The organism is Paenibacillus sp. Y660, assembly GCF_057221575.1.
In genome coordinates this window covers 1-115,343 of the sequence record NZ_JBXBBJ010000008.1, presented here as the reverse complement: position 1 = coordinate 115,343, position 115,343 = coordinate 1, and the positions used below count along the sequence as shown (strand labels likewise).

The window sequence follows — 115,343 nt, the reverse complement described above, 5'->3', positions numbered from 1 at the left end:
ACTTTTCCGGCTGCGGGCCGAATGTAATCTTAAGCACGGCACGGAGTACGTAGACTGCGGTCAAAATAACGCCAAGCACGGCAGCCGCAGTAAGCCAGCGCAACGATTCAAACAGTCCAAGCAGCGATAAAAACTCGCCAATAAAGCCCGATAAACCCGGCAAGCCTAGCGAGGCAAGCCCCGCAGTCAGCAATACACCGCTTATAAACGGCATAGAGCGCGCCAATCCGCCTAGCTCAGTCAGCTCGGTCGTGCCCGTACGCTCATAAATGCTGCCAACGATTAAGAACAGCAGCGCGGATATAAGCCCATGCGAGACAAGCTGAAACACCGCCCCTTGCAAGCCGATTTCATTAAAGGCAGCAAGGCCGAGCAATACGATGCCCATATGGCTGATCGATGAGTAAGCGAGCACGAGCTTGAGCTCCTGCTGCCTGAATGCAAGCAGCGCCCCATACAAAATGTTGATTACGCCAAGCACGGCGAGCGGGATTGCAAAATCGCGAGCCTGCTCCGGAAAGAGCAGCAGCCCAAATCGCAGCAAGCCGTATGCGCCCATTTTCAGCAGAATGCCCGAATGGATCATGACGATCGAAGGCGGAGCTTCCGCATGCACCTTCAGCATCCACGTATGGAATGGAAAGATCGGCAGCTTAATGCCAAAGGCAACTAGCAGCATCGTAAACAAAACCCACTGCATCGTATCCGTCATTTGGAAAGGGTTGATCGTACCTAGCTGCTCCGGCGTCATATTCACCCATGCTGCGGGATCAGCCATGTTGCGGAAAATATCCGCATAGCTGCCGCTATAAATGAAATTCACCTGCTCGCCGATCTGATCAATACGGAAGCCTGCCGTGCTCACAAGCAGAACAAAAGCAAACAGCATGATTGCTGAGCCAATGCCGTTATAGATCAAAAACTGGTTGGCGGCGCGCTCGCGATTGAAGTAGCCCCATATTCCGATTAAAAAATACATCGCAATAAGCGTAACCTCGAAGAAAACAAAAAACAAAAACAGATCGCGGGCAAGAAACACGCCAAGCATGCCGGTCTCCAGAAGCAGGAACCATATAAAAAATGACTTCCATCGTTTTTTTACGTGGACGGCTGCCAGCGCGGCCATAGCCGTAACGAGCGTCGTCAGCAGCAGAAGCGGTAGCGACAGCCCATCTACGCCAAGCGCATATTGCAATTGGAACGTATACTCAGAAACGGTGGATGTCGTCTCCTTATTAAGCGGAATCATCGCCCAGCTATGCTGCTCATCGAATGCCGCTCCGTTCTGCTGCTTGTCGTAATCGACATACAGCCAAAAAGATAGAAGAAGCGGGACCAGCGTCGTTATGACAACAGCCGTCTTCATCCAGTTGCTTCGATGCTTCGGCAGCAATAAGAGGACGAGCACGCCAAGCAAAGGCGACAACAAAATAATCGACAATATGGGAAGGTCATTCAGGATGCTCATGGCAGGAACCTCCTTCCGACTATAGCAACCACGATGATGACGAACCCGATTACGGCAGCTAATCCATAGGTTTGCACCTGGCCGTTCTGCAGCCGTGCTGCAGCTCTTCCGCCTGAGATTGCTGCCGCGCCTGCAAGCCGTACGATGCCGGCAATGACATAAGTGTCAAAGGCCAGCAATGCCGAGCCTAGCAGCTTCAGCGGCTTCACAATAATTAACGCATACAGCTCATCAACATAATAACTGCGTTCAAGCAGCCTATAGAGCCATGGCGCTCGCTCTTGAAAGGTCGCTCTACCGACGCTTCTCTTCCCATATACAAGCCATCCGATATAAATGCCAAGCAAGCCAACGGCAATCGATGCGACAATAGCTACGCCGCTTTCATGCGTCTCTGCGCTTCCATCATAAATCCAGGACCCGAACCAGCCATTCCATGGCGTCTCGACAAAGCCGGATGCGATAGCGAGCAGAGCCAGCACGATCAGCGGCAGCGTCATAGAAATTGGAGCTTCATGCGCACTAGCGGATGCAGCACTCGGTTTGCCGGCAAACACAAGAAAGAATAAACGCGACATGTAGAGCGCCGTACAGAAGGCTGCAGCCAAGCCAACGATGAATAGCAGCGGATTAGTCTCCCAAGCAACCGACAAAATCAAGTCCTTGGACCAGAAGCCGGATAAAGGCGGTATTCCCGCGAGAGCTAAAGCGCCTATGCCGAACGTCCAAGCCGTCACTCGCATTTTCGAGCCTAGACCGCCCATTTCATTGATGTTTTGCGTATGTACCGCATGTATGATGCTGCCTGCCCCAAGGAACAGCAGCGCTTTGAAGAAAGCGTGCGTGAACAAATGAAAGATCCCGCCCGTTAAGGAGCCGAGACCAAGCGCCATCATCATATAGCCCAGCTGGCTGACTGTTGAATAGGCTAAAATTCGTTTGATATCCTTCTGAACCAGCGCGATCGTCGCTGCGAATAGAGCTGTAAAGCCGCCCACATAAGCGACCGTTTCCATCGCCGCAGCCGAATCCTGAAAGATGTCGTACGTTCGCGCGATGAGAAAGACGCCTGCTGCAACCATAGTAGCCGCATGGATGAGCGCACTGATCGGCGTTGGTCCTTCCATCGCATCCGGCAGCCAGACGTGGAGCGGAAACTGACCTGATTTGCCGACAGCGCCAAGGAATATCAACAAAGCAATAAGCGTCGTAATCCCGTTCGTAATGGCGCCGGATTGTCCGTCGAACACGCTTTGAATCGTGTTGAAATCAAGCGCATGATCAGGCATATACCAGAACAGCAGCAGAATTGCTAGCAGCAGACCCGCATCCCCGATCCGCGTCACAATAAATGCTTTCTTGGCAGCAGCACGCGCCTTCGGCAGCGTAGACCAAAAGCCAATCAGCAGGAATGAGCATACGCCTACGAGCTCCCAGAAAATATAAAGCGATAATAAATTATCGGACAATACAAGTCCTAGCATAGAAAATGTAAACAGGGCGACATAGCCGTAAAACACAGTAATTCGTTCGTCACCCTTCATATAGCCGGCCGAGTATACATTGACGAGCAAGCTTACCAGCGTGACGACCACAAGCATTAGCGCAGTCAGATTCGTCACCTCAAACCCGATGCGGAGCGTATATTCTCCGATCACGATCCAATCGAAGGAATAGTTGTAATCGACCTCATTGGCGCCCAGCCGATCAATCATAATAAGTAAGGATAGGGCGAAAGCAGCTAACGAGCCGATTGTGCCGATTAACACGCCCGCTCGCCGATAGCTGCGGCCGAGCGCCGTCAAAACGAGGAATGCTGCCAGCGGGAACAGCGGAATTAACCATGCCGCCTGTGAATACATATCCATTTGCCGCGCTACCTCCTCATTTTGTCAAATTCGTCGACATTAACCGTCCCGCGCAATCGGAACAACGCAATCAAAATAGCTATCCCTATCGCCGCTTCAGCCGCGGCGACCGTAATCGTAAACAATGAGAAGATTTGACCTGTCAGCGACGGAACGACGCCGTATTTCGAGAAAGCGACCAAATTCAAATTGACGGCGTTCAGCATAAGCTCGAGCGACAGCAGAACGACAACCGCGTTTCTTTTCACCAACGCGCCATATAGCCCGATACAGAACAGTATCGCCGCCATTGTTAAATAGGATGGAAGCATGTAATCAATCCGCCTCCTTTTTGGCAAGCACGATCGCTCCAATAAAAGCAACCGTAAGAAGCACCGAGAGCAGCTCAAACGGTATCACATACCCCGTATATAAGAGCTCTCCAATCGCCATCGTATTGTCTTCGGCCGCTTGGAAAGGCTGCGGCTCCGGGAACGTTGTCGTACGGATTGCATAAAACAATACGCCGAACAAGCTCAGCGCGCCGACCGCCGCAAGCGTCTCGTGCAGCGGCTTCACAGGCTCGCGCTCTCCAGCCTGATGCTTCGTCATCATAATGCCGAAAATCATCAAAATCGAAACCGCGCCAGCGTAGATCAGCACCTGGACGAACGCAACGAACTCCGCTTCAAGCAGCACAAACATGCCTGCCAAACCAATAAACACAGCCGCCATGGAAATAACCATATGAACGACTTTCTCTAAGCTGATCATCAGAACGGCCCCGCATATCATAATCGCCGAGAAGATAAAAAAGGCAACGAACTCGCCTGTAAATGCTATATTGAACAACTATTTGCTGCCCCCTTTGGCCGGCGCTCCGATATTGTTGTTATCCTGCCGGGTGAGCGTATTATTGTCCGTGAGCCACTGCGCATCCTTAAACAGATCATCACGGCTGAAGGTTGCCAGCTCAAAATGATTGGACATCACGATCGCTTCAGTCGGACAAACCTCGGTGCACAGATCGCATAATATGCATATTTCAAAGTTAATATCGAAGGTGTCGATCACTTTGCCTTTTTTCTCAGGATCGGGGTTAGGCATGCCCGTCAGCGTTATGCAATCGGTCGGGCATATGCGCGCGCATTGATTGCAAACGATGCATAGATCCGGAATAAAGTGCTGTATCCCGCGGAACCGGTCCGGCATGACAAAGGGCACGTCGGGATAGGAAGTGGTCACTTTTGGAGCCGTCATCGATTTGAGCGTAACGCCTAGTCCCTGCAGCATTCCTTTCATTTCCATCTCCCCTTAGCTAGTTCTTAATAAATAGCTCCAAATAAACAGCCGTCAGAAATACGTTGAGCAGCGAGATCGGAAGCAGCACCTTCCAGCCGAGCCCCATAAGCTGATCCACGCGAATGCGCGGCAGCGTGGCGCGAATCCAAAATAAGAAAAACACGATAAACGCAAATTTGAGCAGAAACCAGATGATGCCTGGCACAAAATCAAGAAATGGCGCCGGCGCATGCCACCCGCCAAGAAACAGGACAGTCGTTAATGCTGCAATCGCATATACGTACACATATTCCGAAAGCATAAAAAACGCGAAACGGAAGCCGCTGTATTCGACATGATAGCCTGCAACAAGCTCCGATTCCGCCTCTGGCAGATCGAAGGGCGTGCGATTGAGCTCGGAGACCGCAGCAATAATGAATATGACGAAGCCGATAATTTGGGGCAGGAAATTCCAGTCCCAGAACCAGCCGCCATCCTGAGCGGCTACAATATCGCGTAAATTCAGACTGCCGCTGAGCAAAATAACGCCGACTACCGAAATAACAAGCGGTACTTCATAGCTTATCATCTGCGCAGCCGAGCGCATACCCCCAAGGAGGGCGTACTTATTATTGGAAGCCCATCCGCCAAGTACGATAGCGAGCGTCGAGATGCCCGACAACGCTACATAATAGAGAAGGCCGACATTCAAATCTGCGAAATATAGATTTTGCGTATAAGGGAGTACGGCTAGTACAGAGAAAGCCGGAATATACGCCAGTGCAGGCGCGATAATGAACAATACCCTGTCTGCCTTGCGCGGAATCGTATCTTCCTTAATAAGCAATTTGAAAATATCTGCCACTGTCTGCAGCAGCCCAAACGGACCGACTCGATTGGGTCCGATGCGAAGCTGCATCCAGCCGATTACCTTGCGCTCGAAATAAATGGCATACGTTACGAAGCCAAGCACGATGAACAGGAATACGACCGCCCAAAGAAACAGTACAAGCGCATTTCCCCACGTAAGTGATTGGTTAAGCCAAGACTGCATCAGCAATCGACCTCCCCGACAACAATATCGATGCCGCCCAGTATCGTAATGAGATTCGTCATCGTTTCTCCTACGAGCAGCTTCGGCAGTATTTGCAAATTGACGAATGAAGGCCGCCGAAACTTGAGCCGGTACGGCTCGGCTTTGCCTTTGGATACGATGTGGCAGCCGATCTCGCCGCGCGGCGATTCAATTCGCACGTAGACCTCACCAGCGGGCGGCCGAATAGCACGCGGCACCTTGCCCATCGTCACTCCATCACTTGGAAACTGCTCCAGCGCCTGCTTCAGAATGCGCAGGCTTTGGCGGATTTCTTCCAGCCGAATCCGATAGCGGTCATAGCAATCGCCGGTAGTGCCTACCGGCACGTTAAATTCAAACTGGCTATATAAGCTATAGGGCTCTGCTTTGCGAATATCGAAGTCTACTCCCGTACAGCGCAAATTAGCTCCCGTTAAGCCGTAATCGATTGCTGTAGCAGCATCGTATTGTCCGACCCCTTTGATGCGGGCAAGAAAAATTTCATTGCCGCTGACCAGCTTATCGTATTCCTGCAGCTTATTCTCCATATACGGAATAAAGTCGCGCACTTTATCCATCCAGCCTGGAGGGGCATCCCACTTCACGCCGCCGACCCTCATATAATTATAGGTTAATCTTGCGCCGCATAGCTCGTTGAACAGGTCGATAATGATCTCCCTGTCGCGGAAGGCGTATAGAAAAGGGCTCATGGCGCCAATATCAAGCAGGTAGGTTCCCCACCAGACAAGGTGGCTTGCTACGCGCTGCAGCTCCATGACAATCAGCCGAAGATATTCCGCCCGCTGCGGAACCTCAAGCCCCATCATCGTCTCGACAGCATGCACAAGCACATAATTGTTCGTCATCGCCGATACGTAATCCATGCGATCCGTATAAGGAATAATTTGCGTAAAATTCAAATTCTCCGCGATCTTCTCGGTGCCTCGATGCAAGTAGCCCATAACAGGCGTCGCCTCGGTAATGACTTCTCCGTCAAGCTTAACGATAATTCGGAATACGCCATGTGTGCTTGGGTGCTGTGGACCAACATTCAAGAGCAGTTCTTCTGTACGGATCAAGGGCTGCCTACACCTCCGAGTCTAACGGTTCATAATCTTTGCGCAGCGGATGCCCCACCCAATCATCGGGCATCATGATGCGCCGCAAATCGGGATGCCCGGGAAAATCGACGCCAAGCAGATCATAGATTTCGCGTTCGTTCCAATTCGCTGTCGCCCATACCGGTGTCGCGGAATATACGGCTGCTGCTTCGCGGTCTGCCTTAATCTTAATGGCGACCTCTCTCTTACTGCCAAGCGAGGCCATATGATAAACGACTTCCATATGCGTTTCATAATCGACGCCGGACACATTGCGCAAATAATTAAACTGCAGCTGTTCATGCTCCTTTAGCAGCCGTGCAGCCTCGCGCCAATTTGAATTGCTTACGATAATCATCGGCATATCGCCATTTAACTCATTCACATAAGCATCCTCGACCGCCGCCTCTGCGATCCCTTGCTTCAATAGCGCAACGATTGCATCCAGCTCCGGCTGCCGCGGAGACGGCGGCTTGGGCGCTTCCGGTGCAGCTTCGGCTGCCTCCGCATCCGCCTTCGCCGCTGCCCTAGCGGCTCGCGCTTCAGCCGCTGCTTTCAGCTTTGCCTCACGCTCTGCGTCAACGGGCGGCGAATCAACCTGCGATTTCTCCTCGTTGTTGTTTGGCTCCTCGCTCATCGACCGGTCACCCGCTTCCCGGTTTTCGCCTCGTAGCGGATCTTCTCCTGCAGCTTATTAATGCCATAGATAAGCGCAGCCGGGTTAGGCGGACAGCCAGGGATATACACATCAACAGGCACGATTTGATCGACGCCTTTGATCACCGAGTATGATTTAATATAGGGCCCGCCTGCTGTAGCGCATGAGCCCATCGCGATAACCCACTTCGGCTCCGGCATCTGATCGTACAGCCTCCTAAGGAGCGGTCCCATCTTCTTGGTGACCGTGCCGGCCACGATCATAACGTCCGATTGGCGCGGAGAGGTACGGAACATGACGCCAAAGCGATCCAAATCATAATGGGAAGCGCCCGTACCCATCATTTCGATGGCACAGCACGCCAGCCCGAACGTCAGCGGCCATAATGAATTGCTCCTGGCCCATGCCTTCAATTGCTCTAAGGTGCCCATAAATACGTTGCGTTCAAGCTCTTTGCGTTCCTCTATCGAAATTGACTCTAAACTGAATTCCATTTCAGCACCTTCTTTTTCCAGGCATATAGAAGACCAATAAACAGCATTCCCGCAAAAATCAACATTTCGACTAGCACAAATAAGCCGAGCTTATTGTATGCAACGGCCCACGGATATAAGAAAACGGTTTCCACATCAAAGATGACAAACATTAGCGCAAACAAATAGTAGCGAATGTTAAAACGAACCTGTCCCTCACCTACCGGCTCATTGCCGCTTTCATAGGTGGTTTGCTTCAGCTCTGTCGGCTTATTCGGTCTAAGCAGTCTTCCAACTGTCAATGCAACGACTGGAAGCAAAATGCCGAGCACGATAAATATAGCCACGACGACATAGTTATTGGCGTAGTTTTCCACACGATCGCCTCCGTCAATTAAATAGATACGGACCGCCTGCGCTTGGTCAATTTTCCTCACAATTATAACAAATGCTTCCACAGCCGTCTATGACGGAGTTAAGCCTGAGCAGGCTCCTTGTCCAATGATTCTCCTGCTTCGCCCGTCTTGTTTGGATTGGCTGACCTATCTCCTCCCTTCGGCTTCACCTCGGGAAAGCTGCCATCGCTGTTATCCCGTTTTCCTCGAATAATTGCAATGACAAGCAGAAGCACCGGCAGAACGAAGCCTTGAAATAAACTGTATAGGGTCCATATTCCCATTGCAAACTCTCTAGCATGAGCAACGTTGCGATAAACCGTTAAGGAGAGAGGAACAATAATAACGGCATAGGGCAGAATCAGTGTCCGGTAGGTAGACAATTTCAGCATTTGGGCGGTAATAACGGTCAGTACGTATACGCAAAGCGCCAGCTTCATAAAGACAGTTCCGATCCACACCATCACCACCAAAATTTCGACACGCACCAATATTTCTTCGATATTGATGTTTTTCGCCATATCGTAAACGGCAAACGGACTTCGACTTGCCTCATCCACCCCCATTACGCCTACTAAAAATACCGTTACGGCAACGCTTATGAACGTAATCAGAACGGCCGACAGCTTTAATGATTTTCTCAGCTTTTTACGATCCTTCTCACGTACAAGCGGAAATATCATCGTCATAAAGACAAATTCCCCAATCGGAGATCCCAATATCGGATAAACACCCTTGAGCGGCCTCTCCCATCCCTCATATAAGAAGGGCTCGAAGTTATGGAAATCAAATTGATTAAATAATGAGAAAGTAACGATAATGATGACGAACATTCCCCAGCCAAACAATATTTCTCCCGTTCGCGCTATCGTCTCTATCCCTAAGTAAACACCGTAGATGACTACAATCATAAACGTGCTGTCAATAAACCACTCCGGTGTAATAGGCAGCACGGAGAGGTTCATGAAATCAGAAATATTGCGAAGAACAAGCGCGCTAAGCAGAAGGAAGAAGAAAATATAAAGCATTGTTACGAGCTTTCCTCCCCAGACCCCCAGCACCCGTTCCGCGTATTGAGCCAGAGATAAGTTTGGAAAACGATCGGCTAGCGCTAAAAGCGCGATCAATATGAAGTAATTGAAAGGGCCCGCCAGCAGCATTGATATCCATCCGTCCTGCTTGGCAATGGCTGTTACAGAGGTTGGCAAAATAAGCGCAGCGCTCCCAAGCGCGAATAAGTACAATATTTTCGCGCATTGGCCGGAAGTGATTTCCGCATTGTTCATGCCAGCGAATTTACTCATTTCGGTTTCATATCCTCCTCAACCCACTGTGTAAACGGCTTAGACATAGGCGAAAAAATGATCGTAATCAAATCTGTTGGATTTGGAATCGGGATGCGGAGCAGCTGAGCTATTATGAGCAGGGTGCCTATCGATAAAATAAACAAGGCCCAGCCTCCCTCTCGGGGACGTCGCTTATCATTGTTTCGTTTCCAAATTACTGCTCCTGCCCCCACCGCAAAAAAGACAACTACAATAGAAACCATCATCCTAATCACTCACTTCACGATAGATTCGCCTCGAACACCCGACCCGTTAATTTTGGTGCTGCAAATCACTTCACTTTTCACATTCGGAAATACCGTCTCCCAGTCTCCCTCTATTCGCTTCCAAATGCTCGGCTTTTGTAAATAAATCTCCTTGCCCCAGCCAATGGCATCGATCTTCAGCTTTTTTTGCAGCTTTCGGATCGTGGCCTCCATCTCATCCTTCACAGCTTCACTCGCCATCGTACCGATCTGATTTAGCACCTGCTCCTCACCTATCCTTACATCCTTGCACATAATCTCTTGTACGCTTCCTGACATCTTAATATTTACTTGAATAACCGGCTTGCCGCTCTCATCAAGCTTGACCCTGTGATTCACCGTAACTCCTTGCACCTCTACAATTAAGTTGCCCTTCGAATTCGGGCATGCCAGCTTAATGACCGTGCCTTGCACTTTATTTTGCAGCCATGATAATCCTCTCGATTCCTTAGGCTTCAAAAAATCGACAAGCTTTCCTTCGCGAAAAACAGCCATCGTTGACAGCTCAGGAATGGCTTTAGCCGGTATATTGTTCACATTTTCATTAGAGTGCCCGAGTGCCTTATTTCCAACGATTCTCATGGATGGAAGGGCAGCCTGCTGCTTTCCTTCCCCATGCAGCCTTGTTATATCATTGACTTGAACAACATAATTCATCGCATATGATGACTGATTGGTCTCTACCATTGCGTGAATCTGGTTGATTGGAATCGACTCCATTTGAGTCGTGAGCTGCAGCAGATCCTCCGCTTTCACACCCCGTGCGAGCAGCACGGAAATATCTGTCCGAATGTCCGGGTTGCGCTCGATTAAATCCACCAAAGGGTAAATCCCTTTCCGCGCTATTTTCTCTCCGATGATCAGCATTTGCGTATGGGAGAAAAAAAGTCTCCTCGACGTCTTGGCCGACATTTTGCGAATCGCTTCAAAGATCGTGTCGCCCGTCTCCGTGAAAGTGGTCACAGCAGTTCCCCCTATTCCGCCTTTGCTTTCGGCGGCTACGTTTTGCGGAAGTACAACTTGAACCGTCAACTGAAGCTTTTGTTTGCCTTTCGGATCTTCATCCACGCCTAACGCCAGCACAACTCCGAGCTTGTCTAAGTAACGCAGATCCCAACAGCCGCTGAGCAAAATCAGCATGCAGGCCGTCCACAACAGAACCGATTTGCGGCATATGCGAATGGCCAAATACAGTCGCTTGTCGCGCTTCCCCCCGTTCATTGCTCAGGCTCCTTCCGATGCTCAGGTTCTATTACTTGCCTCACGACATTATCAACAGCCATCTGTTGCGGGCGATTGCGCATTTTCCAAAGCGGTGCTCGAACGAGCGTATCTTTCATATCTCCTAAGAACATCGGAGCAAATGGTTTGATATAAGGCATGCCGAATGACCTAAGATTGCTTACGTGAAGGATCAGCAGAAGCACAACTAATCCAATGCCATAAAAGCCCAGCGTCGAGGCGGCAAGCAGCAGAAAAAATCGCAGCAGCCTTGCCGAGATTCCAAGACTGTAGGATGGCGATACAAAGCTTGCAATAGCTGTAAAGGACACGACAATTACGACTGCCGGAGATACGATTCCAGCCTCGACCACCGATTGGCCGATAACGAGACCGCCTACGATGGAGATCGTGTTCCCTGCGGCGCTCGGCATTCGCACGACGGCTTCCCGCAAAATTTCAAATACCAATTCCATAATAAAAGCTTCCAAATAAGCCGGGAAAGGTACGCCCTCCCGCTGTGCCGCCAGCTTCAGCAGCAGTTGCGTCGGAATCATTTCCTGATGATAGCCGACGATAGCCACATAAATCGATGGCATGAGAAGCGCGATCAGGAAAGAAATGAAACGAAGCATCCGCAGAAAGGTCGCAATATCATATCGCTGGTAATAATCCTCAGAGGCCTGAAAAAACATGTTAAGTATGGCAGGCACAACTAACACAAAAGGAGTTCCATCAACCATGATGGCTATTCGCCCTTCAAGCAGGTTGCCAGCAACCGCGTCCGGCCGCTCAACGCTCAAGGCGGTTGGAAACGGCGTCCACATCTGATCGGCAATCAGCTCTTCGATATAGCCTGATTCTAATATGCCGTCTATACGGATCGACTCTAGCCGCTCTCTTAGATCCTTAAGTACATTTTCATCCGCCAACCCTTTGACGTACATAATGCATACAGGCGTTTGCGAAATTTCACCAATCGTCCACTGCTCCATCCATAGCTTGGGGCTTCGTATCTTCCTGCGAATCATAGAGGTGTTGATTCGAATGGACTCAGTAAAACCTTCCCTCGGGCCACGAATAGCCATTTCGGTTTTTGGCTCTTCTACACCGCGTCTTGCCCCGCCGACTACATTAGTACCTATCGCAAAGCTGGCTCCTTCTATGATTATGATGCAATAGCCCAAAAACAGCTTTTGAAACAACAGCTTCCAGTCGCAGATATCGTTAATAATGCCCGTTGCCAACTGATTGCTCTTCATGTATTCGAGTACATCATCGGGCTGTATGATCTCTTCATGAGGAAATCTATGTTTATGCAGAGGCTGTATAACAAACTCGTTCATCCGCTCATCATCAATCATTCCCTGCACATAAACAATGAGCGCTTTCGTTTGTCCGATTTCGTTCAGCAGCAGCTCTCGAAAAATAATATCCTGGCTCTCTCCCAGCTCGCGCTTGATTGCCTCCATATTTCGCTCCAGCGAAGTGAAAAGGGGCTTGTCCGAAAACAGGTCAAGCTGCTCATGCTCATGCTTCTCAGCCCGAGCTAGTTTCTTGTTGGCTTTCTTGCCAGCTTTGCCTCTGCCGCTCATAGAAGTTCCGAACATTTGCCCCACTCCTCCCTCGCATAAGCATAAGATTCTGTCTTAGGATAACTATTCCATGGCATAATTATGTACTCAAGCGTAAAAGGCTGTAGATGCCCGTCATTAAGCACATGCTGGTTGGACATATCATTTTGGTGAAATCATAAAAAATCATTTCCAGATGGGCCAGATGACTTTAACAAAATAAAAAAAGCACCGTCACGCCTCAGCGGCGCAAACGGTGCTTCTCGGGTATAGCTTATTTTTGCTTGATGTTCAGACGATTCATTGCACGCTGCAAAGCAAGCTCTGCGCGGCGGAAATCGACCTGATCCTGCTTAGCGGCAAGACGCTGCTGGGCACGCTGTTTAGCGGCTTCAGCACGTTCAATGTTAATATCGATTGCAAGCTCAGCGCTCTCGGCAAGAATAACGATCTTATCCTTGCGTACCTCGATAAAGCCTCCATTAACCGCTATAACATCAACTGAATTGCCACGTTTGATGGTGACAGGCGCGATACGAAGCGGCGTTACGAGCGGAATGTGGTTTGGCAATATGCCAAGCTCACCTTCAACGCCTGATACGCTAACCATATTCGCAATTTCTGCATACACCTTGCGTTCAGGTGTTACGATCTCTACCAAAAACGAACTCATGTGGATTCCTCCCGCCTTTCGCTATTAAAGCGTTTTGGCTTTCTCCACGGCTTCTTCAATCACACCAACATATCGGAAAGATTCTTCCGGAAGGTCGTCATGTTTGCCCTCGAGAATTTCTTTAAAACTGCGAACGGATTCTTTAACAGGTACGTATTTACCTTTAATACCTGTGAACGGCTCAGCAACGTGGAACGGTTGAGATAGGAAGAGTTGAATTTTACGTGCGCGAGACACAGTCAATTTATCTTCTTCGCTAAGCTCGTCCATACCAAGGATTGCGATAATATCTTGAAGCTCTTTGTAGCGCTGAAGAATCTTCTTAACGCCTTGAGCCACGTTGTAGTGCTCTTCACCCAAAACAGATGGGCTAAGGATACGGGAAGACGAAGCGAGTGGATCAACCGCTGGGAAGATACCCATTTCGGAGATTTTACGCTCAAGGTTCGTCGTTGCATCCAAGTGGGCAAATGTCGTTGCAGGAGCCGGATCCGTATAGTCATCGGCAGGTACGTAGATCGCTTGGATCGAAGTAACCGAACCTTTTTTCGTAGACGTGATACGCTCTTGCAATTGACCCATTTCAGTTGCCAGCGTTGGCTGGTAACCTACCGCGGAAGGCATACGGCCTAGAAGGGCCGAAACCTCGGAGCCTGCTTGCGTGAAACGGAAGATGTTATCGACGAACAATAGAACGTCTTTGCCTTCTTCGTCACGGAAATATTCAGCCATTGTCAGACCAGTCAAAGCAACGCGTTGACGTGCGCCTGGCGGCTCGTTCATTTGTCCGAATACCATCGCTGTTTTGCTAAGTACGCCGGAGTCTTTCATCTCGTGGTAAAGGTCATTACCTTCACGAGTACGCTCACCAACACCCGCGAATACGGAAATACCGCCGTGCTCTTGTGCGATGTTGTTGATAAGCTCTTGGATCGTAACCGTTTTACCTACGCCCGCGCCGCCGAAGAGGCCGATTTTACCGCCTTTTGCGTAGGGTGCGAGAAGGTCGATTACTTTAATGCCTGTTTCAAGAATTTCCGCTTGCGTGGATAATTGGTCGAAAGCAGGTGCTTCACGGTGAATCGGAAGGTTGATTGGCGATGTAACAACGCCAGCTTCGTCAATTGGCTCACCAAGTACGTTGAATACACGGCCAAGTGTTGGAGCGCCAACCGGAATAGTAATTGGTGCGCCTGTATCAACAGCAATCATACCGCGTACAAGACCGTCTGTTGTACTCATAGCTACGGCACGTACCTTATTGTCACCGAGGTGAACAGCTACTTCAAGCGTCAAGTTAATGTCAATGCCGCCTGCTTCGCCCTTTTGCTCGATTTTGACAGCGTTCAAAATTTCCGGCAAATTGCCGCGTTCGAACTCTAAGTCTACGACCGGACCCATGACGGATACTACGTGTCCTTTTTTCATGGTTTTCCCTCCTGGTTCCTTCTTGTTACCGCAAGCCGGTTCGCTTATCACAAGCGACCAGCTCTTGCAGTATATCGATTACGATTGAGCATTTGCCCCTGCAACGATCTCGGAAATCTCCTGCGTAATCGCTGCTTGACGCGCTCTGTTGTAAGTGAGCGTCAATTGGTTGATGATCTTCGTTGCATTTTTCGTTGCGCTTCCCATGGCAGTCATACGAGCGCCGAACTCACTTGCTTTACCGTCAAGAACTGCGCTGTAGATAAGCGTTTCTGCGTATTTAGGCAGCAGTACTTCAAGTACGCCCTCTGGAGACGGCTCGTATTCATACGAGGTGACAGCTGTGTTTCCGCCCACTTCTTCAAGCGGCAGCAAACGTACATCTGTCGGTATTTGCGTAATCGCGTTAACGAATTCGTTATAGTACAAGTATAGCTCGTCATAAGCGCCTTCCGAGAAGTTCTTAACTGCGGAATAAGCGACCGATTTGATGTCAGCGAAAGAAGGAGCATCTGGCAAGCCAGTTACTTCCTCAACGATTGGCATGCTGCGGCGGCGGAAATAATCGCGACCCTTACGTCCGATAACGAATAACACGTATTCATCAGTCGACTTATGCTTTTCACGAATGGTTTGCGTTACTTTACGAAGAATATTCGCGTTGTAGCCGCCAGCGAGGCCGCGGTCGGAAGTAATAACGAGATAACCCGTTTTCTTCACCGGACGCGTCTCCAGCATCGGATGCTTCACATCCTTGGTGCCGGCTGCGATGCTTGCTACAACTTCCTTCAGCTTCTCAGCATATGGACGTGCTGCTTGCGCAGCTTCCTGTGCCTTTCTTAGGCGGGAAGCGGCAACCATCTCCATCGCTTTCGTAATCTGCTTCGTATTTTGTTTACTTTTGATTTCGCGTTTAATATCGCGCATACCTTTTGCCATTTGGTTTCACCCGCCTTTGTTGCTTTGGAGCTGCTCCAAAGCCTGGTGTTGGTGGAGTAAGCGGTCTAAGCCCGGACATCAAGAACGGGCGAAGACCTGTATTGAAGGATGAAGAGATTTAAGCCGTTACAGCGAAGCTCTTCTTGAATTTATTGATAGCTTCAACGAGAGCTTTCTCGTTGTCAGCAACGATGTCTTTTGTATCGCGAATCGATTGGCCGATTTCAGGACTGTTCGAATCCAAATACGCGTGGAACTCTTTCTCGAAGCGAAGGATATCGCCAACCGGAATCTCATCCAAGTGACCTTTAACCGCAGAGTAGATCGAGATAACTTGCTTCTCAACCGGCATCGGCTTGTTAACGTCTTGTTTAAGAATTTCCATCGTGCGAGCACCGCGGTTAAGGCGGGCAAGCGTCGATTTGTCGAGGTCAGATCCGAACTGCGAGAACGCTTGAAGCTCGCGGTAAGCCGCAAGATCAAGACGGAGCGTACCAGCAACCTTCTTCATCGCTTTAATTTGTGCGGAACCACCTACACGGGATACGGAGATACCAACGTTAACCGCTGGACGTTGACCCGAATAGAATAGATCTGCTTCTAGGAAGATTTGACCGTCAGTGATCGAGATAACATTCGTAGGAATGTATGCCGATACGTCGGATGCTTGCGTCTCAATGAATGGCAATGCCGTCATCGAACCGCCGCCTCTTGCATCGCTAAGTTTTGCAGCGCGCTCAAGCAAACGGGAGTGAAGATAGAATACGTCACCTGGGTAAGCTTCACGACCCGGTGGACGGCGAAGCAAGAGCGAAAGCTCACGATAAGCTGCTGCTTGTTTCGATAGATCATCATAAATAACGAGAACGTGCTCGCCTTTGTACATGAAGTACTCGCCCATTGTACAGCCTGCATAAGGAGCTAGGAAGAGCAAAGGAGCTGGCTCGGAAGCACCTGCAGTAACGATGATTGTGTAATCAAGCGCACCGTGGCGACGAAGCGTTTCAACTACGTTAGCTACAGTGGATTGTTTTTGTCCAACGGCAACATAGATACATTTTACGCCATTGCCTTTTTGGTTGATGATTGCATCGATTGCAATCGCTGTTTTACCTGTTTGACGGTCACCGATGATAAGCTCACGTTGACCGCGGCCTACTGGTACCATCGCATCGATTGCTTTAATTCCCGTTTGCATAGGCTCATGAACCGATTTACGGTCGATAACGCCTGGCGCTGGGGATTCAATCGCACGGAATTGAGTCGTATTGATTGGTCCTTTGCCGTCAAGCGGCTGACCAAGCGGGTTTACTACGCGGCCAAGAAGCTCTTCGCCGACAGGTACTTCCATGATACGGCCAGTACGTTTAACTTGATCGCCTTCACGAATATCCGTGTATGGTCCAAGAATAACGACACCGACATTGCTTTCTTCCAAGTTCAAAGCCATACCGACAACACCGTTGGAGAATTCGAGCAGTTCACCCTGCATCGCATTTTCCAAGCCGTGTACGCGGGCGATACCGTCACCGACATTGATTACGGTGCCGACGTCTACGACTTGAATTTCGGATTTATATTGTTCGATCTGTTGTTTAATCAGCGTGCTGATTTCATCAGGTCTGATACTCAATTCGTTCACCCCTATCTACAGTGCATTAGATTTTAAACGATTTTTGTAAACGTTCCAGCTTGCCGGACAGGCTGCCATCATATAGACGATCGCCGATGCGCACTTGTACGCCGCCGAGCAAAGCAGGCTCTACCACTTGCTGTGCAATAATAGTTTTGCCGGTCAACTGTCCGAACTGCGCCGCTACACCAGCAAGCTCGTCATCAGACAAAGCTTTGGCGGAATAAACCGTCGCATGCGCTTGACCAAGCGAATCTCCCGCAACCTTGGTGTATGCTGCATATACATCAGCAATAACATCCTGGCGACGACGAGTGATTAGAATTTGTACGGTATTGAAAACGAGCGCAGATACACGATCGCCGAATGCTGCTTTTAGAACCGCAATTTTGCTTTCTGGATCAATGCTCGGAAGCGATAGAAACTTTTGAATGTCAGCGTCCTGTTCAAGAGCTTGCACGATCAGCTTAAGCTGTCCCTCTACCTCTGAAACAACCTGCTGCTTCTCAGCAACCTCGAACAGTGCTTTAGCGTAGCGCTTCGCTACGACTGCATCGCGGCTCATTTATTTCCAACTTCTTTCAAATATTGACCAACCAGCTGCTCTTGCGATTTTTCATCCACTTGCTTCTCAATAATTTTCGACGCGATTTTCACGGAAATGCCGCCAACTTCTGTACGAAGCGCCGCAATTGCTTTGTTTTTCTCGCTTTCGATATCTTTGAGAGCATCGTCTTTCAGACGGGATGCTTCCGATTTTGCAGTTTGAACGATCTCTTCCGCTTGCTTAGAGCTCGTAGTTCTCGATTGTTCGATAATTTCGTAAGCTTCCTTGCGAGCTTGCTGGAGTGCAGCCTTTTGCTCTTCCATCTGCTGCTCGGCCGCTTTCCGGCTGCTCTCAGCCGTATTCATTTGTTCAAGCACAAGCTGTCTGCGCTTCTCCATTACTTCGAACAATGGACCGAACGCATATCTACTCAGCAACCAATACAAAATCCCGAAGGCAAGAATTGCATATACTGTCGATTCCCAATGCCATGCCATAGATGCCACTCCTTTCTCACCACAATATTGTCTTAATCAAAACGAAGGCGAAGAGGGCTAAGGCCTTCCCCGCCAGTTGCAGTTATTAAGCTTGGAAGAAAGCCAAGAAACCGATAACTACGCCGATGATAGGCACAACCTCGACGATACCTACACCGATAAACATAGTTGTTTGAAGCTTGCCTTGAAGCTCAGGCTGACGAGCGATACCTTCAACTGTTTTACTAACGATCATACCGTTACCTACGCCTGCGCCAACTGCACCCAAACCTACTGCCAAAGCTGCTGCTAATAATTCCATTTTTAAAATCCTCCTCGAAAATTGTTGTTTTTTGTATAACCAACCGCGGTATTTCTTAAATAAACCGAGGCATAAAGCGTAAATTAATGTTCTTCATCGTGGATGGCAGCTTGCGAAATATATACCATCGTCAGAATCGTGAACAAGAAAGCCTGAATACCGCCTACAAAAAGACTGAAGCCCTGCCATGCAACAAGGAACGGCGTACCTACCCAACCCATCATTAGAATCGTTGCGATAAGTACCTCACCCGCATAAATGTTAGCGAACAACCGAAGTGCCAGCGTTACCGGCTTAGAGATTGTTTCGATTATGTTCACGGGGAAGAAAACAGGAAACGGATGGAAGTAATGCTTTAGGTAGTGCTTAGTGTTCAATTTCAATCCAAGGAAATGGACGATTACGAATACAATAAGCGCTAGTCCCGCAGTTACTGAAATATCAGCCGTTGGGGATTTCCACCATGCCAATTCAGCATGATTTGCAACCATTTCTTCTGTAACGCCAAGCCAAGAAATAGCGTGATGAGGTACAGTTACGATACCGAAAGGCAAACCTAACAGGTTTGAAATAAAGATGAACATAATGAGTGTCATCCCTAATGACAAGAAAGGCTTAACCCGATTTAACGGCATTGTGCTTGAAATAAAGTTGTGTACGAAATCAACGACCCATTCCAAAAAGTTCTGCATCTTCGAAGGGTTGTCCACCGAAAGGTTGCGAACAGCCAGCTTGGCAATCAAGAATGTCACAATGACTGAAACCGTAATGGCAATAAAACTCGAAATGTCAATGCTAAGCGGCCCGAGCTGCCATATGGGAAATTCATGCATCTAAAATTTTCACCCCTTTCCGCTAAGATGTCGTTTATTGTGGATATATGCTGCTACCAAAAGAACAAACGGCATGACCATGCAGCCAGCTAAAGCGGCTGGCATGCTGAGATCCTCCGGAAAGCGATAAGCGATCATGGCTACCAGCAGCACGGTTGCGATGCGGTTTCCAAGACCAAGACCTCTCTTACGCGGTCCTACCCCCGCTGCTCCTAGGGTGACCATTTCCACTCTTCGTCTCAGTAAAAACGCATTCATGGAACCTGCTGCCAATCCCACAAGAAGGCCGAGAGACACCGTACGCCATTCCGGAAGGAAAGCCCATACAATTAGGCATACCGCCATTGCATAAACAAGCGTACGTAAGGCTGTCCTCATAATGTTATCCATCGGGTTCCTCCATAACCTTCTTAACGAGCAGAATGGCTGAGAGTAGACCGACAGCCAGACCGACCAGTATGCCACCGAGCGACCATCCCTTTACGTCACCAAAACGGTAACCGAGGGACGAGCCGATCCAATAGCCTAAAAAGATACATACAGCGACTTGCACTCCGAGTGCGCCAACTAGTCCGGCTGCAAACAGCGGATTGTCCCTTCTGCCCTTTTTATTCATGGTTCATACCCCTGTCAATCCTCATTTATTTTATCCAAGCGGCGACACGTTTGTCAATTGAATTAACTGCAAACATTTGATGAAAAGATTACCGAAAACCCTTGATACATAAGGTATTGCGAGCCCCGAAAACCGTACAGTACTACTGTATGCTGTACATTCGCCTATCACGCTATCGCCACTGTTCAATCTATGAACGTTGTGTGAACGAATCCGGACGCTGCTTCAGCCTGCCAAAATGATGCAAAATCGCGTCTACAATACGCTCGGATGCACGGCCATCGCCATAAGGATTTGCTGCTTGGCTCATACGGGAGTATAGCTGCGAATCTGTCAACAGCGCACGCGCGCGGCTGTACACAAGCTCCTCGTCCGTACCGACTAATTCAAGCGTACCCGCCTCGATGCCCTCCGGACGCTCTGTCGTATCGCGAAGCACCAAAGTTGGCACCCCGAATGACGGCGCCTCTTCCTGCAAGCCGCCGGAATCTGTCATGATCATATAAGCATGCGGGTAGAAATTGTGGAACTCAAACACGTCAAGCGGATCAATCAAGCGAATGCGCGGGTGATCGCCTAAAATTTCATTCGCAGGCTCTCTTACGGCTGGATTCGGATGTACGGCATAGACGATGACTACATCCTCATGCTCGTCAGCAATCCGCTTAACAGCGCGGAAAATATTCCGATGCGGCTCGCCAAGCGCTTCCCGGCGGTGTGCAGTCATCAGAATCATCCGTTTGCCTTTCGCCCAATCAATGACCGGATGCGAGAAAGACTCGTCCACCGTATATTGAAATACGTCAGTAGCGGTGTTCCCAGTCACATAAATGGCAGCATCCGACTTATTCTCTTTGCGCAAATTGCCTGCCGACCATTCTGTCGGTGCAAAGTGAACATCAGAAAGCACGCCGGCAAGCTGCCGATTCATTTCCTCCGGATACGGAGATAACTTGTTCCAAGTACGAAGCCCCGCCTCGACGTGACCGACTTGTATTTGCTTCAGGAACGCTGCGTAGCTCGCCAGAAAGGTCGTCTGCGTATCGCCGTGAACAAGTACGATATCAGGTTTCGCTTGCGTCAGCACGGGGTCTAGCCCCTCTAGAACGCGCACAGTCGTTTCCGTCAAAGTCTGACGGTCCTTCATGACATTCAAATCGTAGTTCGGATGGATCTCAAAAAAATCGAGAACCTGATCCAGCATTTGGCGATGCTGCGCCGTTACGCATACGATCGATTCGATTTCGTCCTCGCGCTTTTGCAGCTCAAGCACAAGCGGTGCCATCTTGACTGCCTCCGGACGCGTTCCGAAAATGGTCATTACCTTCAGTTTAGACAAAAGCTTCCACTCCTATTATAAATTCATGCGAATAGCATTAATTGGTTCCGAACATGCGGTCTCCAGCGTCGCCTAAGCCAGGAACGATGTAGCCCTTCTCATCCAGTCGCTCATCCAAGGCTGCGATATAAATATCAACATCGGGATGTGCTTCCTGTACGGCCTTTACACCCTCAGGGGCAGCTATCAGACACATTAATTTTATTTGGTCGCAATTATGGTTCTTCAGCGAGGTAATCGCAGCGATCGCCGACCCGCCCGTCGCAAGCATCGGATCGATGACGATAAGCAAACGATTCGGAGCATCCGTCGGCAGGTTAATATAATATTCCTTCGGCTGAAGCGTCTCGTGATCGCGCGCAAGTCCAATATGACCTACCTTTGCAGATGGAATCAGCTTCAATATACCGTCTACCATGCCAAGCCCGGCACGCAAAATGGGCACGAGACCCAGCATTCTTCCGGATACAACCTTGGAATCTGTCTCGGCGACCGGCGTTTGCACCTTGATGGTATCAAGCGGTATTTCTCTCGTTAGTTCGTATGACATTAAAGTAGCTACTTCATCAACCAATTCCCGAAAATCTTTTGTATTCGTTTCTTTATCCCGAATAAAAGTCAGCTTATGCTGAATTAACGGATGGTCGCAAATGATTAGTTTGCTCATGGAGCGGTATTCCTCCCGTTTATTGTTGTAGGCCTTGACACAATCCCGTATATTATAGCACTGTAAACTGTCCGTTGCATCCCGAGTTTTATGATTGTACAAATAAAGGCCGGAGCATCCAAGAAAGGATGCTGCCAGCCTTCGACCTGATCGTTCCTATGAGCTCCCGCAGCCGCCGCCGCAGGAGGAACCTCCTCCTCCACCGCTGTCCCCTCCGCCGCTGCCGCAGGACGAATCGCCTCCTGAGCCGCCATCGCTGCCGCCTGAATGGTCTCTCCCATCATCGGAGGAGCCGCTGCAGACGTATGTGGAACCGCCGCTCCCATTTGCATTGCGTTCCTCCTCATTCTGCTCCTGGTCCATCCGCCCTGCAAAATCAGTTGGATTCGACAGCGAATGATAAATGAGCATGCCCGAAAGCAGCCCAGTTGCTCCAAGAGCAGAATCATAACCATAGCTATTTGAAGAGCGCGAATCCCTGACATATGGAGGCTTGCCGCTGCTAGCTGCCGTAAGCTGCGATTTCGCGCGTTCAATTAAATAGCCGGACGTTGCAGACAAATCAGCGTACCTTGCTGCTGCTTTGACGTTAAACCACTGCAAACGAAGCTCTTCCGGACTCCAATCCGCCAGCTCCTTCAGCTTATGCTCCGGCATTTGCGTTCTATAAAATGCGCCCCAAATTCTACCGCTTGCCGGCGCTTGCTCGAACAGCTCGCCATACACCCAATCGAATAAGGCCCGCTCGCCTGGGTGAGGCGTCACGCCTGCCGCATGAGGCGCGTGGTGTATCATTTCGCCGCAGAAGCGCGTGCAGAACTGCTCATATTCCCTCGTGAACATAAGCATCTCATGCCACACCGCATCAACCTGCCTGCTATACATCGGAACGCTGCGCATAATGCCGCACATCAGAAAGTAACGCTTCAGCTCAAACCATGTCCAGTTCCACTCTTTATCCGTCATCCCCGGAAATTCCTTTAACACCCGATCCTTCACTCGGCTCTCAAAATCCAGGCCCAGCGCCGACTCCAAGCGCTCTGCCGCCGGTCTTGCGGGGTGTCCGTATGGAACGCCCAGAGCTGCCGCTGGCTCCGCATTCGGCCAAGGCGCAAACGTGTTTGTGCGCCCGAAAGATCCCCTGCCGTTTGTACGGCTATTTCGTCTTGAGCTCTTTGATTTATTGATTGCACTTACTGCAATTATTAGAAGCCCCGCAATTACTATAAATATTATAAATTGAGTCATTGTATCCTCCTATGCCAATTCGTCGTATCCATATTTTAACACAAACACTGTCTGCAAGGAGTGGTTTTTATCTCCTCGACAGACAATCCATAAAAAAATGAATAGTTATCGCCGATTATAATCCAGCCCAAAGCAATGAAAAAAATGTATACACAACCAAACCTTCAAGTTATCCACATTTGCCCACAGGTTATCAACAGACTTATGCACAATCCATAATACATTAATAAAATCATCTATGACATTGCAAAAAAAAGGAGCTATCCATCATGGCTAATAGCCCTCAGGACAGCTCCTTCACATTTTTCAATTATCTTTCTTATACGGACGCATAGTGGCAAGCGGCAAAATGCCCCTTCCTCACTTCAAGCAATGCTGGTTCATCGACCTTGCACTTATTCGTCGCAATCGGACAACGCGTATGGAATTGACAGCCTGAAGGCGGATTGATTGGACTAGGCAGATCGCCCGTCAGAACAATACGCTCACGCTCCGCTTCTACCTGAGGATCCGGAATCGGAATAGCAGATAACAGCGCCCTAGTATAAGGATGCGCAGGCTTATCGTAGAGCTCGCTGCTTTCAGCAAGCTCCACGATTTTACCTAAATACATAACCGCAACGCGGTCGCTTATATGCTTAACCATCGACAAATCATGTGCGATGAACAAGTAGGTTAGTCCCATTCTGCGCTGCAAATCCTGCATCAGGTTGACAACCTGCGCCTGGATAGAAACATCCAGAGCGGAGATTGGCTCATCGGCAATGATGAACTTCGGATCCACCGCCAGCGCGCGCGCAATGCCTATGCGCTGGCGTTGACCGCCGGAGAATTCATGCGGATAACGCGTAGCGTGGTCTGGATTCAAACCAACAACATCGAGCAAATGCTCCACTCTATGCTTGCGTTCCTTTTTGCTGCCTACAAGCTTATGGATATCAAGTGCTTCGCCGATAATATCCATAACCGTCATGCGTGGATTCAAAGAAGCATACGGATCCTGGAATATCATCTGCATGTCTCTTCGCATCGCTTTAAGCTTAGCGCCCTGTAGCTTATAGATATCCTGCCCGTCGAAAGTTACGCCTCCGCTAGTTGGCTCATATAGCCGCATAATTGTACGTCCGGCGGTCGATTTGCCGCAGCCGGATTCGCCGACCACACCAACGGTTTCCCCTTTTTGAATGGAGAAGGTAATATCATTAACAGCTCGGAGCGTCGCTCCGCCGCCTAGATTAAAAAACTTGCGCAGATGATTAATTTCAATTAACGGCTGTCTCATACCGATACCTCCCTATTTGCATAAGGATGCGCGAGCCAGCATGCCGAAGCATGGGATTCATTGCCGTCTACCGGGAGCAATTCAGGATCATTGTCCACGCAAACCCTCATTGCCTCATCACAACGGGCACAGAAGCTGCAGCCTGCTGGCGGCTTGATTAAATCCGGCGGCATACCGTAAATCGGCACAAGCGGATCTTCCTTCTTCTGGTCGAGACGCGGCAGCGAACGCAGCAGCCCTCTTGTATAAGGATGTTTAGGATTTTTGAAAATTTCCCATTTTGTTCCGGTTTCCACTACTTTTCCGGCATACATAACAATAACACGGTCACACATATCTGCTACAACGCCTAAATCATGCGTAATAAGAATAATAGAAGTGCCAAGCTTTTGCTGCAAATCCTTCATCACTCGCATAATCTGCGCCTGTATCGTTACATCGAGCGCTGTCGTAGGCTCATCCGCAATCAATAAAGACGGATTGCAGGCAAGCGCAATCGCGATCATCGCCCGCTGGCGCATGCCTCCGGAAAACTGATGCGGATATTGATTAACACGTGACGAAGCGTTCGGAATACCTACGAGATCAAGCATTTCAATAGCCCGCACGATCGCTTTCGTGCCGCTGATCCCTTGATGCTTAATAAGACCTTCCGTAATTTGCCGGCCAATCGTTAAGGTAGGGTTCAGCGAGGTCATTGGATCTTGGAAGATCATTCCCATTTCTTTGCCGCGAATGTCTTCCATCTGTTTATTAGACATTTTCAATATTTCTTTGTCTTTAAACATGATCGATCCGCTGGTCTCCGCCGGAGGCGATGGAATCAAACGCATAAGCGATTGAGCGGTAACGCTCTTGCCGCAGCCCGATTCCCCAACAATGGCTACTGCTTCTCCTTTATTAACGTGAAAATTAACGCCACGAACCGCCTTGACGACTCCGCCGCGAACTTTGAAATTAACGCGAAGGTTTTTTACTTCAAGCAACTTCTCCATCCATGTCCACCTCCTACTTCTTCATTTTCGGATCAAGCGCATCTCTTAGTCCATCGCCAAAAATATTAAAGCAAAGCATCGTTATACTGATAACTGCCGCTGGGAAAATCATTCTCCACGGATACAGGGTCCACGCTTTAATTGCATCATTGATCATCGTACCAAGCGAAGCAGCCGGTGATTGCACGCCGAGTCCCAAGAAGCTGAGGAATGCTTCTGCGAAGATAGCGCTTGGAACAGTAAGCGTCAACGTTACGATAATCGGACCCATCGCATTCGGAATGAGATGGCGGAACAGAATACGCCCCGTTCCTGCGCCGAGCGCCTGAGCAGCCATAACGTACTCTTGATTTTTGAGCTGCATGATCTGGCCCCGTACAATCCAGGCCATACTGATCCAACCGGTTATACTAAGCGCAAGCACTATCGTGAACATGCTCGGCTCTAAAATGACAATCAAAAGAATGATAATAAGCATGCTTGGAATGGAGTAGAGAATTTCGCATATACGGTTCAATATCTCATCGACACGGCCGCCGAAATAACCCATAATTCCTCCGATAATAACACCGAGAACCAAGTCGGCTAATGCAGCATATAAACCAACCTGCAAGGAAATCCCTGCTCCCATCCAAGTACGGGTGAAGAGATCTCGTCCAAGATCATCGGTACCAAACCAGTAGGTACCGTTCGGACCGAGGTTCTTTTCCTTCAAGTGATTCGTTTGAAAATCCTGCTCGGATATACCCGGGCCAATTATCGCCATAAGGGAGACGATTAGCAAAACAACTAAGCTGAACATCGCTATTTTGTTGGAACGCAGACGCAGCCAAGCATCTTTCCATGCAGAGATGCTTTCACGAACAACGACTTCTGTGTGCTTCTCATCTTTGTTCAGCTTAGCGAATTGATCCGGCGTAAAGGTGTTATCCTTCATCCTTTCCCGCCTCCTCTTGTCAGCTTAATTCGCGGATCGACAAAGCCATAAGCAACGTCAGTCAAGAACCGCGCAACCATCAGGATAATTCCATAAAATAAAGTAAGCCCCATTATGAGCGTATAGTCGCGGTTAGTAATACTTTGTACAAAATATTTCCCAATTCCACCTATACCAAATATTTGTTCGACAACAACTGACCCGGTAATAATATTAGCTGTCATCGGTCCTATATAAGTAACTACTGGCAAAATAGCATTGCGTAGAGCATGACGAACCAAGATAATGCGGCCGCTTAGACCTTTGGCGCGAGCTGTCTTAATATAGTCGGCAGACAGTACCTCCAGCATCGTTGAACGCGTCAGACGCGCGATAAATGCGGCTGGAAGGAAAGATAGCGCAAGCACAGGCATAATGAAATCTGTAGGATCGTTAAGACCCGATACATTAAGCCAACGCAGCTTGCTGCCAAGAACGAATTGTAAAATAGATGCCGCCAAAAAGTTGGGAATCGATACCCCAAGTACGGCAATAACAATCGTGAAGCTATCCAAAAATTTACGATGATTAAGCGCGGCAATGATGCCTAGAATCAAACCAAATGCTAGAGACACAATGACGGCAAAAAGGCCGATTTGCGCAGAATAGATAAAGCTCTCTTTGATAATGCGAGTAACGGACATATACTGCTGTTTCATCGACATCCCTAAATCGCCATGAAGCAAATTGTTCAAATACATGAAATATTGTTTCCATATCGGCTGGTCAAGGCCGTACATCTCCATGAGTCGCTCTCTTATCTTTTCGGGAATGGCCTTCTCCCTGATAAAGGGATCGCCCGGGATGATTTTCATAAGAAAGAACGTAGCCGACGCTAGTACAAACAACGAAACAAACATGGACAGAAACTTCTTGGATACATATTTTATCAACGCAATGGACACCTCCTTACAGAATATAAACAAGAAGAAATGCTATCGTGCAAGAGTCTAAATCAGTCAACAAGAAAGGGATATATGCGGACATCCCGCATATATCCCTGACTTCAGATGCTCGAAGGATGACTAATTCGCTTGGTAGTAACCTCTTGTGTAGTCGATGTCCCCTTTGTAGTCCAAGAAGATGTTCTTGAATCCAGGTTTAAGCATGTAAACGTTGCTGTAGTAGTAAATCGGCATGATCGGCATATATTCCATAAGAATTTTTTCTGCTTCAGTCATAGCTGCAATTCTTTCAGCTTGATCTCCGCTAGCATTCGCTTTTTTGATCAAAGCATCATATTCAGGAGAAGCAAAGCCAGTGTTATTTTGAGCGCCGCCAGTAACGAACATATCCAAGTAAGTCATTGGATCGTTGTAGTCAGCTCCCCAGCCTGCGCGAGCGATTTGGTAGTTCATAGCAGTACGGTTTTTCAGTAGAACGGCAAACTCTTGGTTCTCGATACCAACTTCGACACCAAGATTTTGACGCCACATTTCAACGATAGCTTCAGCAATTTTCTTGTGGCCGTCGCTTGTGTTGAACGTCAATGTTACTTTAGGGAATTTATCAAGCTTCAGCTCGGAAAGACCTTCAGCAAGCAATGTTTTCGCTTCGTCAACGTTCTCCGTGAAGAAATCATCCTTCACTTCGTTACGGTAATCTTCTTTCAAACCAATGATGCCTGGCGGAACAAAACCAAACGAAGGAACTTCGCCGGCCATCGTTACGCTCTCAACGATTGCTTGACGGTCGATCGCCATTGCAAGTGCTTTACGAACTTTTATGTTATTGAAAGGAACTTCTTCTGTGTTGAATTGGTAATAGTACGAGCTTGCGATACCTTTTGTAACGATCTCGTCTTTTTTCGATTCTTTCAGAACAGGGATTTGTTCAGCTGGGATTTCGCCAGTTGGTTTACCTGTGTAATCAAGTTTGTCTGTCTCATAGTTGGCAAGCTCAGTTGCAGACTCAGCAATCATTGTAAAGTCAATACCAGCAAATTTCACTTGGTCTTTATCGTAATAGTTTTCATTAGGAACAAGCTTAATGGATGTATTGTGCTGCCATTCGCTCATTTTGAAAGGACCGTTGCCGATGATTGTAGCCGCATCTGCAGCCCAAGCTTCGTTGTCCTTCACAGATTGATGAACAGGGTTATATACGTAGAAAGAAGTAAGACTCAAGAAGTACGGAGTAGGTGAAACGAGCTTAACTTCAAGCGTTTGAGCGTCAAGCGCTTTGACGCCAACCGCATCAGCGTTTTTCGTTTTTTCCTCGTTGTAATCTTGTGCGCCAACGATGTAGTAGAATTGGTAAGCGTAAGTTGAACCTACAGCAGGATCAAGCGCACGTTTCCAAGAGAATTCGTAGTCGTTTGCAGTAACAGGGTCGCCGTTACTCCATTTTGCGTCTTTACGGATTTTGAAAGTGTACGTTTTACCGTCTTCTGATTTTTCCCAGCTTTCAGCAGTTGCAGGAATGGATTCACCATTCTCGTTTTTACGAGTCAAACCTTCGTAAATACCCGTTGCAAGTGTACCTGATACATTGTCTTCCATAAGTGCCGGGTCAAGAGTCGAAGGCTCAGAGTGAATGTTCATTCTGAAAACTTTCGATTCGGATGATCCGCCATTAGTAGCACCGGATGTTTCTCCATTTGTAGCGCCGTTGTTGCCTGTCTCTTCTTTAGGTGTACAACCTACTGCGACAATAGCAAGAATGAGTAAAGCAGCAATAAAGGATAAAGCAGACTTTCTTGTTCTCATTGTAATCCTCCCGTGTTTTTTCTTCCGTGTTCATCATGGGCAGAACCGACCACCTCACTCGCGTAATATACAAACGTTTGCACTACGTTACAGCCTGTACAATGCAAAAGCATGTATCTTCCTGAGTTGCAGTTTATGCACTCTTCCCCTTCAAACATAGAGATTTTAGTTTACTAATATTTTTCACTATACATCCATGTTAATTATTTATCAACAAAATGTGAGGTGTAAATTTATGTATAAATGACTTTTATCCTACATACTTTAGCACTTTGACGCGTTTATTCAACTAATTATTTTATTGCTTTAATGCTTTACAGCGTTTATTCAGTCTAATATTCTGTTACTTTAACGCTTTGAAGTAAATCATCATAAATAATCAATAAAAAAGTATTAATTATTGGAAATACAAAATATAGATTAATTCCTTTAAATCCCCATTCAAATGGCATTTTTCTTATTCATTTGAGATTATAAACGCATTTGAACTGCAAAAAACTAATCAATTGTTAAAGTTTTATGTCTTCACAATATTGTCAATGGCTTTCAACACCATAATTGAAGTTAAAATCATTCATGAATTTTACTAAAAAAATGACTATTCTCATCTTGAATCAACTTTATTATCTTTCTTCTAGAGCCATTATTATATACCGCTCCATCGTTTGTGAAAACAAGCAAAATAAAAAAAGACCTATTCGGCACTAAAGTGCCAAATAGGTCTTGCTTATATTAATTCAAATGAAAATTAGTATTTCATTTCAGGATAAAGCGGGTACTGCGCAGTCAGGTCACGAACCATTCCGCGAGCTTTCGCAAGCACTTCTTGATCCTGTGGGCTGTTAAGCACTAGCGCGATCACTTCCGCAATGACCTTCATTGCTTTCTCGTCCATGCCGCGAGCCGTTGCTGCAGGCGTACCAATGCGGATACCGGATGTAACGAATGGGCTGGTTGGATCGAATGGAATTGCGTTTTTGTTTACTGTGATGCCTACTTCATCAAGCACATGCTCTGCTGCTTTACCTGTAATGTTCAGGCTACGCGTGTCAAGCAGCATCAAGTGGTTGTCAGTACCGCCGGATACGATGTTAAAACCTTTTGCCACAAGCTCTTCGGAAAGAACCTTTGCATTTTTAACAACCTGTGCGGCATATTGCTTGAATTCCGGTTTTAGAGCTTCGCCAAAAGCAACTGCTTTTGCTGCGATAATATGCATCAACGGGCCGCCTTGCGAGCCTGGGAATACCGCTTTATCGATTGCCGCTGCCCAAGGCTGGCGACAAAGGATCATACCGCCGCGCGGTCCGCGAAGCGTTTTGTGCGTTGTTGTCGTTACGAAATGCGCGTGAGGCACTGGGCTTGGGTGCAAGCCTGCTGCTACCAAACCAGCAATGTGCGCCATATCAACCATAAACAATGCGCCTACATCAGACGCGATTTTGCCAAGCTTCTCGAAATCGATTGTACGCGGGTAAGCACTTGCGCCAGCTACGATCAAACGAGGACGGTGTTTGAAAGCAAGCTTGCGAACTTCTTCGTAATCGATTGTGAAGGAATCCTCTTGAACGCCGTATGCCACGAAATTGTATAGCAAACCGGATGCGTTGACCGGACTGCCGTGCGTCAAGTGACCGCCATGCGCCAGGTTCATGCCGAGAACCGTATCGCCAGGCTGCAAAGCTGCGAGGTAGACAGCCATATTCGCTTGCGCGCCGGAGTGAGGCTGAACGTTCGCGTGCTCAGCACCGAACAATTCTTTTGCACGATTACGAGCGATGTCCTCAACGATATCCACATGCTCACAACCGCCGTAGAAACGTTTGCTTGGGTAGCCTTCTGCATATTTGTTCGTCAGCACGCTTCCCATTGCTTCAAGTACCGCTTCGCTAACGATATTCTCGGATGCGATAAGCTCGATATTATCACGTTGGCGATCAAGCTCAAGGCCTAGCGCTTTTAGAACTTCGGGATCTTGGTTGCGTAAATTTTCCATTTCAATATTCCTCCTCAAGTTAAACAGCCTGTATTTTAAAATGGTATAAATCAACTCATTATGGCTCTATCATGTAATCTACTCGCATGTTCCAGCTGATTGCTCCGCCGATATATTCGTTTCCAGCTCATATACTGCGCGGGAACCGCCAATGAGCTTCGGTCTCGTCACGGCCATCGTCACATGAGCTTCGCCAATACTGCGAATTGTCGGCCGAACCGGAACCGCAACCCGCTTCAAATGCATGCCAATGAACGTATCGCCGATGTCGATGCCGGCATGCGCCTGCACAGTCTCCACCAAGCAAGCCGACTCCAGCTGACGATAGGCGAATGCCGCCATCGATCCGCCTGCTTTTGGAACCGGCACCGCGCCTACGATATCAAGGCCATAACGCTCTGCGGCAGCACGCTCGATAACGAGCGCACGATTCAAATGCTCGCAGCATTGATATACCGGAATGAAGCCAATCTCTCTGCGAACAGCCTCCACGCCTGCATAAATCTGCTCTGCCGTATCCGTTGTTCCCGCTGTACCGATGCGGTGGCCCAGCACTTCACTTGTACTTACACCAATGACGAGAAGTTGACTCATAACGAGACTGCCCGCGGTCACCAGCTCCCGCACAATCGTCTCTACTTGCTCTGCAATGACTCCTGGTTGTACATGGGTGTTCTCACTCATTGCGATTGCCCCCCAATTAGGACTGGCTGTATTGCTCTTCGATTTGCATCACTTTATTTACTCGGCCTACATGACGCTCTCCGTTGGAGAACGGTGTCTCCAGCCAAATACGAATAATTTCCAAGGCTGCTCCAGGGCCTATAACACGTTCCCCAAGCGCCAATACATTCGTGTCGTTATGCTCGCGTGTAGCTTTAGCCGAGAACATATCATTTACTAGCGCGCAGCGGATGCCCCGCACTTTATTTGCAGCAATCGACATGCCGATTCCTGTCCCGCAAATCAATATACCCCGCTCTGCTTTGCCGCTCGTAACAAGGTCGCATACGGGCAATGCATAGTCCGGATAATCAACCGATTGGTCGCAGCTGCAACCTACATCTTCAATTTCATGACCGAGCGATTGAAGAAAAGGGACAACCTCGTCCTTCAAACGATAACCGGCATGATCGGCACCAATAGCAATTTTCAACGCAAAAGACCTCCTTCGAAATGATACATCACAGTGCTAGTATACCTATTTTAGCAAAAAAAGACGAAAAAAGAGCATGACATGCTTATCAGCATGCTGCTCTTTGCCCAGGCGACCGGCCGTATATTCCGATGCTCCACCGTGGTTTAACCCACTTCCGTCGCCAGTTACATCGGAAACCGTATATTGTCTTTTTATAATAGCTGAACATTCGTGAAAAATCAATCTATATCATGAGCGGCATTTGTGGAATTATTTCTTAGAAAGCTTGTCCAGCAGCTTCACGAGCGCATCCTCAATTTCATTCGCGCTGGTGCTGTAAATCGACAATGAGCCTCCGAAAGGATCCACGATGTCGAAGCTTGGAATACGGCGCTCCAGCTCCAGCAGCCGGCTTCTCTCTGCCGAGGTCAATTGCTGACCAAGCGCTTGCTTCATATGGAGCTCCGAATAAAGCCGCTCCAGTTCCTCAATATCGGCGAGCACGCGCGCATCCTGATTCGTGTATTCTTTTAAGGTATAGGTTTTGTCGACCGCCTCCGGATGCCATTGCAGCAGCCCTCGCTTGTGGTTAGCCGTCATCGTCAAAATAATGTCCGCCCAGTCGACTGCCTCGCTCGTCAGCGCAAGAGACGTGCTTTTATGATCAATGTCGCGTTGTCTAAGCGTCTCTACTGCATGCGCAGAAACCGGCAGTCCGTCGATTGTAGATATGCCCGCGGAACGTACAGCAACCGTAATGTTTCTCAGAGCAGCCATCCGGCGCAGCATAGCCTCCGCCATCGGCGAGCGGCATGTATTGCCGGTACAAACAAATAAAATACGCTTCACACTGCCAACTCCTTTTCTACCCGATTCGAAATGTCGGTCCATCTAAAAAATAAACAAGATGCCAAAGATGAACAATATTCCTCCGCCAATGGCTTCGCCGTATTCGCCAAAATTACCGCTTACCTTACGTCCAAGCATCAAGCCCAGCACCGACATCAGACCGCCAAAAAAACCGAACAGCAGAATGGTCGTCCATATATTAGCCGCAAACATGCCAAGCGTTATCCCTACGGAGAAGGAATCGATACTGACGCTAAGCGACAGCACCGTCAAGCCCCATAATGATCGATGGTCAAAAGATTGCACCGCGTCCCCGCGCAGCGAGCTGTATATCATATGCCCGCCGAGCAGCACCAGCAATACACCAGCGGCAGTCGTTGCGACATCCCCTAGCAGGCTGCCCACATACTGCCCGGTAAATATGCCTGCAAGCGGCATTATAACATGAAATAATGCGATCACAAGGCCGAGCTTTAGTATATCCAGCAGCCGAATTCCTTTCAGCCCAATGCCAAGTCCGAGTGAAAAAGCGTCTAAACCAAGCGCCAACGCTATAATAAGCAGCGTGAGCAGCTGTCCGGCATGCAAATGTGCATCGACCAAAGTCTATCTCCCCCATGTCCGCCTGTATTCTATACCAAACATATGCGGACATGAGGACAAACATACTATTGCTGTTGCCAGCTAAATTTTCGATGTACAGAAATTACTTTCAAACCGCTGCTTACACCTGCCTATACGCAAATAATTCGGTTGCCCGCAGCTTTAGCCAGACGGTTCATCAGAGCAGCGCCAATGCCATCTCCGCTGCAGCCCTCCGCCCATATGCGCTGCGCGCCAGCACTGTCAAAATCACGCAACGCAGCATACAGAAGATGCGCGGCTGCACCCAGCTCCTTCTCGCTGCCAAAAGAAAGTACGGAGTCCGCCTCATAACGCTTAAGCCGTTCTTCAAAGGCGAGCACGCCCGTAATCTCGCCGCGTGCCCTCGCAGCTCCTGCTTGTTCTTGAATGTACGCCACAACAGCCTCAGATTCGCCTTGTACGAGCTCGAGCTCCCCTTGCGGAGCATAATGCGTATACTTCATGCCAGGGGAACGCGGGGCCGCCTCAGGCTGCTCTGCCGAGCCGTTATCAATTGTCGCAGCCGGCGCCGCTTGCTGCAGCTCCTCAAGCGTTACTCCGCCTGGGCGCAAAATACGTATGCCATGCTCGCCAACCAGCTCGATCACCGTCGATTCCAAGCCTACACCTGTCGGTCCGTCATCCACTACGCCATCGATGCGACCGTCCAAATCGTCCAGCACATGCTCGGCAAGCGTGGGACTTGGTCTTCCCGATCGGTTCGCGCTCGGCGCGGCAATCGGACAGCCCGCTTCCGCCAGCAGCGCAAGCGCCGTTCGATGATCCGGCATCCGAATGCCCACAGTTGACAAGCCGGCCGTCACAAGCGGAGAGAGCACACCGTCACGAACAGGCAGCACAATCGTAAGCGGTCCCGGCCAAAAACGATCCATCAGCGCTGCGGCGAGCTGCGGATAAGGCAGTACCAGCGCATCCAATTGCTCACGGCGAGCGATATGGACAATAAGGGGATTGTCCGAGGGGCGCCCCTTTGCGGTAAATATCCGCTCAACAGCTGCAGTGTTTCGAGCATCCGCGCCAAGCCCGTACACCGTCTCCGTCGGAAAAGCAATTATTCCGCCTTCCTTAAGCTGACCAGCAGCCTCCGCAAGCTTCTCGCGGAGCTGATCATTACCATCCTTCTTCACGCGCCATATATTTGTTGTCGTCATCTCTATCCTTCAATCCTTGCCGCTAAAATTAAATTGTCCATTCATCCGCTATTATAGCACAAGCGCTCCAAAACGAGCAGAAACGAAAGCTGAAATGAAAGCTGAAACGAAAGAAGAAACGAACGCAGAAACGAAAGAAGAAACGAAAGAAGAAACGACAGTCCCTTCTTCACAACATCAGAAGGAACTGCCGCTTATTATGCAAACAACGATTTAATCCAATCGATAAACGATTTGATCATTTCCCAGAGAAAAAACTTCGCTTCCGGCGCTTCGCCTTCGGAAGGCGCAGCTGCAGGTGCTGCTGCAGCCGCTGTTTGCATTGCCGTTGCTTTCTCAGGGGCTGGATCTGCCTTCACCGCCGCAGTCTGTACCGTTTCCTCGGCAGGCGCTGCCGAAGCCTCGCCGGTCGCTGCATCAATGAAGCAAAGCGGAGGGAACAGCACGCACCACCAATTTTGGCCGTTGCCTTCGCCAAGCGTAATACGGAGCGCTTCATAGTCGCCAGCGGGATATACTTCATTCCCATACATTTTTGTCGGGAAAGGCACCATGCCAAGCTCCGCGGAGGAGCCATAGTCAAAGCCGCGGCTCTTCAATACTTTTTCAGTAATCCGTTCGATTTCAGGCATATTTGCGATAATCGTCTGACGAGCTTCCTCAATCGTCTGAGGACCCGTGACCCAGCCATTCATCGCTTTAACGATCTCATCCCGCACAAGACGCTTAACGACTTGGTCAGCGGGATTATCGGAATTGGCTAATATACGCAAACGAATCGCTTCCTGCGGAATTTGACCGCCTGCAAGCGCAGCATCCATCTTCTGAGCTTCCCAGCTCATAATTAAAATAACAATAGCAAAGACAATAAAACCATATGATTTGCGGTAAGCAAATTTATTTGAACGAACCGAATGAGATTGAGCGGACTTCGAAATATTAGAATAGGAATGAATGGAATAATGGCTGGACATGCAACACAAGCTCCTCTCGTCGCACCCGTCAGTGCGTCTGCTTGCGTTCCGGAACGTATCTATCCGTCATTATGTCCGTATGTCCTAATATATAAACCTAGCAATCTATCTTTTTTATTTCATTGATGAGAGTAAGAATAGGAAGTTCGAAAGCTTTACGCAGCAGATGAATGGCACGTTATAATTATGTCAGTAAGAACACTAGCGCAACAGCCAGCTTGCAGCACCTCAATTTTTCACGAGATAAGGACGGTTGCCCATAAATTTTGAAACTACCTATGCCGCCTATCGGCCGCTGCTCCATTCGATCGCCTACCGCATGCTCGGCTCCTTCAGCGAAGCCGAGGATCTGGTCCAGGACGTATTTGCAGATTACAGCCGATTGGATGCTAACGACATAAGCAATGAAAAAGCCTATTTAATTCGAATGGTAACGAATCGCAGCTTAAATCTTAATCAATCCGCGCGTAAACGCAGAGAGATTTATATCGGGGAATGGCTCCCTGAGCCAGAAGTCGTTACGGCCAAGCAAGACCCGGCTGAGCTGTATGACCTTCACGAGTCGGTCTCCTACGCGCTGCTGGTCATGCTGGAGCAGCTCTCTGCAGTCGAGCGGGCCGTGTTCATACTTCGGGAATCGCTTCAGTATGATTACGATGAAATCGCAGCTTGCCTGCAGAAATCGGAAGCCAATTGCCGGAAAATTTATAGCCGCGCCAAGGAAAAACTCCAAAGGGAACGGGAGTCGCTGCCGGTCAACTCGGACAAATCCGAGCCGCTCGCTGTTACCTTCATGGAGGCTGCGGCATCCGGAAACTTTGACAAGCTTATTTCGCTTTTGACGGAAGAGGCTGTACTCGTTTCTGATGGCGGAGGAAAAGTTCGTGCCGTTATATTCGCTATTATCAGCAGAGCTCGCGTCGTGGCCTTTTTGAAAGGCGTCATTCCAAAAACCTTTCTAGGCGATGGCCATCAGTTTGCTATCGTGAACGGACAATTCGGCATCATTATTATAAAAGATGGCAAGCCTAGAAGCGTCATCAGCTTCCGGCTGGATGAGTCCGAGCAGAGGGTTGAGCGGATATACGTCATGCTGAATCCCGACAAGCTGAAGCATGTCAGGGTCGAATAGCGATTTTATATCATACTGCATCCTGATAGGCTGAAGCGCGTCCAAATCGATGCAACTGAATATAAAATCTTTTTTTGTTCTTCTGTCACAACCGGTGTCGCTGCTTTGTCTTAGATGATGAAGAATCGCATTTAGCTCAAATGGGCTGACAAATCGGATAATAGAGGAGATTGAAGAGCATGACAAAGAGAACCGTAATTATGAAAGAAACGCCAAGCGCTTACCAAGCAATGCTTGGGTTGGAAAAATACCTGGGCACGACCAGCATCGATAAACAGCTCCAGGAATTGATTAAAATTCGCGCTTCTCAAATAAACGGCTGTGCGTACTGTATCAATATGCATACCAAGGACGCAAGAGAGCTTGGGGAAACAGAGAAGCGGATCTACGCCTTGAGCGCTTGGCGCGACACTCCGTTCTTTACGGAAGCAGAGCGTGCCGTGCTCGCCTTGACGGAGTCTGTCACCGTTATTACGAAAGAGCATGTGCCAGATGCGGTGTATGATGAGGTTGCTCGCCATTTTGACAGTACGCAGGTTGCGGAGATCATTATGGCGATCATTACGATTAACGCTTGGAATCGTATTGCGATTAGCACGAATATGATGCCGGAATAAGTGGGCGGGGTTAGTGGCAAGAGTTAATGGGGTTGGGTTGATGGGGAGAATTTTATGCAGGTTGTGTTGCAAAAAAGCCTTAGTTACACTTGACTCCTACGCTGCAGTCTGCATCAGAAACACTTATCTAATTTAGCACCTTGCTACGCTGCAGTTTATACAAACAGAATCACTCAAACAAACTCAGCTCCTTTGCTACGCTGCAGTTTATACAACAGAATCACCCATTCTGGCCTCAGTTTTCACCTTATTAGCTATTTCTGCTGCATTTATGCATTGTAGCTCGTCATTCTGGGGGTCATGTCAGGTTTCTGTTGCACTTTCTGCAATGGATCTAATTCCAAGCGTGGCGAGGACTTAAGGAACAAGCAATTAAAGCATTAATCAAACAAAATAGGATGCTGCCGGATATCCATTCGGCTGCATCCTATTATATTTCTCCATATTGAGTAAGAAAAAGGCATTTTTCTATTAACGCGGCTGCGACTGAACCGCAATGACATGGCGTTCGATTCCCGCATAGTCATTGATGATGCGGACATCATCCCATGCGCCCATGCTGCGCATCATGTCTGCGACGATGCGAGGCTGGCCCATGCCGAGCTCGAAGGCGACGATGCGAGGCATCTGAACGAGCAGCGGGAGCTGTTCCAGCATGCGGCGGTACGGATCTAAGCCGTCCGCCCCGCCCTCCAGCGCGAGATGCGGCTCATAGTCGCGCACCTCGCGCTGCAGCCCTGGCATATCCGCCACAGGTATGTACGGCGGATTGGAGACCAGCACATCGATGCGAAGCCGATCGTGCGCACTCTGTTCATGCCCAGGTATGAAGGGCATGAGCAGGTCGCCCTGCACGAACGCTATCCGGTCCGCCGATTCATGCCGGGCCGCGTTCGTGCGGGCGACTGCCAGCGCGTCCGGCGACAGGTCGGACGCGCACACGCGCCACGCGTGACGCTGCGCAGCTAGCGTGACGGCGATGGCGCCGCTGCCTGTGCCGACGTCAACGATCGTCGGCGCCAGCTCTTCACCTGCGCTGCCGCGCCCACCCGCTGCCTGCGGCCAGATCAGATCGGCCGCTTCAAGCACGGCCTCAACGAGCAGCTCCGTTTCCGGCCGTGGAATAAGCACGGCTGGCGATACAGCAAACGGCCGGCCATAAAACCACTGCTCGCCGATCATATATTGGACGGGCTCGCCCAGCGCCTTCCGGCGCACGAGCTGCTCCCAATCGGCCAGTTTATCGGGTGGGAAAGGTTCCCCTCCGTCGCGAAGCAGCGCTGCCCGGTCGATATCGAGCAAATGCATGAGCAGCAGCTCCGCATTATTGCGCGGCTCTTCGACCGCTTCCTCCTTCAACAAAGAGGCGGCTCGCATGCTTGCCTCACGAATCGATAGCGGCAGCGTAAACCATTGACCAACATTCATGCCGTTCACTCCTTCCACATTCCCGCTACAGCTCCATAAGCCGCCGTCCACTCTTCCACATTCCCGCTACAGCTCCATAAGCCGCCGTCCACTCTTCCACATTCCCGCTACAGCTCCATGAGCTGCCGTCCACTCTTCCACATCGCTGCTCCAGCTCCACGAGCTCCCCGTAACCTAATAAAACGCCAGGCCGCTGGATGCTTATCGTAAGCATCCAACAACCCAGCGCATCATGGTTTAAGCCATTTCACGTTCCATCAGATCAGCTTGCTCCGCAATCGTGAGCGACGAAATCACTTCCGTCAAATCACCGTTCATCACGGAATCCAGCTTATGAAGCGTTAGTCCAATGCGGTGATCCGTTACACGGCTTTGCGGGAAATTGTACGTACGAATACGTTCGCTGCGATCTCCCGTTCCAACCTTGCTCTTCCGCTCGCCGGCATATTTTGCTTCTTCCTCTTGGCGACGAACATCGGAGATGCGTGCACGAAGCACGGCAAGTGCCTTCGCTTTGTTCTCATTCTGCGATTTGCCATCTTGGCAAGTGGCCATGATTCCTGTAGGAACATGCAATACACGTACCGCGGATTTCGTCGTGTTAACCGATTGACCGCCTGCTCCGCTCGAACAGAACGTATCGACGCGAATATCCTTGTCGAGAATTTCAACCTCAACATCTTCAACCTCTGGCATAACCGCTACCGTGGAAGTCGAGGTATGAATACGTCCGCCTGATTCCGTTACCGGAATACGCTGTACGCGATGCGCGCCGCTCTCAAACTTCAGCTTGCTGTACGCGCCCTTGCCCGTAATCATGAAGATAACCTCTTTGAATCCGCCCAGATCGTTCTCGCTGAAATCCATCAGCTCCACTCTCCAGCCTTGCGTATCGGCAAACTTTGTATACATACGATAAAGCTCATATGCGAACAAAGCAGCTTCATCGCCGCCCGCAGCGCCGCGAATTTCAACGATAACGTTCTTGTCGTCGTTCGGGTCCTTAGGCAATAGTACGATGCGAATTTTCTCATCAAGCTCAGCTTGGCGCTTGCTCAATTCGTCAATTTCCATCTTTACCATTTCACGCATTTCGTCATCGAGCTTCTCTGCCTGCATCAGCTTGGCATCGTCGAGCTGCTCGGTAACTTGTTTATATTCCGTAAAGGCATCATAAGCCTCTTGTAAATCCGACTGCTCCTTGGAGAGCTCTCTAAGCCGCTTGGGATCACTGGATACATCCGGATCACACAATAGCTCACTCAGCTTCTCATACCGGTCTGCGAGTGCTTGTAAACGGTCAAACACGATCATTCACCTCTGTTTATTCCATTAGGATAATGTTCATTATACCATATCAATGGCATTGTATCGACTGCTGGTTTGGATTACAACCAGTAAACCGCGCCCAAATTCAATATAAAGCCCCGCAAGCGCAGTACTGCACTCACAGGGCCTTATTATTCCCAATTTTTTTACACGTTAAAACGGAAATGGATGACGTCGCCGTCACGCACGACATATTCCTTGCCCTCAAGGCGAACTTGCCCCTTCTCGCGAGCCACACCCATCGAGCCAGCTGCTGCAAGATCCGTAAAGGATACAACCTCGGCACGAATGAAGCCACGCTCGAAATCGGTATGAATAACGCCAGCCGCTTGCGGCGCTTTCGTTCCTTTGCGAATCGTCCATGCGCGAACCTCTTGCACGCCTGCTGTAAAATACGTGTACAGCCCTAGCAATCTATAAGCTGCGCTGATCAAACGGTTAAGGCCGGACTCAGACATGCCCAGCTCCTCAAGGAACATTTCCTTGTCTTCGCCCTCAAGCTCAGCAATTTCCGCTTCTACCTTCGCGCTGATCGGCACCACATCAGCGCCTTCCGCAGCTGCGAAATCACGAACGCGTTGAACATACTCATTGTCGTCCGAGTTTGAAACCTCATCCTCGCTCACATTGGCCGCGTACAATACGGTCTTCATCGTCAGCAAATGCAAATCGCGAACGAGCAGCTTCTCGTCTTCGCTCAGCTCTACGCTGCGAGCAGGCATATCGTTGTACAACGCTTCCTTGATGCGCTCAAGCACTTCGATTTCCTGGGCAACCTTCTTGTCGCCGCCCTTTAGGTTTTTGCGGGAACGGTCGATCTTCTTGTCAACGGAATCAATATCCGCCAAAATCAGCTCCAAGTTAATCGTTTGGATATCGCTGATCGGATCTACTTTTCCTGCTACATGCGTAATATTGTCATCTTGGAAGCAGCGAACGACGTGTACAATCGCGTCAACCTCGCGGATATGCGCCAAAAACTTATTGCCAAGACCTTCGCCCTTGCTCGCGCCTGCTACTAAGCCTGCGATATCAACAAATTCGAATGCCGTTGGCACGATGCTCTTCGGAACGACAAGCTCAACCAGCTTGTCCAAACGCTCATCCGGCACCTCAACTACGCCAACATTAGGATCTATTGTACAAAAAGGATAGTTGGCAGATTCTGCCCCTGCTTGTGTAATTGCGTTAAATAATGTCGATTTGCCGACGTTCGGCAGACCCACGATTCCAGCTTTCAATGCCATGCGATAAGACACCCCTATTTTCCCGAAAGTAAACAACTCCAGCTATTATACCCCAGCGTTCCCTACATTGAAAGTGCCAACGGCTTCTGGAAGCCACTTTCACTAAGCTTTATGCCGAATAAAGGACCGTTTCAATACACAAGCTAAGTATCCGCAATTGCAAACACACGCGTACGAAGTACGTTGTGTTGTGATTCAAGAATTTTAAAGGAGGTGAGCTTATGGAAAATCAAACGCACAAGGGCAATTACAAGGGAACGACGAATATGAACGCAAAAAATCAGGATATGGCATTCGTCAACGATACGATCGAGGATACGAAGTCCACGTCCAATTTCACTTCCAAAAAGAAGAAAACGGATTAGCAATTGTTCATTATCACGTACCAAAAAGGCCTGAATACCGCCGCTCATCGCTGGCAGTATCCAAGCCTTTTTATTTTCACATCATATCGCTACATTCGAAGAGGTGCTTCCTGCAGCTCAGCGCGCGATTGCAAATAGCGGAAGAAGGCTGCTGACGCCTCGCCGCGCGTCACCTGCTTCTTAGGCAAAAACTTGCCATCAGACAGGCTCATAATTTTGAGACCAACGACGATCGACGCCTGACCTTTGTTCTCAATCTGCGCAGCATCCTTAAATGTCGCTTTGAAAATATGATCATAATTCGCAAGCGCATTGTAGCCAAGCGCACGCACGATCAGCTCTGCCATCTCGTCGCGCGACACTTTGCCGTTTGGATTGAAGGACCCGTCGCCTACATCGATCAGGTTTTGCTCCAGGGCGGACTCTACGTAAACGAAATAGTTGGAACCGTAGGCAACATCATCAAATGATGCTTTGGCTGATGAACGATCGGCTGAGGTTAACAATCCCGGTGAACGTCCGCCGTTTCTAGCCAGCACCAGCATCTTGATAAGCTCGCCGCGCGTGGCCAGCTCATTCGGGCGCACCTGACCGTTCTTCACATCAAGCGCCTTGTATGCCACCATCAACTCCAGCTGACGCTGCGCAAAATGCCCCTGGGTGTCCTGTGCCTTCGGCTTCTCTAGCTGCGTCGCTTCGCCTGTTTCACGATTGCGCCAGCCACCCGTTTCGGCATCAAGAAATACGGACTCATCTATCAGCCTAGGTACGAGCCTGTAGACAAGCTCTGCTTCGGTAGTCGACTCCACCTCGTTGCCATTTATTTCACCCGCTGCAAGCATTACCTTATATTTCTCAATTGGAATCGGCTGGCCGTTCCATGAAAACTGCTGATTAAGGCGATACGTCAGCTGCGTGCGATAATAGGTCAACCATTGCTCCACGGCCTGCTCACTCTTGATCAAAGCCGGAGCGGCAGTTGGATACTCAAAATCAGAAAGATCGGCACCGTAATTGACGATCTCCCCTGTGCGTGAATCAATGGATACGTTAATACGGTCATATTCGACCGCAGCTCCATGAATTTTGTGCACAAAGTTGAAATCATATTGGCGGTTCTCGCCTGTATCTTTTCCTTCATATTGCTTAGGGTCGGGTTTTACCAAATAAAGCTCATGCGTCAGCCATGGCAAATGCTTTTTAACCGCATCTACCGCAAGTGTCGACGCTTGCTCAAGCGTTACGCCAGGGCTCCCTGACTGACTTTGCTCATTGTACGTATACGTGTAAAAATTACGGACAGCCCCACTTCGCCCGTCAACCGTTGCAGAAGCAGAGCCAAGCTCCTTGCCATCCTTTTTGATCGACCAATTTAAATGCCAATACGCCTCTAGCTTACCGGTGCTCTCGTTGTTGTTTTCACTGTAATTCGAACCGCTCAGCTCCGCGCCAGCGGGCAGCTTGAACGCCGCCTTGACCGCATCAGCCGCTTGCTTCTCTGTAACCGACGCCGCCTTAGGCGCCTCGCCTAACGGCTTCTCCGTCACTGGCGCATCAGAAACGGTACCTGCTCCAAAGTACAAATCCGTCCGCTGTTCCTTTGGCTCCCCGGTAACCGCATCAATAGACACGGCCTGAAGCTCGTAGCTCAGCACAGGCTTTCTTACTCCCTGCATATTACGGGGCAAGATATAAGCAAGCTGAGGAGCTGCCGCTGCCCGAAGCTTGGCATTCGCAACTTCTAACGTTAGCTTCGTATCGATCTTCGGAAAGGTAACCGTATCATCCCACTGCAGAGAATACCTCCGAATATGCCCTTCGCTATCGACATCCAGCTCAATAAAGTTATCGACATATGGAATGCCCTGAACGACGCGGTCATATCGGAGCGAGTGGAGCATCTCACCCGATAATGGCGGCAGCAGCTGTACGCCGTAATCCGGATTGTAACGAATCTGCGCCTTGTAATCAGCAGCTATTTTATCAATGAATTGGAGCGCGATTTGCTGTGCGGCATCACGTTCAACCTTAAGCGGGTATGTCGGCTTGGCAGATGGGTTATTGGTATAAGAGCTGAATTCCAGCAGTTGTCCCTTGTCCGCATGAATACGAACATATATGCTGCCCAAATGCTTGCCGTTTGCTTTCTTCACGAAGTCGAGTCCCCACGAATTGCGCTTTCCGCTTGCCAGCATATCCATAGAAAGACTAGCTCCTTGTAGCAAGTACTCCTTCGGTATGCTCACATACTGCCTAGCCAGTGCCTCCGCCTTCTCCTTCGTTATCGCGACATTCACCGGAGCTTTTATTGCTTCTCCCATCTTATCTCCTTCCGATGCAGGAGCTGTCTGCGCTGCCGCACTCTCACCAACTTGCTTGTTAACGCTTTCAGCAAATGCCGCAGCAGGCATTACGCTCATCAGCATCGCCGTCGACAGCATAACAGCAAGCCTCTTCCGATTATTCCTCTTCACTGCTTCACCCTCCAATGCTTTTCCAATTTATTCATAAACTAGACGCGCCGTACAAGTGGGAAGTTGCACGATCCACGAAAAAAAGACTGTCCTAGGTCTATACCTTCGGACAGTCTTACATTATCAAGGTTATGCTGTTTTCCTTCGCGAGGAATAGGACCCTATCTTCTGCAAAATATATACACCAAGCCAAGATGACAAAATAATAAATAAAGGCATAACGGTAAAGTTATAACGATACTCCGGCACGAATACGAGTCTGATCATCGACATAATGATGATAACAACCGCAAGCATGGCTGCCGGATGCCTCCATCTCCATACAAGCGCAAGCAGCGGAATAATGGTGCTGTATACGATGAATAGGTGCATATAGGCTACCTTCGGATAGGCATGATAAATCGGCGTATGTCCGGACCCAAAGAACATATGCGTATACGTATATTTGAGCTTGCCTACCGTGTACCATTTTACATATTTCCAGGTTTGCTGCGTGAAACCCGCTTTAATGCGCGCCCAAGCATATTCATCCTGCGACATTCCGTTTTGGACAACAATTTTGTCGGTATAATCTTTATTCGGATATGTACCGGCTTTAAATGGATTAGACTGAGATGCGGTCATAACAAATTCATTCAATGTTACAACGTTGCGAATCCACCAAGGAAGCATCGTCGCCGACAGGCACAAGCCTGTAATAATGCCCAGCAATGCGACTTTTTTGAAAATAGCCAGCTTCGAGACTTTCGCATTCAACTGTTCTGATTTAGGCTTGAACCATTGCTGAAGCAAGAAAACGCCGTATAGCGGAACAAATAGTGGCAGAAACTCTGCTCTCACAAGCACGGTAATCCCGAGCAGCACACCTGCGAGCGCAGCATCGCGCTTTCGCTGCGTACGAAAGGCATAAAGCTGGATCGTTAAGTACGCCATCAGAAAAAATAACGCGAGCGTTTCCGTAAGAACAGCACCGTTCGCCCAAATAAAAGGATGATAAATCGCCGAGATAAACAGCGATATAATGGCGACCCACTTATTTCTTGTAGCAAGCATCGCGATAATATAAATCAGAATTAAGGTTGCTAAGCTGATGAGCATCTGCGCCCACCTTATAAGCGGGAACGGCTCCACGCCGATTTGATCAGCTATGATGTACATACCGGTCATAAATAACGGGTATCCTGGAGTTACTCTTGCGTTAGAAACCTCTTCTTTATAGGCATATATGCCTTTATCGAGAAGCCGATGAACCATCTCATCATAATATTTTGTATCATGCGACACGGTATGCTTAACCGAAGTAAGAAAGTCAGCTCTGACCCAAGAGGCAAGCAAAAAAATGAGGACAATCGCTATCGTCCATGCTTTGTTTTTTCTAACCCATTCAACCACGTTCGTTAATCCCCCTCAATGCTAAACCGCCTATTTCCAAGCGAGCACAATGACACCGACCAAAATAATGGCAGCACCAATCCAGCGCTGCAGCGGAACCGATTCATGAAATATAAATACAGCTGCTACTAAAGCTATTACATATGCCAAGCTTTGCAGCGGATACGCTAAGCTAAGCGGCAGTTTCTTAAGAACATACAGCCATAAGACCGTCGCAATGCCGTACAAAACAAGCCCCGACCAAATATGCGGCGACCACAGCAACGATACCCACGTATCGCCCTTGGCCGTATCCATCTTGTTCATTCCTGTTTTCCATAACAATTGACCCGAAACAAGAAGTAAAATATTAAAAACCAATACAATATATGCCATTAGGAATCCGACCTTTTGCGTTCATGTAGTTCGTGATGCAAAATACCGAGCTCTTGCGTAAGGCGAATAACCTTCTCCGATAATTTGGATACGATGACTGTAAGATGAAGAATCAATGCGACGCAGAATAAAATACCAACCAGAAACAACAAAGCCGGCGCGTAATTAATACCAACGGCATGTGCGAGCGAATCAATAATTTGAACGCGTACGGACAAGATCAGCATCACTACGCCAAACAACAGCCACAGCATGGAATACTGCTCGCGCAGCAATCTGCGGTTAATAAGCATAATAAGTACAAACAAAAAAACGACACTTGTGATAATCCACAAGGCTTGCATGGTGTATCCTCCTTAAAGTTTTGCGTAGCAAAACTCACTTCGTAAGCATGGACCTAGTTTGCGAAGCAAACTCACTTCGTAAGCATTTGCTTTCCTCTACGATCTACGATTGAATCTCAACCGGCTTTGTTGCCTTCAAGCTGCGAATGAACAGCGACAGCGTTACCTTAACCATATAGTACACCGAACGCAGCGCATTTATTGACGATGTTCCGCCCGTGCGCGCCTCCATGACTACTGCAACCTCGCTCGTACGCAAGCCGCTGCGATGAATGAGCACGATTGAGTCCACCTCTGGATAATCCGTTGCATAATCGCTTTGAAATACCGAAATCGCCCGCTTATTCGCAGCACGGAATCCTGATGTCACATCAAGGACGCGCTTGTGTGTCATTGCGCTGACGATCGTAGATAAAATTTTGATTCCGACTCTCCGCGTCGCTGAAGACAGGAAGCCCGTTTGTTCAATGAAACGCGAGCCAATCGCCAAATCCGCTTTTCCGCTAAGCACTGGCTCTAAAATAAGATGAAGCTGCTCCGCTTTATGCTGTCCGTCTCCATCAACCTGAACAGCTACATCATAGCCATAGCGGTGAGCGTAACGATATCCAGTCTGCATAGCGCCGCCGATTCCAAGATTAGTCGGAAGTGTGACAACAGCCGCACCGTTCGCTTCAGCTACCTCGCGAGTACGATCCTTTGAACCGTCGTTGATGACTAGTATATGAGCAGACGGGCAATGAGTCTTCACATCTTGAATCACATGGCTTATGCTGTGCTCTTCGTTATAAGCCGGTATAATGATCAATATTTTAGAAGACGCCAACCCTTGCAGCAGGGACTCTCCGGTAACCGTACTGTCCTTTTTTGTAATCACTGCGTTCACTACATCACCACTCCATAAACCATAATTTGGGTGCGCTGGTGCGCACAATACTATCAATTCTACTTGATACCTCTCTTAGAAAGCAACAGAAACTATTGTGAAAATGTGTAAGATATGGTCATTTCGAGTGGAATTTCTATCGTTTTCATGGATAATATAGTATCCGCTTATTAATAGATGGAACAATTTACGAAAAAAATATCGCCCAGCAACCAGCCAATGACTGATAACCAGACGATAAATAGACGTTTATTCGTTTCAAAAAGTTGCTTACAGCTGACCGGAGATTTTTGCTTTCAAAGCATCTTTGCTTTGAACGCCGACCATTTTGTCAACGGGTTGACCGTCTTTGAACAAAATCAATGTCGGGATACTCATAACGCCGAATTGCGAAGCCAATTCAGGCTGCTCGTCAACGTTGATTTTTGCGATTACAGCTTGACCTTCCAATTCAGTGGAAAGCTCCTCAACGATTGGAAGCTGCATTTTGCAAGGTCCGCACCAAGGTGCCCAGAAATCTACAAGGGAAACGCCGTTTTGAATGCTCTCGTTAAAGTTCTCTTTTGTTAATGCTACTGCCATTTCAATCATCCTCTCCAAACAATGTGTATGATAAAGGGAATACCCGTCTCACCGCTTATTGAATCATTATTTGCTAACCGCATGCGTGTATTTGCTTCAAAACATCTTGAATCGTTATCGCGCTAAAATGGCTTTCGAGCTGCTTCTCCGCTGTGCAAAAAATACCGAACATCACTTGATTCATATTCGATCCAACGACACAATCCATCTCTGGATTGCCCGAGCACCAGCTCGGAATAAGCGAGCCTTGTGCCATCACTCGATAGATGTCGGCCAATGTGACCACATTTGGATCAATGGTCAGCCTGTAGCCGCCTCCCGATCCTTCACGCGTATCCACATATCCACTGCGGCGCAAACCACTCATTACCTTGCGAACGCGAGCAGAGTGAGTGCCGACATTGTCGGCGATCATATCGCTGCTAGCCATTTTCTCCGGTAAATAAGCCAAGTAAACGAGACTGTGTACGGCAATCGTAAATTCGCTGTTCACTGTTTAAGGGCCTCCCTGCTTTGTACTGTAATTTTATCAGTTACAGTTAGGTTTGTCAATAGTCAGGTCGCCAAGTTGCTTTCTTAGGATGCGGCATGGCTTGAATGGTTATTCCCCCTCAGATTTTGGATCGTACATGAAAGTATTTTTTGACTCACTGTCATGTTTGAATGCTTTCACTGAATAAATATGAAATGTGCAATCTCTTTCGGTTTGACCATCCAAGCCGGAAAGCACATGCTTCCTAAGTCGGTTTTACTATGTAAAACGTTAAGGAGGTGACGCATAATGGCATTATTTTGGAATCGTTGGATACCCGTTCGTACTGAAGGAGGTTCAAGATCGGAGCTAATCGACCGGTTGCAGGCCCATTTCAAAGCAAATGGATTGAAATCCAAAATTACCATTGAAGGCAATTCCTTGAGACGGATTCATGTGCTTAAAAAGGACGCCGATCTCGCCAAGGTGCTGCTTGACGCTTTCGATGAAGAGCATTGATGCGAGGGTTTTCGAAAAAGATTGCCTGGCAGCGGCTGCTCAGGAAGAGCAGCCGCCGCTTCGGTTATTCGGTTATGACGAGCGACCCACCACAGAAGAGCTTCGCATCCAGCGATAGCCTTTGCGAACACCGTTGAGCACCCATTCAGGGACAGGTCTCGGCTTTTTGGACAAGAAGGGCATATAAATCTTGTTGTACGCTTTTTTGAGATCATCCCACATCGTACATGGCTCTTCCTTCAAAAAATCAGAAATATCGAGGACGATGCCGCGACCATCCTTCACCATCACATTTTTCCCATGCACGTCATGCGGGAACAATCCGCGGGAGCGTGCGTAGTCGAGCGCTTGATCGATGTCTTCAATAACCTTGGTCGGAATGGCTACACCATCGATGATGCATTGATATAAGGTCTTCCCTTTTAATCGCTTTAAAATCAAATAATAATGCCCGTTATACTCCCCTGCGTGGTAACACATCGAATAGGCAGGATGATTGCCAATTAATCGGTAGACCTCGCATTCGCTTTCCCAACCCTCGCGGTTAGGCGCATATACCTTGACCGCTATATCCGGATAATCGCCATGCGTAAATACGCCAGCGTAGTTCCCTGCTCCAAGAAGCTTCCATCCGAGCGGCAGTACAGCCACACGAATCGGATTTTTGGGGTCTATGCTGCTAAGTTCAACTTCAGATAGCAGCGACCGTTCGGTTAACGAGATTAGCATCTCCAACTGCAAGTCATCCATCATGTATCACATCCCGCTTTTCCTTTAGTTTCATCTTATTCCTCTATATTGTAAAACGAGCTGGTTCAAAAATAAAGCGCACCCGTTAAGCTTTTCATTTCCATCTGCTAATCTTACTATTTTCTTAACAAATCGATTAACTCCTTAACGATTTCTAACAATAATTTTCACCTTGCTTATCATTGCATTAAGGTTGCTGCAGAATTATTGAACGGCCCCTGCCTTCGTGTTATTTTCGTGAGGATTCCAATCCAAACACGAAAGGGCGAGCCTATAACCACGACATCGAACTTGCAAAACAGAAACGAACAAATCCCCGAGCTTCAGATCGCAAGAACACTCTCGATCCTCGGTGTGCTGTCTGTTCATGCCAGCGCATCCGCAACAACTTCCATGCTGAATTCAGGCTACTTCTCCCTTTACAATTTCATTTACATTTTCATAAAATTTGGTACACCGACGTTTATTTTGCTCAGCACAAGAGCCACAAAGCATACAAAGGATTAATTGCAGCTGTTAGTATGCTTTTGACAAGCGGATCCTTTGACAATATTGAGATCCCATCCTGCTCCAAAGAAAACGAGGCTGTTCGGCAAGGTCAAATACCTTGCCGAACAGCCTCGTTTAAAAAATGGCCGCTAATGGCCGCCGCTCACAACCTTAAGCCCAATCACACCTGCTATAATCATCGATAAGAACAGCATTTTACGCCAATCCCGCGATTCGCCAAAAATGAACATCCCAAGCAAAACGCTGCCGATCGAGCCGATCCCCGTCCATATCCCATAAGCCGTACTAATCGGTATAGTCTGCAACGCTTTAGATAAGAAGAAAAAGCTGACAAAGCCCGCTCCGATTGCACCAACGGTTCCCTTCCATTTCTTGAAACCGTCTGACAGCTTCATAAAGGTAACGCCTCCGACCTCACCTAAGCCGGATATAATTAAAAAGACCCAAGCCATGTTACGTACCCACCTTTTCACGATCTTTGTTGTTTGTTCTTACCGTTTTCGCTGCTGGCCGCTCCTGAATAGATGAAGCTGTTTCTGCCTGCTCTGCCGCCGCTGCCGGCTTCTCCTTCGACACAAGCTTCAGTCCAACGATGCCTCCAACTAATAAAGCAATAAAGAACAAGCGCCAGAAATCCGCTGGTTCATTCAATATTAAAATGCCTGCTATAACCGTGCCGACCGTTCCGATCCCTGTAAATATCGCGTAAGCAACGCCAATCTCGATCGTTCTCATCGCCCGTGCAAACAGCATAAAGCTCACTACAAGCAGCACGACCGTCACGATACTCGGAACGAGCTGCGTAAAGCCCTCTGAATATTTAAGACCAAACGTCCAGCCAACCTCCAGAAAGCCTGCTAATAGTAAATAGATCCACTGCATGATTTTTCAATCCTCTCTCGCTGTCATCGTCCAAAGCTTCCACAATGATTGCCACACCATTCGCTTCCTTTTTTCGAACAGCTCTTCCTCATATAATTGGTTTTCGACAAGAATGCCATCGACGCACACGTAGAAGGCTGCGATCAGCCGCTCTTCCTCCTCACGGTTAAACAATCCCTCGGATGCTCCTTTATGCAGCACCTCTATAAGACCTTCGGTCAGCTCAATCTCATAGCGCAAGAGATCCTGCCTCAATTGATCCCTTAAATGCCGCGGCGGTACAAGAATCGTCCGCTTCAGGAAAGCCTGCCCGGTCGTCATATGATTAAGATCGGTAAAAAAAGCAAATAATCGATAGACCTGCTGCATGATCGGCTCCTGCTTGATGGCCTGAAGCAGCTCTAAATATTGTTTCCGCTCTTCTGCGATCACTTCTTGAATGAGCTGCAAGAACAGCTGCTCCTTCGATTTATAATGCGCATAAATAGACGGCGTCTTGATGCCGACCGCTTTGGCAATTTCTGATAAGGAAGCTCCTTCGTAACCGGACTCCGTGAACATCGTTAATGCTGCCTGCTTGATTCTCTCTGCCGTAGAAGGCTCCGTGCTCATCCGTAATCCCTCCCGCCGTCTCGTCCGTTCTCATTGCCTAACGAACGTTAGTTAATTTAATAGAATTGTAAGACGGAACTGCCAAAAAGTCAAGGTACGAGCTATTGGAACAAAAAAAACCGTGCATGCTCCTTTTAATGAGAGGAGGACCATGCACGGCTTACTTTTGAATTATTGTTATTTGTTCTGGTTCATTCGATGCCAAAGCATCCAACCCGTATAATGATTATGCCTAAAACGATGCTCAGCACCATTACGACGACATTCAGAATAAGGCAATAAACGAGCAGCAGCCCAAAATCCGCATATTGGTCCGATAGCGGCAGAACTTGACTAAGAATGAAAGCAAGCAGGACGCTAAACGGTATCCAGAACAAGAAGATAAAGGCCGGAAAGTACCAATGCCGATTCCGAAACAGCTTCACAATAGGCAAAACGAATGCGATGACCATCAATATGCAAACGAGGTAGCTCCACTCTACAATTCCGCTGTTAAAGTAGGCTGCATACAGAAAGACATTGCTGACTACAGCATAAATTGCACTTAGCAGCAGTATTGACCTCATTGATCGTCTGAACAACAGCTGCTCCTTCGCTGCCTCTTCCATTACACGCCTATAATTTCTTGAAGCGCCTGAATAAAAGCATCCATTTCTTCATCCGTACCGATGCTTACCCGCAAATATTCATTAATGCGAGGCTGATTGAAGTAACGAACAAGCACGCCCTTGTCTCTAAGCTGCTGGAAAATGGATTCAGCCGCTAGGCTAGGATGCGAGATAAAGACGAAATTCGCTTTCGAGTCGGTCACTTTGAAGCCAGCTGCAAGCAGCTGTTCTGTCACCCTCTCACGCGTAGCCATCACCTTTGCTGTCGTTTCACGGAAATAAGCATCGTCCTCGAGCGAAGCGATGGCGCCAGCTAAGGCGAGCCGGTCAATCGTATACGAATTAAATGAATTTTTGATCCGATTCAGTCCTTCGATCAGCTCCTCGCTGCCAAAGGCAAAGCCGACGCGAAGCCCAGCAAGCGAACGTGATTTCGAAAGCGTCTGCACGACGAGCAAATTCGGGTAGTCCTTTATCAGCTCGATGGCCGATTGCCCTCCAAAATCGATATAAGCCTCATCAATAATGACTGCCTGATTCGGATTGCCTTCAAGCAGCGTACGAATGCTCTCGAGCGGAATCAATTCCGCTGTCGGGGCATTTGGATTCGGTATGATGATGCCGCCATTGTCCGAAGCATAGGCCTCTACCTGCACATGAAACTGCTCGTCCAGCGGAACAAGCTCTGTCTGCAAACCGTAGAGCTTCGCATACACCTTATAGAAGCTGTACGTAATATCCGGGAACAGCAGCTTCTTCGCTGGACCGAAGAAAGCAGCAAACGCAAAAGCTAAAATTTCATCCGAGCCATTGCCTACAAACACTTGCTCAGCTGGCAGGCCGTAATAGCTCGCAGCAGCTTGTACAAGTCCCTCGCAGGTAGGATCGGGATACAGGCGAAGATCCGCATTTGCGGCTGCTTTGATGGCATCGATTACTTTCGGGGATGGCGCATAAGGATTCTCATTCGTATTCAGCTTAATATACGTTCTATCCTTCGGCTGTTCGCCTGGCACATACGGTACGAGAGAAGCGGTCAATGGACTCCAATATTTACTCAATGGTTTTTCTTCCTTTCGTTTCCTTATTCCAAGTCATTGCTTTTATTTTAACATTAAAGGATATGCGAGTCACAGAGCCTAGCGGACAACAAGCTTGACCATCAGCAAGCCAAGCATCGCTCCGAAGGTATTCAAGATAATATCATCAATATCGAAGCTGCCTACCCGTGTCAGCATTTGCGCGAGCTCGACGATTGTAATAAGCAAGATGGAGGCTCCCGCAAGCGCGAGCACTCGTCTGTATTTTTTATTTAATAAAGGCAAAAAAAGTCCAATCGGTATAAATAAAACGATATTTCCGAATAAATTTTTGAACCAAATATCAAAATTGAAATGATCATAATGGACGATATATTTTTTTATTGTAAAGAGTGGAACGAGATTATAGCTGTAGCCTTCGCCAAAATAGCGATTTCGGTAAAATAATAACCAGCCCATAATAAGCGCGTAGCCTAAGCCGAGTACGGTTAGAAACAGATTCAGCAGCAAGCTTTTGAAATGAGCATTCGCATACATCCGCATCATTTACAGCCTCCAAGGCGCTGAATAAACCTTAAATTCATCTGCTCCTGTAATCGCTAGACCGTTAAGCTGATGTCCTGTCGCACAGCCGCCGTCAACGCCAATTTTGCCGGGACCGAACCACACATCTGGCTTTTTGTGAATATCTATTGTTTTCGTATGGCCGAAAATAACCGTTTTGCTCACATTGGTAGGCCTGGTCAGAAAAGGCTGTTTAATGTAGAGAAAATCTCGCGGAGGCTGTTCCTTCCAATTCAAGTAATTGGGATTAAGACCGGCATGCACATAAATAAAATGTTCGTCCTCATGGTAATAGGGAAGGTTGTCAAGAAAGGTCATGTGATGCGAATAACGCTCTTGAACAGCCTCCTTCGCACACTCGATGACATGCTCAATCGAGCCTTGCTTGATGCCGGCATAGCTCTCTGCCGTCTGCCTGCCGCCGTGACCGGAAAATTTCATCAACGCATGCTCGCTTCGCTCCAGCATAACATCGACGAGCCTCTCGTCATGATTGCCCTGAATAGCAATCGCGCCGTCCTTCTGAACGAGTCCTATAACCTGCTCAACCACATCCTTGCTCCTTGGACCGCGATCAACAAAATCGCCAAGCAGCATGAGCTGATCCTCGCCTGGGCAATAGTTCATCTTCTCAAGCAGATCATTAAAAGGCGTATAGCAGCCGTGGATGTCACTAATGACTAGCGTTCGCTTCATACGCGTCTCCCCGAGATCACAAGATCTCTCTCTACGCCATCGAGCACTGCAACCTTAGGCAGATGCCCCCATACCTCGAACCCAAACTTGCGAAGAAGCGCCAGACTTGGCTCATTGTGTCCGAATACAAAGCCAAGCAGCGTATTCAGCCCTAACCTCGGGCATTCTTCGATGGCCTTCTGAATCAGCACCGAGCCAAGGCCGCGCGATCGGAATTGCTCCGCTATATAAATGCTGATTTCTGCCGTGGCATTGTAGGCAGGTCTGCCGTAAAAAGATTGAAAGCTAAACCATGCCGCAATTTCTCCTTCCATTCGCAAAACCCATAATGGACGAAAATCGGCAGAATGCTCATCGAACCAAGCTCTTTTGCTATCTACAGTCGCCGGCTCCAAGTCCGCTGTTACCATACGGCTCGCAATCGTTGCATTATAAATGTCGACAATACGCTCTAGATCGCTTAGCTGAGCGTCGATAATTTCATATTGTTGCTGCCTAGACATATTCTCCACCTCTTACCTTCCAATGTGTCGCTTGCGGTGTTTCCTACTGCTTATTATTAATGATTTATGAAGGCCAAAGGCTCTCTTAACTTTGACAAATTATATCACACCGCCGTTTGTTTGAGCATCCAAAAATAATAGCCCGCCAAGCAAAACGCTCGGCAGGCCTAGTGCATCAAAAACCTTTCTTCGCAACTCTTAATCACCAATATATTTGGTGTAATCATCCGGCGTGTTGAGGTTGGTGAAAATAGTTTTGCCGCCGTTCGCAAGCGGATTAACGACGACGGTATTCAGCCCTTCTAGCAGCCGCATGACACGGAAATCCTGCTGATCGAGCGCTGCCGCTATTTGAGGGACCGCCCTTGCATGATAAAGCGCATGAAACGGCTGGCCGGCGGCGTGAATGACGTCCGCCCCGCTCTTCACATGGCCCATGAGCTGCGTGAGCAATTCCTCGGACAGCTGCGGCATATCGCAGGCCATTACGAATACATAGCCTTCAGTGACAGTAGATAAGCCTGCATGAACGCCGGACAACGGACCACAGCCTGGATAGCGATCCAAAGCAAAGCTCACGGACTCTCCCAAATTACCGAGAATACTGCGATAAAGCGCTTCTCGCTCCGATGATCCTACCGATATAATCACATGCTCTGTCAATGCGCGCAGTCGTTCTACCAGAAGGTACAGCAGCGGCTTGCCCTCAATGAGCAGCAGTGCTTTGTCCGTCCCCATTCTAGAGCTAAGTCCGCCAGCCAGAAGCAAGCTATGGATGTTATGCTTAATCATTCGATCCCCCCTATAAAATAGAAAGAAAGAAAGCCTGCCGAGTGTATAGATCTCGGCAGGCTTCTTCTGCGCTTCGCATACGCTTATGCTTTGGACGGATCGAATGAGCTTTTCAGCGAAACGATACGATTGAAGGCCAGCTTCTCTGCCGTCGTATCCTTCGGATCCACATTAAAGTAGCCGTGGCGGAAAAATTGGAACTTGTCGCCGCCTGCCGCATCCTTCATGTTCGGCTCAACGAAGCCAGCCAGCACCTCAAGCGAATTCGGATTGATGCATGCAAGGAATGGCTTGCCTTCCTCTTCTGCCTCGCTCGTAATTAGCGGTTCGAACAAACGGAAATCCGCAGGTACAGCGGAAGATGCGTCTACCCAGTGAATCGTGCCTTTAACCTTGCGTTCGTTAAAGCCTGAGCCGCTCTTCGTCTTCGGATCATAAGTGCAGTGCAGCTCGATTACGTTGCCGTCCGCATCCTTGATCGCTTCTTGGCAGGTGATGAAATACGCATGCTTGAGGCGTACTTCATTGCCAGGGAAGAGACGGAAATATTTGTTCGGAGGATTTTCCATAAAATCATCCTGTTCAATGTAGATCTCGCGGGAAAACGGAATTTGACGGATTCCCATCTCTTCGTTCTCAGCGTTGTTTTCTGCTTCCAGCAGCTCGGTTTCACCTTCTGGATAGTTCGTAATGACGACCTTCAGAGGCCGCAATACAGCCATCGTGCGAAGAGCCTTCAGCTTCAAATCTTCTCTTATAAAATGCTCCAGATTGCGCTCGTCCACAAGGCTGTTGCTCTTCGATACGCCGATCTCGCGGCAAAATGCGCGTATCGCTTCAGGCGTGTAGCCTTTGCGGCGCAAGCCGCTGATCGTCGGCATGCGCGGATCATCCCAGCCGTCTACGACCGCCTCGTCTACCAATTGCTTCAGCTTGCGCTTGCTCATGACGGTATTCGTCACATTCAGACGGGCAAATTCATATTGGCGTGGAGCAGCTTCCATCTCGCATTCCGCGATCGTCCAGTCATATAGCGGACGGTGATCCTCGAACTCTAGCGTACAGATCGAATGCGTAATGCCTTCGATGGCATCGCTCAGCGGATGAGCGTAGTCATACATCGGATAGATGCACCATGCATCGCCCGTGCGGTGATGATGCGTATGTGCGATTCGGTACAGAACGGGGTCGCGCAGCGTGATATTCGGCGAAGCCATATCGATCTTGGCGCGCAGCACCCGCTCGCCGTCCTTGAACTCGCCCGCGCGCATACGCGTGAACAAGTCGAGGTTCTCCTCTACGGAACGGTTCCGATAAGGGCTCTCCTTGCCTGGCTCGGTCAATGTGCCGCGATATTCGCGCATTTGCTCTGCATTCAGATCACATACATATGCTTTGCCCTTCTTAATAAGCAGCACGGCACGGTTATAAAGCTCTTCAAAATAATCCGACGCAAAACGTAGATCATCCCATTCAAAGCCAAGCCAGCGGACATCCTCTTGTATGGATTCCACATACTCCGTATCTTCTTTGAGTGGATTCGTATCGTCAAAACGCAGATTCGTTCTGCCTTTGAACTCATCGGCAAGCTCAAAGTTCAGGCAAATCGACTTGGCATGTCCAATATGCAAATAGCCGTTCGGCTCCGGCGGGAAACGAGTGACAATTTCCTGCACATGGCCGCTCTTCAAATCTTCGGCTACGATGTTTTTTATGAAATTCGAGGATGATGACTTGTTCTCTACTGCATTCTCCATCTGCGACCAACCTTTCCCACGGAAAATATTTATCCTCTTATAATACACAAATTTCCGCGAAATTATAATACTCCCTGCATGTCGGCGTCATTTTCGCAGAAAGCACAAAAGCCCAACCTCTATTCGAGGCGAGCTGTTTAGCTTATCAATTATAGCAACTCTCTAGTTGACTCCAGCTTTAAAACGATATGATTCCTGACGAGTAAAGAAAGACGAGCAGCACAAGAATCGGCGCTACGTAGCGCAGCATGAACATCCACAGCCTCAGCCACCATGTAGACAAGCCTGCTTCCTCCGCCGCACCCTTCCATGCATAGCCGACGAACAAGGTAACCGCTAGCCCGCCGAGCGGAAGGACGATATTGGAGCAAATGAAATCCATCCAATCAAAGAAAGACTTGCCGCCAAACGTCAGCCACGGCGCTTTATCTCCTAATGATAGAGCGGAAGGCAGCCCGACTAAGAAGCAAAGCAGCGTCAGGATCACGACTGAGAATTTACGGCTCCAGCCGAATGCTTCGCGGACGAAGGCAACGGGCACCTCAAGCAGCGAGACCATGGAGGTCAGCGCCGCGAAGGCTAGCAGCACGAAGAAGAGTCCTCCAAAGATGGCTCCCAGCGGCATCGCTGAGAAAGCAGCCGGCAGCGCAACGAATACGAGACCAGGACCTTGCGATGCTTCTAGTCCGTATACGAACGTCGTAGGGAATATGATCAATCCAGCAAGAAAAGCATAGGCTAAATCCCCAATGCCAATGGCTAGCGTAGCGAGTCCAAGCGATTGCCGCTTGTCGACATAAGCGCCGTAAGTCATAATAGCCCCCATGCCGAGCGATAACGAGAAGAAAGCATGTCCAAGCGCAACGAGCGCTGACTCAGCCGAGAGCTTGCTGAAGTCGGGCTTTAGGAAAAAAGCGACGCCCTCCCCTGCTCCCTCTAACGACAATGCGCGCACGCAAAGTACAATGAGCAAAATAACGAGCCCCGGTATAAGAATCTTATTAAACTTCTCGATTCCAGCTGACACACCCTTGATAATGACGAAGCCCGTCAGCAGCATGACGATAAATTGCCAGAGTACAGGCATCCAGCTTGCGTTAAAATTGCTGAAGAGCAGCGTATAATCCTTAGTCTCGAACAGCTTTCCCGTAAAAGACAGCATTGCATAATGCAAGGTCCAGCCAGCCACCACCGCATAGAAGGACAATATGACAAACGCACCTATAATCGTAATAAATCCAAAGCCGCCCCAAATCTTCCGTCCACTGAGTCGAATGAGCGAGGTAGCCGCATTTCCTCTGCCTCCCCGTCCCACCGTCAGCTCGGCGAGCAATACGGGCAAACCAACAAGAAGCAAGCATATTACGAATAACATGAAAAAGGCCGCGCCCCCGTATTGGCCTGTAATATATGGAAACTTCCACATATTTCCGAGACCGACTGCACTTCCGATCGCCGCCAAAATAAATCCCGAGGACGAGAACCTCTCTTCCTTATTTTTCACCTTGCCATGCAAAGGCCCTGACTGAAACTGATCCTTCATTAAATAATTCCTCCCAAATTTCTTTGCAAAATTCTTCTAAGGTGCTGATGGGTAGTATGACCATTTCCGAAAACTATATCTGCATTCGTACTAGCCAACATAGCACAAGATTCAATTCATAAAACAAGCCTATCGATCAATATCCAATGTACATTATATCCGAAGGCCTCGTCTCTGCACAGACATTTGCAGCAATAATCTCACTTTCTTTGCAATAAATAGATATTTTCAAAATGCCGTAAAGTGCTCTGCGCTATAGCCACTAACTAGCAATACATTTTACCAGCATATTTCACACCCTTTCCCCAGCGCCTAACCCGATCTCATTAATCAATTTCATTTTCATCAAAATATAAGTGTATATTTATTATTTTTGTATAATTAAACTCTTTCAAATGGATAGACACATTTCTACCATTATTCAAATAAAATACTATAATTAAAGGAATTCAAGCACACTTAAACTTAAAAACCTCATCATTTTTATTGCACATAAACAACTTAATATCACACTTATTTAAGCGTAATATTGCATACCAATCGGTCTCCAAGGCATAAAAAATAGATAGAAACAGGATATCCGTTTCTATCTATTTTCAACCTGTCACGACAAATAGCAGCACATCCAAAAATCAACCCAAGTTCAACAAATGCAGATGCGTTGGCGCACGATTGGAGTGACCAAACTGCGAAGCAACCTATCACCTAAACTGCTGCTGCAGAGTAACCAAGCCCCAATTTGAGGCGCGTTCTACTTATGTATAAGGAGTAAGCAAGGGGGGCAAAGCCAGCCTTTTGTATCTACAGCATTTTCGCCATTAATGCGGTCCTCTTGCACGAGGCGATGCGCTCAGCATCTAATGCCCCTGTATAGAGGAGTCGCCTCTTTTCCTACGTATGGCACGCGTACCGCAGGTGCTTATCCGTCATTCGCCGCACAAGAGATCGCCAGCTTGCGTCACTTCTCGCTCTAAAACGACTGAAACAGCCAATAACTGGGCTTTTTTTCGCCGGGAAGCCGCATGTATTTCATTTTTTAGTGAGGGAGCACTACAGCAGCTGCTCGATATCGGCCTTCATCTCGAGGGGCTCGTCGGTCGATTCGAACCGTTTGACGACATTTCCTTCACGATCGATCAGAAACTTCGTAAAGTTCCATTTGACCGAATTGCCCTCGAGGTAATGAGGGAGCTTCTCCTGAAGAAAGGCATGAAGCATTTTGCCGCTAGACTCGTTCACATCAAAGCCATTGAAATGCGCTGCTTCCGTCAAATGCTTAAATAACGGATGAGCCGTTTCGTCCCTTACATCGGTCTTAGCGAAGAGAGGGAACGATACCCCATAATTCAACTGGCAAAAGCTTTGCACATCGGAATTCGCACCAGGCTCCTGGTCGCCGAATTGGTTGCTTGGAAAGCCAAGAATTTCGAGCCCCTGATCTTTATACTCTTCATACAACTTTTGCAGATCGGTATATTGCGGCGTAAAACCGCATTTGCTAGCTGTGTTGACGACGATCAACACCTTGCCCTTATATTGCTCCATGCTTATTTGCTCACCTTTAATGTTCTCTAGCTCATACGAATAAATGCTCATGGCCTGAATACCTCCTGTTGATCTGCGTCTATTTGAGTAAATTAAATTGTATACAACTTAATTATTAGTAAAGAATACCATAAAGAGAATCAGCTTGTCAAACAAATCTATGCTGTCCATTTGTGCGGCTTGCCGTCGATTTCTTTCGAGTATATTTTCAAAAACCCCTCCTGAAAAGTAAAAAGACTGCTCCCGAGGCAAAGGGTTTCGCCTTCTGAGAGCTGTCTTATTTGTGTACGGCTATTTATAAATGCGATTGCTTCTTTCTTCCGCTTAACCAATCGGTGAACAAAGCGTAATCATGCTCAGCTTGATCTGCATAGGAAATCGCCCAATTCGCAATCGAAGTACAGAATGCGTCCTCATCATTGCCCATTGCTTTCACGATTTCCACTTCGCTGTGGTAAGCCAAAATGCCTTGAGCAACATCGGCATCGGCACGCGCGTGCATCTTTGCCGTCAATTTCCCCATGCTGTCCGTGACCGATAGCAAATCACCTGCCGTTTCAAGCGATTCAAGCTTAAGCCGCTTCTTATACGGGGATCGCTCACGCACATAGAATTGCCGATCGCCTATAGTCAGCCACCCAAGGTAAGGGTCCGCTTCGTGATGCATCGCCTTCTGCGTCATCGTCACCCGCTGGCCCTGATGCTCGAACATGGTCCAGAATGACTCGTCATAAGGCATGAAGTAAGCAGGAACGGGAACGCGCACCTCTTTCACCTCTAGCACGATATCATCCTCACCCTGTGCTTCTTCGCCCGCTTCAATGAGCACATAGAACCGGTCAAGCCCGATAGAGGCCGTCCCCGAGCCATGCTTCACCGCAATATCCTTCACCTGAAAATGTCGCAGCTCCTCCGTATCATCCGCTGCAACGGTAGTCAAATAATCCGGCCATGCTTCCAGCAGAGCAGCCCGCTCCTCATCGGTTGGCGGTACGATTTCATCGGTCGCCGCAAATTGCCGATGCTCCTGAACGAGCGCGGTTACCTTCTCCAGAAAATGCTGATCCTTGCGCTTCTGCAGCTTTTTGAGCAGCTTCTTCACCGGGCCTTCCGCCTGCTCCATATCTATCGAATACGTGCCAGGGTCATCCTTCCCCTTTGCGAATCGGCGCATTTGCTTGGAATAGGCCTGCAAGTAAGCTTCAATCGAGCTGAACTGGCTTTCATAGGTCTGTCCCTTGAGCCTGCTGACAAGCGCAATGCTCACTGACATCCGCAGCAAGTCATACAAATACGAGCCCAAGTACCCTTCATCAAAATCGTTCACGTCATAAACGAGCGTTCCCCGCTCATTGCGGAAGGCGCCGAAGTTCTCAAAGTGCAAATCGCCCTGAATCCAGGTTGGACGGCTAAGCGGCGTATGATAGGGAAACCATTCCCGTGATACGTCAAAATAAAACAAATAAGCGCTGCCGCGAAAAAACGAAAATGGCGTTTCTGACATTTTCAAATACTTTTCCTCGCGCTTGCTGCGATCAAGCTTCATAATCTTTTGATCAAACTCTTGAAATATCGCGGATAATGTCCGTTTTCTCAGTTTGTTCTGCGTCAGCTTTACACGTTCTGCGAGCTTCGGATCCATATGCCTTCCCCCATTCAATCTATGTCTCTACTTTTTGAAGCCTCATATAATCGCTAATCATAGCAAGCCGCCACGGAATAATCATGCCAAACGCCAGCAAGTAGAAGATAGCGCCGGTTTGCGGAATCGACATATACTGCTCCACAACGCGATGAAGCGCTAGCCTACTGACGAACAGCGTCAGCATAATAAATATGAACGCCTTCGAGCGCCTGACGTAGATTTCGGATTCCACACGCTCCAGGCGGGTTGTGACGATTAGCGGAAACGCAAAGATCAGCAGGCCGGTTAAAAACGAGGACAAGCCCCATACCCATGGAATGTGCGTCGCCGAGAAGGCAAACATCATGAAGCCCGTTGCCATGCCAAGCGGCGGAATAATAATTTTGCGCAAAGAGGTTGGCTGCTTCCCTGCACGAATGCGAAGGATAATAAGTGTAAGCCCAGCCAAAGCCGATACGATGATCGAGCTGACTTGAATAAAATATGTAGAGAGCAATACGGCGTCCTCCCCTATGTAATGGTATGAGTGCCCTATTATTTCTTACATCGTACTGCAAAACAGGGATCACTGCAAACCGCCCTAGCCTCTTATTCCGTCTCGCCCAAGCGGTATGCCTTCGGTGAGATGCCCTCGGCGGTGCTGACTATGGCGCATCCCTTAAAACAAAATTTGCTGCCGGCGACGCTCCTGACATTTTCTCCAACGGCGGCTTTGCAGAAATGGAAATGTGGCTGGACAAGCTGGAGGATCTATCCGACCAAGCATGGGTGAAGGATCTTGTTCCTTTAGCTGCTGAGCCGATGACCAAGGACGGCAAAGTATACGGCATGGCGATGAACCTTGAAGGGTTCGGCTACATTTACAACAAGGATCTTTTTGCTAAAGCAGGCATTACGGAGCTTCCAAAAACGTACTCTCAGCTAGAAGCGGCCGCAAAAACATTAAAAGCAGCCGGCATTACGCCATTCGCTAACGCATACCAAGAGTGGTGGTTGATGGGTAACCAAGGCATTAACCCTGCATTTGCACAACAACCGGACGTGAATGCATTTATCGCAGGACTTAACGATGGCTCCGCAAAAATTCCCGGCAACGAGAAATTTGCGGAATGGGCTAAGCTGATGAAGCTGACGGTTGATTACGGCAACAAAAACCCGCTTACAACCGACTACAACACGCAAGTATCGCTATTTGCAAGCGGCGAAGCGGCAATGATGCAAGAAGGCAACTGGGCACAAGTGCAAATCGACAGCATCAACCCTGATATGAACCTTGGCGTTCTGCCAATGCCGCTTGGCGAGGATGCTGAAGCGAACGACAAGCTGAACGTTGGTATTCCGGCTAACCTTGTGATCAACAAAGAATCCGATGTGAAGGAAGAGGCCAAAACATTCCTGAACTGGCTCGTGACTTCTGATATCGGTAAAGAATACATCGTGAAAAAATTCAAATTCATTCCGGCTCTTTCCACGATTACAGCTACTCCCGAGGAAATGGGCGATATCGGAACCGAGGTTTACAACTACGTACAAGCTGAGAAAGTGCTAGGCTTGCAATCCTCGAAATTCCCCGATGGCGTAACGCAGGAATTTGCCAGCGTCATTCAACAGTACATCGCAGGCAGAATCGATGAGTCCGCATGGGAGACTGGCATGCAAGGCGCATGGGATAAGCTTAAGAAATGATAGAAAAAAGGAAACAGCCGTTTAACCGTCCATCATGGAGGTTAAGCGGCTTTTTTTCTTGACCTATAGCTGCAGCGAATTACCTGCCGTTATTAACGTCTGGCTCTTCGCTTCTATTCTTTCCCCAGCTTGCGCGACAGCAGCTCGGCAGCTTGCTGTACCGCTTGAATCGATAGATGTCTTAGCTTGTCATCAAAGCGGTATTTGGGACCGGCAATAGACAAGCTCGCAACTAGTGTGCCTCTCGAGTCGAAAACAGGTGCGCCAACGGCGAATGCATCGGGATCAATCTCCCCCTGCGTGAGCGCATAGCCCTGCTCGCGAATGCCGTGCAATTGCTGCAGCAGCGACTCCTTAGACAGATCCGGCGCCCACCTGTCTAACACATTCTGAATCGTTTTTTCGCTCTCGTAGGCTAGAATCGCTTTGCACGACGCCCCCAAGAATAGCGGCAGCATTCTTCCATTTTCAGCAGAATACTGGATGAGCGCCTTGCTCCTAACTGTCTGGATGCTGATTGCGCTCGTGCCCGAACGGATGAACAGCAGCGAAGTTTCATTTGTTGTCTGAGTCAATTCCTCCATGACTGGAAGCGCCAGTGGTACAATTTCTCTATGCATCTGTTGACTAAGGCTCCGCGCAAGGTCCAAAATCCGCATGCCAAGGCCGATCTGCCCTTTCCCTCTGCGCTCCACGATTCCGTTTTGCTCCAGCGTCTGCAGGAATCGATAAATCGAGCTCTCCGGTATAGCCACCTTCTGTGCGATGTCGGTAACGGACAATGCCCCGTCCGCTTCGGCAAGCGCGAACAGGATGTCCAGCGCTCTGCCTAACGTTTGCGTGCCATTAATAGACCTTGCCTCGGCGTTTACATTTGAATTTGCTTCTATCGCTTTGGTGGTCATCATCCTATTCCTGAATGCCTTCCAGCGCATAGATCGCGAGCGGTATCCCAAGCGCTTTCTCTACTTCGGGATATACGGTAGGGTCCTTGACGCTTGAGCTTAGCGGGACATGGTTCTTGTTGATAGAAAGCACGGCAAGCTTGCTGCCTGCCTCCACATGTCCAACGCTGACAGGCAATCCCGTATCGGTAGACAGCGTCGTAATGACATCAGGGTACGTCGTTAACCGGTTGCCGCGACTGTCGTCCGCAGCCATATATTCGTTCATGACATGAAGCTTGATGGTGTCACCCTCAATCTCCACATCAATCGTTCCGATATCGAAAGCTCCTGAATAATGAACGTCTCTGCGCGTAACAACGCCTTGCCCCAGAATAGTGCCTTTTGTCTGAGTTACAATCGTATCGATAACCGCTTGAGCGCCTTGCGGCTGCGCTGCAATAATCGCTTTCCCAAGCTCAATTGCGATCGTAATGCCGCCGATTGCAGCATGCTCTTTAATATAGGAAGCCGGAAGCGGATGGCGCGCCGATGCGATGAAGCCTCCTGCTTGATCGGCGGCTGTGCGCAATATGTTTGACGTCTTAGAGGGCGAGCCTTTGACGACGAGCTCAAGATAGGAGCCATTCTCGCGTTTTCCTCCCACGACCACTTGAATCGTTTCGTAGTCCTCCAAAGCGGCGAGGCCCATCGAGCCCATTTTTCCGGTAGGATGCGCGCGGATGTCCCCAGTTGCATCAACCACCGCCAAATCAAGCAGCGCGGCCGGAAGCCAGCCGTTGATCGTGCTTGACATTCCGTTTTGAGGAGTCATGACGCCTACGATTTTGCCGTCGTAGTTCTCTTGCAGCAGCTTCACCGCTTTAATATAATCCGTTCCGAGCATTTGCCAATCTGTACCCGCAGGCGCACCGATTGCCGTTGCTGTAATAACGATGGCATCATCCGGCAGCTCATGGACGGAAACGAGCCGCGGCTTCCCGATCGCTACGGCTGCTCCCCCGATTTGCAGCCCATGGTCCACCCAGCCACCGCCTCCGCATGCAAAGACCGAGCCTCCTCTTACCGCTGCCCATACATCCTCATCCGTCAGAATACGCATACGATTTCCTCCTATTTCAACCTCGATTACGAGTTTTTTTGTAACAATTGATTATCCAGACTTCCCTGCCTCTGCGCTTGGTTTCCGATTCCATGAATAGTTGGAAATAAATACGCCAGCCAAAATAATCACTCCGCCCAGCATCTGAGACCCTTCAATGGCATCTCCCAATATCAAATAGCCGGCAAGGAGCGCGATGAATGGCGGCAGGTTATTGAATATTGAAGCGGTTCCGGCACCCACAACAGCAACGCCGCGGGTCCACCACCAGCCTGCCAGCACGTTCAATAGACTTGCGACAGCAAGCAGCACCCACATCATGCCCGCTCCGCTTGCTTCAAACTTGCCAAACACGCCTTCACCAGCTGCAATCGGGAGCATGAGTGCTCCCCCCAGAAACGTGGAATAGAAATTGACTGTAAATGCCGAAAGCCTTTGCGATAGCCTGGGAATGAACAGCAAACTGATTGAGAAGCCAAGCATCGCAACGATTAAATAAAGATCGCCAATCGATACGCCAAAGTCTGATCGGCCTGAGGCAACGATGGCGAGAACGCCGGAGAAACCAAGAAGCGCCCCGCCCAGCTTCCTGCCCTCCAGCCTCACTCGGAAAAATATAGCCTCCAGCAGAAGGGTCGCAAGCGGGGCAACTGCATAAATCAGTGCGCCTTTGGCAGCAGTCGAATACTGAAGACCAAGAAAGTAAAGGGGCTGCTGAATGAATGTGAAAAAAAAGGAGGACGCGAGCAGCAGCAGCCACTCGGTCCTTGTTGGTTGCTGGAGGGACTGCGTCCTGCTGATCACCAGCAAGATCACCGCTGTCACTAAGATCCGAAGAAAGGATAGGAGCACGGGGGAAAAGCCTCTAAGCAAATAGGCGCTAAGCACGTAGCCGATTCCCCACAAAACCGTAACGGCAAACAGCCCAATAAAAGCCGATTTTCTTGATGGCAGCGCAGCTAGCATTACAACCACTTCCCGAGTTGCTTATTCATCAGGAATGAGACGCGGCATTTTTATACGGGAGCCGGTCCGCTTCCTGCAGCTTCCACTGTACGCCATCGACATAAATGGCATCGACTTCCTCATTATAAAAGCTGAGCCGCCCAGCTATTTCATGCACCTCCGGAAGCGCATCTTCATAGCTCCACACAATATCATCGATCGTCTGCCCATCCTCGCGAGCAGCCGACCAGTAGGAGGCCGTCCCTTTGTACGGGCATTGCGTCGTCGTGGCGGAAGGCTTCAGCAGGTCGAACCGAATATCCTCTTTCGGCAAATAATAGCGGGGCGTCAAGCCGGTTTCGTACAAAATAACCGGACGACGACTGTCCGCTATCAGCTTGCCGCCTATGTATACCTGCACATGGCGGGAGCTTGGAATCGCATCGATTCGGGAATACGGATCTCTGGCATGAACGAAAATTTGCTCTTCTTCCTCATACCAGGCATCCGCCAATTTCCAGACAAAGGAGACATAGCCTTCTATGACCGAGCTCTCGCCTGCTGGCTCTGGATATTGCCAGGCAGCACGCTCAAAGATACGGTCTCCGACTGTAATATCCCCATAGACAGCCTCACCCTTGTTCCCTTGCTTCTCGCGCTGCTCCGACCAAGCGATAAGCTCCGTCTTCACATCCGCCAGAGGAAAATAGTAGACAGGCAGCCTTCCCGTTTCCGTGACGACCAAAACCTGCTTGCTATCCGCTACTGTAATTCCGCCAAAGATGACGCGAATCCATTTGGGGCTGCGCTCCGCTCTGATTTGCCACCCTTCCTGCTGACCATCACGCAATGACCATTGGGGATCGATATGCGACATATTCCATCACTCCTTATCTCATTAGATACGTACGGACGTATGCCGATTGGACGGGCGCTGCAAATTCAGATGCTCGCGAAGCGTACGGCCCGTATATTCTGTGCGGAACAAGCCGCGGCGCTGCAGCTCGGGAATAACCAAATTAACAAAATCGTCCAGACTGCCCGGCAAATGAGGGAAAGCGATATTGAAGCCGTCAGCCGCTCCATTCACGAACCATTCCTCGAGATGGTCGGCGATTTGCTCCGGCGTACCGGCGAAGCCGCGCTTGTTCGTTACCCGCTGATACAATTGACGGAGCGTTAAAGGCTCTTTCTTCAAAATCTCCAGTATTCGCTCCAGACCGCTCTTGCTCTGATTGAAGCTGTTTAGTTCAGGAATGAAAGGCAGCGGCTCGTCAAGCGGATAACCGGAAATATCGTGGCCAAGATAGTGCGACAGCAGATCCAGTCCCAGCTTCTGCGGCGTAAGCTCCTCAATTACAGCGAGACGCTCCTTGGCTTCCGACTCCGTCCGGCCGATAATCGGCATAATGCCCGGCAATATTTTCAGCTCGTCAGGATGTCTGTTGTATTTGACCATTCTATCCTTGATATCCTTGTACAGACGCTGTCCATCCTCGAGCAAACCGCCTGGCGCAAACGTCGAGCCCGGGGCAAATACGACCTCCGATTTGGCGGCAGCCAGCTCCTTGCCAGCCTCGGATGCACCCGCCTGAATGAGCACGGGATACCCCTGTGGCGGACGAGAAACGTTAAGCGGACCTCGTACATTAAAATCGTTGCCTTTGTGATCTAAGTTATGAAGCTTATCCTTATCGGCAAAATAACCGGTTTCCTTGTTGAAGAGCAGGGCATCATCCTCCCAGCTGTCCCACAAGCCTTGCGTCACATCTACGAACTCGCTTGCCCGCTCATATCTCAGCGCATGCTGGAGATGCTTCTCCTTGCCGAAGTTGCGTGCTTCCTCATCCGTTTGAGAGGTTACGATATTCCACGCCGAACGTCCGTTGCTTAAGAAATCAAGCGTAGCCAGCTTTCTGGCGATATGATAAGGCTCGTTATAAGTAGTGGAGATCGTCGCAGCCAACCCTATGCGCTCTGTCACAACCGATAATGCCGATAAAAGGGTGAACGGCTCCGGCCGAATGCTGTTGGAATGGCTTACGCCGGATTCGAACCGATCCCACACGTATAGCTCATCCGCATAAAAGAACATATCGAACTTTCCGCGCTCAGCCGTCTGCACAATTCGTTTGTAATAATCGAAATCAAGCACTCCTTCCGCTTCCGCCTCCGGATGGCGCCAGCTGGAAATATGCTCCCCAGCCGGAAAATACATCATGGCGCCTAGTGCCATCTGTTTTTTTGGTGTGCTCATTTACAATCACTACTCCTTCAAATTTGTTATTTTTCAAGCAATCCGTTAGCTGTCAGCCACTCTTTAGCAACATCCAGTGCTGGTCTTTGCTTTAATTCCACTTCACCATTTAATTTCTGCATTTCTGCATCTGTAATTTTTCCGGAAAGCTTATTCAGCACTTCTTCCAGCTCTGGGTGATCCTTCAGCACTTCGTCACGAACGATCGGTATCGCGTAGTACGGTAGAAAAACATGCTTATCATCTTCAAGCACGACAATTGGCTTCACTGTAATTTGGCTGTCAGTCGTGTATAGAATCATCGAATCAATCAGCTTCTGCTCAATGGCTTGATAAGCGAGCCCATGATTTTGAATCGTTTTGATTTCTTTGAATTTCGGATTGTAGGTTTCAAGTATCGGAGGCCAAGCGTCAGGACGGTTAATGAATTCCTCGCTCGCGCCAAAGGTCAGCTCGCCGGATTTCTCAGCCAATTGGCTGGTCGTCTTAATGCCGTATTTCTCCGCTTGATCCTTATGCAGGCCGAAAGCATATGTGTTGTTGAAGCCAATCGGGTCCAGCACCGTTAGCTGGTTCTTCTCTTTAAGCTCGCTTTTCACCTTATCATAAGCCTTCTGAGGATCAAACTCCGGTTCTGCTTTAAGAAAATTGATGAGTGCTGTTCCAGTGTACTCTGCATATACATCCACCTTGCCCTCCTGTATAGCGCCCCAAAGCAAGGAGTTGTCAAGCGTCTCTACATTTGCCTTCAGCTTCGTGTCATTCTCAATGAGCAGCTTGAACGCATTCGCCAAAATATCCGATTCGGCAAATCCTTTGGTTGCGATGTTTATCGTGCTTGATTTGCCTGAGCCTGAAGACGAGCATCCGCTCATCACGGCAATCAATAGTGCCGCTGCCCCCAAAGCGATCGTCTTGCGCAGCGAATATTTCCCCCTGCTGTCGTTGCCTGCTGTCCATTTTCTTATGTACATTCTCTTCTTCCCCTTCCGTAATTTCCCTTTTATGTTTTGTTTTGCTGCCGCAAGCCCTTAGGCGTTAAGCGATGGTTAATCAGCAACAGCAGCAAATTAACAACGATGACAAGCAATGAAACTGGAATGGCCCCCGCTAAAATAACATTCGTATTGATCATCGAGATGCCCCTCGTAATGATATCGCCAAGCCCGCCTGCTGCTATATAAGTAGCTATCGTAGCCAAGCTGATCGTCTGTACCGCCACAACGCGAACGCCTGCCATTATAAAGCTGCGTGCGATTGGAAGCTGAACCATCCTCAAAATTTGCCAGCGCGTCATACCCATTCCTGTGCCGGCTTCAATTAACGCCGGAGTAACGCCGGATATACCCACATACGTATTTTGCAGAATAGGAAGCAGCGCGTAGAGCGTCAAGGCGATTATGGCAGGCTTGGTGCCAATGCCCACCAGAGGAATCATAAAGCCGAACAAAGCGAGGCTTGGTATGGTCTGAATAACAGACACAACCGTTATGATGCCATTGGCTAGCTTCTTGTGCGTCGTCAGATAAATGCCGATCGGAATAGCGACGAGGCAGGCGATAATCACTGAAATGAGCGACAGCTCCATATGCTCGATCGTCTTTTGCAAAATATGCTCCCAGTCCGCTTTGACCGTGTTCCAGAATTGATTCATGCAAGCATCTCCTCCTTGTTAAACTGATTCCCAAACGCCTCGATCAAGCTCGTTTGCTTGATTTCGCCGAGATGAAGCGCATCGACTGCGATGAGGTCATGTGCGGAATCGTCGTTTTCCAGCATGAATCCCGCGCCATAATTTTCACTTGCCTGCTTGAACTCCACGGCAGCTTCGCTCATCCCCATCCATCCCTTCTAAAAAATAAAAGGCCCCACTTTCCCCTAAAGGAAAATGAGACCTCCTAGCGTAAGGTTGACCTCAAACATTATTAACATATGATAACCAATGACAATATCGCAATAATAGTATAGGCATTATCCGTTGTCAATTATTATTTATACTAATCCTATAGGAATTAAGTGTTTAAATGAAAATATAAAAAAAGACCTCCTGTTTACAGGTCAGTCATCCCTAGCTATGCCATGTATTTCGGGCTATCGCTTAATTTCGCTCGCATTAAAAAAGTCTAGCGCAGAGCGGTACCAGCTTGGCTTCTCTTCCTTCACTCCGTCTACAAAAATAGCGTCTACCCGTTCATTGTAAAAGGAATGCAGGTTAGCGATTTTCGGTATTTCCGGAATCGGATTCGGATAGCTCCATAAAATATTTTCATACGACTGGCCGTTGATGTCAGCAGATAAATAGGCAGCCGTCCCTTTGTAAGGGCAGCTCGTCTGCAGGTTTGATTCGGTGAAGTACTCCTGACGAATATCCTCGATAGGCAGGTAGTAGCGCACAGGCACACCCGTTTCAAAAACGATAACCGGCCGCTTGCTCTCCGCTACCGTCACGCCGTTCAGCACGACCTTAATATGACGGGAACTGGCGATAGCGTCCACCCGCTTGTACGGATCGCGAGGATGAACAAAAATTTCTTCCTCTTCCTCCAGCCATTTGTCGACTTTATCCCAGTAAAAAGCGACATATCCGCGCAGCGCTTCACTCTGAGGAATCGGGTTCTGGTAGCCCCACACCGCATTTTCAATCAAGCGGTCGCCTACTTGGATGCTCCAGTACGAGGCGTCTCCCTTCAAAGGGCAATGGGTTTGATGCCCGGAGGGCACCAGCAAATCCTTGCGGACTTCCGATTCCGGAAAATAATAGACCGGCAAATGCCCCCGTTCATGCAGCGTCAATACGGATTTGCTGTCTGCAATGGTCACTCCTCCGACCTGTACGCGAACCCAACGGGGATTCAGCTCCGCTTTTACATTTTTCTTCGACGTATCCGCCACCTGACAGGATTGCTGCTCCGTTTCATGAAGACTCATCCAATTCCCTCCCTAATAATATCAACTATAGATAATTAATTATCACTATTACATAATATCATCGTGTTTTTCATTTCTCAACAGTTATTCAGATAAAACCAATAGGAATTTAAGTATATAGATTCTGAAATTAAAAAAGCGCCTCACGAGCCGCCTTGCGACCGTGAAACGCCATTCCTCTTCGTGCTCTACTGCCTCATACACAACTTGAATAACGAAAATATTTTTTTATGTTTATGCAGCTGCTATATATCGGTATAATACAAAAAAAGAAATCATTGTTGATTATTCGTGGAAAGGTGGGGACTTTATGCTGGCGAGTGTCGTATTAGTTAAACCGGTATTGGGATTAAAAGAAGCTTATTTGTCCTTTTATCAGGAGTGGTTGGATAGCGGAGAAAACATTGTTCCATGGGTGGTCAGCATAGACCCAACTGATTTTCCAGGCATGCTGCAAACTCTGCTTGCTAACGAGAAAGGCGAGAATTTGCCCGTGGGCTGGGTGCCTGACTCTACCTTTTGGCTTGTAGCTGAGGACGAACGGATCGTTGGAGCCGTGAACATTCGACATGCGCTTACCGAGAAGCTGATGAATAGCGGTGGTCATATTGGCTACGGCATTCGCCCATCCGAGAGAGGCAAGGGCTATGCGACAAAGCTATTGGCGCTAGCGTTAGAGGAAGCGCGGCTGCTAGGAATCCACAAGGCTCTTGTCGTATGCGACGAGAGCAATATCGCCTCGGAGAGAACGATTATCCGCAATGGCGGCGTGCAGGACAGCTCGTTCGTGGAGGAAAACGGAAACGTCATTAAGAGATATTGGATCTAATTCAGGTGCAGACTTCATCAACTTGATAGAATCTACGCGGTCGAGCTTGGTAACCCCGCATAATTTAAGCCGAATTTTAAACAGTTTTATACTAGCAAGCTAGTCGAACGGTATTCTCCTAGTCATCTAAGTAACGAAAGAAATCATGAACAAGCTCATATCGGACAATCCGTTCACTATTGCCGCGATAATAGGGCAGCAGCCAGCCCTTGGCACATAGCTTTTGCAGAAGGATAACCGCCGTTTTGTGGTCTATTTCAAAATGCCGCTCCACGTCCTTTGGCCGAATGGGTTCAGCACGCTGAATGGCAAGCCGAATAATTTCTTTCTCCGCAAGCAGGGCGCGCGAGATTGGCGATTGTCCGGATTGATACCTGCTTATCACCATGCGAAGCATCGTCATGCAAAGTTCAGGATTTTTCTCTACGTCATCGTAAGCGAAAGAGATAACATGATAGCCCATCGCGTGCAGGAAAGCTTCCCGGTTTAGTTCGTTGCTGTACTTTTGCCGATCCATGTCGCGTACATGCGAAGCAAAACCCTTGATTTCAAAAATCAATTTCACCCTCCCTGGAAGCCAGGCAAAATCGGCAAAATATGATCTCCCACGCCAGTCCAACACCTCATACTCAGGATGCAGATGCTGAAAGTCCCCGCGAAGTGGCCACCACACATTGCGCAAAAACAACGATTCGGCGTGTCCATGACCTCTCTCCAATCTGCCCCGGCGTTCTCCCGACCTATTGTCGATATGATTCTGAATAAAGGCGCGATGCGCCTCTTCATATCCCATTTGCATACATCCTCTCTCTCTCGAAAATAGAAAACGCCCCGCTATCACTCACCTAGGAGTGTTAACGGGACGTTCTTCGTCTCTTGCCTCTGATTATAGGACAACTTGCTGGACAAGGCCAGTCCTAGTTTAAAATTGTTTTAATACCTTCACACTTTTCGAACTGACTTCATACGTCAACTTTCTCCAAACACTTGTGCTGCACCAAAATGCTCGTAAGTCGCCACTGCCAAACACACTAACCATTTCGTCAACTACTAGGCATTTCCACCTTCTCTGGGATCCAACACCCGCTGCCTCTCAATGCCACATTGAGCTGATTTATCGAATGACATTCGATTGGTCCTGATATTACAACTAATTGATATAGAGCTCGTCGGATTGATTCGAATGCGATTCAACCTGGACCATCACCGACTGCAAACCCACGGCAGCTATACCAAAATGTGCCATAATTTCCTGACTCGAATGATTTAACTGGAATTTCTCCCTCTAAATCATACGATTTTCGAAGGAAATCACACTTAACAGGAATTTCTCCTGTTAATTTTTAGCAGAAGCCTTCGAAACGGCCATTTTCGATAAATTAACGGGAGTTTTTCCTGTTATTGGTCGATATCTAGCCGCAGACACGTAATTAGAGGGAGTTTTTCCTGTTAATTGGTATGGTATCGGGTTACAGGCACGTCGTTCGTGGGTTAGTGGTGCAATAACGGGTCACAAACATGCATCTAGCGAGAGGTCTTCCTGTAACAGTCACGATATCGGGGCACAGACACGGCGTTTGTGGGTCAGTGGTGCAATATCGGGTCACAAACTCGGCCACTTATTGCTGGCGTTGAACCGATGCGGCTTAGGCCTATCGGCGGAAAAGGGCTTTAGTGCTTCGCGAGTCAATTACCGTAGGGAACGAGACTATAGAGGATGGCGAGTCAGGCAAAAGAGGACACTTTATTCAGCACATGTTGCCCATTAGAGTGCCCTTCTTCTTATAAAAGCCGATATGATTGCAAGGAAGCGACAGCATGCCTTCAATCGACAAGAAAGCCAATACATTTTTTAGCAAATGGACCGTCCCATGCTTCTGATGCTCTTCCACTATACGCTGAACACTGCCCAATAAACGCATAAAAGGGGAGGCACAAGTCATGCTTCCCCTAATTGCATTATCCCCTCGGGATAAACTTGCTTATATCAACATCAAGTGCTTGCGAGAGCTTCATGCCAAACGTCCGGTCGGCGCGGAAAAAGTTGCAGATAGCGCGGAGCCTAATATCATCATTCGTTTGCTTCAGCTCACCAACCACGTTGGCAATAAGATTCGCCTGCAGCTCCTCCGGCAAAGAGCGGTAGCGCTCCCCTGCTTGGGTGAAGTCGTCGGTTTTGTCGATCTGTTGGCGTCCAGCCGAGCCTTGAAGAGGAACATAGGAATCTGCGTAAGCTGGCGCCTCCTTCGGGCTTTCTGAGGAGCTGTTAGGCTCGTAATTGACTGAAGACGGGTTAGCCTGCATCGTCATCGCGCCATCCCTCTGATGGTTGCGCACTGGCGCATAAGGACAGTTCACCGGAATATGCAGGTAGTTCGCGCCCAAGCGGTAACGCTGCGTGTCCGGATAGGAGAATAAACGACCCTGCAGCAGCTTGTCCTCAGACGGCTCGATGCCTGGCACTAACGCGCTAGGCGAGAAGGCCGACTGCTCCACCTCTGCAAAATAGTTGACCGGATTGCGATTTAATGTCATTGTTCCTACCTTTTGCAGCGGATACATATCCTCCGGCCACACCTTCGTTGGATCCAGCGGATCGAATGCATACCGCTCTACATGGTCAACCGGCATCAACTGCACGTGAAGCTCCCACTCGGGAAAGTTGCCAAGCTCGATCGCATCATGAAGGTCGCGTGTCGCATGGTTAAAATCTTTGCCCTGCATCTCGCTTGCCTCGGCCGCCGTAAAGTTGCGTACCCCTTGCAGTGACTTCCATTGATATTTGACATAGGTTGGCTTGCCCGCATCGTTTATCCATTTGAAGGCATGTACGCCAAAGCCGTCCATTTCGCGGTAAGTGGCAGGCGTCCCGTCATCCGAAAACAGCCAAGTCAGCATATGAGTGGATTCCGGCGATAGCGTCATGAAATCCCAGTAGCGTGCGGGATCTTGGATATTTGTATTTGGCGCAGGCTTCAAGGAATGAACCATATCAGGAAACTTCATTGCATCGCGGATAAAAAAGACCGGCAAATGGTTGCCTACAATATCGTAATTGCCTTCCTGCGTATAAAATTTAACCGCAAAGCCGCGCGGATCACGCGCCGTCTCCGGTGAGCCCGTTCCGTTGATTACGGTCGAAAACCGTACGAACACCGGTGTTTCCACACCAGCCTCCTGCATAAAATGAGCCTTCGTGTAATTCTTCATGCTAACCTCTGCACGGAACACGCCGTGTGCGCCTGCCCCTCTTGCATGCACGACGCGCTCGGGTATGCGCTCCCGATCAAAATGTGCCAGCTTCTCTAGCAGATGGTAATCCTCTAATAATGCGGGTCCGCGCTGTCCTGCCGTTCGTGAGCTTTGATTATCGCCTACAGGCGTTCCTAGATTGGTCGTTAGGTCGTTTTCCATGATAGCACCTCATCGATAGTTTGTGTATTTAGACTTGATCTAAATCTTTAAACCAATCATATCGAATCCGTGCTGGACTGTCATGAAAACACTATGAATAATCAATGAACGTTTCATGAAGTCAGCCAGCCTCCCCGCCGCATCAAGCAACAATGAGGAGTTCCATGTTCCGAGTGCTTATCGGTCGCGTAGATCCGCAAGCCGGTAGCCTGTGCCGCGCACTGTCACAATATATTTTGGCGTTACGGCGCTGTCCTTTAGTTTTTTGCGCAAGCTCTTAATATGCGCGTCAACCAGGTTGCTGCCGCCATAGAATTGCAAACCCCATACCGTATCTAGCAACGACTCCCGCGTGAGGACAGAGCCGTCCGAGGATATGAAATGGAGCAGCAAATCATATTCCGTCTTCGTGAGCTCGATGCGCTGTCCGTCGCGATCCACTGTCATTTTCTTCAGATCGACCGTTATATCCTTGAACGAGCGAATATCGTCCGTTGCTGCCTTGGCAGCGCCACTCGGCCGATTCAGCAGCATGCGGTTGATTTGCTTGACCGCTTGCTCCGGCTTAGCCGGCCACACTAGCAGCTCCGCTGCTCCAAGGGCGAATGTGCCGCGCGTATCATAGGACTTCTGATCCAATAAAATCAGGACAGGAACGGCATGCATATCGGCAGATTCCAGCAATTCCGCTCCTGCCTGCAGCGTATTGCCGCTTGCCGCATGCACAACCGGAATCGCATCATAAACAAGCAGCTCCGGCTGAAGGCTTTGCAGCATGCTTTTGTTGAAATCATGCAGCGAAAACACGTCAAAGCATTCGGACGACAACGCCACGAGCAAGCTTTTGACCCGTTCGGGCAGCGGGCTAATAATCATGACTCGCTGGGTGAGCGAGCAAAGCATTCCGTTTTGAAGCAGGTCTTCCTCCGAAAGGCTTGCGGCCTCGTTCTGATCAGAGGAAGCTCCCGCTTTCAAGGAGGATTCATCTGCCGCGATGGATGCATTGCTTTGCTCTAAGGAAGCCAGCCTTTCCCTTGAAGCCTCGTCTTTTATGATTGCTTCGTCGCGCATGATTCGCAAACCCCCTCTAATACAACCTGAGCATGTTCAATTGTATACTTCGTCGCAAGCGCTACATTCTGCAGCCATTCGCTTGGCAATTCGACAAGAACCTCATCCACCCGGCCGCACACCGTGCACACAATGTGCTGATGCTCGTCGGTCCGTGCATCATACCGGCTTACCGCCTCGCCCAGCTTGAGCTCACTAATAAGTCCTGCATCGGTCAAATAGCGCAGCGAATTGTACACTGTTCCGTAGGCAAAGTTGAAGCCTTTCGCGCGCAGCCGATCAATGACGTCCGCCGCCGTAGGGTGATCTACAGCATGCTGCACCACTTCCAATATCGCTTTACGCTGTATCGTTAAGTTAATTTTGTTCATAAGAACATCAATCCTTCTAGTAATGATTTTAGACTAAGTATAAATTCATATGCATAATTGGTCAACCTCGATAGCTTCTGCGCGTGCCCTAAACACTCTGAACCGTCAGCTAGTTTTGTTTTGAAAGCGGTGCAATTTTTTTGTCGAATTAAATAATCTGAATATTTACAAAATTCAAATAATGATGTATACTGAGCCTATCTTAACCGAAAGGGGATATGCCATTTAAGTAGATTAGCGAAGCATGTCTTATTAAATCGGGAAGGAGTACCGAAGCAAATATTGGACATGCGGGGACAATAGTGAAAGTGCTGCAAACGACCCTTTGGATGAGAAGTACTTATTGAAGGAAAGGATTTGAAACAAATCGAAAGGATGTTGATCGAGGTCAAGAAGGATAGGATCGAAGTCGATAAGGTTTGTAACAAATTCGAAAGGACAAAGAAGAATCAAGGCAAGCAGCGGATTGGAGCGTTTGAATAAATTGAATAGTAGTTTTCCAAGCACGTGAAGGGCTTCTGGTTATCATAGATAAGCAGAAGCCCTTCTTACGTCTGTCTACAGGATTGGACTGAGCAGTCTGGAGATCGATTCCTTGAAACGATTCATGAGCGGACGCTTGCCATAAATTTCAGGCGTAAGCTTCGTACAGCTTTTCATATCCGTCTCGAAAATCCGTTGCAGCTTAGCCGCCGTCTGCGTATCATAGATAAATGCATTCATCTCAAAATTCAGCTTGAAGCTTCGGATATCGAGATTGGCTGTTCCAACAGATGCGACCTTGCCATCGATGACCAGCGTTTTCGCATGAAGGAACCCTTTCTCGTACAAATAGCATTTGACCCCGCCTGCGAGAAGCTCGCCCAAATAGGAATGAGTCGCCCAATAAACGAAGAAATGATCCGGCTTGCTCGGCAGCATGATGCGCACATCGACTCCGGACATGGACGCAATCTTCAGCGCTGTCATTAAGCTTTCATCCGGTACAAAATAAGGCGTTTGCAGGCAAATCGTCTCTTTCGCGGCATAGATCATTTTGATATACGCATCCTTGATTTGCTGATATTCAGTATCCGGTCCGCTTGCGACCAGCTGCATGCCAATCGTGCCAATATCATCGCTCATGATCGGAAAATACAAATCATTCAAAATGATTTTTCCGGAAGCAGCCAGATTCCAGTCCATTAGAAACTGCGCCTGCATTTGCAGCACCGCATTGCCCTGCACCCTCAAATGCGTATCTCTCCATTCGCCGAAATGCTTGTTCAACCCCAAATATTCGTCACCGATATTAAATCCGCCAATATATCCGACCTGACCATCAATAATAACGAGCTTGCGATGATTGCGATAATTGATTTTCAAATTCAGATATGGAATTCGCGATGGGAAAAAAGCCGCTTCCCGGCCTCCGGCCGCGATCAGCTCTTGAAAATACCGCTTCGGCAAGCTGGAGCTTCCAATATGGTCATACAAAAACTTAACCTCAACGCCTTCTGCCGCCTTCTTAGCTAGCGCTTTCACCAGTCTTCTGCCAAGCTCATCGTCGCGGACAATATAATACACAAGATGGATATGATGCTGAGCAGCTTCGATATCCTTAAGCAGCGCGTCGAACTTTTGATTGCCCTCGGTGTAGATCTCAACCGCATTGTTGCTCGTGAATACCGCATAGCTCGTTTTCAGGTTCATATAGATCATATCCTGATAGCTGTGCATCGCCGGATCATGAAATGAGATTTCACCGTCGCGGAGTTGGCGCATCTGTCTCTCTATCGTATGCTCGATAATGCGCTGGCTGTCGCCGAGGAGCTTATAAAGCTTTCTTTTGCGTACCTTCTGCCCCAATATTAAATACAAGACAAACCCGAAAACGGGGATAAAGAAAAGAACCATTAGCCAAGCCCATGTCGTACTCGCATTGCGTCTTTCGAGAAAAATGACGGTAACCGCCAAAAAAATGTTAAGAATCATAATCATTGCGTATGCGTTTTGCATAATGGCCATTCGTATAATAAGCACCTCAATCTGATATAAAAGCTAATGCGATCATACTCCAAGCAAGGTGTATGTTCAAGCTTCATAATATGCTACAATTCAAGCAGAAAAGCCTAACGCTTCATTAAAGAGAATAAAGATTCACCCTACTTTAAAAATAAGCCATAAACATTAGGCTGAAACAATAGTCTCATTTCTTTTAATAAAACGCATAAATGGTACTGGAGGGACAACGATGGACATACGCAAATTTAGGCTCGACGAGAAAGCGCTCAGTACCTATAGTGAAGAGCGCGACGAATATGAGCGGGATTATGCAAGGCTCATACAATCCCCTGCCTTTCGCCGCCTGCAAGGTAAATCGCAGGTATTTGGCGCAGGTACGGGCGACTATTACCGGACAAGATTAACCCATTCGCTGGAAGTTTCCCAAATCGCGCGCGAGGTTGCACGCAGGCTGGGCAAGCAATACGGCTTCCTATCCCGCAAAGAGCATCCGGGACTCGTATTGGACCCCGCGGTCGTAGAGATTGCTGCGCTTGCCCATGATCTCGGCCATCCGCCGTTTGGACATAAAGGCGAGGAAGTGCTTAATCATCTGCTTATGGGGGAATACGGCATTCCTTACGAGGGCAATGCCCAAAACTTTCGGATCTTGATGTTTCTGGAGAAGCGCGCAGGAAGCGGAAGCGGCCTTGATTTGACCGCAGCCGTCTTGCTCGCCATTAATAAGTATCCGTTCAGTCTTGATGAGCCCGGACGGCTCAAAGGCTTATACCGTTCCGAATGGGGAGAAATCGAGCAAATTCGCCAGTCCTGGAAAATGCCGATCGGCTGCTCGACGCTGGAAGCCCAGCTTATGGATCTATGCGATGACATCGCTTATTCGACACATGACATCGAGGACGGCATCCGTGCCGGCAAAATTCAAATGAACCACGCCTTCTTCGAGGACAGCAGGCTCATTGACCATGTCGTTCAAGAAATTGTAGAGGACAAGGTCAATAACGGCATCGGCTGGGACGAGGTCGACATTTCCGCCATGGTTAAACGTGTGCTCGTCTCTTATTTCCAGCAATGGGAATCGCTATATGTTAGCTGCGAGCGCGAGCCCTCCCGCACGAGACGGGAAATGAAAGCGCGCTGGGTCAGCCTGTTCGCAGGCAAGGTTGGCATTATTGACGATACTTCTCGCGGCTGGAAGAAGGTCACGTTCGTCAACAACGGACAGCAGGATATCGAATTGCTGCGGACGATGGAAATATTGAAGAAGCTGGCATGGGTGACGCTCATCAAGGATTTCCGCGTTCAGCGTCTGCAAATGCGCAGCGAGATTATGGTCCGCAGGCTGTGGGACAGCTTTAAGGTGCCCGACTCCGGCCGTCTCATCATTCCGCCGGACTGGATCGAGAATTATGAGCTCCATAAGAACAAGTGGAGCTGGCCGCGCTTTGTGGCGGATTATATTTCAGGCATGACTGACGCCTACGCCGAGAAGGTCTATGCCGAGCTTTACGCCAGCAAATCCGGCTCGATTTATGAGATGGATTAACATCGCTTCTAGTCCTGTTCTACATTCACACTAACCGCGCCTGCGGACAAATCCGTAATGTAATCAAAGAAACGAACCGGATCTACGTCATAGACGAGGCTAACCGGACGGCCATCCGCACGCTCTACCGTTCGGCCTTGGCTAGGACCATCCTTAATGACGCCGCTATTCACCGTCTTAATCTCTACCAGTTCGGGATTGCCAACGACAGCCGTCGTAAGCACATCCCATAGATAATAGGTCGAATTGGTTTCCATGTAGACAAGTGGAGGACATGCCGCATAGCATTGCCCAACAAAGTCCAGACCCTCGTGCTTCCGAAGCGAAGCCCAGCGATTGCGAACGTCCATCGTAAGAGGAACCTTATTCGTGCTCTCCAGCGCGACAAGCAGAATCGGTATGCTGCTTGCCCATACGCGGTTCACAGCTTCCGGGTCCCAGAAGGCGTTCCATTCCGCTGTACCGTCATGCTCAGGCTCTTGGACGTTGCCCCGTTCATTAAATGTGCCGCCCATCCAGACGAGCTTCTCGATCTTCGCCTCCACGTCCGGCGCTTCATCCAAAGCTCTTGCCAGATCGGTAAGCGGACCGGTAAACAGCAAGGTCACCTTCTCGTCGGAGCCGCGAATCTGCTCGATCATATGTTGATGCGCCGGCAGCGCCGCAACCTTCGTGCGAATCGTGCCCGACTCATTCAAAATAGGGAGCGCGTCTACAAAAAACGTATGCATCCGCCACTCAGCGGGGAATGGATTTACGCCGCGCGAATTCGACCTTGCGACCTCGATCTCCCCCGTCTTCGCCGGGTTGCCGAAGCGATCGATGATTTTTCGGCTAGCCTTCTCGCCAGGCTCCAAATAGCCGTCAGCTGGAATAACCGATACGCCAAGCAGCTCAACATCTTTCATTTGCAGCAAAAGAAATAACGACACCAGATCATCCACACCAGCATCATGATTGAAATAAAGCTTCATTCCCATACGAATCCGTCCTCTCAGCGTATAAAACGATATATCGTTTGTCCATCCTATAAATAAGGAGGTGATTGGTCAATGGCTAAGGATGTGCTTTGCGAAGTGAATTCATGCAAGTTCTGGGCAGCAGGAAATCACTGCGCAGCCTCTTCGATTTATGTTGTCAGCAACCGTGGCAAGCAAGCCAGCAACTCCGAGGAAACAGATTGCAAAACGTTTGAACCAAAGATCTAACGAATGGCTTTATCAATAGAAAGCAGCGCAAGCACACGGAGCTAACTAAGTTTCAGCTACAGATATCGCTTGCGCTGCTGCTATTGCTTCTTATTTTGCAACCGGAACCGCGTCAAAATACTCCTCAAGCGTCTCTCCGCTCTTCACAATCTTGACTGCCAAATCCTTGCCTACATAACGAAGATGCCAGGGCTCGTATTGGTAGCCCGTAATTACTTCCTTACCCTCCGGGTAGCGGATAATAAATCCGTAATCATGAGCATGCTGCTCAAGCCACAGCGCTTCCTTTGTATCCGCAAAACAATCAACCGCCGCGCATTTGCCGTCACTGCCGGACACGTCGATCGCCAGGCCCGTCTCATGCTCGCTCGTTCCAGGAAAAGCGCTGTAGGTTCTCGCCTTCTCCAGACCGTCTCTCTCCACATAGCGCTCAAACAGCGTCTTTTGCGTGCTGTGCGAGCGATAAGCGGAAACGCCTGCCAGCAGGATGCTGTTATCCTCGGCCGCGCCAAACATCTTCTCAAGCGCCTCAGCCGCCTCTTGCCTCATTTTACGCTTGTCCACTTTTTCGGAAAATATAAAACGTACGTCCGGATATACTAAATCTGAAGGGTTATATTCCTCAGGGAGCTTATGCTGCTTATTGACGAGCACCGTCATTTCCTCAGGCTGCGCGATAACAGCCATTCCATCCTCAGTCTGCTCATCTTTTCCAGCTCCAGCGTCATCGCTCGGCTTATCTGTCGGCGAAGTATTGGTAGCCGAATCTGTGTCCGAATCGCCGTTAGCAGCATCGCCATCTGGCTCAGCACCGGCATTGCCAGAAACTTCCCCGCCGCTTTCAACCGTTCCATTTCCAGCAGCCTGCTTCGCCGGCAGCGTTTCCGAATCACCGGTTTTCAGAAAAGAGTAACCAATGACCATGGCGGTGCATACCATAACGAACAAAAGCAGCCTACTTCTTCTTCTTTTTTTCATGTTAAGCCTCCAGCGAATTTTTTACATATATTTCATGTAATTATACTTGTATTCATGCTATCTCTAATAGCAGCTAACTAATAGACTACTAAAACCGAAGTAATGTTTCAATCAAATAGCTTGGTAATCATGTAACCATATAGAAATAGAACAAAAACATGTATGAACTGCTTATTTGATTATTATGAGATTGGGCATGAAGGAGCCTTTTGCCTTTTGACATTCGACTATAATTAGGAGCATAATGGGATAAGAATTTACAGAACGCATATATTTTATTATGAGCTTGCTGGCTGACTCGGAGAGAAGGCCTGTTTTTGCTGTGAAAGGTAGGCGGTTATATGACATTTTTAACACCCAAACGACTGCTAAGCACTCGTCCCATCCTGTTTTTCTCGTTTATCATGCTGCTCAAGAGCTACCTGGCTTGGTTGGTTATTTTCGAGGATGGGTTTTCTTGGACCACGATTTTAAAAGAAATTCCGTTTGTACTGATCGTGTACTGCCTCATTGAGTATTTTGCATCCAAGCGCAAGCTTATTTACTATTTGATAGCGAATCTATTGATGACTCTCATCCTATTCGCCGTCATTATGTATTATAAGTATTATGGCGTCATCGTGACTTATCTCGCGCTAGAGCAGGTCAATCAGGTAACGGCGGTCAAAAACAGCGTATTCTCGCTGATGGACCCTTACTATCTGCTAATCTTTATCGACATCATTATTATGGCGGTTGTATTGTTTCGCCCAAAGAGGGCGATTAATTGGAAGAAAGCCAGCTCCCGCAAGGAGAGCAAACGACTCGTTGTTGCCCTGTTTACCATTTCAATTGCGCTTTGCTTATTCAATATTTTGCCAAATCGTGCCAGCATGAATGAGATCGTTAAAGCGGAGCAAATGGGTATTCTCAATTACGAGGCTTATATGATTTTCAAAAATAAAGATATTGATTTCGTCGATCCAAACCATATTACACAAACCAAAATCGATAGCGTCAAAAAAATTGAGCAGCCGGCAGCACCGCAGCTATGGAAGACGGCAGCCGGTAAAAACGTCATTATCATTCAAATGGAATCGTTCCAAAACTTCCTCGTCAACCTAAAAATCGACGGGAAAGAAATTACGCCGAACATTAACAAGCTCGTGAATGAAAACTATTATTTCAAGCATTTCTATCAGCAGGTCGGCCAGGGCAACACCTCCGACGCTGAGTTCGTCGTCAACACATCCTTCTACATCCCTCCGCGCGGCGCGGCAACGATGATCTACGCCGATAAAGAGCTTCCAAGCCTGCCGAAAATTCTCAAGGCAAATGGCTATGACACAACAACATTCCATACGAATGTCGTTGAGTTCTGGAACCGCGGCGAGCTTTACAAGGCGCTTGGTTTCGACCGCTATTATGATCAGAAGTTTTTTGGCGATGAAGATGCCGTATTTTTCGGAGCCTCTGATGAGCATCTTTATAAGAAAACAGCAGCCGAAATGGACCGCATGAGCCAAAACGGCAAGCCGTTCTACTCGCACGTCATTTCAATGACATCACATCATCCGTATACGATCCCTGCGGATAAATACAAAATAACGCTTCCGGACCGTTATGAGAATACTTTTGTCGGCGACTATATCCGCGCCCAAAACTATGCCGACTACGCGCTTGGCGCGTTCATTGCCGATTTGAAGGAACGCGGCATTTGGGATAACAGTCTGATATTGCTCTACGGCGATCATCTCGGCCTTCCGATTTACTCGCTGGACCGTGATGACAAAGACCTTATGGCTGAAATTTACGGGCATGAATACGGCTATACCGATATGATCAATATCCCGCTTGTTGTCGCATCGACAGGTGTAACAGAAGGAAAAGTATTCGATCAGCTCGGCGGTCAGGTAGATATTTTGCCAACGATTGCGAATATGCTCGGCATTTCCTTGGATGATCATATCCACTTTGGCCAAGATTTGTTCAATCAATCCTATAACGTGCTCCCACAGCGTTATTATCTCCCATCCGGCTCATTCTTAAGCAGCAAAGAGCTGTTTATGTCCGGCAGCGGATACGAGGACGGCAAGCATTACTCGTTAGCCGGCGATGGCATCAAGGAGCAGGAGGCAACCGAGGATGAGTACCAGCGTGCGCTGGAACTGCTCAATCTCTCCGACAGCTACGTAAGCCAGTTGCCAAGCTGGAAGAAACAATAAGCGAACGATAAAAGGCTCACCTTGAAGCGCGATACGCTGCATCAGGGTGAGCCTTCTTTTATGTCGCAATCATTTAGATGCTTTTTACCGCCTCAAGCACTTCCTTGACATGTCCGTCTACGCTCACACTGCGCCATTCCTTTGCAAGCTTGCCCTGCTCATCAATTAAGAAGGTAGAGCGCTCGATTCCCATAAACTCCTCGCCGTTCCAGCTGCGCAGCTTCCATACGCCAAACAGCTCTGAAAGAGAATGCTCTGTATCCGACAGCAGCAGAAACGGCAGCTCATGCATACCCACGAACTCCTCATGCGAAGCCAAATCATCGGGACTAATGCCGATAACCGCTGCGTTGTTTGTCCCGAATTCACCGTTAAAGTCGCGGAAATCGCAGGATTCCGTTGTGCAGCCAGGCGTCATATCGCGCGGGTAAAAATAAATAACGAGCTTCTTGCCTGCATAATCAGCCAGCTCTACATCCTTGCCGTTTGATGCTTGCAGCTTGAAATTTGGAACGAGATCACCTATTTTTAATTGCTCTCCCATTACGCATGCTCCTCTAATTTATATTTTCAATCGTCAAACCGTGTTCATTCTTGCTCAAATACAGCTCTCCTGCCTCGCGTACGGTAACCCGCACTGGGAAGCTCTCTGCCGTTTTGTTCGAGAAATGCCATCTTCTCCCCACCGCTACAACCAATAACAAGCCGTTATGATCACCGATCGAATAAAATCTATCATTAAACGTCGAATATGTCATTAGGCCAAGCCTACCCAAATTTTCCACCACAGCAGGAACGTCCTGAGTCGGAACGCCAATCTCGCTGATGCAAATGATGTCCTGCTTCGGATCGAACGGCCGCTCTACGCTATTGTCCATCGTGTGGCGAGCGATCAGCTCCAAAATATTGCCGGCGGGGTCTTCAAAATAAATACCATGTGAATTCCACGATTCACTGTACGACACGTCCTCGCCTTCCTCCGTACTAAGGGGAATCATCGCCTCAATCCATGCTTTTGCCTCAGGCAGCTTGTTCTCCGAAATGGTAAAAGCAAAATGGTAATAATGCTCCTCATCGCTGCGATGACCTTTCTCTTGAAACGTCAGCTCGCTCCAGCCAGCCTGCACCGTAAAGCTGCCTTTCCCTGCGCGAATAACCGGAAATCCAAGAACATCGCTGTAGAAGGGCTGAAGGCTTGCCGCGTTTGCCGTTATTAGCACTAGCTTTTCAATAATCATTTTACACCTCATTATGTACATAATACAAAGTGGCTTGCGATACAAATGCTTTGACCTCTTCTTCCAGCTGTTAGGCTGGATAGTCAAGCAAGAAGTCAGGGATACTGCGTGTATACGCCCAGCTTCACGTGAGAGAAGATTTTTTTGTTACAGGTTAACACCTTAAATGCGACATGTTCGCTCACATCCTTCGTTTTTTCATATTATTTTATAAATTGTAAATAATAATAATTATCATTGTCAATGCTGTAAGAGAGGCAACTGATTGTTAAGTATTGCAAATTACATGAGCCTCGCCGGTTAGATCAGCCGGTTAGGCATGAGCTAGTCCTGCGTTGCACTCTATGATAAAGACCGAGGTGACTCAAAAGATGGATCAAGTCAACAAAGACGAGCGCCGTGACTTCGGCAAGCGATATTTTAGCCGCGGCGGTGTCAAATTTGCTCTGTTAAAGCTTCTTGAGCAAGAGCCTATGCATGGCTATCAGATGATAAAAGCAATAGAGGAGCAATCAGGCGGCATGTATAGCCCAAGCGCAGGCTCCATTTATCCCACGCTGCAATTGCTCGTAGAACGCGGCTTTGCAGCTGTTATGGACGAGGACGGCGGGAAAAAGGTGTATATGATTACCGAACAAGGCCGCTCCGCGATACCTTTGCTTCCTCATACAACGAAAGATGATGCTGCTCGGAATGGCCGTTATGCACCTAAGGCCGAGCCGTTTCGAAATGATAAAATCCGTCTCAAGCTCGGACTTTCGAACGAATCTTATCATCTGCTTCAATTGGTGAAACAAGCCGAGCAGGAAGCATCCGCCAGCATGGAGCGCAAGGAGAAGCTGCAGCGTCTGCTGAGCGATCAGCATCAGCAGCTTAACGCGTTTTTGGCTGCGAGCGAGCAAGACTCGCCCGCAGCATCGCACGAGGCCCTGCTTGCTAAAAAATGAACTTGGAAAAGCCGCTGCATGGTTATACGTGCAAGATAACAAAAAGGGATCACCTTTAAAGTCTTTGCTTAGACTTTAGGCGATCCCTCTTTAAATTTAACGATTAATGCGTTGAATCATGCGAGACAAGGTGGCCCTTAAGCTTTTGACCGTCATGAACGTGATTGTCTTGCTCAGCGTCCTGCTTGCGCGGCATGAACGGCCACCAGTTGGCTGGTCCGAACGTGCGCACCATTACTGGAATGAACAATGGAAGCATCAGGAGTGCGTACATGAACAGCCCGCACAGCACGATCGTCGCGATTTGCAAGAGCGACATGACGCCTGAAGGCAGCATTGCGGCGAACGTTCCGCCAAGAATAACAGCTGCTGACATAATGACTGTACCCATATTTTTCATCGCTTCCAGTATGGCTTCCTGCGGCGACAGATGACGGTATTCCTTAAAGCGGTCCATCAAGAAAATACTGTAGTCGATTCCGAGCGCCACCAGCATGACAAAGCCGAAGAACGGCACTGCCCAGCTTATGCCCGACTGTCCAAGCAGCCTTACGAATATAACCTCCGCAATCGCCATCGAGGAATAGAACGTAACGAGCAGCGATGCGATCATATACAGCGGCATTACGATGGAACGGAACAGGATGATCAGAATGATCGATATCCCGATCAGCATCAGAATAACGGTACGCGAGTAATCGGCGTTCGAGATGTTGCTTAAATCATGGTTCATGCTCGTTACGCCGCCGATAGCAACCTGCGCACCTCTGTAATCCGTGCCTTGAATGGCACGGTTCACGGCCGCTTCAAGCCCATCAATCTGAGCCATCGTATCTTGGGAATACGGATTGCCGCTAAATACGACATCGAATTTCGCCGTTTGGCGGTCTTCTGACATATAAACATTAAGCGCAGTTTGGAATTCCTCGTTCGCAATGGCTTCCTCTGGAATATACCAGCCCGTCATTTGCTTATTAGGCGATCCGGCAAGACCGTTCAAGTAACCGCCGGCTGAGGTCAGCCCTTCCGTCACCTGCGATAAGCCGTCAACGCTTTGATCAAGCCCGCTCGTAAGCTCGCCGAGCTGATCATTTAACGATGCGAAGCCCGCCTGCAGCTCCTTCTGGCCATCCGACAGCTCATTAAAGCCCTGCGTTACGCTTGGCAGCTTCGAGACGATTTGACCTTGGCCTGCCGCTGCCTGCGCGATTCCCTTCTGAAGCTCCGCAAGTCCAGCAGCCAGCTTGCCTAGACCTGAAGCTAGCGCGGATTGCCCTTCCGATGCTTGCAATAATCCGGCACTCGCTTGCGTCATGCCTGCGGATAGGCCTGAAAGCTGTTCATTCAGCTGCGACAGCTGCCCGCTAATGCCTGCTGCTCCCGCTTGCAGCTGTCCAAGCGTACTAAGCGCTTGCTTAAATGTCTCATCGTTTTGCAGCTCTGGATAGCTCTCTTGCAGGCCAGATAGGCTCTGCTCTACGCCTGATAGACCGTCAGCCAGCTTCGCCTGCTCCGATGCGATGGCGCTATAAGCACCCGTCAACTGACCAAGACCTCCGCCTAGCTGCTCATAGCTGCTTAGCAATTTGCGGCTTGCGCCAGCCAGCTGCTCTGCGCTAGTTTGTGCCTGCTTTAGACCTTCGCTAAGCTCCCCGGCACCTATTGAACCATCCTTCAGCCCCTGCTGAATTTGCTTCAGCCCAGCGCCTAGCTGTACGATACCCGCTTTCAGCTCTTTCGTACCTTCGACAAGCTGACCAGCTCCATCCACCGCTTCATTCAGCTTCGGGGCATTTTCGCTTAGCGCGCTGCTTGCCTCGGAGAGACCGTCCCCGATTTTGCCTAACCCTTCACCGCTCTGGCCAAGACCGTCCTCTAGCGTAACGACTTGATCGGATACGAGAAATTGCTCCATCACATCGCCTGTCGGACGAGTGGCGCTGCGAACAGCCTTGACGCCAGTCGTATTCGCAAGCTCGCGGCTCACTTGCTCCAAGGCTGCCAGCCCCTCAGGCGTATCCAGCGGCTTGTCGGTTTTGACAATGACCGTTGTCGGCAATGAATCGCCAGGCCCGAAGCTATCCGAAATAATATTAAATGCCTTGACTGAATCATATTTGTCGCCAATCTCATCAAGCGAGTTGAATGAGATCGTACCTTTGTAAGCGGTCAGGAAAGGAATGATGATAACCGCCAAAATAATGAGCGCCCACACGGGCCGTTTCAATGAAAATTTACCGACTGTGCCCCATAGCTTGCTAGGCTTATGCTCCAAAGAACCCTTCGCCGGCCAAAACAGCTTCGTGCCGAGCACCGCCATAAAAAACGGCACGATCGTAAACAACGCGATCAGTAGAACCGCTACCCCGACTGCAACGGCCACCGCCGAGCGGTACAGCATAAACGTCGAGAAGCCAATAGCCGCAAAGCCGACAAGCACCGCTAAACCGGAAAATAATACGGTTTTGCCCGCTGTTCGGTAGGTCTGGATAATCGCTTCCGTCTTGTTGCCGCCGCTATGAGTCAGCTCTTCTTTAAAGCGGCTTATGAGCAGGATGCAGTAGTCCGTTCCAATCCCGAACAATACGGCAACGAGAAATATTTGCGTAAAGTTAGAGAGCGGAAAGTCAAAGTAATCGACTAAGAATGCAATAATGGATTGCGTAGTTAAGTAAGTGAAACCGACCGTAACAAGCGGTACGAGGGGCGCTACCGCCGAACGGAATACGACGAACAGGATAACCAAAATAAAGCCAAGCGTAATGAACTCCGTTTTCTTAAGCCCTTCTTGAGAGCTCTGCACGACATCCTCCGAGATGATCCAATTGCCTGTGTAATAATGCTCCACCTTCACATCGGAGATCGCCTCATATAGACCGTTGCGGAGCTCAACAAGCTCGCTGTCGCCTGCCTCGACATTGACGAGCGCAAGGACAGTGCTTCCATCCTTCGATACCATCTGCTTTTCCAGCTCTTTGGTATCAAAGTGGGTCGTGACAGAAAGAACGCCGATGGCCTCCCCTTCGCTCTTCAACTTATCGATGCCGCTCTTCACATCGGTCAAATCAGCGTCTGATAAGCCGCCCTCCTTGTGAAAAACAAGCACGGTCGCCATGCCGCTGCTAGATCCGGCGCCGTCATTCACTCCGATTTCCGCTTCCAGCTCGCTAGCTATAGTCGATGAATAACCATCAGGAACGAATACCTGCCCCTTCGTGCGAACAAGCTCCTCCATGTTTGGCGCGCTGAGCATCAAGCCTGCCGCAGCAACCAGCCATAATGCGAGTACGACCCATCTTAATTTCAGTACGGTTCTCATCTCTTTAGTCCCTCCAATAAAATAGTACTAAGATTGCATCATTTTCCTCGCAAGCTTCTCGAATGTCGTAATAAAATCAAGCGCTTCTTTCTCGTCAAAATGGGTTATATATTGGGCTAGCAGCACTTGAATCTTTTCCTCCATCCCGTCGCATACCCGGTAGCCTTCCTCGGTAAGCGCCAAATAAATGACGCGGCGATCCTTCTCGTCAGGCAGCCTTTGAATCAAGTTTTTGACGAATAATCGGTTAATAATCGCGGTAATTGAACTCTTGCCTACGCAAAATATATCTGCCAGCTCGGAAGAGGTGCTCTTATCTCGCGTTCGCAAATACCGCATGACAGTAAATTGGTCAACGGTCAGATCTTGCGGCATTAACTCACGGATCATCGCGTTTAGTCTACGATTAACGACAAAGTTGGCGGCCTCATAGCGATCGATGATTTGTTTTAATAACGCTCGATCCACACAGGTGTCCTCCTTCAAGCGCAGTCATGAAATGACCGCTAAATTAATTCTATTATAGAATAGTTTCACAATAGAACTATATCAGACAAATATACCCAAATCAACGCTTCAATTATGAAAAGTTCGTGAACATATTTTGGAAATAAATTCGGTAATAAGCAATCTTGTCGGCAGCTGCATAAGGAAAAAAGGATTATAGCTGATACTGTCGAATATTAGGGAAAATGAGTGGTGCACCGTATCTTTTGAGAAAGAGGATGTCCACGCCTACTAACAATCGTTTTTGTCACACTTCAGGAGGCCGCAGGTGAGCAAACCATTCGATCAGCCACGCAACAAACAAATGACGATTGTTTTCGCATTTGCCATATGCATGCTTCTTGCATTAGCGGCCGAATCGAACCATTTTCATTTTTTGTATGGCATTACCTTTTCATTTACGAGCTTGTTCGTACTTCTTGGCATGCGCCTATTCGGCTTTTGGCCAGGGCTCTTGAACGCTGCAGTTGTCCTCGCCTTCGGCACGCTGCTGCATGAACAGCTTGCCTCCCATTTCATCCTATTCCTTGAAGCAGCAATAGTTGGACTGCTCCTCCGTAAATATAAGAACCAGCTGTTCGGGCTTGATGTTGGGTTCTGGCTCCTAGTCGGAATTCCTTCCATCTATTGTTTTTACATAACCGAATCTACGCTTGGCTCAAATGATTTGCTGCTTATAGCAAGCATTGTCGCTCTGAACAGCATGATCAATGCCTTATTTGCCGAGATGATCTATCAATATATGCCTTTGCCAAAATGGAGCGGCATCTCCTTCGAAATGCGCCGCCCTAATTCATTCAGCAAGGTGCTGTTCCATTTCTCGATCGGAATTGTTTTCGTTTCTTTTTTACTCAATATATTTATGAACAGCTTAAGCTCCTTAAAGGAAGTTAGCCTGTACGCCGAGCGGCTCTCCTCTGCTGAAGCAGGGCGCGTCTTGGAGGCATGGGCTAATTGGTCGCTGCCAAGCACCCGCATGCTCGTGCCGGAGCATATCAGCTTTTTTCAATACTTGCTCGAAAGCACACCCGCGGACATGCGGATTGCAGTGACGAATTCAGCGCATAAAATCGTTGCATCCAACCATTCGAGCGATATCGGTCAAATACTCAACATTTCCAAAGGCAGCAAAATAAAGCCGATAAGCCCCAAATTCGGTATAGCCATACCTAATGGAAAAAAGAAATCAATACACCGTCAAACATGGCATGATGGATATTTCGTATATACAGAGACAATCGTTGCAGATCAATGGTTATTAAACATTCAGATTCCGATCAAAAATTATCAAAACTACTTGTTCTCCAAATATTTTACTCATTTCGTTTATTTGATCGGACTCGCCGCCTTTACCGCAATCGTAGTCTTTTTGATTAATCGCTGGCTCTCGCGCGGCTTAACGCAGCTAGCCGCTGCGACAACGAATCTACCGCTGAAGCTAAAGGAAATGAATACGATAGAATGGCCCGCCAGCAGTATCGTGGAAGTTCACTCGTTAACTACGAATTTCAAGCATATGTCGACCAACCTTGTTCATATGTTCCAAGAATCGCAAAAAAATAACGAGCGGCTTGAAGCGCAGGCCTTCATGCTTCAACAATCGGAGGAGCGGCTGCATCAGCTAGCCTACTTCGACATGCTGACCGGTCTGCCGAATCGGCTGCAGTTCTCGAAGAATATTCAAGATATGTTCGCCAATCACGCCAATATAAATAAATCGATCGCCGTTATGTACACGGATATCAATCGGTTTAAGCAAATTAATGATACGCTCGGCCATGCCGTTGGGGATATATTGCTGCAAAAGGCAGCCGATCGCTTCGAGGGGGCAGTCATCGGCAATTGCTCGGTCTTTCGATTGGGCGGCGATGAATTCGTCATCGCAGGATATTATGAGAATGAGGCTGAGCTTGCTCGTTACGCTCAAGCGGTCGTCGATTCGTTCAACGAGCCCTTTGTCATCGATGAAGCCTTGCTCTACTTGACCGTAAGTGTTGGCATAAGCGTATATCCGAGAGATGGCGACGATATGGATACCATTATCCGCAACGCCGATATCGCGATGTACAATGCCAAGGAGCAAGGGGACGGCTGCTATCGTTTCTTTATGCCAAATCTCGTCTCTGCGATGACAGAGAGGATGCAGCTCGAAAACGGCTTATACAATGCGCTTAAAGAAAAACAATTCTACCTGCACTACCAGCCGAAAATGAATGCTGCTACCGGTGAGCTGTGCGGCATCGAAGCGCTCATACGCTGGAAGCATCCAGAGCTTGGCATGATATCGCCAGATAAGTTTATTCCGCTCGCAGAGCAGTCCGGCTTTATTCTGGATATTGACAGCTGGGTATTCCGCGAGGCCTGCCGTCAAAACAAAACGTGGCAGGATGCAGGCTTGCAGCGCATATGCGTTTCTGTAAACATATCAGCAAGACATTTTTACCAGGGCCAATTGTCAGAGATGATTGTTAGGGCGTTAAAGGATACCGGTCTGGAGCCGCAATACGTCAGTCTGGAAATTACGGAGGGCGTATTCATGCGAAACCTGGATCAAGTCATCGAGACGATTCTGTTTCTGCGAGGGCTTGGCATCCAAATTTCAATAGATGATTTCGGAACGGGCTACTCCTCCTTGAATCAGCTGCAGCGTTTGCCGATTTCAGACGTGAAGCTCGATCGCTCCTTTATTCAAGGCATTGTGGATGACGAGAAAAAATCGTCCATCGTCAAAGCGATTATCGAGCTCGTACATAGCATGAACATGAGGGTAGTAGCGGAAGGCGTTGAGACAGCAGCCGAATCGCAGTTCTGTACCGATCTGAACTGCGATGAGCTGCAGGGCTATTTATTCAGCAAGCCGCTGCCGCCGCAGGAGCTTGCGCTTATGCTTAAAAAGACCAGCTGATGCAGAAATCAAGCAGCATGCAAAAAGGAGCTATTCCCCAAGATCAGAAACCTTGGGGACAGCTCCTTTCCCGCTGTTAAGGAGTGCTTATGCTGTTGCTGCTGACGAATCAGCCGTTTCTGCCGCCGACTGCTCTTTGGAAGCAACTCCATCCGGACATTCGCCGCGCGGGCCTTTGCCGCCAGATCCACCCTTGCCGCCCTCGCCTGGAGCTGGCAGTTCGCCGTTCACATGCTTTGTTGCATGCTCGACTGCTTCAGCCAGCCTTGTGTCGTACTGCTCCTGTGTGATCTCTCCGGCTGCAAGCTTCTCAGCCAGCTTCGTCTTCCGATCACTTGCAAGAGCATCAATAACGACTTGTACTTTAACACCCTTCTCGGCTGCAATAGCGGCAAGCGTCTTGCCAGCCTCTTGCTCAGTCCTCAGCCCTTCCGCCGTTAAGCCAAGCGCCGCGGCCGCGGCATCAAGATTTTTGCCAAACCCTTTATTACCGCCGCCGTCATGCTTCCCCATGCCGAGGCCCTTGGAATCGAGCAGCTTTTCCGCTGCCTTGAACGAATCCGGCTTCTTTAGCTCTGTCCCGGAATCCGGCTGCTTGTCCGTGTTCTCGGCAAGCGCAGCCGCTTCCAGCCACACTACAAGCTTCGCCTTCAGCTCCGCTCTTGTCTTCCCTTGCTCGGCCGCAACCTCCGCCAGTGTCAACGTTTTGAGCTTTGTCCGAAGCGCATCTTCTTCTAACCCTAAGTACGTCAGCAGCTGCTTTTGGATTTGTGCAAAGCCGTGTCCGCCGCGCTTGCCTGCGCGATCCTTCTTAGCTGAAGCATTCTCTGCTTGCGTATCCTGCACCAGATGCTTGTCGCTGCTGCTTGCCATTGCCGCATTTACGTATTGGCTTGCCCACAGGCCTCCGCCTCCAAGTGCCAGCGTTAGTGCGATTGCACCTGCTGTCATTGCTTTTGCTTTCTTCATTGTATCTTCCACCTTTCTCTTTCGATTTGTTGTTGCAAGACCTATCATAGCCAGCATTGCTTAAGCCTCCTTTAATGCCCGCTGAAAGTTGGCTGAATATTGGCTTTATATGGATACTTTCCTTTTTTTAGCTGCTTTAATTGAATACTTTTCTAACCTAGCTGCCAGCCGGTTCAAAGCCTAGCATTATAAAATAAAAACGGCTAAGCAGGATTTAATCCCGCTTAGCCGTTTTATTTATGCCGGTAAAGCTGCGCCAAATTGCAGCTGATACATAGCATAATACTTGCCCTGATGCTCCATAAGCTCATCATGGCTGCCGCGTTCGACGATAACACCGCGGTCAAGCACGAGAATTTGATCGGCATTGCGAATCGTCGACAGACGATGCGCGATAACGAAAGTCGTGCGGCCTTTCTTCAGCACGTCAAGCGCCTCTTGAATAATTGCTTCCGTCTCCGTATCAATGCTTGCTGTCGCTTCATCGAGAATGAGGATCGCCGGATCATAAGCGAGCGCCCTCGCGAACGAGATCAGCTGCCGCTGGCCGGCTGACAGCGTGCTTCCCTTCTCGATAACCGGCGCATCAATGCCGCCAGTCAGCTGGCTGAACATTTCATATGCTCCTACATCGCGAAGCGACTGCTCGATCTTCTCCCTGCTAATCGCCGGATTGTCCAAGCTGATGTTGGAGGCGATCGTTCCGGTGAACAGGAATGGGTCCTGCAGCACGATACCCATATGCTGACGAAGCATCTGCTTCGGCATATGCTGCACATCCGTGCCGTCCACGATGATCTTGCCCTCATTCGAATCATAGAAACGGAACAGCAGGTTAAGAATCGAGCTCTTGCCGGAGCCGGTATGGCCGACTAGCGCTACGGTCTGGCCTTGGCGTGCGTGGAAGGAAATATGCTTCAGCACGTATTCATCCTTTTTGTAAGCGAACGAAACGTCCTCGAACTTAACATCGCCCTTGTAGCGCTCCATTTTGCCCGGCACAACATCGATTCCTTCCTCATCCATCAGCTTGAAGACGCGCTCTGCGGATACGCGGGCCGTCTCCAAATTGGACAGCTGGTTGACGATTCCGACAATCGGCGCAAACATCCGGTTCATATAGTCGACGAATGCGTATAGCACGCCAACCGATACAGCCCCGCGGAGCGAATCGCCCCAGAACATCCAAATAACGATAAGGAACAAAATGTTCCGAATGACGTTAACCAAATTATGCGACGTAATCGAATTGAGGCTGAGCAGCTTGTTTTGATACTTGTAGTAATACTCGTTCATTTCCTCGAATTCCTTGGTCGTCTCCTTCTGGCGGCGGAACGCCTGAATGATCGTCATCCCTTGAATCGACTCATTGATCATGCCGTTAATTTCACTCAGCTTCGACCGTATAATCCGGTTGTAACGCGCTGCAAATTTCCGGTAAACAATAATCCAAACGATCAGTATAGGGATCAGCGGCAGCGCGATAAGCGCTAAACGCACATCCAATAGGAACAACGCTCCATAAATCGCAACCATATAAATAATGCCTGTGAAAAAATTCGCCAGCACCGCGACATAAAGCTCGCGAATCGCTTCCGTATCGTTCGTTACGCGCGAAACAACCTGCCCTGCCGACAAATTGTCGTAATAGTTCACAGGCAGCCGCTGCGTATGCGCGAAAATATCAGTACGCATCTTCCTAACGATACGATTGGCCGACGTTTGCAGCATAAGCCGCTGTCCATAAGTAAATACCGCAACGAGCAGCAAAAATCCAAAATACATAAAGGCCAGCTTCATTAATGAAGGAAACTCCGGCTTATAGAAGGAATAAAGCTCCTGCTTGCTAAGCTTCGTTACCGGGTAAGAAACGGTCTCTCCCGTATCCTTGTTCGTTACATTGAGGGTATTCCCCTCTACGACACGCTTGCCTTCCTCGGACTCAAGCGCCCCGTCCAGCCAATAAAATTGGCGTCCGACCTGAAGCACGCGAACCTCTTTGCCCTTCTGCTCCCCAGCGCCAGCGGCAAAGTGATCCTCGCGCTTATACCATTTATCTTTATAAAGAACCGCAAAGTCTTGCTCCGCCTCGACCTCATGCCACTTTTTCTCGATACCGAGAATGTTTTGGTCAATCATCCGTTTTGCAATCAATGGTCCTGCAAGCTCTGCGCATACTGCAAGCACAAGCAGCAATAGAGCAATCAGAATCGGTTTTTTATAAAGCATGGCGTATTGAAACAATCGTTTTCCTGTATTGCCCATTGTCCTTCACGCCTCCATTTTATTACGTTTCAATAATGGCTTCCAGCTGCTGTCGATCATACTGCTCGCGATACCAGCCGCCTTTCTCCAGCAATTGCTCATGCGTGCCTTCCTGCACGATCCGTCCCTCATCGAGGACGATGATCCAGTCGGCATGCTGCACCGCCGACAAGCGATGCGTTGTAATGAGCGTCGTCTTGCCTGCTCTTTCCGTACGGATGCCCTCAATAATTTCGGCTTCCGTCTTCCCGTCAACCGCCGACAAAGCATCGTCCATCAGCAATATTTCTGGATCGGCAATGAGCGCGCGCGCGATGCTGACCCGCTGCTTCTGACCGCCGGACAAAGCGACGCCTCTCTCGCCAACCATCGTTTCCAGCCCATCAGGCAGAAACTTAATATCCTTCGCAAACGATGCGCGTTCAAGCGCCCGCTGCAAATCCTCGTCCGTGCCTTCTTTGAGTCCAAAAAAGATATTTTCGCGAATCGTCTTCGAGAACAAAATAGGCTGCTGCGGCACATAGCCGATCCAGCCAAGCAGGTTGTCGATCTTCAAGCTGCTTAGCGATGTGCCGGAAATGCTGATGTCGCCTTGGCCAAGCGGATACTCCCGCAGCAGCTGCTTCAGGAGCGTCGTTTTGCCGCTGCCGGTTCTACCGACGATCCCAAGCGTCTGCCCTTGATGAAGCTTAAAGGAAACATCGCCGAGGTTATCCGTCGTAGAAGTAGGATAGCGGAACGTCACATTGCGGAATTGCAGCGACGTTGGCTCCTCCACCCGTGACGGCACGCTTGCATCCGCCACATCCTGCTTGTAGCCAAGCGTCTCGCTGACACGATCCAAGGAAGCATTGCCCCGCTGCATAATGTTAATGAGCTCGCCGATGGCGAACATCGGCCAGATGAGCATCCCAAGAAATACGTTAAAGGATACCAATTCGCCGAGCGTAATTTCGTTGTGGAACACGAGGTAGCCGCCATAGCAAAGGCCGATCAAATAGCTCGTTCCGACGAGTATTTTCATCGTTGGCTCAAATAAGGCGTCGATGCGCGCTACTGCGATATTTTTGCTAAGCACCTCATCTGTTTTGGCGCTAAAGCGCGCCTCGCTTGCTTCTTCCTGCACGAAGGCTCTAATGACCCGAACGCCGGATACCGATTCCAGCACCTGATCGTTCAAATCGCCGAACGCGTCCTGCGCATCCATGAACCGCTCGTGAATCTTTTTGCCATAATGCTTCATCGCCAGTGCCATGAGCGGCAGCGGCAGCAAGGCGGCAAGCGTGAGCTTCACGCTAATGAGCCCCGCCATAACGATTAGAATCGTAATCATAAACAAGGTCGAATCGATCAATGTCAAAATACCAAAGCCCGCCGTTTGCGCTACTGCTCCAAGGTCATTCGTTGAGCGCGCCATCAGATCGCCCGTGCGATTACGCTCATAGAAGGTAGGGGTCATTCGTAGAAAATGGCCCATTAACCGCGATCTAAGCAGCTTCTCCAGTACGAATGCCCCGCCAAACAGCTTGTAATGCCATATGTACGTGATGCCGTAACCAACAACCGTGAGTGCGATCCAGCTGTACAGGATGCGATCAAACTCTGCCTGCCCGAGCAAATCCTGATGGATGCCATCAATCGTATAGCCGATCAGCCATGGAGGAATGACATCGATAAAGCCTGTGAAAATAAGGAGTGAAACGGCGAGCGTATAACGCTTCCAATTCATTTTGAAAAACCAGCTTAATTTTTTGAGTACACTAAACATGCTTCTCTACCACACCTTCCGCTATCCATCCATACATCGTTTACCTTTAATTTATTCCCGAAGCAAGCGCAAACGGTTGTCTCCGGCCTTAGACGGCTGAAGCAAGTTTTGCGTTGAAATAGAGGTGCATACCACCTCTATATGCAAAAAAAGAAGCGTGTCGCCGTAACGACACGCTTCTTTATCTTGCAGAACGCGGCCTGGAAAACGGCTGGGTCCCGCACACATAAAAAAGGCGCATGATTACAGTGACGTAACCATGCGCCTCTAATGATCGGAATATCCTTAATCAAAGAGAAACGACGCGCGGATGGATTACGTTATTCATGTTCAAACGATCGTTCATTGCTGCTGTTGGGTGAAAATCAATGTGAATGTTCATGGAACGCAATCCTCCTCTCGATAAAATATATTAGTCACTTTACCATTGGTTCAAAATACTGTCAATACCCGAAAGCGCTTTTTTTCCAGCTCGAATGTAAGACGAGCCTCCTATCAACCTCATCCAAATGCCACTGCTGTCACAAATTGTTGCGGATTACTGTGATTTGGATCACAAGGCAAGCCGACCCCTGCGTCTATACTTGGCTTATAACCAAGTAGACTTTGGAGGGATTATTCATGTTAAGCCCACAATCGGTTCAAATCATTAAATCAACGGTACCCGTACTGGAAGTTCACGGCGTAACGATTACGAAACGCTTTTATCAACTGCTGTTCACCAATCACCCTGAGCTGCTGAACCTATTCAATCACGCTAACCAGAAGCAGGGCAGACAGCAAACCGCGCTCGCCAATGCCGTTTATGCGGCCGCACTCCATATCGACAACCTGGCAGCTATTATTCCCGTCGTGAAGCAAATCGGGCATAAGCATCGCAGTCTGGGCGTAAAAGCTGAGCATTATCCGGTAGTCGGCAAATATTTGCTGATGGCGATCAAGGATGTACTGGGCGAAGCGGCTACCGAAGACATTTTAAATGCATGGGCAGAGGCTTACGGCATCATTGCGGACGCTTTTATCAGCATCGAGAAAGAGATGTATGTGGAGGCGCACACGCAGGCTGGCGGATGGGAAGGCTTTCGCGCGTTTCGCGTGGATCGGAAGGAGATGGAGAGCGATGTCATTGCTTCTTTATACCTGGTGCCAGAGGATGGCGGCGCACTACCAAGCTTTGAGCCGGGTCAGTACGTGAGCGTCAGGGTCGATCAGGAAGGCGCGGAGCATACGCAGATCCGTCAGTACAGCTTATCTGATGCATCTGGAAAGCTCTATTACCGGATTTCGGTGAAACGCGAGGATGCTGCAGCTGGTCGTCCCGCAGGCCAAGTATCCGCCTATTTGCACAACCATATAGACGTAGGCGCCACGTTGTGGCTGTCGGCTCCTGCGGGTGATTTTACGCTGAATACAGCAGATAAACGTCCGGTGGTGCTGCTTAGCGGAGGGGTCGGCTTGACGCCTATGCTCAGCATGCTGAATACGCTCGTTGACCGCTATCCGGAGCGTCCGGTTACGTTCATTCACGCCGCTCAAAACGGAGCTCTACACGCCATGAGGCAGCAAGTGAGCTTGCTTGCCAGCAAGCATCCTCAGCTTTCTGTCTACTACTGCTACGAGAATCCGATGGAAAGCGACAGGAAGCAGCAGCTCTTCCATAAGGAAGGTTACATCGATCTGCCTTGGCTGCAGACGGTGATTGCGGAGAAGAATGCTTCCTTTTACTTCTGCGGTCCGACACCGTTTATGGCAGCCATTAATCATTCGCTTCGACAGCTTGGTGTTCCAGATTCGGATATCCATTACGAATTTTTTGGCCCTGCAGCTAGTCTGGAGCTTGCCTCCGCAAACGGCTAGAACACTTACTCTACCTTTCCCTTGGACTGCGCGCGCAGCAGCCGATTGACCGTCTCGCGGCGAAGGCCGATAAGCTGTCCAATCTCATCTTGGGTCAGCACATCGGTGATCGCAGCGGGCGAAGTGTAAGCCGCGAACCATTGCTGCAGCTTGCTCAGCTTATCGGCGGGCGCAACCTGCGTCAATTGATCGATTCGCTGCTGCATCATTCTCAGCTTGCTTTGCAGGAGCAGCGCAACCTCGCGGCTTTTCTCTGCGCTTTGCTTGAGCTCCTCGTACCATTGCTGAGGCGGTACGATATCCACCTCGCAGGTTACGAGCGCAACCGCCGTACCATGATAAGGCATCGGGCTGATCAGCGAATGATGCGGAATGATTTCATTTGGCAGGATGATATTGACGAGATATGGATTGCCATCCTCATGCACGCGAACGATTTTCAGCAAGCCGCTCCTCAGGTGAAAGAGCGAGCCGCTTTCCCCTTGATGGAACAACGTTTCTCCTTTATGCAGCAGCATCGAATTCCCCTTTTTCTACGAGCCCATTCGGTTTTCCGGCTGGGCTTTTTTTTGTTTTGGCGCAGCAAGCCGAATATCGGCTAATCCGAAATCCGACACCGCCATGTTACAGAAACGGATTACCCCTTCCACTCCTCCGGCAAAAGCCGCTGGTAATGCGATTGCAAATACCGATCGTCTATGAGCACGAGCGTTCCGCGATCGGTTTCCGAGCGAATGAGGCGCCCTCCCGCCTGCAGCACCTTGTTCATCCCCGGGAAGACGTAAGCATAATCATAGCCGCTCTTGCCCTGCTCGTTAAAATACTCCTTCAGCATATTCCGCTCTACACCCAGCTGCGGCAGTCCAACGCCAACCACGATTACACCGATTAATCGGTCGCCAGCCAAATCAACGCCCTCCGAGAACACGCCGCCCATCACCGCAAAGCCAATCAAAGACTTCCCGCTCCCAGCCTGAAAGGTCTCCAAGAAACGATCGCGCTCTTCCTCCGACATATCCGGTCTTTGCAGCAGCACCTCTGCATCCGAGTCATCGCCGGCAGGAGTCGACCACTCCTTCAGCTCCATATACGTCTCATAAACCGCGTTCATGTAGGCGTAGGAAGGGAAAAACACGAAATAATTTCCCGGCCGCTCGCCCATCAGCTTCAATATCAGCTTCGCGATCGGCAGCTTCGATTCATCCCGGTCATGATATCTGGTAGAAAGAGGATTAATGACGACATCAAGCTGCTCCTTTGCAAAAGGTGACGGCACCGCGAGCGTATAATCATCCTCACCCGCTCCCAGCATGTCCATATAATACGAGACCGGCGAGAGCGTGGCAGAGAAATAAATATGCGAGCGGTAGCCTTTGCCCATCTGCTGCAGCAATTGCGAAGGATCTAGGCAAAACAGCTTCAGCCTTACCTCGTTTTTCGATAGCTCAATATAGACGACATAGCGCTCATCAAACAGCTTTGCCGTTCGGATAAAGTTTTGCGCGTTAAAATAAGCATCCAGAAGCGTTCCGCTTCCGGTAATGCCTGCCGCCAGCGCTTGCTCCGCTGCAGACGCGAAAGCATCCACCAGCCCGACCAGCTCCTCCGGCAGCTGGCGCTCTACCAAATGCGGAGCACCGTCGCTGCTTTTGCGCAGCGCGATAAAATAATCGTTGATTGCCTTTGCCGTCCGGTAGCCCTCGTTATGCACGCCCTTCAGCTCACGCTGCAGCGCAAGGAAAGGAGCCTTCGTCAGCTCCCCGGAGAACATCTCCCGCGCCCGGTCGACAAGGTTATGCGCTTCATCGACAAGCAGCGCCGTCCGCTTCTTCATCTCTGCATATTGACGCTTAAACGAAATACGCGGGTCAAAAATATAATTGTAATCGCACACGACCGCATCTGCTGCGTAAGCCAAATCGAGCGAATATTCGAATGGGCATACGCGATGCTTATGTGCGTAGGCTTCGATCACCGATCGGGTCATGACCGTCTCATTTTCCAATATATCAAACACCGCTCCATTGATGCGATCATAATAGCCATCCGCATACGGACAATGCTCCTTCTCGCAGCGCACTTCCTCTTGAAAGCAAATTTTATCTTTCGCCGTAATCGTTACGGCATGCAGTTGCAAACCCTTATCGCGCATCAACAGCAGAGCATCCTCGGCTGCCGCTCTCGTCGTCGTTCGCGCCGTCAAATAATAAAAGCGCTGCAGCATGCCCGCGCCCATCGCTTTGAGAGTCGGATAGGTCGTCGAAATCGTTTTGCCGATGCCGGTGGGAGCTTTCGCAAATAAACGAACGCCCTCCTCAATCGATTTATAGACTGCCCCTGCAAGCTTCCGCTGCCCGGCGCGATAGGTATCAAACGGAAAGGCCAGCTCGCGAATGCTCTCGTTTCTAACCTGTTCATGCCTGCGGCGCAGCTGCGCATAAGGCGCGTAACGGGAAATAACCTCATGCACATACTGCTCCAGCTCCTCGAAGCTAGCCTCTCTAACGAATCGACGCTCCTCCTCCGTCGCAGTCTGGACATAGGTGAGCTGCACGCGCATCGCCGCCTGCTCATGCTCCTTAGCGTACATATAGGCATAGAACAAAGCCTGCGCCCAGTGAACGGGAAAACCATCCTCGGTTATTCGATCCAAATCACTGCCGGTCGACTTTATCTCATCAACAGTAAGCAACGGTTCTGTCCCAAGCAGCCCGTCACAACGTCCATCCACAACAAACAACAGATCATCCACCGCGATGTCCGCTTTGACGTAGACCTCCTTCTGATCCTGCTCGCCGTAGGTACGCTGCACTCTCTGATGTGCCTTCGTACCTTCATGCATCGTATCGATTGCATTTAGTCTGACGTCGATGCTTCCGCTAAGAAACACATATTCGACTAAGTTTCTTACCGAAATCGTGACCGTATCATGGATTTGCATAACGTATCATTTCCGCTCCCATAAAGAACATTTGTTCTTCATTGTAACACAAGCCGCGCTTGCGCAACCTTATCCCATGCATAAAAAAGGGACGCCGCTGCGTCCCTCCTTACGTTACTTAGTCCTATTAGAGCACTTCCTCATCCGTCTCATCCTCCGGATGATTGCCGACGCCGTTCAACAAGTCAGTGCCATGAAACTCCTCGCTTGGCGATGCAGGGTCAATCGGACTGCCTTTCGCAACGGCATCCGCATCGGGTACAGCTGCCAGCTCCTCCGAAATCTCCTCTGCTGTATCGACCTCATCAGAGCTTAGCTCATCTTCACTCTCTATTGCTGCTGGAATATGCGACTCATGCACATGCGCGTTCTCATGCGGATGCTGCTTTTGCAGCAGCTCCGATGCGTCAGAAACCGCACCGTCTTGCACCTCTTCCGTAAATAAACCAAACGATGGGTCTATATCCTTCTCCGTCACTAAGCTGCTCGATGTATGGTTATCGCGATCATGTCCGTTTGCCATTTCAATTACCTCCTCAGTCGTTTCTACCCTATAGTACCCACAATCTGGGCTGTTCTAACCAAAAAAAATGCTACAGGCTGCAATCACGATGGTCGCATTATCTTGATAGGGCCTTTGCTTCGCGAGGACATGCTCCAAAATAAAGGCTGCGGCATCTTGAGGGGATTGGCGCACCGCCTCCTCCAGCAAAGTCCCCGATAAATCATCATAAAGGCCATCGCTGCAGAGTATAACCCAATCACCTGGCGCCAGTTGCAGCGGCATTTGGTTAGCATCGATCTCGATTATGCGGGGAATGCCGAGATAGCTCGTCAATAAATGACGCTCTGGATGCGAATCGGCTTCCTCTTGGGTAAGCTTGCCTACCTGAACAAGCTCATTCAACCGATTCGCAAATAAATGGTCCCGCGTCAAAGGTATAAGCACGCCGTCTCGATACAAATAAATGCGGCTGTCCCCAGCCGATATCCAGTGCAGCTGTCCCTCCTGAATAACGACGGCAATAAGCGTCGTTCCAACGCTCCATTCCAGCTCATGGTACAGCGCCAGCTCATAGACCGCTTTATTCGCCAAATGCAGCGATTGCTCCAATACCCGCGGAATGGAATCCTCCCCTTCCGTTATGCTTGTAAACTCGCTTAGCATCGTCTGCACCGCCAGCTCACCTGCCTCCTTGCCCATCTCATAACCGCCCATCCCATCAGCCAGCACGGCAAACACGCCATTGCTCTTCATTTCATCCGAATTAGCCAAGACCGCTAACCCAAATGAATCCTGCTGCTCCTCGCGCTCGCCGATATGCTGCGCATAGCCGGTTATAATTTTGATTGCGGCTGCGGCTGCGGCTGTGGCGGCTCCGTTATCGGAGCTTTGTTCGGCAACGGCTGTGCCTCCATCTTCAGAGCTTCGTTCAGCAGTAGTTCCGACTCCTTCTTCGGATATATGTACATCAGTGACTTCGACTCCATCTTCGGTTCTTTGTTCATCAGTGACTTCGTCTCCATCTTCGGATCTTTGCTCATCAATGGCTGCTTCTCCATCATCGAATCCTTGTTCATTAGCTGCTGCGTCTCCAGTATCTGATCTTGGATCTTCAGCGGTATGTGCAGCCGACGCTAGCGGTTCCATGGATAGCTTATCAATGGGTGGTTGTATTAGACCATCTTTTGGAATAATTGTTGAGGGAACTTTGGGAGGGTCTGTTGGAGGGTCTGTTAATGTAACTTTGGGAGGAATTATTAAAGGTACTGCTGCTGTATGCGTATTAGTAGTCGCTATGGCAAGATCCACTTTGGGCCTAGGTTTAGGATGAGCAGCTTGCACAGAGGCATCTCTTTCATTGCTTGTGCGTCTCCGACTTGAAGGCAGATCGAATACAAATACAGCCAGCAATGCCCCAAAGCCAATCATGGTGCCCACGAGACCCCTTTCGAAAAACTCGAGTTGCTGCTTGCTCCACAGCTGATCAAGCTGCTCATCCGGTATAGCCTTTATTCCGATAAACGCCATTACGAGCAGCAATAGAACAACTGCCAAACCCCTATTTATCCATTTTCTGACCATACGATCCCCCGCCTCGCCTCAGCTTGTCACTCATCTACATTTTTATTTCTCGGCGCTTCGATTTATACCGAAACCATCGTCATTGGCCGAATAAGAATGACAACATAATGATACAAGTCAAGCTGTGCGTCAAAATGGGCATGATGTTTAGGACATATTGTATGAGAATTGCTGCTTAAGTACCGAGGCGACCCATCTACGATCAAGCGTGATATTGGAACAGAAAGAAGCCAAGCTCGGCATGAACGGCTGCTGCCATTCTTGCGAAGCTTGGCTTCTCTCTGCGATTAAGAGCCACCTATGCGATCGGTGTGCCCTTCTTGAGCGTCTTCATATCACTATTGGAGTTATTGAGCGCGGGCAGCATTTTCTCGCCGCTGACCATCGGTTCATGGCAGATCAAGCAAGTTGGAACGTGATCAAAAGCAAAGTTATCCCGCATCCAACTGTTGCACCCTTCCGTCTCACATGTCCATACCTTCGTGTTTTCTTCCGGAATCTCTTCAAGCGGTTTTTTACGATTGTACATGGTCAGCCCCCTTCGCGCTAAAAAAGGAAAAACTGCCTCGAACTTATGAGTAAGGGGCAGTTATCATTTATAAACAGCAGTGTATTGTGAATATTTGCTTCAAACTTGCAATTGATCTCATTGTACCATATTTCGTCCAATAAAGGCAAATCTCAGCCTATGGTTTTGCGCCTTTTTTTTTGGAAAATCGCTGTAATAAGCAAATATCTGCTCTACGGGCTTGAAATACAGATGTCCGTCCTCCCATGGCTGAAAATGCAAGTCCATTCTGGCGATCGGCCAATGGACTGGCGTCCCGGATGTGCTTAATTTGCCGGGCAGCACAGGCTCCTCCACGATTGCCGGGAATTCCTGATAGCCAAACAGCAAATTTTCGTGCAAGCTGATGCACCTCTGTTCCCTGCTTCGCCGCTTCAATCGCTTCCTCTTCAAAGCCTTCCTTTATGTACGCCCGCGCCATTGTATTATTCATTTGTTGTCCCTGTGACACATATCGCTATCATAAGGGAGGACAAGCGCTGCTTTCAATCGCTATTTTACCAATATACGGGCTGAGCGCCGGATTTTTTTGTTGATTGGATATTCTAATTAATGAAGTTGTGAAGCATTGCTCAAAATAGAGGAGGATGAGTGTATTGGAAAGCACAAGCGAGTTTGTCGCAAAGTTAAAAGCTACTCAGCACAAGGCTGAGCTTAACAAAAGACGCAACGGTAACGGCAACCCGGCTGAGCGGCTGAGCACTAAGCAGCACAGCACCAATAAATAGCAGCGAAAGCAAAAGCAGACCCCTAGCGAACTACAGCTAAGGGTCTGTCTCATATGGTCTTCAACCCTCGAAAATTACGCTAATGAGCTAAATTAGTGAGAGGCTCCAGCTCGCCAAGACGAATTAGGTCAAATATCTCCCTGCTCCAACTCGTTCCTTCCGCTTCATTAATCGTCTCCAATAGAACAAACCCATTCGTGCTCGGAAGCGCGGCTAGCTCCCTTCCATTCACCTTGATGGATGTTAACTACATTGGTTTAAGCTCCTTTTCATACGCTCAATGGCTTTATCCTTACAGCCACTCGGTCAGCTACCCACTCCAGCAGCCTCATATCTTGATTTCGGCCCGCGATAAAGGAAATGCCAATTGGACAGCCCTGCTCGCCAGCAATCGGAACTGTCACCTGAGGCAGCCCCGCAAGTCCAGCCACGCAGCTCATTTCGAGCGTTTGCACCCTGCGTCGCTCGACCTCTGAGCCCTTCATATTTAGCGGCGGCGCAATAGCAGGCACAGTCGGCGCAACAAGCACGGTATCCTCACCTAGCCATTCATCCATCCTCATGCGTATCTCTTCTCGAAGGATATAAGCTGCTCCGCTTTCCTCCAGCTTAAGCCCGCTTGCCCAAGCAAATCGCTCGGCGATGCCCGGCCCGAAGGAAGGCTTCACGCGTGTAATCCACTCCTGATGCTCCCGCCAAATTTCCAGCCCTTGAATTGTGCGAAAAGCATTCATCCATTCCCGCAATCCGTTCGGTGCTACAACGATATCCTCCAGCTGATCGGCTAATTCGCGCAAAGCCGGAAAATAACGCGACGCAGCAGCGTATGAATGCTCATCCGTTAATGACCATAAATCATCTGCAAATGCCATTCGTGGAAAAGCCGCTTCTCCGCTCCCTTGCGTATCCAGCAGCACACGACCCACATCTAGCAGCGTATTCGCATCGCGGGCCATCCAGCCTACCGTATCGAAGCTTGGCGCAAGCGGGATAAGCCCGCTCACATCAATAACTCCATGAGTAGGCCGGATGCCGTAAATGCCGCAGTAAGCGGATGGAACACGAACCGAGCCTCCCGTGTCGGTGCCAATGGCAAAGTCAGCCAAGCCAGCTGATACCGCAACCGCCGAGCCGCTTGAGGAGCCTCCCGGAATGCGCCCTATCGCTTTCGGATTCACAGGCGTGCCATAATGCGCGTTCTCGCCATTAATGCTGTACATGATCTCATCGGTAATCGTCGTTCCTATTAGCTTCGCGCCGCTGCCAAGCAGCTTATCTACAACCACTGCATTTCGAACTGACGGTCCATGTGTTCGAAGCCAATCCGGATTGCCTGCTCCCGGCGTGTGGCCTGCAATATCGAACACATCCTTAACTGCAAACGTCTTGCCGCTCAAGCTGCCTTCACTTAGAGGCAGAGCAACCACTTGTTCATTCGCATACGCATTCCAGTTACGCTTCATCTATATCTCTGCCTCCACGTCACTCATCTTCGATCTACCAACCTATTGCCGCGCCATCGCTCCGCGGGTCCGAGCCGCCTTGCAGGAAGCCCTGCTCGTCGCGCAAAATCGCATGAGCATGCCCCATAACGCCGTCAAAATCATTCACCTTCCGCACGATATGGCCGGCTTGTGCCAGAGACTCCAATACTTCGGCGGAAACGCGTCCCTCTATTTTCAACTCCTGCGTAGCCTCTCCCCATGTTCGGCCCCATACCCACCTAGGCTCGTTAATCGCTTGCTGCGGGTCCATGCCGTAATCAATCATCCTCGTAAACATCGCAGTCTGCGTTTGCGGCTGTCCTTCCCCGCCTTGCGTGCCGTATAGAACAGCAGGCTTGCCATCTCGGCAAGCCATAGCCGGCATAAGCGTGTGGAACGTCCTTTTGGCCGGCTTCAAACTGTTCACATGCCCTGGGTCAAGCGAGAAAAACGAGCCGCGATTTTGCAATAAAACTCCCGTATTGCCTGCCACGACGCCAGATCCAAACTCGAAATACAAGCTTTGGATAAAGGAGACCGAATTGCCCTCCTCGTCCATGACGGCTGCATAGGCGGTATCGCTGCCAAGCACCTCTGATTTTTCCGTTGAAGCACGGTTTAATTCAATAGAAGCTGCTAAGCTTGCTGCATAGCTTTTGTGCAGAAGCCGCTCAAGCGGCACGTTCGTAAATGCGGGATCGGATAAATATTTATTCCGGTCGCGGAAGCTCAGCTTAAGCGCCTCAATGCAAAGCTGATAATAATCATGCGAGCCATGGGCGATATCGCCCAGCTTGAACTGCTCCAATATATGAAGCGCCATAATGCCGGAGAATCCCTGCGAGTTCGGAGGCATCTGATGAAGCGTGTAGCCTCTGTATGACCCCTCGACCGGCGTTACCCAATCGCCATGGTGATCGGCAAAATCATCCGCTGTCAGAAGTCCATCATGATTCCTAAGGAAACTCGTAATCTCCTTTGCGGTCTCGCCTTTATAAAATTCATCGCGTCCAAATTCGGCTAAGCGGCGCAGCGTCTTCGCAAGGGCTGGCTGGCTGAAGCGCTCCCCTGCCTTAACCGCATGGCCGCCAGGCAAGTAAATATCCGCGGTCTCAAGCGTCCTGGCAAGCACAGCTTCGTTTTGAACCGTATTGTTATATTGATCCTTCGTCATCGGAAAGCCGTTCTCAGCATATTCAATAGCGGGAGCCAGCACCTCCGCCCATTCCAAGCGCCCATACTCGCGATGAACCGCATCCCAGCCGTCTACCATTCCAGGAACCGTTACAATGCTGCCTATGCCTCGGTTCGGAATCGCCGCCATCCCTGCATATGCGCTGATGTTTGCGTTATAGCCCGATCTGCCGCTAGCGTTATAACCGCGAACCTTGCCCTCGGACTGCTCATAGCTAAGCCAAAAAGAATCTCCTCCGAGACTCGTCATATGCGGGTAAACGACTGCAAGGCAGGCGCTGACAGCGACAGCGGCGTCAAACGCATTGCCGCCCTGCGCTAAAATACGAGCGCCAGCAGCAGTAGCTAAATAATGAGGGCTTACGACCATTGCTTTTGTACCGATTACGGACTGATTCACGGCTACCACTCCCAAAAATAGTGTCATATTGAATGAGTCATGCAAGGCGATTTGCAACATGGTAGATAACATAACATCTTATATGAATTTAAAATACCATCTAAATAGGAGATAGGCAACTAAAATGTAATCACTTTTAACATAATGTATTGAAAACGAATGAGTTTGTGTATATATTTATACATATGGTAATTAAATGATGATATTACAAGACATCTTGAATTGACACCAAATGAAATTGGAGCTGATATAAATATGCAAACGAAACCTGTCGTTGAAACCTCCACGATGGAAATTGATGATATTGATCGTAAAATCATAGCTGAACTCAATATCAATGGGAGAATATCTTACACAGACCTTGCGAAAGAGATCGGTTTGTCGCGAGTAGCCGTTCAATCCCGCATTAATGCGCTCATGGATGGCGGTGTAATCGAACGCTTTACGGCCGTTATTAACCCAGAGCGAATCGGCATTCACGTTTCAGCCTTTTTTAACGTTGAGGTTGAGCCCAAGCATCTTCACGCTGTTGCCGATCAGCTTTCAACTGAGCCATTCGTAACGAGTCTTTACCATATGACCGGTCCGAGCAAATTACATATGCACGGTCTATTCCGCAACAATCAGGAGATGGAGCATTTTCTGAAGGAGAAGCTGTACACGCTGCCCGGCATCATGAGCGTTGACTGCCAGGTTCTTATTAATCGTTATAAGAGCCGTATGGGAATGAGGTTGTAACGCATGGCGAGCAAAATAATGAGTAACCGCTACATGCAGCTGTCGTGGGCCATGATGAAAACAGGCATTATCGGTTACGGCGGCGGACCGTCCGTTATTCCGCTTATTCGCTACGAGGCGGTTACGAATTACAAATGGATTGAGGATGAGGAATTTGGCGAAATTCTCGCTCTTGCCAATGCTTTGCCCGGACCCATCGCAACGAAGATTGCAGCTTATCTTGGCTACCGGGAAAAAGGGACTCTAGGCGCCATCGTCTCCGTGCTTGCTCATATTGTCCCGTCAGGCATTGCGATGATCTTGCTGCTATCGACCGTTCAATTTCTAAGCAGCGCCGCCTTCATTCAGGGAATGATCGGCGCTGTCACACCCGTTATTGCCGTCATGCTTGGCATGATGGCCTATGAATTCGGTGAACGGGCCGTCAAAGGGCTAGGCAAATATGTCGGGTTCGGTTTCTTTGCTTTGGCATTCGGATTGCTGCAGGGCATTCATATTCATCCCGCTATCGTTATCGTTTTATTTCTTGGATATGGCGCCTTTCATCTCAGAACGGTCGCTGCCCTTCAGCGAAGAAAACAAAAGAAGCAGCAGCGCAGCGCACAGCAGAAGGAGGGTGTAACGCGTGGAATGGATTAATTTGGTCATCGGCTTCTTTATAGCCAACGTTCTCGGCTACGGCGGCGGCCCCGCTTCGATCCCGCTCATGTACCGGGAAATCGTGACCAACCATGAGTGGTCGACGCCGGTCGAATTCTCGAACATACTCGCCCTAGGGAACGCACTCCCAGGCCCGATCGCAACAAAAATCGCCGCCTTTATCGGCTACGATGTTGGCGGCTGGATCGGCTCTATTGTCGCCTTGGCGGCAACCATCGTACCCTCAGCCGTTGCGCTCATTCTACTGCTCAAGGTGCTCCAGAAGCATCGCCAATCACCCGTCGTAAAAGGGATGACCCTGCTCGTACAGCCCGTCATCGCCATTATGATGTTGCTGCTCACTTGGCAAATGGCCCAGAGCTCCGTCGAATCTATCGGCATTATTCAATCGTTGATCATTGCCGCCGTCGCCTTCTGGGCGATGCAATTCCGCAAGATCCACCCAGCCATTGTCATTGTGATCGCATTCGTATATGGCGGACTTGTAATTCCTCATTTGAACGTGCTGTGATAGCATTTGTAAACAAACAGGACTGCCCACCCGCTACGCTTTCTTTTTGGGGAGGACAGTCCTGTTTTAACATCTTGCGATCGCTTTGGGAAAATTTCGACTTTTCATTGCTCTTGACACAATCCGAGATATTCAAACGAAGCGGAGCACCGTCATGGATGCTTTGCTTTATGTACGTCATCGGATTGATCTCTGAATGCTCATCGGTTGTACAAATGAGCGCACTGGCTGGCAACGATGCTCTACTTTAACTCATGTTTAAACCCTACAAACTCGCACAATACACGCTCAGCCGGTTTTTCACATTCCCCCATTCATGGCTGACCTTTGGGAATAAACGTGTTGCAAGACTTTATGAAGAACTAGAAACTGCGCTTCAAGAAGGCGATGTTATTAATCTCGACGATACGCATAACGTTCATCCCTATGCAAAGAAGCTACCGTTTCTGAGCTGGCTCATGGACTCTTCATCGAAAACATACAACTGGTGTATGAACCTCGTTTTCCTGAAGGCGGTGCTCGGAAATGGACTTGAATATCCGTTGTTCTAACGCGCTTGGCACAAAGTGTCTGGCGATGAGGCTGGCATAACCAAGTTTGATTTAGTCAGACAAATGCTGCTCATGCTGCGTGAGTCGGTCACTTGCCGCCTCTGGGTAGCGATGGACCGATGGTATTTATGTAAAGACTTTTTCGTTTTCTTGGCCCAAGAATCTCTCCATGAACATGTAGCCGATTTATCCAAGCATAGATTCTCACAATTACCGATTAATCTCATGAACTACATGAATCTCTGCATGAATAAACCGGCCACCAAGGTTTCAGAAGAGTCTTTGGCCCGTACGAAGAAATAATGCTTACAAAGCGGAAGAAGCTTGTAAGCGCGCCACGTATGCAGCTTTTTTCAATGCTCAATGATCGATCTTTTTGCATGATAGCAGTCATTTGGAAAGATTAAATTCGCAACTCATAAGCAAAAAGTATGATTATTTTTCATGGTTATCCACAGTTCTGCCCACAGCGCTCTAAACGATCACACCGATAATGTACTGATCGATAAATAGGAAGGTAAGAATCATAAGGGAAAGGAGTACCAAACCACCTGAAATAAAAGTCGGTGCTAACTTCTTCTGAAGGTTGAAGCAAATAAATAAGAAAAAGCCTATACGTGTTAATAACAATAAAACAAGCGCAAATAAGATGTGCATACATAAACTCCTCTTTATAACAAAGGCCGCTCTATTTAGCCCCTATTTAGACTTGGACAGTACACCCCTTACTTAGATACAATGAAATCAGTGGAGGGGAACACAATATGACGAAGAAACAGTACGACTTAAACTTTAAGAAAATGGTTGTTGCTAAGGGCAAAGAGATTGGCAATATGACAGCGGTAGCGCGTCAACATGAGCTTGATCCTAAGATGGTTCTCAGATGGGCCAGAGAGTTGAACCGTAAGGATCTGGATCAGTTGGACGGGAACAGCATCAAGCAAGCAAAGTTTGTTCCTACTGCAGAAGATTATGCACAGCTTGAAAGAGAAAATGAAAAACTAAAGAAGCTCTATGCAGAGCAAGCCCTAGAGAGGGATATTCTCAAAGACCTACTAAAAAAAACGAACCCGCACTTGCGGATAAAATAGAGATTGCTCAGAAGTATATCGTACAAGGGTATAGCATCAGCTTCGTGCTGCGTGTACTGGAAGTAGAGCGATCCACGTACTATTCACATGTTAATAGAAGGCGGCAAGTTCAAGAGACTATACACAGGGTTGGTCGCCCCGCACCTGGTTTTTCTTATACACAAGACGGCAAGCCCGTTAGCGATGAGCAAATCTGTGAATGGGTCATGGAATTCTTAGCAGGAGAAGGCGCTGCGTACGGCTATCGCAAGCTTACTGTGCTTCTTAGAAGACGCCATAAACTGAAGATCAACAAGAAGAAAGTGTACCGTCTGTGCAAGCTAATGGATGTGCTTCGTCCACAGCGAAAAATAAAGTTAAAGCATCCTAAGCGTTTAGCGAACAATCGCGTGATAACGGATTCTAATCAGTTGTGGGAGGTTGATATTAAGTACGGATGGA

Annotated in this window: 116 protein-coding genes, 1 pseudogene and 1 riboswitch (1 of these 118 running past the window's edge); of the genes and pseudogenes, 20 read left to right on the top strand and 97 right to left on the bottom strand. The window is 49.0% G+C overall.

Annotation, left to right across the window (positions count from 1 at the left end; all coding sequences use genetic code 11):
• From AC2TDN_RS12135 to AC2TDN_RS11950, 38 genes are all read right to left on the bottom strand, one after another.
• Positions 1-1,468 carry the 5' portion of a complex I subunit 4 family protein gene (locus AC2TDN_RS12135; RefSeq protein ID WP_484688167.1) on the bottom strand. Its footprint begins 164 nt before the window's first position, so the window shows 1,468 of its 1,632 coding nt (coding positions 1-1,468); its start codon is at positions 1,466-1,468; its stop codon lies beyond the left edge, outside the window.
• Positions 1,465-3,336, bottom strand: coding sequence for an NADH-quinone oxidoreductase subunit L (gene nuoL / locus AC2TDN_RS12130; RefSeq protein WP_484688166.1), 1,872 nt, complete (start codon positions 3,334-3,336; stop codon positions 1,465-1,467). Before nuoL ends, AC2TDN_RS12135 begins: the two co-directional genes overlap by 4 nt.
• A gap of 8 nt (positions 3,337-3,344) precedes the next feature.
• Entirely contained in the window at positions 3,345-3,647 is a 303-nt protein-coding gene (nuoK, locus tag AC2TDN_RS12125) for an NADH-quinone oxidoreductase subunit NuoK (RefSeq protein WP_484688165.1), read from the bottom strand.
• Positions 3,648-3,651: 4 nt separating this feature from the next.
• Entirely contained in the window at positions 3,652-4,167 is a 516-nt protein-coding gene (locus AC2TDN_RS12120) for an NADH-quinone oxidoreductase subunit J (RefSeq protein ID WP_482068183.1), read from the bottom strand.
• Complete coding sequence (gene nuoI / locus AC2TDN_RS12115; RefSeq protein ID WP_484688164.1) at positions 4,168-4,617, bottom strand: NADH-quinone oxidoreductase subunit NuoI; 450 nt, start codon at positions 4,615-4,617, stop codon at positions 4,168-4,170.
• A gap of 16 nt (positions 4,618-4,633) precedes the next feature.
• Positions 4,634-5,650 carry an NADH-quinone oxidoreductase subunit NuoH gene (gene nuoH / locus AC2TDN_RS12110; protein ID WP_484688163.1) on the bottom strand — a complete coding sequence of 339 codons (1,017 nt, stop codon included), beginning with the start codon at positions 5,648-5,650 and terminating at the stop codon, positions 4,634-4,636.
• Positions 5,650-6,750 (bottom strand): NADH-quinone oxidoreductase subunit D, encoded by a 1,101-nt coding sequence (locus tag AC2TDN_RS12105; protein ID WP_484688162.1) that lies wholly within the window; start codon positions 6,748-6,750, stop codon positions 5,650-5,652. The genes nuoH and AC2TDN_RS12105 overlap by 1 nt, the downstream gene beginning before the upstream one ends.
• A gap of 7 nt (positions 6,751-6,757) precedes the next feature.
• Positions 6,758-7,408 carry an NADH-quinone oxidoreductase subunit C gene (locus AC2TDN_RS12100; protein ID WP_484688161.1) on the bottom strand — a complete coding sequence of 217 codons (651 nt, stop codon included), beginning with the start codon at positions 7,406-7,408 and terminating at the stop codon, positions 6,758-6,760.
• Entirely contained in the window at positions 7,405-7,923 is a 519-nt protein-coding gene (locus AC2TDN_RS12095; RefSeq protein ID WP_169084508.1) for a NuoB/complex I 20 kDa subunit family protein, read from the bottom strand. Before AC2TDN_RS12095 ends, AC2TDN_RS12100 begins: the two co-directional genes overlap by 4 nt.
• Positions 7,908-8,279: an NADH-quinone oxidoreductase subunit A gene (locus AC2TDN_RS12090; RefSeq protein ID WP_053377574.1), complete on the bottom strand. Its 372-nt coding sequence runs from the start codon at positions 8,277-8,279 to the stop codon at positions 7,908-7,910. Before AC2TDN_RS12090 ends, AC2TDN_RS12095 begins: the two co-directional genes overlap by 16 nt.
• A 98-nt stretch (positions 8,280-8,377) precedes the next feature.
• Positions 8,378-9,601, bottom strand: coding sequence for a GerAB/ArcD/ProY family transporter (locus AC2TDN_RS12085; protein ID WP_484688160.1), 1,224 nt, complete (start codon positions 9,599-9,601; stop codon positions 8,378-8,380).
• A complete protein-coding gene (locus AC2TDN_RS12080) occupies positions 9,598-9,747 on the bottom strand; it encodes a hypothetical protein (RefSeq protein WP_482068178.1) in 150 nt (49 codons plus the stop codon). The genes AC2TDN_RS12085 and AC2TDN_RS12080 overlap by 4 nt, the downstream gene beginning before the upstream one ends.
• A 111-nt stretch (positions 9,748-9,858) precedes the next feature.
• Positions 9,859-11,109, bottom strand: coding sequence for a Ger(x)C family spore germination protein (locus AC2TDN_RS12075; protein ID WP_484688159.1), 1,251 nt, complete (start codon positions 11,107-11,109; stop codon positions 9,859-9,861).
• On the bottom strand, positions 11,106-12,719 hold the full coding sequence (locus AC2TDN_RS12070; RefSeq protein ID WP_484688158.1) for a spore germination protein: 1,614 nt from the start codon (positions 12,717-12,719) through the stop codon (positions 11,106-11,108). Before AC2TDN_RS12070 ends, AC2TDN_RS12075 begins: the two co-directional genes overlap by 4 nt.
• Before the next feature lie 238 nt (positions 12,720-12,957).
• Entirely contained in the window at positions 12,958-13,356 is a 399-nt protein-coding gene (locus tag AC2TDN_RS12065) for a F0F1 ATP synthase subunit epsilon (protein WP_484688157.1), read from the bottom strand.
• 24 nt (positions 13,357-13,380) lie between these two features.
• A complete protein-coding gene (gene atpD / locus AC2TDN_RS12060) occupies positions 13,381-14,784 on the bottom strand; it encodes a F0F1 ATP synthase subunit beta (protein WP_065386960.1) in 1,404 nt (467 codons plus the stop codon).
• A gap of 78 nt (positions 14,785-14,862) precedes the next feature.
• Positions 14,863-15,723 carry an ATP synthase F1 subunit gamma gene (gene atpG / locus AC2TDN_RS12055; protein ID WP_482068174.1) on the bottom strand — a complete coding sequence of 287 codons (861 nt, stop codon included), beginning with the start codon at positions 15,721-15,723 and terminating at the stop codon, positions 14,863-14,865.
• A 118-nt stretch (positions 15,724-15,841) separates the two neighbouring features.
• Positions 15,842-17,356 carry a F0F1 ATP synthase subunit alpha gene (gene atpA, locus AC2TDN_RS12050; protein ID WP_482068173.1) on the bottom strand — a complete coding sequence of 505 codons (1,515 nt, stop codon included), beginning with the start codon at positions 17,354-17,356 and terminating at the stop codon, positions 15,842-15,844.
• Positions 17,357-17,381: 25 nt separating this feature from the next.
• Positions 17,382-17,921 (bottom strand): F0F1 ATP synthase subunit delta, encoded by a 540-nt coding sequence (locus AC2TDN_RS12045; protein WP_482068172.1) that lies wholly within the window; start codon positions 17,919-17,921, stop codon positions 17,382-17,384.
• Positions 17,918-18,400, bottom strand: coding sequence for a F0F1 ATP synthase subunit B (gene atpF, locus AC2TDN_RS12040; RefSeq protein WP_484688156.1), 483 nt, complete (start codon positions 18,398-18,400; stop codon positions 17,918-17,920). Before atpF ends, AC2TDN_RS12045 begins: the two co-directional genes overlap by 4 nt.
• 85 nt (positions 18,401-18,485) lie before the next feature.
• Positions 18,486-18,701 carry a F0F1 ATP synthase subunit C gene (atpE, locus tag AC2TDN_RS12035; protein ID WP_053373757.1) on the bottom strand — a complete coding sequence of 72 codons (216 nt, stop codon included), beginning with the start codon at positions 18,699-18,701 and terminating at the stop codon, positions 18,486-18,488.
• Between the two features lie 83 nt (positions 18,702-18,784).
• Positions 18,785-19,534: a F0F1 ATP synthase subunit A gene (gene atpB / locus AC2TDN_RS12030; RefSeq protein ID WP_484688155.1), complete on the bottom strand. Its 750-nt coding sequence runs from the start codon at positions 19,532-19,534 to the stop codon at positions 18,785-18,787.
• A gap of 9 nt (positions 19,535-19,543) precedes the next feature.
• On the bottom strand, positions 19,544-19,924 hold the full coding sequence (locus tag AC2TDN_RS12025; protein ID WP_484688154.1) for an ATP synthase subunit I: 381 nt from the start codon (positions 19,922-19,924) through the stop codon (positions 19,544-19,546).
• Positions 19,917-20,150, bottom strand: a complete 234-nt coding sequence (locus tag AC2TDN_RS12020; protein ID WP_484688153.1) for an AtpZ/AtpI family protein — start codon at positions 20,148-20,150, stop codon at positions 19,917-19,919. Before AC2TDN_RS12020 ends, AC2TDN_RS12025 begins: the two co-directional genes overlap by 8 nt.
• A 190-nt stretch (positions 20,151-20,340) precedes the next feature.
• Positions 20,341-21,489, bottom strand: a complete 1,149-nt coding sequence (wecB, locus tag AC2TDN_RS12015) for a non-hydrolyzing UDP-N-acetylglucosamine 2-epimerase (protein ID WP_482068167.1) — start codon at positions 21,487-21,489, stop codon at positions 20,341-20,343.
• A gap of 37 nt (positions 21,490-21,526) precedes the next feature.
• Positions 21,527-22,156: a uracil phosphoribosyltransferase gene (gene upp / locus AC2TDN_RS12010; RefSeq protein WP_482068166.1), complete on the bottom strand. Its 630-nt coding sequence runs from the start codon at positions 22,154-22,156 to the stop codon at positions 21,527-21,529.
• 156 nt (positions 22,157-22,312) lie between these two features.
• Complete coding sequence (locus AC2TDN_RS12005; protein WP_484688152.1) at positions 22,313-23,404, bottom strand: glycine-rich domain-containing protein; 1,092 nt, start codon at positions 23,402-23,404, stop codon at positions 22,313-22,315.
• A gap of 319 nt (positions 23,405-23,723) precedes the next feature.
• Positions 23,724-24,686, bottom strand: coding sequence for an ABC transporter ATP-binding protein (locus AC2TDN_RS12000; RefSeq protein ID WP_484688151.1), 963 nt, complete (start codon positions 24,684-24,686; stop codon positions 23,724-23,726).
• Complete coding sequence (locus AC2TDN_RS11995) at positions 24,683-25,681, bottom strand: ABC transporter ATP-binding protein (protein WP_484688150.1); 999 nt, start codon at positions 25,679-25,681, stop codon at positions 24,683-24,685. The genes AC2TDN_RS12000 and AC2TDN_RS11995 overlap by 4 nt, the downstream gene beginning before the upstream one ends.
• A gap of 13 nt (positions 25,682-25,694) precedes the next feature.
• Entirely contained in the window at positions 25,695-26,618 is a 924-nt protein-coding gene (locus AC2TDN_RS11990; RefSeq protein ID WP_482068162.1) for an ABC transporter permease, read from the bottom strand.
• On the bottom strand, positions 26,615-27,550 hold the full coding sequence (locus AC2TDN_RS11985; RefSeq protein ID WP_482068161.1) for an ABC transporter permease: 936 nt from the start codon (positions 27,548-27,550) through the stop codon (positions 26,615-26,617). Before AC2TDN_RS11985 ends, AC2TDN_RS11990 begins: the two co-directional genes overlap by 4 nt.
• 132 nt (positions 27,551-27,682) lie before the next feature.
• Positions 27,683-29,365, bottom strand: a complete 1,683-nt coding sequence (locus AC2TDN_RS11980; RefSeq protein WP_484688149.1) for a peptide ABC transporter substrate-binding protein — start codon at positions 29,363-29,365, stop codon at positions 27,683-27,685.
• Positions 29,366-30,113: 748 nt separating this feature from the next.
• A complete protein-coding gene (locus tag AC2TDN_RS11975) occupies positions 30,114-31,361 on the bottom strand; it encodes a serine hydroxymethyltransferase (protein WP_482068159.1) in 1,248 nt (415 codons plus the stop codon).
• A 78-nt stretch (positions 31,362-31,439) separates the two neighbouring features.
• Positions 31,440-32,045, bottom strand: a complete 606-nt coding sequence (locus AC2TDN_RS11970; RefSeq protein ID WP_484688148.1) for a TIGR01440 family protein — start codon at positions 32,043-32,045, stop codon at positions 31,440-31,442.
• Positions 32,046-32,061: 16 nt separating this feature from the next.
• Positions 32,062-32,517 carry a ribose 5-phosphate isomerase B gene (gene rpiB / locus AC2TDN_RS11965; protein ID WP_482068157.1) on the bottom strand — a complete coding sequence of 152 codons (456 nt, stop codon included), beginning with the start codon at positions 32,515-32,517 and terminating at the stop codon, positions 32,062-32,064.
• Between the two features lie 98 nt (positions 32,518-32,615).
• Positions 32,616-32,698, bottom strand: a riboswitch (ZMP/ZTP riboswitch).
• 71 nt (positions 32,699-32,769) lie between these two features.
• The gene (locus AC2TDN_RS11960) at positions 32,770-33,348 is read right to left on the bottom strand and encodes a low molecular weight protein arginine phosphatase (protein WP_484688147.1); all 579 of its coding nucleotides are present in this window, start codon (positions 33,346-33,348) and stop codon (positions 32,770-32,772) included.
• Between the two features lie 42 nt (positions 33,349-33,390).
• The gene (locus AC2TDN_RS11955; protein ID WP_482068155.1) at positions 33,391-33,951 is read right to left on the bottom strand and encodes a manganese efflux pump MntP; all 561 of its coding nucleotides are present in this window, start codon (positions 33,949-33,951) and stop codon (positions 33,391-33,393) included.
• 131 nt (positions 33,952-34,082) lie between these two features.
• Positions 34,083-35,144, bottom strand: coding sequence for an L-threonylcarbamoyladenylate synthase (locus AC2TDN_RS11950; RefSeq protein ID WP_484688146.1), 1,062 nt, complete (start codon positions 35,142-35,144; stop codon positions 34,083-34,085).
• 94 nt (positions 35,145-35,238) lie between these two features.
• Between AC2TDN_RS11950 and AC2TDN_RS11945 the strand changes: the two genes are divergently transcribed.
• Entirely contained in the window at positions 35,239-35,361 is a 123-nt protein-coding gene (locus AC2TDN_RS11945) for a hypothetical protein (RefSeq protein WP_484688145.1), read from the top strand.
• Here the strand turns inward: AC2TDN_RS11945 and spoIIR are convergent.
• Positions 35,342-36,118: a stage II sporulation protein R gene (gene spoIIR / locus AC2TDN_RS11940; protein ID WP_484688144.1), complete on the bottom strand. Its 777-nt coding sequence runs from the start codon at positions 36,116-36,118 to the stop codon at positions 35,342-35,344. The genes AC2TDN_RS11945 and spoIIR overlap by 20 nt on opposite strands.
• 253 nt (positions 36,119-36,371) lie before the next feature.
• On the opposite strand from spoIIR, the gene AC2TDN_RS11935 reads away from it, so the two are divergent.
• Positions 36,372-37,250 (top strand): RNA polymerase sigma-70 factor, encoded by an 879-nt coding sequence (locus AC2TDN_RS11935; protein ID WP_484688143.1) that lies wholly within the window; start codon positions 36,372-36,374, stop codon positions 37,248-37,250.
• 179 nt (positions 37,251-37,429) lie between these two features.
• Complete coding sequence (locus AC2TDN_RS11930) at positions 37,430-37,867, top strand: carboxymuconolactone decarboxylase family protein (protein WP_482068151.1); 438 nt, start codon at positions 37,430-37,432, stop codon at positions 37,865-37,867.
• 471 nt (positions 37,868-38,338) lie between these two features.
• On the opposite strand, the gene prmC is transcribed toward AC2TDN_RS11930, so the two are convergent.
• From prmC to ychF, 4 genes are all read right to left on the bottom strand, one after another.
• Complete coding sequence (gene prmC, locus AC2TDN_RS11925; protein ID WP_484688142.1) at positions 38,339-39,295, bottom strand: peptide chain release factor N(5)-glutamine methyltransferase; 957 nt, start codon at positions 39,293-39,295, stop codon at positions 38,339-38,341.
• 25 nt (positions 39,296-39,320) lie between these two features.
• Positions 39,321-39,509: a hypothetical protein gene (locus tag AC2TDN_RS11920; RefSeq protein WP_484688141.1), complete on the bottom strand. Its 189-nt coding sequence runs from the start codon at positions 39,507-39,509 to the stop codon at positions 39,321-39,323.
• Positions 39,510-39,532: 23 nt separating this feature from the next.
• On the bottom strand, positions 39,533-40,603 hold the full coding sequence (prfA, locus tag AC2TDN_RS11915; RefSeq protein WP_169084462.1) for a peptide chain release factor 1: 1,071 nt from the start codon (positions 40,601-40,603) through the stop codon (positions 39,533-39,535).
• Between the two features lie 167 nt (positions 40,604-40,770).
• Positions 40,771-41,871, bottom strand: a complete 1,101-nt coding sequence (gene ychF / locus AC2TDN_RS11910; protein WP_482068149.1) for a redox-regulated ATPase YchF — start codon at positions 41,869-41,871, stop codon at positions 40,771-40,773.
• A 221-nt stretch (positions 41,872-42,092) separates the two neighbouring features.
• On the opposite strand from ychF, the gene AC2TDN_RS11905 reads away from it, so the two are divergent.
• The gene (locus AC2TDN_RS11905; RefSeq protein ID WP_482069676.1) at positions 42,093-42,236 is read left to right on the top strand and encodes a hypothetical protein; all 144 of its coding nucleotides are present in this window, start codon (positions 42,093-42,095) and stop codon (positions 42,234-42,236) included.
• A gap of 89 nt (positions 42,237-42,325) precedes the next feature.
• On the opposite strand, the gene AC2TDN_RS11900 is transcribed toward AC2TDN_RS11905, so the two are convergent.
• The 7 genes from AC2TDN_RS11900 to AC2TDN_RS11870 all read right to left on the bottom strand — a co-directional run bounded on the left by AC2TDN_RS11900 (position 42,326) and on the right by AC2TDN_RS11870 (position 48,782).
• Entirely contained in the window at positions 42,326-44,710 is a 2,385-nt protein-coding gene (locus tag AC2TDN_RS11900; protein ID WP_484688140.1) for an S-layer homology domain-containing protein, read from the bottom strand.
• Positions 44,711-44,839: 129 nt separating this feature from the next.
• A complete protein-coding gene (locus AC2TDN_RS11895) occupies positions 44,840-46,102 on the bottom strand; it encodes a phospholipid carrier-dependent glycosyltransferase (RefSeq protein WP_484688139.1) in 1,263 nt (420 codons plus the stop codon).
• 30 nt (positions 46,103-46,132) lie between these two features.
• Positions 46,133-46,477 carry an EamA family transporter gene (locus AC2TDN_RS11890; protein ID WP_482069673.1) on the bottom strand — a complete coding sequence of 115 codons (345 nt, stop codon included), beginning with the start codon at positions 46,475-46,477 and terminating at the stop codon, positions 46,133-46,135.
• Positions 46,477-46,821, bottom strand: a complete 345-nt coding sequence (locus tag AC2TDN_RS11885) for a DUF2304 domain-containing protein (protein ID WP_482069672.1) — start codon at positions 46,819-46,821, stop codon at positions 46,477-46,479. The genes AC2TDN_RS11890 and AC2TDN_RS11885 overlap by 1 nt, the downstream gene beginning before the upstream one ends.
• 103 nt (positions 46,822-46,924) lie before the next feature.
• Positions 46,925-47,707, bottom strand: coding sequence for a glycosyltransferase family 2 protein (locus AC2TDN_RS11880; protein ID WP_482069671.1), 783 nt, complete (start codon positions 47,705-47,707; stop codon positions 46,925-46,927).
• Positions 47,708-47,977: 270 nt separating this feature from the next.
• Entirely contained in the window at positions 47,978-48,289 is a 312-nt protein-coding gene (gene trxA / locus AC2TDN_RS11875; RefSeq protein WP_183562753.1) for a thioredoxin, read from the bottom strand.
• A gap of 73 nt (positions 48,290-48,362) precedes the next feature.
• Entirely contained in the window at positions 48,363-48,782 is a 420-nt protein-coding gene (locus AC2TDN_RS11870; RefSeq protein ID WP_169084447.1) for an RrF2 family transcriptional regulator, read from the bottom strand.
• 288 nt (positions 48,783-49,070) lie between these two features.
• Here AC2TDN_RS11870 and AC2TDN_RS11865 point away from each other — a divergent pair, with 288 nt between their 5' ends.
• Positions 49,071-49,280, top strand: a complete 210-nt coding sequence (locus AC2TDN_RS11865) for a hypothetical protein (RefSeq protein WP_053373729.1) — start codon at positions 49,071-49,073, stop codon at positions 49,278-49,280.
• A gap of 72 nt (positions 49,281-49,352) precedes the next feature.
• Here AC2TDN_RS11865 and AC2TDN_RS11860 read toward each other — a convergent pair whose 3' ends face one another.
• The 15 genes from AC2TDN_RS11860 to AC2TDN_RS11790 all read right to left on the bottom strand — a co-directional run bounded on the left by AC2TDN_RS11860 (position 49,353) and on the right by AC2TDN_RS11790 (position 63,223).
• Positions 49,353-50,033 carry a serine/threonine protein kinase gene (locus AC2TDN_RS11860; protein WP_482069670.1) on the bottom strand — a complete coding sequence of 227 codons (681 nt, stop codon included), beginning with the start codon at positions 50,031-50,033 and terminating at the stop codon, positions 49,353-49,355.
• A 635-nt stretch (positions 50,034-50,668) separates the two neighbouring features.
• Positions 50,669-50,992, bottom strand: coding sequence for a DMT family transporter (locus AC2TDN_RS11855; protein WP_482069669.1), 324 nt, complete (start codon positions 50,990-50,992; stop codon positions 50,669-50,671).
• Position 50,993: 1 nt separating this feature from the next.
• On the bottom strand, positions 50,994-51,422 hold the full coding sequence (locus AC2TDN_RS11850) for a DMT family transporter (protein WP_484688138.1): 429 nt from the start codon (positions 51,420-51,422) through the stop codon (positions 50,994-50,996).
• Positions 51,423-51,428: 6 nt separating this feature from the next.
• Entirely contained in the window at positions 51,429-52,034 is a 606-nt protein-coding gene (locus tag AC2TDN_RS11845) for a TetR/AcrR family transcriptional regulator (protein ID WP_484688137.1), read from the bottom strand.
• Between the two features lie 191 nt (positions 52,035-52,225).
• The gene (locus tag AC2TDN_RS11840) at positions 52,226-52,615 is read right to left on the bottom strand and encodes a hypothetical protein (protein WP_484688136.1); all 390 of its coding nucleotides are present in this window, start codon (positions 52,613-52,615) and stop codon (positions 52,226-52,228) included.
• A gap of 26 nt (positions 52,616-52,641) precedes the next feature.
• A complete protein-coding gene (hisC, locus tag AC2TDN_RS11835) occupies positions 52,642-53,703 on the bottom strand; it encodes a histidinol-phosphate transaminase (RefSeq protein WP_484688135.1) in 1,062 nt (353 codons plus the stop codon).
• Positions 53,704-53,781: 78 nt separating this feature from the next.
• Positions 53,782-54,228, bottom strand: coding sequence for a VanZ family protein (locus AC2TDN_RS11830; protein WP_484688134.1), 447 nt, complete (start codon positions 54,226-54,228; stop codon positions 53,782-53,784).
• Positions 54,229-54,942, bottom strand: coding sequence for a metallophosphoesterase family protein (locus AC2TDN_RS11825; RefSeq protein WP_482069663.1), 714 nt, complete (start codon positions 54,940-54,942; stop codon positions 54,229-54,231).
• Positions 54,939-55,445 (bottom strand): GNAT family N-acetyltransferase, encoded by a 507-nt coding sequence (locus tag AC2TDN_RS11820; protein WP_484688133.1) that lies wholly within the window; start codon positions 55,443-55,445, stop codon positions 54,939-54,941. The genes AC2TDN_RS11825 and AC2TDN_RS11820 overlap by 4 nt, the downstream gene beginning before the upstream one ends.
• Positions 55,446-55,643: 198 nt before the next feature.
• Positions 55,644-56,237, bottom strand: coding sequence for a molybdenum cofactor guanylyltransferase (mobA, locus tag AC2TDN_RS11815; RefSeq protein WP_484688132.1), 594 nt, complete (start codon positions 56,235-56,237; stop codon positions 55,644-55,646).
• 83 nt (positions 56,238-56,320) lie between these two features.
• Positions 56,321-57,994 carry a glutamine--tRNA ligase/YqeY domain fusion protein gene (locus AC2TDN_RS11810; protein ID WP_484688131.1) on the bottom strand — a complete coding sequence of 558 codons (1,674 nt, stop codon included), beginning with the start codon at positions 57,992-57,994 and terminating at the stop codon, positions 56,321-56,323.
• Positions 57,995-58,172: 178 nt separating this feature from the next.
• The gene (locus AC2TDN_RS11805; RefSeq protein ID WP_484688130.1) at positions 58,173-59,537 is read right to left on the bottom strand and encodes a sodium-dependent transporter; all 1,365 of its coding nucleotides are present in this window, start codon (positions 59,535-59,537) and stop codon (positions 58,173-58,175) included.
• 1,050 nt (positions 59,538-60,587) lie between these two features.
• On the bottom strand, positions 60,588-61,133 hold the full coding sequence (locus tag AC2TDN_RS11800) for a glutathione peroxidase (RefSeq protein WP_482065995.1): 546 nt from the start codon (positions 61,131-61,133) through the stop codon (positions 60,588-60,590).
• Positions 61,134-61,377: 244 nt separating this feature from the next.
• Positions 61,378-62,724 (bottom strand): DUF2252 domain-containing protein, encoded by a 1,347-nt coding sequence (locus tag AC2TDN_RS11795; protein WP_482065996.1) that lies wholly within the window; start codon positions 62,722-62,724, stop codon positions 61,378-61,380.
• Positions 62,725-62,743: 19 nt separating this feature from the next.
• Positions 62,744-63,223 carry a CcdC family protein gene (locus AC2TDN_RS11790; RefSeq protein ID WP_482065997.1) on the bottom strand — a complete coding sequence of 160 codons (480 nt, stop codon included), beginning with the start codon at positions 63,221-63,223 and terminating at the stop codon, positions 62,744-62,746.
• Between the two features lie 137 nt (positions 63,224-63,360).
• Between AC2TDN_RS11790 and AC2TDN_RS11785 the strand changes: the two are divergent.
• Positions 63,361-64,413, top strand: a pseudogene (locus AC2TDN_RS11785) (ABC transporter substrate-binding protein); the annotation flags it as partial.
• A 113-nt stretch (positions 64,414-64,526) separates the two neighbouring features.
• On the opposite strand, the gene AC2TDN_RS11780 reads toward AC2TDN_RS11785, so the two are convergent.
• From AC2TDN_RS11780 to AC2TDN_RS11740, 9 genes are all read right to left on the bottom strand, one after another.
• Positions 64,527-65,321, bottom strand: coding sequence for an IclR family transcriptional regulator (locus AC2TDN_RS11780; protein WP_484688129.1), 795 nt, complete (start codon positions 65,319-65,321; stop codon positions 64,527-64,529).
• Between the two features lies 1 nt (position 65,322).
• The gene (locus AC2TDN_RS11775; RefSeq protein WP_484688128.1) at positions 65,323-66,420 is read right to left on the bottom strand and encodes an S-methyl thiohydantoin desulfurase family protein; all 1,098 of its coding nucleotides are present in this window, start codon (positions 66,418-66,420) and stop codon (positions 65,323-65,325) included.
• Between the two features lie 51 nt (positions 66,421-66,471).
• Entirely contained in the window at positions 66,472-67,386 is a 915-nt protein-coding gene (locus AC2TDN_RS11770; protein ID WP_484688127.1) for a DMT family transporter, read from the bottom strand.
• Between the two features lie 28 nt (positions 67,387-67,414).
• Entirely contained in the window at positions 67,415-68,242 is an 828-nt protein-coding gene (locus AC2TDN_RS11765; protein WP_484688126.1) for a DUF427 domain-containing protein, read from the bottom strand.
• A gap of 21 nt (positions 68,243-68,263) precedes the next feature.
• On the bottom strand, positions 68,264-69,622 hold the full coding sequence (locus AC2TDN_RS11760) for an LLM class flavin-dependent oxidoreductase (protein ID WP_484688125.1): 1,359 nt from the start codon (positions 69,620-69,622) through the stop codon (positions 68,264-68,266).
• A 26-nt stretch (positions 69,623-69,648) separates the two neighbouring features.
• A complete protein-coding gene (locus AC2TDN_RS11755) occupies positions 69,649-70,596 on the bottom strand; it encodes an ABC transporter substrate-binding protein (RefSeq protein ID WP_484688124.1) in 948 nt (315 codons plus the stop codon).
• Between the two features lie 29 nt (positions 70,597-70,625).
• Positions 70,626-71,276, bottom strand: coding sequence for an ABC transporter permease (locus tag AC2TDN_RS11750; protein ID WP_482066004.1), 651 nt, complete (start codon positions 71,274-71,276; stop codon positions 70,626-70,628).
• Positions 71,273-71,458 carry a hypothetical protein gene (locus AC2TDN_RS11745; RefSeq protein ID WP_482066005.1) on the bottom strand — a complete coding sequence of 62 codons (186 nt, stop codon included), beginning with the start codon at positions 71,456-71,458 and terminating at the stop codon, positions 71,273-71,275. Before AC2TDN_RS11745 ends, AC2TDN_RS11750 begins: the two co-directional genes overlap by 4 nt.
• Positions 71,459-71,713: 255 nt before the next feature.
• Complete coding sequence (locus AC2TDN_RS11740) at positions 71,714-72,550, bottom strand: DUF427 domain-containing protein (protein ID WP_484688123.1); 837 nt, start codon at positions 72,548-72,550, stop codon at positions 71,714-71,716.
• A gap of 310 nt (positions 72,551-72,860) precedes the next feature.
• Between AC2TDN_RS11740 and AC2TDN_RS11735 the strand changes: the two genes are divergently transcribed.
• Positions 72,861-73,379, top strand: coding sequence for a GNAT family N-acetyltransferase (locus AC2TDN_RS11735; RefSeq protein WP_484688122.1), 519 nt, complete (start codon positions 72,861-72,863; stop codon positions 73,377-73,379).
• A gap of 118 nt (positions 73,380-73,497) precedes the next feature.
• Here AC2TDN_RS11735 and AC2TDN_RS11730 read toward each other — a convergent pair whose 3' ends face one another.
• From AC2TDN_RS11730 to cls, 6 genes are all read right to left on the bottom strand, one after another.
• The gene (locus AC2TDN_RS11730) at positions 73,498-74,172 is read right to left on the bottom strand and encodes a DUF559 domain-containing protein (protein WP_484688121.1); all 675 of its coding nucleotides are present in this window, start codon (positions 74,170-74,172) and stop codon (positions 73,498-73,500) included.
• Between the two features lie 1,166 nt (positions 74,173-75,338).
• Positions 75,339-76,793 carry a catalase gene (locus AC2TDN_RS11725; protein WP_484688120.1) on the bottom strand — a complete coding sequence of 485 codons (1,455 nt, stop codon included), beginning with the start codon at positions 76,791-76,793 and terminating at the stop codon, positions 75,339-75,341.
• A gap of 177 nt (positions 76,794-76,970) precedes the next feature.
• On the bottom strand, positions 76,971-77,864 hold the full coding sequence (locus AC2TDN_RS11720; RefSeq protein WP_484688119.1) for a winged helix-turn-helix transcriptional regulator: 894 nt from the start codon (positions 77,862-77,864) through the stop codon (positions 76,971-76,973).
• On the bottom strand, positions 77,843-78,235 hold the full coding sequence (locus AC2TDN_RS11715; protein WP_482066012.1) for a Fur family transcriptional regulator: 393 nt from the start codon (positions 78,233-78,235) through the stop codon (positions 77,843-77,845). Before AC2TDN_RS11715 ends, AC2TDN_RS11720 begins: the two co-directional genes overlap by 22 nt.
• A gap of 252 nt (positions 78,236-78,487) precedes the next feature.
• Positions 78,488-78,742 carry a hypothetical protein gene (locus AC2TDN_RS11710; protein ID WP_484688118.1) on the bottom strand — a complete coding sequence of 85 codons (255 nt, stop codon included), beginning with the start codon at positions 78,740-78,742 and terminating at the stop codon, positions 78,488-78,490.
• Between the two features lie 51 nt (positions 78,743-78,793).
• A complete protein-coding gene (gene cls, locus AC2TDN_RS11705; protein WP_484688117.1) occupies positions 78,794-80,242 on the bottom strand; it encodes a cardiolipin synthase in 1,449 nt (482 codons plus the stop codon).
• A 226-nt stretch (positions 80,243-80,468) separates the two neighbouring features.
• On the opposite strand from cls, the gene AC2TDN_RS11700 reads away from it, so the two are divergent.
• The gene (locus AC2TDN_RS11700) at positions 80,469-81,785 is read left to right on the top strand and encodes a deoxyguanosinetriphosphate triphosphohydrolase family protein (RefSeq protein WP_482066014.1); all 1,317 of its coding nucleotides are present in this window, start codon (positions 80,469-80,471) and stop codon (positions 81,783-81,785) included.
• An 8-nt stretch (positions 81,786-81,793) separates the two neighbouring features.
• On the opposite strand, the gene AC2TDN_RS11695 is transcribed toward AC2TDN_RS11700, so the two are convergent.
• Positions 81,794-82,765 (bottom strand): nucleoside hydrolase, encoded by a 972-nt coding sequence (locus AC2TDN_RS11695; RefSeq protein WP_484688116.1) that lies wholly within the window; start codon positions 82,763-82,765, stop codon positions 81,794-81,796.
• A 72-nt stretch (positions 82,766-82,837) separates the two neighbouring features.
• Between AC2TDN_RS11695 and AC2TDN_RS11690 the strand changes: the two genes are divergently transcribed.
• Entirely contained in the window at positions 82,838-82,993 is a 156-nt protein-coding gene (locus AC2TDN_RS11690; RefSeq protein ID WP_183562818.1) for a DUF1540 domain-containing protein, read from the top strand.
• Positions 82,994-83,083: 90 nt separating this feature from the next.
• Here AC2TDN_RS11690 and AC2TDN_RS11685 read toward each other — a convergent pair whose 3' ends face one another.
• Complete coding sequence (locus tag AC2TDN_RS11685; protein ID WP_484688115.1) at positions 83,084-83,971, bottom strand: M15 family metallopeptidase; 888 nt, start codon at positions 83,969-83,971, stop codon at positions 83,084-83,086.
• A 341-nt stretch (positions 83,972-84,312) separates the two neighbouring features.
• On the opposite strand from AC2TDN_RS11685, the gene AC2TDN_RS11680 reads away from it, so the two are divergent.
• Positions 84,313-86,175, top strand: coding sequence for an LTA synthase family protein (locus AC2TDN_RS11680; RefSeq protein WP_484688114.1), 1,863 nt, complete (start codon positions 84,313-84,315; stop codon positions 86,173-86,175).
• 73 nt (positions 86,176-86,248) lie between these two features.
• Here the strand turns inward: AC2TDN_RS11680 and bcp are convergent, their stop codons facing one another.
• Together bcp and AC2TDN_RS11670 are read right to left on the bottom strand one after the other, a co-directional pair.
• On the bottom strand, positions 86,249-86,719 hold the full coding sequence (gene bcp, locus AC2TDN_RS11675) for a thioredoxin-dependent thiol peroxidase (RefSeq protein ID WP_484688113.1): 471 nt from the start codon (positions 86,717-86,719) through the stop codon (positions 86,249-86,251).
• Between the two features lie 13 nt (positions 86,720-86,732).
• Entirely contained in the window at positions 86,733-87,413 is a 681-nt protein-coding gene (locus AC2TDN_RS11670) for a VOC family protein (protein ID WP_484688112.1), read from the bottom strand.
• A gap of 371 nt (positions 87,414-87,784) precedes the next feature.
• Between AC2TDN_RS11670 and AC2TDN_RS11665 the strand changes: the two genes are divergently transcribed.
• Entirely contained in the window at positions 87,785-88,360 is a 576-nt protein-coding gene (locus AC2TDN_RS11665; protein ID WP_484688111.1) for a PadR family transcriptional regulator, read from the top strand.
• 103 nt (positions 88,361-88,463) lie between these two features.
• On the opposite strand, the gene AC2TDN_RS11660 is transcribed toward AC2TDN_RS11665, so the two are convergent.
• Together AC2TDN_RS11660 and AC2TDN_RS11655 are read right to left on the bottom strand one after the other, a co-directional pair.
• Positions 88,464-91,679: an MMPL family transporter gene (locus AC2TDN_RS11660; RefSeq protein ID WP_484688110.1), complete on the bottom strand. Its 3,216-nt coding sequence runs from the start codon at positions 91,677-91,679 to the stop codon at positions 88,464-88,466.
• Between the two features lie 27 nt (positions 91,680-91,706).
• A complete protein-coding gene (locus AC2TDN_RS11655) occupies positions 91,707-92,147 on the bottom strand; it encodes a MarR family winged helix-turn-helix transcriptional regulator (protein ID WP_482066022.1) in 441 nt (146 codons plus the stop codon).
• Between the two features lie 307 nt (positions 92,148-92,454).
• On the opposite strand from AC2TDN_RS11655, the gene AC2TDN_RS11650 reads away from it, so the two are divergent.
• A complete protein-coding gene (locus AC2TDN_RS11650) occupies positions 92,455-95,091 on the top strand; it encodes a putative bifunctional diguanylate cyclase/phosphodiesterase (RefSeq protein WP_484688109.1) in 2,637 nt (878 codons plus the stop codon).
• An 87-nt stretch (positions 95,092-95,178) separates the two neighbouring features.
• Here the strand turns inward: AC2TDN_RS11650 and AC2TDN_RS11645 are convergent, their stop codons facing one another.
• The 3 genes from AC2TDN_RS11645 to AC2TDN_RS11635 all read right to left on the bottom strand — a co-directional run bounded on the left by AC2TDN_RS11645 (position 95,179) and on the right by AC2TDN_RS11635 (position 100,093).
• Positions 95,179-96,117 carry a hypothetical protein gene (locus tag AC2TDN_RS11645; protein WP_484688108.1) on the bottom strand — a complete coding sequence of 313 codons (939 nt, stop codon included), beginning with the start codon at positions 96,115-96,117 and terminating at the stop codon, positions 95,179-95,181.
• 180 nt (positions 96,118-96,297) lie between these two features.
• The gene (locus tag AC2TDN_RS11640; protein WP_484688107.1) at positions 96,298-98,325 is read right to left on the bottom strand and encodes an ABC transporter ATP-binding protein; all 2,028 of its coding nucleotides are present in this window, start codon (positions 98,323-98,325) and stop codon (positions 96,298-96,300) included.
• A gap of 22 nt (positions 98,326-98,347) precedes the next feature.
• The gene (locus AC2TDN_RS11635) at positions 98,348-100,093 is read right to left on the bottom strand and encodes an ABC transporter ATP-binding protein (protein WP_484688106.1); all 1,746 of its coding nucleotides are present in this window, start codon (positions 100,091-100,093) and stop codon (positions 98,348-98,350) included.
• 621 nt (positions 100,094-100,714) lie between these two features.
• On the opposite strand from AC2TDN_RS11635, the gene hmpA reads away from it, so the two are divergent.
• Positions 100,715-101,950: an NO-inducible flavohemoprotein gene (gene hmpA / locus AC2TDN_RS11630; protein WP_482066027.1), complete on the top strand. Its 1,236-nt coding sequence runs from the start codon at positions 100,715-100,717 to the stop codon at positions 101,948-101,950.
• Between the two features lie 5 nt (positions 101,951-101,955).
• Here hmpA and AC2TDN_RS11625 read toward each other — a convergent pair whose 3' ends face one another.
• From AC2TDN_RS11625 to AC2TDN_RS11600, 6 genes are all read right to left on the bottom strand, one after another.
• Entirely contained in the window at positions 101,956-102,468 is a 513-nt protein-coding gene (locus tag AC2TDN_RS11625; protein ID WP_484688105.1) for a Crp/Fnr family transcriptional regulator, read from the bottom strand.
• A gap of 119 nt (positions 102,469-102,587) precedes the next feature.
• On the bottom strand, positions 102,588-104,891 hold the full coding sequence (locus AC2TDN_RS11620; RefSeq protein ID WP_484688104.1) for a helicase C-terminal domain-containing protein: 2,304 nt from the start codon (positions 104,889-104,891) through the stop codon (positions 102,588-102,590).
• Positions 104,892-105,018: 127 nt separating this feature from the next.
• On the bottom strand, positions 105,019-105,414 hold the full coding sequence (locus AC2TDN_RS11615; protein WP_482066031.1) for a hypothetical protein: 396 nt from the start codon (positions 105,412-105,414) through the stop codon (positions 105,019-105,021).
• Between the two features lie 54 nt (positions 105,415-105,468).
• On the bottom strand, positions 105,469-106,977 hold the full coding sequence (locus AC2TDN_RS11610) for a PP2C family protein-serine/threonine phosphatase (protein ID WP_484688103.1): 1,509 nt from the start codon (positions 106,975-106,977) through the stop codon (positions 105,469-105,471).
• 298 nt (positions 106,978-107,275) lie between these two features.
• Positions 107,276-107,506, bottom strand: coding sequence for a cold-shock protein (locus AC2TDN_RS11605; RefSeq protein ID WP_484688102.1), 231 nt, complete (start codon positions 107,504-107,506; stop codon positions 107,276-107,278).
• A gap of 157 nt (positions 107,507-107,663) precedes the next feature.
• Positions 107,664-107,978, bottom strand: coding sequence for a hypothetical protein (locus tag AC2TDN_RS11600; protein ID WP_484688101.1), 315 nt, complete (start codon positions 107,976-107,978; stop codon positions 107,664-107,666).
• A 163-nt stretch (positions 107,979-108,141) separates the two neighbouring features.
• Between AC2TDN_RS11600 and AC2TDN_RS11595 the strand changes: the two genes are divergently transcribed.
• Complete coding sequence (locus AC2TDN_RS11595) at positions 108,142-108,273, top strand: DUF4023 domain-containing protein (RefSeq protein ID WP_482066036.1); 132 nt, start codon at positions 108,142-108,144, stop codon at positions 108,271-108,273.
• 269 nt (positions 108,274-108,542) lie between these two features.
• On the opposite strand, the gene AC2TDN_RS11590 is transcribed toward AC2TDN_RS11595, so the two are convergent.
• Complete coding sequence (locus AC2TDN_RS11590) at positions 108,543-109,736, bottom strand: amidase (RefSeq protein ID WP_484688100.1); 1,194 nt, start codon at positions 109,734-109,736, stop codon at positions 108,543-108,545.
• A 34-nt stretch (positions 109,737-109,770) separates the two neighbouring features.
• The gene (ggt, locus tag AC2TDN_RS11585; RefSeq protein ID WP_484688099.1) at positions 109,771-111,351 is read right to left on the bottom strand and encodes a gamma-glutamyltransferase; all 1,581 of its coding nucleotides are present in this window, start codon (positions 111,349-111,351) and stop codon (positions 109,771-109,773) included.
• A gap of 255 nt (positions 111,352-111,606) precedes the next feature.
• Here ggt and chrS point away from each other — a divergent pair, with 255 nt between their 5' ends.
• From chrS to AC2TDN_RS11555, 6 genes are all read left to right on the top strand, one after another.
• Entirely contained in the window at positions 111,607-112,089 is a 483-nt protein-coding gene (gene chrS / locus AC2TDN_RS11580) for a chromate efflux transcriptional regulator ChrS (RefSeq protein ID WP_484688098.1), read from the top strand.
• 3 nt (positions 112,090-112,092) lie between these two features.
• Positions 112,093-112,728, top strand: coding sequence for a chromate efflux transporter ChrB (gene chrB / locus AC2TDN_RS11575; RefSeq protein ID WP_484688097.1), 636 nt, complete (start codon positions 112,093-112,095; stop codon positions 112,726-112,728).
• Entirely contained in the window at positions 112,715-113,260 is a 546-nt protein-coding gene (gene chrA, locus AC2TDN_RS11570) for a chromate efflux transporter ChrA (RefSeq protein WP_484688096.1), read from the top strand. The genes chrB and chrA overlap by 14 nt, the downstream gene beginning before the upstream one ends.
• 254 nt (positions 113,261-113,514) lie before the next feature.
• On the top strand, positions 113,515-113,811 hold the full coding sequence (locus AC2TDN_RS11565; protein ID WP_484688095.1) for a hypothetical protein: 297 nt from the start codon (positions 113,515-113,517) through the stop codon (positions 113,809-113,811).
• Between the two features lie 764 nt (positions 113,812-114,575).
• On the top strand, positions 114,576-114,902 hold the full coding sequence (locus AC2TDN_RS11560; protein ID WP_482069741.1) for a transposase: 327 nt from the start codon (positions 114,576-114,578) through the stop codon (positions 114,900-114,902).
• A 206-nt stretch (positions 114,903-115,108) separates the two neighbouring features.
• A partial coding sequence (locus AC2TDN_RS11555; protein WP_484688094.1) for an IS3 family transposase occupies positions 115,109-115,343 on the top strand: 235 nt, incomplete at its 3' end.

Excerpts from the sequence above, each read along its gene's own strand:
- nuoL (WP_484688166.1), bottom strand. The coding sequence starts at position 3,336 with ATGGATATGTATTCACAGGCGGCATGGTTAATTCCGCTGTTCCCGCTG.
- nuoK (WP_484688165.1), bottom strand. The coding sequence starts at position 3,647 with ATGCTTCCATCCTATTTAACAATGGCGGCGATACTGTTCTGTATCGGG.
- nuoI (WP_484688164.1), bottom strand. The coding sequence starts at position 4,617 with ATGAAAGGAATGCTGCAGGGACTAGGCGTTACGCTCAAATCGATGACG.
- nuoH (WP_484688163.1), bottom strand. The coding sequence starts at position 5,650 with ATGCAGTCTTGGCTTAACCAATCACTTACGTGGGGAAATGCGCTTGTA.
- AC2TDN_RS12100 (WP_484688161.1), bottom strand. The coding sequence starts at position 7,408 with ATGAGCGAGGAGCCAAACAACAACGAGGAGAAATCGCAGGTTGATTCG.
- AC2TDN_RS12095 (WP_169084508.1), bottom strand. The coding sequence starts at position 7,923 with ATGGAATTCAGTTTAGAGTCAATTTCGATAGAGGAACGCAAAGAGCTT.
- AC2TDN_RS12085 (WP_484688160.1), bottom strand. The coding sequence starts at position 9,601 with ATGAGTAAATTCGCTGGCATGAACAATGCGGAAATCACTTCCGGCCAA.
- AC2TDN_RS12075 (WP_484688159.1), bottom strand. The coding sequence starts at position 11,109 with ATGAACGGGGGGAAGCGCGACAAGCGACTGTATTTGGCCATTCGCATA.
- AC2TDN_RS12070 (WP_484688158.1), bottom strand. The coding sequence starts at position 12,719 with ATGTTCGGAACTTCTATGAGCGGCAGAGGCAAAGCTGGCAAGAAAGCC.
- AC2TDN_RS12065 (WP_484688157.1), bottom strand. The coding sequence starts at position 13,356 with ATGAGTTCGTTTTTGGTAGAGATCGTAACACCTGAACGCAAGGTGTAT.
- atpD (WP_065386960.1), bottom strand. The coding sequence starts at position 14,784 with ATGAAAAAAGGACACGTAGTATCCGTCATGGGTCCGGTCGTAGACTTA.
- atpG (WP_482068174.1), bottom strand. The coding sequence starts at position 15,723 with ATGGCAAAAGGTATGCGCGATATTAAACGCGAAATCAAAAGTAAACAA.
- AC2TDN_RS12045 (WP_482068172.1), bottom strand. The coding sequence starts at position 17,921 with ATGAGCCGCGATGCAGTCGTAGCGAAGCGCTACGCTAAAGCACTGTTC.
- atpF (WP_484688156.1), bottom strand. The coding sequence starts at position 18,400 with ATGGCATGGCATTGGGAATCGACAGTATATGCAATTCTTGCCTTCGGG.
- atpE (WP_053373757.1), bottom strand. The coding sequence starts at position 18,701 with ATGGAATTATTAGCAGCAGCTTTGGCAGTAGGTTTGGGTGCAGTTGGC.
- atpB (WP_484688155.1), bottom strand. The coding sequence starts at position 19,534 with ATGCATGAATTTCCCATATGGCAGCTCGGGCCGCTTAGCATTGACATT.
- AC2TDN_RS12025 (WP_484688154.1), bottom strand. The coding sequence starts at position 19,924 with ATGGATAACATTATGAGGACAGCCTTACGTACGCTTGTTTATGCAATG.
- AC2TDN_RS12020 (WP_484688153.1), bottom strand. The coding sequence starts at position 20,150 with ATGAATAAAAAGGGCAGAAGGGACAATCCGCTGTTTGCAGCCGGACTA.
- upp (WP_482068166.1), bottom strand. The coding sequence starts at position 22,156 with ATGAGCAAACTAATCATTTGCGACCATCCGTTAATTCAGCATAAGCTG.
- AC2TDN_RS12005 (WP_484688152.1), bottom strand. The coding sequence starts at position 23,404 with ATGACTCAATTTATAATATTTATAGTAATTGCGGGGCTTCTAATAATT.
- AC2TDN_RS12000 (WP_484688151.1), bottom strand. The coding sequence starts at position 24,686 with ATGAGACAGCCGTTAATTGAAATTAATCATCTGCGCAAGTTTTTTAAT.
- AC2TDN_RS11995 (WP_484688150.1), bottom strand. The coding sequence starts at position 25,681 with ATGGAGAAGTTGCTTGAAGTAAAAAACCTTCGCGTTAATTTCAAAGTT.
- AC2TDN_RS11990 (WP_482068162.1), bottom strand. The coding sequence starts at position 26,618 with ATGAAGGATAACACCTTTACGCCGGATCAATTCGCTAAGCTGAACAAA.
- AC2TDN_RS11980 (WP_484688149.1), bottom strand. The coding sequence starts at position 29,365 with ATGAGAACAAGAAAGTCTGCTTTATCCTTTATTGCTGCTTTACTCATT.
- AC2TDN_RS11975 (WP_482068159.1), bottom strand. The coding sequence starts at position 31,361 with ATGGAAAATTTACGCAACCAAGATCCCGAAGTTCTAAAAGCGCTAGGC.
- AC2TDN_RS11970 (WP_484688148.1), bottom strand. The coding sequence starts at position 32,045 with ATGAGTGAGAACACCCATGTACAACCAGGAGTCATTGCAGAGCAAGTA.
- AC2TDN_RS11950 (WP_484688146.1), bottom strand. The coding sequence starts at position 35,144 with ATGACGACAACAAATATATGGCGCGTGAAGAAGGATGGTAATGATCAG.
- AC2TDN_RS11945 (WP_484688145.1), top strand. The coding sequence starts at position 35,239 with ATGAAAGCTGAAACGAAAGAAGAAACGAACGCAGAAACGAAAGAAGAA.
- spoIIR (WP_484688144.1), bottom strand. The coding sequence starts at position 36,118 with ATGTCCAGCCATTATTCCATTCATTCCTATTCTAATATTTCGAAGTCC.
- AC2TDN_RS11930 (WP_482068151.1), top strand. The coding sequence starts at position 37,430 with ATGACAAAGAGAACCGTAATTATGAAAGAAACGCCAAGCGCTTACCAA.
- prmC (WP_484688142.1), bottom strand. The coding sequence starts at position 39,295 with ATGAATGTTGGTCAATGGTTTACGCTGCCGCTATCGATTCGTGAGGCA.
- AC2TDN_RS11920 (WP_484688141.1), bottom strand. The coding sequence starts at position 39,509 with ATGCTTACGATAAGCATCCAGCGGCCTGGCGTTTTATTAGGTTACGGG.
- ychF (WP_482068149.1), bottom strand. The coding sequence starts at position 41,871 with ATGGCATTGAAAGCTGGAATCGTGGGTCTGCCGAACGTCGGCAAATCG.
- AC2TDN_RS11905 (WP_482069676.1), top strand. The coding sequence starts at position 42,093 with ATGGAAAATCAAACGCACAAGGGCAATTACAAGGGAACGACGAATATG.
- AC2TDN_RS11890 (WP_482069673.1), bottom strand. The coding sequence starts at position 46,477 with ATGGCATATATTGTATTGGTTTTTAATATTTTACTTCTTGTTTCGGGT.
- AC2TDN_RS11885 (WP_482069672.1), bottom strand. The coding sequence starts at position 46,821 with ATGCAAGCCTTGTGGATTATCACAAGTGTCGTTTTTTTGTTTGTACTT.
- trxA (WP_183562753.1), bottom strand. The coding sequence starts at position 48,289 with ATGGCAGTAGCATTAACAAAAGAGAACTTTAACGAGAGCATTCAAAAC.
- AC2TDN_RS11865 (WP_053373729.1), top strand. The coding sequence starts at position 49,071 with ATGGCATTATTTTGGAATCGTTGGATACCCGTTCGTACTGAAGGAGGT.
- AC2TDN_RS11860 (WP_482069670.1), bottom strand. The coding sequence starts at position 50,033 with ATGATGGATGACTTGCAGTTGGAGATGCTAATCTCGTTAACCGAACGG.
- AC2TDN_RS11855 (WP_482069669.1), bottom strand. The coding sequence starts at position 50,992 with ATGGCTTGGGTCTTTTTAATTATATCCGGCTTAGGTGAGGTCGGAGGC.
- AC2TDN_RS11850 (WP_484688138.1), bottom strand. The coding sequence starts at position 51,422 with ATGCAGTGGATCTATTTACTATTAGCAGGCTTTCTGGAGGTTGGCTGG.
- AC2TDN_RS11845 (WP_484688137.1), bottom strand. The coding sequence starts at position 52,034 with ATGAGCACGGAGCCTTCTACGGCAGAGAGAATCAAGCAGGCAGCATTA.
- AC2TDN_RS11830 (WP_484688134.1), bottom strand. The coding sequence starts at position 54,228 with ATGATGCGGATGTATGCGAATGCTCATTTCAAAAGCTTGCTGCTGAAT.
- AC2TDN_RS11825 (WP_482069663.1), bottom strand. The coding sequence starts at position 54,942 with ATGAAGCGAACGCTAGTCATTAGTGACATCCACGGCTGCTATACGCCT.
- AC2TDN_RS11820 (WP_484688133.1), bottom strand. The coding sequence starts at position 55,445 with ATGTCTAGGCAGCAACAATATGAAATTATCGACGCTCAGCTAAGCGAT.
- mobA (WP_484688132.1), bottom strand. The coding sequence starts at position 56,237 with ATGATTAAGCATAACATCCATAGCTTGCTTCTGGCTGGCGGACTTAGC.
- AC2TDN_RS11810 (WP_484688131.1), bottom strand. The coding sequence starts at position 57,994 with ATGGAGAATGCAGTAGAGAACAAGTCATCATCCTCGAATTTCATAAAA.
- AC2TDN_RS11805 (WP_484688130.1), bottom strand. The coding sequence starts at position 59,537 with ATGAAGGATCAGTTTCAGTCAGGGCCTTTGCATGGCAAGGTGAAAAAT.
- AC2TDN_RS11800 (WP_482065995.1), bottom strand. The coding sequence starts at position 61,133 with ATGAGCATTTATTCGTATGAGCTAGAGAACATTAAAGGTGAGCAAATA.
- AC2TDN_RS11795 (WP_482065996.1), bottom strand. The coding sequence starts at position 62,724 with ATGGATCCGAAGCTCGCAGAACGTGTAAAGCTGACGCAGAACAAACTG.
- AC2TDN_RS11780 (WP_484688129.1), bottom strand. The coding sequence starts at position 65,321 with ATGATGACCACCAAAGCGATAGAAGCAAATTCAAATGTAAACGCCGAG.
- AC2TDN_RS11775 (WP_484688128.1), bottom strand. The coding sequence starts at position 66,420 with ATGCGTATTCTGACGGATGAGGATGTATGGGCAGCGGTAAGAGGAGGC.
- AC2TDN_RS11770 (WP_484688127.1), bottom strand. The coding sequence starts at position 67,386 with ATGCTAGCTGCGCTGCCATCAAGAAAATCGGCTTTTATTGGGCTGTTT.
- AC2TDN_RS11765 (WP_484688126.1), bottom strand. The coding sequence starts at position 68,242 with ATGTCGCATATCGATCCCCAATGGTCATTGCGTGATGGTCAGCAGGAA.
- AC2TDN_RS11760 (WP_484688125.1), bottom strand. The coding sequence starts at position 69,622 with ATGAGCACACCAAAAAAACAGATGGCACTAGGCGCCATGATGTATTTT.
- AC2TDN_RS11755 (WP_484688124.1), bottom strand. The coding sequence starts at position 70,596 with ATGTACATAAGAAAATGGACAGCAGGCAACGACAGCAGGGGGAAATAT.
- AC2TDN_RS11750 (WP_482066004.1), bottom strand. The coding sequence starts at position 71,276 with ATGAATCAATTCTGGAACACGGTCAAAGCGGACTGGGAGCATATTTTG.
- AC2TDN_RS11745 (WP_482066005.1), bottom strand. The coding sequence starts at position 71,458 with ATGAGCGAAGCTGCCGTGGAGTTCAAGCAGGCAAGTGAAAATTATGGC.
- AC2TDN_RS11740 (WP_484688123.1), bottom strand. The coding sequence starts at position 72,550 with ATGAGTCTTCATGAAACGGAGCAGCAATCCTGTCAGGTGGCGGATACG.
- AC2TDN_RS11735 (WP_484688122.1), top strand. The coding sequence starts at position 72,861 with ATGCTGGCGAGTGTCGTATTAGTTAAACCGGTATTGGGATTAAAAGAA.
- AC2TDN_RS11730 (WP_484688121.1), bottom strand. The coding sequence starts at position 74,172 with ATGGGATATGAAGAGGCGCATCGCGCCTTTATTCAGAATCATATCGAC.
- AC2TDN_RS11725 (WP_484688120.1), bottom strand. The coding sequence starts at position 76,793 with ATGGAAAACGACCTAACGACCAATCTAGGAACGCCTGTAGGCGATAAT.
- AC2TDN_RS11720 (WP_484688119.1), bottom strand. The coding sequence starts at position 77,864 with ATGCGCGACGAAGCAATCATAAAAGACGAGGCTTCAAGGGAAAGGCTG.
- AC2TDN_RS11715 (WP_482066012.1), bottom strand. The coding sequence starts at position 78,235 with ATGAACAAAATTAACTTAACGATACAGCGTAAAGCGATATTGGAAGTG.
- cls (WP_484688117.1), bottom strand. The coding sequence starts at position 80,242 with ATGGCCATTATGCAAAACGCATACGCAATGATTATGATTCTTAACATT.
- AC2TDN_RS11700 (WP_482066014.1), top strand. The coding sequence starts at position 80,469 with ATGGACATACGCAAATTTAGGCTCGACGAGAAAGCGCTCAGTACCTAT.
- AC2TDN_RS11695 (WP_484688116.1), bottom strand. The coding sequence starts at position 82,765 with ATGGGAATGAAGCTTTATTTCAATCATGATGCTGGTGTGGATGATCTG.
- AC2TDN_RS11690 (WP_183562818.1), top strand. The coding sequence starts at position 82,838 with ATGGCTAAGGATGTGCTTTGCGAAGTGAATTCATGCAAGTTCTGGGCA.
- AC2TDN_RS11685 (WP_484688115.1), bottom strand. The coding sequence starts at position 83,971 with ATGAAAAAAAGAAGAAGAAGTAGGCTGCTTTTGTTCGTTATGGTATGC.
- AC2TDN_RS11680 (WP_484688114.1), top strand. The coding sequence starts at position 84,313 with ATGACATTTTTAACACCCAAACGACTGCTAAGCACTCGTCCCATCCTG.
- bcp (WP_484688113.1), bottom strand. The coding sequence starts at position 86,719 with ATGGGAGAGCAATTAAAAATAGGTGATCTCGTTCCAAATTTCAAGCTG.
- AC2TDN_RS11670 (WP_484688112.1), bottom strand. The coding sequence starts at position 87,413 with ATGATTATTGAAAAGCTAGTGCTAATAACGGCAAACGCGGCAAGCCTT.
- AC2TDN_RS11665 (WP_484688111.1), top strand. The coding sequence starts at position 87,785 with ATGGATCAAGTCAACAAAGACGAGCGCCGTGACTTCGGCAAGCGATAT.
- AC2TDN_RS11660 (WP_484688110.1), bottom strand. The coding sequence starts at position 91,679 with ATGAGAACCGTACTGAAATTAAGATGGGTCGTACTCGCATTATGGCTG.
- AC2TDN_RS11645 (WP_484688108.1), bottom strand. The coding sequence starts at position 96,117 with ATGCTGGCTATGATAGGTCTTGCAACAACAAATCGAAAGAGAAAGGTG.
- AC2TDN_RS11640 (WP_484688107.1), bottom strand. The coding sequence starts at position 98,325 with ATGGGCAATACAGGAAAACGATTGTTTCAATACGCCATGCTTTATAAA.
- AC2TDN_RS11635 (WP_484688106.1), bottom strand. The coding sequence starts at position 100,093 with ATGTTTAGTGTACTCAAAAAATTAAGCTGGTTTTTCAAAATGAATTGG.
- hmpA (WP_482066027.1), top strand. The coding sequence starts at position 100,715 with ATGTTAAGCCCACAATCGGTTCAAATCATTAAATCAACGGTACCCGTA.
- AC2TDN_RS11625 (WP_484688105.1), bottom strand. The coding sequence starts at position 102,468 with ATGCTGCTGCATAAAGGAGAAACGTTGTTCCATCAAGGGGAAAGCGGC.
- AC2TDN_RS11620 (WP_484688104.1), bottom strand. The coding sequence starts at position 104,891 with ATGCAAATCCATGATACGGTCACGATTTCGGTAAGAAACTTAGTCGAA.
- AC2TDN_RS11615 (WP_482066031.1), bottom strand. The coding sequence starts at position 105,414 with ATGGCAAACGGACATGATCGCGATAACCATACATCGAGCAGCTTAGTG.
- AC2TDN_RS11610 (WP_484688103.1), bottom strand. The coding sequence starts at position 106,977 with ATGGTCAGAAAATGGATAAATAGGGGTTTGGCAGTTGTTCTATTGCTG.
- AC2TDN_RS11605 (WP_484688102.1), bottom strand. The coding sequence starts at position 107,506 with ATGTACAATCGTAAAAAACCGCTTGAAGAGATTCCGGAAGAAAACACG.
- AC2TDN_RS11600 (WP_484688101.1), bottom strand. The coding sequence starts at position 107,978 with ATGAATAATACAATGGCGCGGGCGTACATAAAGGAAGGCTTTGAAGAG.
- AC2TDN_RS11590 (WP_484688100.1), bottom strand. The coding sequence starts at position 109,736 with ATGAAGCGTAACTGGAATGCGTATGCGAATGAACAAGTGGTTGCTCTG.
- chrS (WP_484688098.1), top strand. The coding sequence starts at position 111,607 with ATGCAAACGAAACCTGTCGTTGAAACCTCCACGATGGAAATTGATGAT.
- chrB (WP_484688097.1), top strand. The coding sequence starts at position 112,093 with ATGGCGAGCAAAATAATGAGTAACCGCTACATGCAGCTGTCGTGGGCC.
- AC2TDN_RS11565 (WP_484688095.1), top strand. The coding sequence starts at position 113,515 with ATGTTTAAACCCTACAAACTCGCACAATACACGCTCAGCCGGTTTTTC.
- AC2TDN_RS11560 (WP_482069741.1), top strand. The coding sequence starts at position 114,576 with ATGACGAAGAAACAGTACGACTTAAACTTTAAGAAAATGGTTGTTGCT.